Genomic DNA, 115,343 nt, shown 5'->3' with positions numbered 1-115,343 from the left:
TACCGCAAGGCGACACGGTGTTGATTTCTTTTACGAAACCAATGTCGGTGCCGGTTTGCCGATCATCCGCACGCTGAAAGATTTGATGGGTAGCGGCGACAGGGTACAGAAAATTGAAGCTATACTTTCCGGCACCATATCCTTCATCTTTAATAATTTTAAGGGCGACGCCAATTTCCACGATGTAGTTAAAACCGCGCAGGAAAAAGGCTATACTGAACCCGATCCGCGCGATGACCTGAGCGGCAAAGATTTTATGCGCAAGATCCTGATCCTTGCCCGTGACGCAGGTTATGCCATGGAAGAAGCCGACGTAGAAATAGAAAATATGCTGCCACAAGCTTGTTTGGACGCGCAGTCGGTAGATGATTTTTACGCTGCCCTGAAAGCCGAGGACGCCTATTTTGCCAACATGAAAAACAAAGCAGCGGCAGAAGGCAAAGTGTTAAGATATATAGGCAAATTAGACAACGGCAAAGCCTCCATCACTCTGAAAATGGTTGATGAAAGCCACCCGTTCTTTACTCTGTCCGGCAGTGATAATATCATATCTTTCACAACCGACAGGTACAAAGAGCGCCCATTAGTAGTCAAAGGCCCCGGCGCAGGCGCCGAAGTTACCGCAGCAGGCGTATTCGCTGATTTAATAAACGTAGGAGCTAATTAATCATGGAAAATAATTTAGAAGAGGTGAAAGCACCAGCTATACTCAAATCAACCAGGGAAAGCGTTCACGTTTTCGCACCGGCAACTGTTGCCAACGTGGTATGTGGTTTTGACGTACTCGGTTTCGCGGTTAACGAACCCGGCGACGAAGTGATCATGCGCCTTACCAACAAACCTGGTATCACTATCAGTAAAATTACCGGCGATGATGGTCGCCTGCCGCTCGATCCTGCTAAAAATACCGTTAGCGTAAGCGTACAGCATTACCTGCAAAGCATTGGCCGTACCGATGTTGGTTTAGATATCCAACTCCACAAAAAAATGCCGATAGGCAGCGGCTTGGGCTCAAGCTCGGCAAGCACGGTAGCTGGTTTATACGCTATCAAAACGTTATTGGGCGATGATTCCGACCCTGCCAAACTACTACCCTTCGCCATGAAAGGTGAGGAAATGGCTTGCGGACATGGCCACGCCGATAACGTAGCGCCTGCCTTATTAGGCGGTTTCGTACTCATCCGCAGTTATGATCCTTTGGACGTGATCCGTTTGCCGCACCCTGCAGGCCTGTATTGCGCCATCGTTTTCCCTGATGTTGACGTACCCACCCGCGAGGCCCGCCAGATCATCCGCCAAAAAATAAACATGAAAGATGCCGTTACCCAATGGGGCAACATCGCAGGCCTGGTAAGCGGACTGTTTATGCAGGATATCGACCTCATCGGCCGCAGCATGAAAGATATTTTGGTCGAACCTGTCCGCTCCATGCTCATCCCCGACTTCTATAAAATGCGCGAAATAGCCATGGGCATGGGCGCCATAAGTTTCGGTATCTCAGGCTCAGGCCCGTCAGTATTCGCCTTTACTAAGGATGAAGAAACAGCCAAACTGATCACTCAAAAATTACAACAACATTTAACCAGCATCAAAATCGGCTCAAACATTTACGTGTCGACTATTAACGATGCAGGCCCTAAAGTTTTAGGATAAACCTATAACAACAAGAATCAAAAATCCGAAATCGAAACTCCGAATTCCGAAATCAAAAAATGGAACTATACAGCACCAACAATACAGCATCCAGGGTATCATTTAAAGACGCCGTTTTTAACAGCATGCCGCATGACAAAGGCCTTTACATGCCCGTAACCATCCCGCGCCTGGATGATAAATTCATCAACCATCTGGATGAATACACCCTGCCCGAGATCGCTTTTCACGTAGCCAACCATTTACTGGGCGATTCCATCCCTGCGGATGATCTGAAAAACATTATTTACGATGCCATTAATTTCTACGCCCCTATCGTCGAGTTGGAAAAAGATGTTTATGTGCTCGAGCTTTTTCACGGCCCGTCGTTGGCGTTTAAAGATTTCGGCGCCCGTTTCATGAGCCGCGTGATGAGCTATTTCCTCGAAGAAGGCGAAAAACAGCTCGACGTGCTGGTTGCCACTTCCGGCGATACCGGCGGCGCGGTCGCTCTGGGCTTCCTGGGCGTGCCAAACACCCGCGTCACTATCTTATACCCCAAAGGCAAAGTGAGCGACATACAGGAGCTGCAATTAACCACCAACGGACAAAACATCCGCGCCCTCGAGATCAACGGCACCTTTGATGATTGCCAGGCGCTGGTTAAACAAGCCTTCACCGATAAAGAACTGAACGAAAAGTTCCGACTAACATCCGCCAACTCTATCAACATCGCCCGGCTCATCCCGCAAACCTTCTACTACTTTAACGCCTATGCGCAGCTATTAAAGCAAGGCAAAAACAAAGTCGTATTCTCGGTACCCAGCGGAAACTTCGGCAACATCGGCGCCGGTTTACTGGCCTGGAAAATGGGTTTACCCGTTGAGCAGTTCATCGCCGCCACCAATGCCAATGATACCGTTCCCGCGTTTTTAAAGTCGGGCGTTTACCAGCCAAAGCCATCCGTTGCCACCCTCTCCAACGCTATGGACGTAGGCAACCCAAGCAATTGGGTGCGCATAGCCGATATGTTTAAGGATAATATGGAGGAGCTGAAAAACATGATCACCGGTTTCAGTTATGACGACGAAGAAACCCTAACCGCCATTAAATCAGTCGACAAAGACTACAACTACGTAGTTTGCCCGCACACCGCCATAGCCTGGCAGGCCCTAAAAGATTGGAAAAAACTCCATGCCAACAACGAAGCCTCAGGCATATTCTTAGCGACTGCCCACCCCTGCAAATTCCCCGATGTATTCCCGGACAATATCGCCGAGAAGATCGACGTACCCGAGCAGGTAAAGGCCCTCGAAGCAAAAGCCAAACAATCCGTGATATTAAGCAAGGAATTCGACGAGTTTAAAGATTACCTGTTGAAGAACGGCTAATCCCGGAATAACTATTTATCATGCAAAGCCCGTATTGTAAAATATGGGCTTTTTTATTTGAAAAACAAAGAAAGTGCTTTCTATAAACGACAGCCCCGCTATCCGCTTATACTGCGCGAGGCCTTAGCCGCGAAAGCCGGTATCCGCTGCTATCGGGTTTAGGGAACCGAAGCCTTGTTTCATAACAAAGACTAACCCATTAAATACCCTTATAATTCCACCTATACCACACCTAAACACCCCTGATACACACCTACATACTACCCAAACACACCCAAAACACCACCCAACAACCGAAACAAGCCCGAACACATAACTCACTGAAATCCAACCAAAAAGCCAAAACACCCTGTTTCACACCTGAAACAAAAAACCACTGATTATCAGCCCCGATAAGTCACCTAAGAAACATCCCTGAAACAACCCCTTTCCCCAACCTGTCACTCCCCAAGCTTCGCCCGAAAACGAGCAGAACAATGTATGAAGTACACAGCTAATTTTACCCCAAAATAAAAGAGCGCAAAGGCCCGACGAAAAAGCGGGCCAGCGTAAAGGCGGGAATGCCGGTTTAGCTTTTTGGGGATGCAACCCAAAAAGCGTTAAGAACCGGCAGGGCGCGCGGAAGCTTTTTTTCGTCTTGATTTTTTTGGATACTTTTTGTATCAAGACAAAAAGTATCGCCTTAGCGGCAGCGATACCAGAGGCATCGTTAAATGGAAAAGCTATTGCAAGCTTGAATGCCGGTTAGTTCTCCAAACAATTCTCCCCTCCGCCACCCCCAATCTTCGCCCGCAAACAGGCAGAACAATGTATGAAGTATTTCACCCCAAAACAAAAGAGCGCAATGGCCCGACGAAAAAGCGGGCCAGCGTAAAGGCGGGAATGCCGGTTTAGCTTTTTGGGGATGCAACCCAAAAAGCGTTAAGAACCGGCAGGGCGCGCGGAAGCTTTTTTTCGTCTTGATTTTTTTGGATACTTTTTGTATCAAGACAAAAAGTATCGCCTTAGCGGCAGCGATACCAAAGGCATCGTTAAATGGAAAAGCTATTGCAAGCTTGAATGCCGGTTTAGTTCTCCAAACAATTCTCCCCCTCCGCCACTCCCAAGCTTCGCCCGAAAACGAGCAGAACAATGTGTGAAGTATTTCACCCCAAAACAAAAGAGCGCAAAGGCCTGACGAAAAAGCGGGCCAGCGTAAAGGCGGGAATGCCGGTTTAGCTTTTTGGGGATGCAACCCAAAAAAGCGTTAAGAACCGGCAGGGCGCGCGGAAGCTTTTTTTCGTCTTGATTTTTTTGGATACTTTTTGTATCAAGACAAAAAGTATCGCCTTAGCGGCAGCGATACCAAAGGCATCGTTAAATGGAAAAGCTATTGCAAGCTTGAATGCCGGTTTAGTTCTTCAAACAATTCTCCCCCTCCGCCACTCCCAAGCTTGAGCCGAAAACAAGCAGAACAATGTGTGAAGTATTTCCCCCCAAAACAAAAGAGCGCAATGGCCCGACGAAAAAGCGGGCCAGCGCAGGCGGGAATGCCGGTTTAGCTTTTTGGGGATGCAACCCAAAAAGCGTTAAGAACCGGCAGGGCGCGCGGAAGCTTTTTTTCGTCTTGATTTTTTGCTTCTTTTGTTTCAAGACAAAAGAAGTAGCCCTCTGCCGCGGCAATGAGCGGCAACCGAAATGCTTTCCACAACTCTAACTACTGACAAAATAGTGTCAGCACTTTATTCAACCCAAACCCCGAAATTTGTATATAACCTAACAACTATGTACAACACACCCATCCACCCCGACTTTACCCGAACCACGCAACCCAAACCGGCACAAACCCATCAGCAGGACGAACCCACCAAAAACAACCTCTTCACCCTCCACAGCGCCAACAAATGGATGCAGATCCAAAGCACACAGCCCGACCCGCAAATGCTCTTCGGCAACTTTTGGCACCAGCAAGAGCTATGCGTACTATTTGCCGATACCAACCTCGGCAAATCCATCCTCGCCGTACAGTTAGGGCACGAAATTGGCCGCGGCAACTGTATCGAACCATTCGCCAACAACGCCCCGCCCGCCAAAGTGCTTTATATCGATTTTGAGCTGAGCCCCAGGCAATTCCAGGCCCGTTATAATGATCGGCACGCCACCCACCAGTTTACCGACAACCTGTACCGTGCCGAATTTAACCCCGAAGCGCAAATGCCGCCCGGTTACCACACCTTCGAGCAGTATATCAACAGCGGTATCGAAAACCTCATTAAACACATCGGCGCGCAGGTACTCATAATCGATAACATCAGCTGCCTGCGCAGCAGCTCAACCGGCAGCGTGAACGAGGCGCTCACCCTCATGAAACACCTCAAAATGCTTAAAACAAAATACAAGCTAAGTATCCTGGTGCTGGCCCACACCCCCAAACGCAACCCTGCCAACCCGCTCTCGCGAAACGACATGCAGGGCAGTAAAATGCTCATGAACTTTGCCGACAGCGCCTTCGCCATGGGCGAAAGCAATACCAAACGCGGCCTGCGCTACCTCAAGCAGATCAAACAACGCACCGGTACCGAAAAATACGGCGTAGAAAACATCTGCCTCTTCACCCTCCAAAAACAATATGGTTATTTAAGCTTTAACTTCGAAGGTTACGCCCACGAATACCAGCACCTGCGCTGCCACACCCTCGACCAGCGGTTAAACCTCCGCCTCCAGGCCCTCCAACACCAATCCGACGGCCTAACCCAACGCAAAATCGCCCGCAAAATGAACCTTAGCCCAAGCACCATCAACCGCCTCCTCAACTGGTCACACATATCCGATCGATAAGCCAAAATTAAGTTCCCATCTTGAGAGGAGCAAGGGTGTGTTTCTAAACGCACCAAAACCAAAACGGGCCAACTGTCATCCTAAGGCACTCGAAAAACGAGCGCAAGCCACCCGCCAAGCTCACCTTTCGAGAGGGGCAGGGGGGGTATGTTTCTATGCCCTGCAATCAAAGCGCGCAGGCCAAACCGAACATTTCTATTACCCTTAAAATTTTTTGAAAAACAAAGCCAATGCTTTCTACCAACGCCAGCCCCGCTATCCGCTTATACTGCGCAAGGCCTTAGGCTCGAAGGCCGGTATTCGCTACTATCGGGTTTAGGGAATAGAGGTCACATATTCATAACTTTTTATACCATTTAGTAAATTTATTGCTGTATCCATTGCATCCAATATATTAATTTATAAATAATTCAGTGTTATTCAATATTCACCGTTTTATAAAAATCTTCCAAATTTAAAATTGCTCTTCTAATTGCGCGATAGTCATTTTGTGGGACTGTTATATACGATGCAACCCCATTTAAATCGTCATCCGATTCTACCTCAAATAGTCCTTTAGGCGCTTTAGCTGTATTAATTAAATCCACATAACATCCATAATCAATACTATACACATTGTATCTAACTCCTGGCTCATCTTTTCCGGCAATATTTTCTTTTATGACATGTAATATTCTTGAATCAAATAAGTAATCAATTAATTTATCTTTTATATTAGTTTTAAGTAAAAATGCTCGTGCTGACCTCTTACCTATTACCTCATCAATTATCCATCTTAACAAAGAATGTGCTTTTTTATTTGTTGAGATTGCTTTTTCTTTTCCACGTGAATACCATGACCTTGCAGCATTTCTTACATCTTCCATAGATATTTTATCATTTCCGGCTCTCATTGCTGCTAATCCTAAAATGTTAATTGCATCACGCGGTACTCCTTCAGTAGCTCTTACAAATTCTGAGAATGCATTATTCTGAGTAAATGCTTGACTAATTAAGCTTTCCGGAGAATTTATATTAAGCGAATTCAAATCATTAGGTTCAATCAGATTTATAAAATGCTTATAAAATAATGACGAAAAAAACTCCTTCGATTTTTCTTCATCATTATCGAAAACCATATATTCATCCAAATTTTGGCTGGCAGCGACATCGGCTCCTACTTCTATCCCGATTCTTGATTGATCTGGATAATATAAAGCGAAATCTGCTCGTTGTTCAATTGCTGCAATTTTTACTGTAATCAATCTATTTGGCAATATTGTCCGTCTAATCAATTCTGACAAATAAGGTTGAATATCTAATGGGACTTCACTCCATTCATCAAAGATAATCCAAACATGTTTTTTGAGTTCCTGCGATAAAGCCGCAAAATGAGTATAGACTGAGGAAAAATGTACGCGATTGTATTCTCTGCCTTGTCTCTTAATTGAATAACCCTGTTTATCACTTTTTTCTGTGAATATTTCATTATCGAAGTTAAGTCCGATGTTTTTCAAATCAACCTTTGCGCCAGTTTTTGTTTTATCGCTTTCTTTATTTGATTGTTCATTTGATGTAGAGATTTCTACGTCCCCTGAAACTTGAATATCACTTATTGAATCTGCAAGTGTATCTGATATAGGGCTTATTCTTGATAAATCGAAATAATCTGATGTATCATTTATTACAAAATCAATTATTCCATCATGTATATAAGCAATTGTATCAATGAGTAGTCTGGTGGCTCTTTGATTTACAGGTATACTGGAATCAGAGAATATTCCTCCATTAGATCCTATTGTTCTCAAGTCGATGTTGATTACAATTTCTCCTTCTTGTTCTTTTTGATTGTTCAAATAGGCTAACGCATGAGTTTTTCCTGTACCTCTACGACCGTATAATATCTCATGATCACGATTTGATAATATAGTGAATAAAGGCCCTATATCTACAAAAGTCTTCACTAAGTGATCGAAGTCATACGTTTCCGCTCTTTTAGATAACTTTAAAAAGGTATTATTTATTAAATTCATATTACAGTTTCAATACAAAGTAAATCTATCGAAAACATTTAATATTATGATCTAATTAGAAATGTAACTTGTTTAGCTTATGGTCGGTATTTTCCCCATAGGTGTTCGGAAGATTAAAAAAGGGTTATGCTGTGGTACTTGAAGCATGCGAACGTCGGCCCTTACGTCAGTCGACAATGCTGTTATTTATCTAAGTAATGCCCTAATGCAGAAACAACAGTTACCGTGATTACTTCATTTTCAATAAAGTAAATTAACCTATCTTTTCTATTAATTCTTCTCGACCAATAACCTATTAAATCAAATTTTAATCTTTCAGGTTTACCGGTTCCGGTTTCAGGATGATCATATAGTTCGGCAATTATTTGTTCAACTTTTCTAATTGAAGCTTTATCTCCTGATCTTTTGATAGTCAATAAATCTTTTTGAGCGGTGGCGGAAACAATTACCCTATATTTTCCCATAAGGATTTTGCAGGATCTAAGGTAATCGCATTACCTTGTTCAGCCTCAGCTTTGCTTTTATGTACCCTGGTCACAAACTTGCTATTGTAAGTACTTGTCTCAAATTTAACCTTTAACGCTTTGGCAAAAGCCTTAAGAGCAGATAGCTGCTCTTTGTTTTCAGGATGCATTATTACTGTTTCCATAAACAAATTTAATAAATATCCATTAGTAAAATTCTTTAAACGCAAAAAACCCTCTAATCTTACGATTAAAGGGTTAATGATTAACAGCATTAAAGCTGATAAGATTTGGCACCGACCTACTCTCCCACATTTTACTGCAGTACCATCGGCTCTGGCGGGCTTAACTTCTCTGTTCGGAATGGGAAGAGGTGGACACCGCCGATATAGGCACCTGAAGGTTTTTAGTATTTAGTAGTTAGTATCAAGTAGCAGGATTACCTGCTGCTTTGTATTAACTGTTCATACAATATTTTTTATTGTTATCGGTATTTAGTGATTTGTATAAGTATTAACCTTTCGGTGTTGATACTTGATACTAACTACTTGATACTATCAAACAATGACATATTATTGAAAGAAGTGATTGAATAAGAGAAAACAACAGTTTAGTGTTTGGGCGGACGGAACGAATCCCGTCCACCATTATTACCTGCTATGAGAAAGCTTCGGGCAATTAGTATTACTCGGCTATGATGTCACCACCTTTATACCTGTAACCTATCAACGTAGTAGTCTGCTACGACCCTCAATGGAAGTCTCATCTTGTGGCTAGTTTCGCACTTAGATGCTTTCAGCGCTTATCTATTCCCAACGTAGCTACTCTGCAATACAGCTGGCGCCATAACAGATTCACCAGAGGTTAGTCCAACCCGGTCCTCTCGTACTAAGGTCAGCCCCACTCAAACTTCCAACGCCCACAACAGATAGGGACCGAACTGTCTCGCGACGTTCTGAACCCAGCTCGCGTGCCACTTTAATGAGCGAACAGCTCAACCCTTGGGACCTTCTCCAGCCCCAGGATGTGACGAGCCGACATCGAGGTGCCAAACCTCCCCGTCGATATGAGCTCTTGGGGGAGATCAGCCTGTTATCCCCAGCGTACCTTTTATCCTTTGAGCGATGGCCCTTCCATGCAGAACCACCGGATCACTATATCCGTCTTTCGACCCTGATCGACTTGTCTGTCTCACAGTCAAGCAAGCTTATGCTATTGCACTCCTCATACGGTTACCAAGCGTATTGAGCTTACCTTTGAAAGCCTCCGTTACCTTTTTGGAGGCGACCACCCCAGTCAAACTACCCGCCAAACAATGTCCTCCACATAATGGAGTTAGACACCAAATACAGAAAGGGTGGTATTTCAACGTTGACTAACCGACTCCTAGCGAAGCCGGATCACAGTCTCCCACCTATCCTACACATCCTGTATCCGATATCAATGTTAAGTTGTAGTGAAGGTGCATGGGGTCTTTCCGTCCCGTTGCGGGTAACCGGCGTCTTCACCGATACCACAATTTCACCGAGCTCATGGCTGAGACAGCGCCCAGATCGTTACACCATTCGTGCAGGTCGGAACTTACCCGACAAGGAATTTCGCTACCTTAGGACCGTTATAGTTACGGCCGCCGTTTACCGGGGCTTCGATTCAATGCTTCGGTTTAACCCTAACATCCCCTCTTAACCTTCCGGCACCGGGCAGGTGTCAGGCCATATACGTCATCTTTCGATTTTGCATAGCCATGTGTTTTTGTTAAACAGTCGCCTGGGCCTTTTCACTGCGGCTGACATTGCTGTCAGCGCCCCTTCTCCCGAAGTTACAGGGCCATTTTGCCGAGTTCCTTAGCCATGATTCACTCGAGCACCTTAGGATTCTCTCCTCGACTACCTGTGTCGGTTTACGGTACGGGTTTTTATAACCTGAAGCTTAGCGGGTTTTCTTGGAAGTCTGATTACCTGAACTATCCTCTTACCCGAAGGCTCAAGGTACTATCAGCTTTCAGCAAAGCATGCGTACTTAACTACACGCCCTATACCTACGGCCTTTAACGAACTATTCCGTCAGTTCGCGTCAGTGTCACTACTCCGTCACCGCATCGCAGTTATAAAAAGTACTGGAATATTAACCAGTTGTCCATCGGCTACGCCCTTCGGCTTCACCTTAGGCCCCGACTAACCCTGATCCGATTAGCGTTGATCAGGAAACCTTAGTCTTTCGGTGGGCGGGTTTCTCTCCCGCCTTATCGTTACTTATGCCTACATTTGCTTTTCTAATACCTCCACGGTAACTTACGTATCCGCTTCGCCGGCAATTAGAATGCTCCCCTACCAGTGTATATAAATATACAATCCATAGCTTCGGTATAACGCTTAATGCCCGTTTATTATCCATGCCCGATCGCTCGACTAGTGAGCTGTTACGCACTCTTTAAATGAATGGCTGCTTCCAAGCCAACATCCTAGCTGTCTGTGCAATCGGACCTCGTTAGTTCAACTTAGCGTTAATTTGGGGACCTTAGCTGATGGTCTGGGTTCTTTCCCTCTCGGCCCTGGACCTTAGCACCCAGAGCCTCACTCCAGCGTATATTAATAAGCATTCGGAGTTTATCTGGATTTGGTAGGATTTGACTCCCCCGCACCCAATTAGTAGCTCTACCTCTTATTAACTCAACCGCCAGGCTGTTCCTAAAAACATTTCGGGGAGTACGAGCTATTTCCCAGTTTGATTAGCCTTTCACCCCTACCCACAGATCATCCGGAAACTTTTCAACGTTTATCGGTTCGGTCCTCCAGTACCTGTTACGGCACCTTCAACCTGTCCATGGGTAGATCACAAGGTTTCGCGTCTACCCCCTCTGACTATACGCCCTTTTCAGACTCGCTTTCGCTTCGGCTGCGTGGCTGAACCACTTAACCTTGCCAGAGAGGAGTAACTCGTAGGCTCATTATGCAAAAGGCACGCCGTCACGGAACATGTCCGCTCCGACCGCTTGTAAGTACACGGTTTCAGGTTCTATTTCACTCCCCTGTTCGGGGTTCTTTTCACCTTTCCCTCACGGTACTGGTTCACTATCGGTCTCTCAGGAGTATTTAGCCTTACCGGATGGTGCCGGCAAATTCCCACAAGGCGTCTCCGACCTCGCGGTACTCAGGATACCACTATCCTATCATCCATTACCCGTACGCAACTCTCATGCTCTATGGTGGGCCTTCCCATGCCCTTCCGGTTTTGTTTGATATTCATGTTGTGGTCCTATAACCCCGGTTATGCCGTAACATAACCGGTTTGGGCTGTTTCCATTTCGCTCGCCACTACTCTGGAAATCACTGTTGTTTTCTCTTCCTCTGCTTACTTAGATGTTTCAGTTCAGCAGGTTCGCGCATTTATGCAATTAGTCTTCAACTAATTAGGTTTCCCCATTCGGAAATCCGCGGATCAATTCATATTTGCTGATCCCCGCGGCTTATCGCAGCTTATCACGTCCTTCATCGCCTCTGAGAGCCAAGGCATCCCCCGTGTACCCTTTCTTACTTTCTTCTACTATACCGCCTTTTGCTCGGTATGTATGCTTTTTAGTTAGATTGTTGTGTCTCGCTTGGTTGTATCGCTACTCCCTCGCTCAACAGCCGACAATCGTCCCTACTGTTGTTTTCTCTTTCAATTACTTCTTCCAATATGTCAAAGAACTTTTACCCCGGTCTTCCCTTTCAGGATCGCCTTTTTCATTATCCTTGCCTTTCAGCAATCTGGTGGGTATCGTGGAGAATAACGGATTCGAACCGTTGACCCCCTGCGTGCAAGGCAGGTGCTCTAGCCAGCTGAGCTAATCCCCCTTAAGATTTTACCTGTAGTCCCGAGCAGATTTGAACTGCTGACCCCTACATTATCAGTGTAGTGCTCTAACCAAACTGAGCTACGGGACTTTATGATTTCGGATTTGTGATTTACGATTTTAGATTTCAGTCAATCGTAACTCGTAAATCGTAAATCGTAATTTCTTACAATCCCGCCATTTCAGATGTTTAGAACCACTAATGGTTTCATCTTTTGGGTTTTCCTTTTGTGTTTTTTTGTTTACTATACTCTATATAGACAAACAATTAAGAAATAATCATGTAACGAGCAGTTTTAATATACTCATGGTGAGAGTGAGGGAACCTGCTCCAGAAAGGAGGTATTCCAGCCACACCTTCCGGTACGGCTACCTTGTTACGACTTAGCCCCAGTTACCGACTTTACCCTAGGACGCTCCTTACGGTTACGCACTTCAGGCACTTCCAGCTTCCATGGCTTGACGGGCGGTGTGTACAAGGCCCGGGAACGTATTCACCGCAGCATTGCTGATCTGCGATTACTAGCGAATCCAACTTCACGGGGTCGAGTTGCAGACCCCGATCCGAACTGTGAACAGCTTTTTGAGATTGGCATCCTGTTACCAGGTAGCTGCCCTCTGTACTGCCCATTGTAGCACGTGTGTAGCCCCGGACGTAAGGGCCATGATGACTTGACGTCGTCCCCTCCTTCCTCTCTATTTGCATAGGCAGTCTGTTTAGAGTCCCCACCTTAACGTGCTGGCAACTAAACATAGGGGTTGCGCTCGTTGCGGGACTTAACCCAACACCTCACGGCACGAGCTGACGACAGCCATGCAGCACCTAGTTTCGTGTCCCGAAGGACTGATACGTCTCTGTATCATTCACTAACTTTCAAGCCCGGGTAAGGTTCCTCGCGTATCATCGAATTAAACCACATGCTCCTCCGCTTGTGCGGGCCCCCGTCAATTCCTTTGAGTTTCACCCTTGCGGGCGTACTCCCCAGGTGGAATACTTAACGCTTTCGCTTAGACGCTGACCGTATATCGCCAACATCGAGTATTCATCGTTTAGGGCGTGGACTACCAGGGTATCTAATCCTGTTTGATCCCCACGCTTTCGTGCCTCAGTGTCAATAAAACCATAGTAAGCTGCCTTCGCAATTGGTGTTCTGTGACATATCTATGCATTTCACCGCTACTTGTCACATTCCGCCTACCTCTAGTTCATTCAAGCCCATCAGTATCAAGGGCACTGCGATAGTTAAGCTACCGTCTTTCACCCCTGACTTAACAGGCCACCTACGCACCCTTTAAACCCAATAAATCCGGATAACGCTTGGATCCTCCGTATTACCGCGGCTGCTGGCACGGAGTTAGCCGATCCTTATTCTTACAGTACATTCAGCTTGATACACGTATCAAGGTTTATTCCCGTATAAAAGCAGTTTACAACCCGTAGGGCCGTCTTCCTGCACGCGGCATGGCTGGTTCAGGCTTCCGCCCATTGACCAATATTCCTTACTGCTGCCTCCCGTAGGAGTCTGGTCCGTGTCTCAGTACCAGTGTGGGGGGTCATCCTCTCAGATCCCCTAAACATCGTAGCCTTGGTAAGCCGTTACCTTACCAACTAGCTAATGTTCCGCATGCCCATCTTGTTCCTATAAATATTTGATTAGTTTGTGATGCCACATTCTAATGTTATGCGGTCTTAATCTCTCTTTCGAGAGGCTATCCCCCTGAACAAGGTAGGTTACATACGTGTTACGCACCCGTGCGCCACTCTCATGGAAAGCAAGCTCTCCAATCCCGTCCGACTTGCATGTATTAGGCCTGCCGCTAGCGTTCATCCTGAGCCAGGATCAAACTCTCCATTGTAAAATGTTTTGTTTGTCACTGACCCTATTAACTCATCAATAGAATCTGTGTATAATTATTATATCTTTATACAAGCCCTCTCGACTTCTCTTTTTTTCGTATACCAAACACTTTGAACTGTTTCCGATTCGATTACTCTCCTCTTCTTCTGTCCGAAGCTTTCAGCTACGTTACATGATTTTCTATTTCTTAAAAGAACTTTATCGGCCGTCTGTCACAGAGGCCTGTTATGCTTTATCACTTGCGTGACTCACTTTTCATTTTCTAAACTGAAAATCGCTTTCAGCTTTTTGACCCGTTTGTTTTGGGACTGCAAAGGTATGAACCTTTTTCTATTTTCAAAACTTTATTTTTTTTATTTTCTAAAGCTTCTCCCGCATAACCCCATTCTCCCTTTTCTAACTCATTTGCGGGCTGCAAAGATGCGATTTTTAAACTTATCTGTCAAGTGAAATTTCACTTTATTTTAGATAATTTTATTGTCGCTAAATGTTCAAAAAACAACCGCTTTCTCTTCAGCGGGGTACAAATGTAACAACAATATCCATCCCTGCAAAAACATTTTTTCAAAAAATATGTATCCGTTTATAACTAACTGTTAAACAGCACACATCAATCCGATGATTTTTCACTAGCATATAGTAAACAGTGCTGTTATTGATTTCGTATCTTTGAAATACGATATGGACAAGTTTAATTTCCCTCCTAATTTTTTAGCATCTTTATCAGGTGAGCCGGGTTTTGACGCGGAAAACTTTATAAATACTCACGAATTTTCTGAAACACCTACTTCTATCAGGATAAATCCTTTTAAAAAATCCGCAATAAAAACTTGTGAGCAGGTGCCCTGGTGCCCCGAAGGCTATTATTTGGCTACCCGCCCGTCGTTCACATTTGATCCTTTATTTCACGCGGGGGCTTATTATGTACAGGAAGCGTCATCTATGTTTATTAGCCATATCCTGAAAAACATTAAACCGGATGGTGAGCCGGTAAAGATATTGGACCTGTGCGCCGCACCCGGTGGTAAAAGCACGCTCATCAATTCCGTCATGCAACCTGATGATTTGCTGGTGGCAAATGAGATCATAAAAACACGTGTACCTGTACTTGCGGATAACTTAAGCCGGTGGGGAACTGCCAATGTTATCGTTACTAATAATGATCCGAAGGATTTCACCCGCTTGAAAGGTTTCTTTGATATTATATTGGTTGATGCGCCGTGTTCGGGCTCGGGTATGTTTCGTAAAGACCCGGCGGCGATGGATGAGTGGAGCGAGGCCAATGTAACTTTATGCCACCAAAGACAGGAACGCATTTTGGCCGACATTTACCCTTGCCTTAAAGAGGGTGGACACCTTATATATAGTACGTGTTCTTATTCGCACCAGGAAAACGAAGATATTTTGGATTGGCTTTGTGAAAGTTTTGAGTTTGAGAGTTTACCTATACCTATATATAAGGAGTGGGGAATTGTTGAAACGCAGTCGGAGAAGCAACAAGCATGGGGCTATCGCTTCTACCCCGGCAAGGTTAAAGGCGAAGGCTTATTTGCTGCATGCCTCAAAAAAACCGGCACCCAGGAAATGATGGGCGGCTTTAAAAATAAGGAGCAGCAGAAGGTGGTAATGAAAGAACTGGACCAAGTAAAGGAATACATTACTGAGCCTGCCGACTTTTACTATTTTAAGGTAAACGATGACTGGATGGCGATCAACCGAAACCATATTGAAAGTCTGAATATTTTAAGCCGAAACCTCTACATTAAAAAATCGGGCGTACGGATCGGTAAGCTGGCCGGTAAAGATTTGGTACCTGATCACGAAATGGCATTAAGTGTTATAATTAACAAGGATGCCGTTTTACAAACCGAATTAGATAAGGACCAGGCCATACAATATTTAAGGCGCGATAACATCAGCATAAACCCAACTGATAAGGGCTGGAGCCTGATGAATTTTGAAAACCATGCTTTAGGCTGGGCAAAACTGCTGCCAAACAGGATCAATAATTATTATCCGAAAGAGATAAGGATTTTTTCGCAGCAGCCGTAGCTGCTTGTTTATTGCAGTACTGTTACCGAACAACAAATAGCGGTGGATTTGCGTACAATTAGTTTATTAGCTATTAACATGAAAGTTAAAATACTATTTGTCGCACTCTTGCTGATGCCGATCCTATCGCAAGCACAATCAAAAATTATCCCAGGGACTGGTATCGTGACCCTTAAAACTTTTACCACCCTTTTGAGCGATGAGGTGAAGGCCGAAAAGGTTGACGATTATTTTAAACCGCTTGGCTATAAATTCACCGGCATGGAAGATATCTTGAGGCACGGAATGCAGGGGCACCAGCTAACTTATACCGGCGACCATTCTTTTTTTAAACTTGACCTGGTAAACCGCTTAAAACTTACCCTTTTGTACGAAACGAAAGTAGAGCATGAATATAATTACCTGATTACAGACGCCCAGACAAGCGACGGTTACAAAATGACCGACCACGCCGATAACGGGCTGGTAAGCAGTATAACCTTTGCCAATAATTATTACGTGATTGTTTTTATGTCGATGAAAATGCAAAATGGGATGCATTACTCCATCAAGGTATCGAACAAGGAAAACAACATTGTAGTTAATGATGGCAATAACCAATAGTTATTTTAAGGTATCGATTCCTAACTGTTTAAAGCCATTTGTTATTTGTTGTTTTACCTGGCTATTTGCCGGCTTCGCCTTTAAAAGCGCCTCATCGCCGATAAGCTTTTTTAATACGGATCCGGTTTTTTGCTGATCGGGCATATACTGTGCAAATTTTAAAGCATTAATTGGATCGTCTGCTTTTATATATAATTTAAACACCGATTGCGCGATCTGCGTGTCATGGTTCAGCATAAAAAGCTTGCGGTAATAAAATGCTGCTTAGCATAATTTTTGAGTTGATAGTTTAAATTCCCGACATAATTATATAGGTCTGCCGTTTGCGGAAATTGTAACACTAAACCTTCAGCTGTTGTTAATGCATTCGCCTTGTCCCCGTTTTTTTGATCGTATTGATACAACGCTTCCATCGCGGCATTCCATTTCATATGACCTAATGCAACCTTAGTTGCCAATTCACCGCTGATGCTGTTCTCGACTTTAAAATCTTTGGGAATCGGTTGGTTGAACGGCCAACCGGTTTTCAGCATCATCATTTGGTAGGCGCCTTTTAATGAATCCATGTGCGTAATGGGCATTTCCTTTCTTAATTCATCGAAAGAGATATCACGCTCCGGTTTGTCCTTAATAATATGCTGCTCTTGAATAGCCTTGTAAAATGCTTCGGACAAAATAGCGTAGCCATACAAATTGGGGTGGACGTGTTCCAATATGGTTTCAGAACCGACGATACCATGCGGAGAATATTGCTCGAATAATTTTTTGCTATCCACCAAGTGAATATAAGGAAAATCATTTGCAAGCTTTTTTATGTCGGTATTGATGGCTTCCGGCGCACGAAACCGAAGTTCATCCAGTTCTTTTGCCTTATCAAAATCAATTTTAGCAGTATCGTAGTGGCCACTTTTATACGCTTGTTGTCCTTGAGTGTAATACCAGTTTGCCGAACCTTTGCCAATGCCATCTGAAATAAAAGGCGGCAGGTCCTTTTCATTACTAACCACTGTACTTAAAAATGTAGGGGTTTTCGCTGCATTCAATGTGTTGCACAATTCGGTCATGTTTTTATCGAACTGGGCGATGCCTTCTTTATATTCTTTAGACTGATAAATGATATGCTGCTTTTTCGCCAGTACTTCCATTAATGATCCGGGATCGCCGGTCGTCTTGTGCTCGAATAAACCGGCAATTTTATCAATCGCATTCTTAAATAATTGTACCGAACGCAATTCTCTTAAACTGATCAACAACTGAATCAAGAAACGGTTACTACCAACGTAGGTAGTCGACCCGATACCCAATGCGCCATAGTATTCATTGTGCCCGGTATATATTAATACAGCATCAGGTTTGTATTGTGCCAACTGTTTACCGAAATCAAGTACGGTATAGGAATTAACTGCCGTTAGCGACAAGTTGATGACCTCAAAATTCTTATCAGGATATTCATGCATCAACCGGTATTGCAGCCAGCGGTGGAATGAGCCGTTCGGGTTATAAGGAAAACCAATGGTAGTGGATTCGCCCAAAACAAATATGCGGATGGTGTTAGGGGCTTTATCTATGGCGAAGATCTCCTGGTTGCCTACGGTGGAGTTAACCGTATCCGGGAAAAATTTTTCGGATGCATAATAGTTCATCACCATGTACCGCGGATCGGGCGGGTATTTGATGAACAGATCGGTATTATCGCCGTAATTAATGATCCTGAGAAAAACCTCCAGCACAAACCAAATAATAAACGGACTTAAAACCGACAGTGTTTGAAAGAGCAATAGTTTTTTACCTTTTGGCTGATCGGATTGCGTTACTTTATTATTGGTCTTCATTAATTTAGGATCGCATTGCGAGTAATGAAGATATAATTAAAATATCAACTCGTGAAATCCCGACTAATATTGCCCGATGGATAGCAATACCAATGTACAGGCATATTCTGTTTCGATGCCTTTATCATTTGCCATTTTACGTAGCTCCGAATTTTCCGTACCGGGATTAAAGATGATGCGCTTTGGATGTGTATTTAATATATAGTCGTACAATGGGGGTTGGTTTTGCGGGCCAACATATAAAGTTATTGTATCAATATCAGTATGAATTTCTTCGGGCTTCTCGATGGGCACGCCGGCAACCTCGCCGGTTTTTATGCCTACATTAACAATACTATGCCCATGTCCAACCAAACGGTTTGCTGCAAGATATGCGTAACGGCTTGAATCCGGGGTTGCGCCTAATACTAAAGTTTTTTTATCAGCCATTTATTATTCGATTTAAAATCGCGATTTGCCCCGAATGATAAATATGATGCTGAATCAATCCGTTGATCAATTCCTCATACGTAAATAAAGGCCGGGTATCGCGCTGGTCATCTACCGCTTCACTCCACTGTTCTTCAGGAAAGTTTTGGATTATGCCGATCAAATTTACGTTTACCAGTTTTAAATCTTCAACATAGCTTTGCCATTTTTGTTCACCGGGTGCACCAATCTCGGGCCAGTCGCCACTGCTTGGTACCCCTGCGGTCATGCCATTCATGCGATCCATCACCTCTTCCGTCCAGGAAACCATGTGCAGCACAATTTCGGCAATATTATGAACAGAGCCGGGTGGCTTTTCATAAGCAGCCTCAAAACTAACTTTTGCAATGGTATCATACACGCCAATACTATACCACGGACGGCCTGATAATACCTTCTCTAATTCCTGCTGTAGTTTTTCTGATATAGTCATCGTAAAATTTTTAAAGCCGCCGTTGCACAGTTTATTCCGTCAATTGCAGCAGAAATTATGCCACCGGCGTAACCTGCACCCTCGCCGCAGGGGAATAACCCTTTAATTTGCGGGTGCTGTAACGTTTCTTTATCCCTCGGTACTTTAACTGGTGATGAAGTACGTGACTCCACGCCCACCAATATTGCTTCATTGGTATAATAGCCTTTCATCTTCTGCCCGAAAACAGGCAAAGCCTTTCGCAAGCGCTCATTGATCCAGCCCGGTAGTACTTCTTTTAAGTGCATGCTTTTTGTGCCTGGCAGATAAGAGTTTTTAGGCAGATCGACAGAAATGCGATTATTTACAAAATCGACCATGCGTTGCGCTGGTGCAACCAGGTCACCCCCGCCTGCCTTGAATGCGATGCGTTCAATTTCCTGTTGAAAACGCAGCATTTTAAAAGGGTCGCTGTCTTCACCGGCAACGTCCTCTAAGTTTACCTGTACTACTGTACCCGAATTTGCATAAGGATTATTTCGTTTTGAGGGACTCCAGCCATTTACCACGATCTCATTGGCTTCCGTGGCGCAGGGCGCAATAATCCCGCCGGGGCACATGCAGAACGAAAACACGCCCCTGCCATCAACCTGCTCAACCAAACTATAATAGGATGGCGGCAAATCATCGCCCCGAACTTCGCAGTGGTATTGCGCACGGTCGATTATTTCCTGCGGATGCTCTATTCGCACACCTAAGGCAAATGGCTTGGCTTCGATCAGTATATTTTGGCGATGCAGCATTTCGAAAACGTCACGTGCGGAGTGGCCGGTTGCCAGGATCACGACATCGGCATTTAGCCTTTCGCCGGATGCAAGCTCAACGCCTTTTATTTCATCAAACTGAACAATCAGTGAAGTAACCTTTGCATCAAACCTGATCTCGCCACCTGCATTCAATATCGTTTCACGAATTGCGGTAATGATCTGCGGCAGTTTATTGGTGCCGATATGCGGACGGGCATCAACCAAAATATCGTTAGTAGCGCCATGCGCCACAAATATTTTAAGCACCTGGTTTACATCGCCACGCTTGGTTGAGCGGGTATAAAGTTTGCCATCAGAATAGGTCCCTGCACCACCCTCGCCAAAACAATAATTGCTTTCGGGGTTTAACATGCCTTGCTTGTTGATATTCGCCAGGTCGCGGCGGCGCTCTTTAACTTCTTTACCACGCTCAATGATGATCGGCTTTAACCCCAACGCTATACATTGCAATGCCGCAAACAATCCTGCCGGACCAGCACCCACTATTATTACCGGTTTGGCATCAGATAATTTTGGATAATCAACTACAAAACTTTCTACCCGGAAAGGCTCATCTACATAAACCTTTAATTGCATTCGATAAAGCACCTTGCGGCCACGCGCGTCTATTGAGCGCTTTAGTATTTTGAACCCTGTAATTTTATTGGGGCTGATCTTTAATGACGATGCGGCAATTCCTTTTAAAATGCCTTCCTCTTCCTGTTGCCCGGGCGGGCAGGTAATTTCGATTTCTTTTATCATACGGTTGCCGGGTTTTTATCCCGGATGACGACAAAGATAAGGAATTAGGATATCTTAATTCAGATTGACATTATCGGGAATATGCAAAACTATTCTTTTGGTATCGTAAGCCGCTTTATTTAGAGGCCCATAAAGACTGTCCGTTCTAATATCGATTATCCAATAATTGGTATTATTAACAAAAATGGACTTATAATGGATTATGTTTTAATATACTATCTGCCAACAACTCTGTTGTTTCGATATCTTTTTCAGAATTTTGAGGATATTTTTTAATATCATCCCTGAGATTGAAAGCAATCATACTGACATAATCTTTATAATCCGGATGCTGTAAAGCAATTATAAAATTAGAGTTGTAATCATACTTTATTACCCTGCCAAATATTTCCTTTTTATTTGGTTGATGGTTCATTAATTCACCCTCATGCCTAACAAAATAATTGCCACTTAATTCATCCGGGGTATTATCGCCCCTACATCCCTGTAAAAAGAATAATACAATTGCCGCGAAAAGAATCTTAAAGGATTTTGTTTTCAATTGAAATCTATTTAATCCGCCGGAACAAACTTCAAACAAACCGGGCTGCCGATATCGATATGGCTGATCACATTTAAGATCTTACCAGTCACCGGGTCAAGACGGTATATAAATATGTTATCGCTGTTTTGGTTGGCTACCAGCAGGAATTTTCCACTTGGGTCAATGCTGAAATCGCGCGGGCCTTTGCCTAATGTTGATGTGCGGGCTACAAATGTTAACTGGCCGTTATCCGGATTGACTGCATATTCCACAATTTCGTTAGCATTACCACGGTTGGATGCATACAGGAACCTGCCATCCGGCGATAATTTTATGGCTGCCGAACCGATATTGCCTTTCATAGCAGGGGTTAGCATATTTACTGATTGCACCAGTGTCAACTTTCCGTTGTCATAATTATAAGTATTGATCACCCCGCCAATTTCCTGCACCAGGTACAAATATTTATCATCGGCAGAAAAAACCATATGCCTTGGGCCATTACCAGCTGTTACACTCACAAAAGCAGGATCAGCCGGGGTTAACGGCGGATTTTTGGATGCTTTGTAACGCATGATGTTTACTTTGTCGGTTCCCAGGTCGGTATACAACAGGTATTTTTCGTTATCTGTTAATATAGCGTTGTGTACGTGCGGGCCTTGTTGCCTGTCCTTTACTATGCTGCTGCCCTCGTCTTTTATCAGTTGTGACAGTTGAGCTATCGAGCCATCTTTATTAACCGGGAACACCGCCAAACTACCGCTACTGTAATTCGCTACAAATAAATTGCGTTGTTCTTTATCTTCTAAAATATGACAGGGATCGGCGCCCTCTGTTGGCTGTTTGTTGATCAGCACCATTTTACCCGTATTGGCATTAAAGGTGAATGCGCTTACCTCGCCTTGCGGACCTTCATTTACCGAGTATACGAATTTATTATCTGCCGATGCGGTAACGTATGACGGGTTGGTTACGCTATCAATTTCATTTAGATATGCTGTTCTGCCTCTTTCCTCATAAAAACGATAAACGTAAATCCCTTTGCTCGATCCATTGGTGTAAGTACCGATCAGCAGATCAAAAGTTGAGGGAAGTGGTTTTTTATGCTGCGCGAAAGTGATGGCAGGAAGTAACAGGGCAATAACAAGCAATAATTTTTTCATAGCGAAGTAGATTTATAAGTTGCAAGTTAGTAATTAGGCGCTAAAAGCAAAAAAGTTCAAAATGAAAAGCTTTGCAACTTTTTACTTTGAACTTTCAACGTTATACTTTTAACTAATTACTTTATCAAATGCTTTAACTGGATCACTTCCTTTTCATCAAGGTATCTCCAGCGGCCGCGGGTAAGGTCTTTTTTAGTTAGGCCTGCATAAATTACACGATCAAGTTTTACCACTTCGTATCCTAAATGCTCAAATATACGGCGTACAATGCGGTTTTTACCGCTGTGTATCTGTATACCAACTTCTCTTTTTGAACCGCCTGTTACGTAGGAGATAGAATCCGGTTTAATAATACCATCTTCCAGTTCCAATCCATATTGAATCTTATTCATATCACCCTGGGCTAAACTTTTATTCAGTTCAACCTGGTAAAGTTTGGTAATGTTGCTGCGCGGATGCGAAAGCTTATCGGCTAAATCGCCGTCATTCGTCATTAATAATAAACCGGTAGTATTTCTATCTAAACGGCCGATTGGATAAATACGTTCGCGGCTGGCTTTTTCAACCAGGTGCATAACGGTGCGGCGTTCCTGCGGGTCTTCAGTTGTGGTGATGTAATCCTTTGGTTTGTTCAACAATACATAAACCATTTTCTCACGTTTCAACAATTCTCCATTGTAACGGATCTCATCTTTAATCGGGTCGATCTTGTGGCCCAATTCATTGATCACTTCTCCGTTTACAGAAACCACACCCGCTTCTATCAGCTCATCAGCCTTACGGCGTGAGCAAATACCTGCATTGGCGATATAACGGTTTAAGCGAATTAAGCCTGAATCGTCTTTTGGTTTTTCCTTGCGGCCGCGCAATGTTTTAACAGGCGCGTCCCTATCAGGAGTTATTTTATTGTATGATGACTTTGCTGATTTGCGGAAAGGCTCACTTGTAGCGCCTTCACGTTTTTTAAATGCGCCTGCAGTCGCAGATTTTGGCGCGAATTTTCGTTCGCCGCCTTCACCCTCGCCACTTGGCTTACCTGAGTAGGAAGTTTTGCGGGTTGATGAAAATGGTTTTTTATCGCCGGTTGATTCACTTCTTTTAGGTCGAACGTCGTCGGATGAACCTGCCCTGCCTGAATATGATTTATTGCGCGGTGCCGAATAGGCTTTCTTCTCGCCGCTGTCGTCTTTAGAAAAACTTCTTTTCGGGCGGTCGCTGCTGCTATCTGCCGAGCTTACTCTACCCGAGTATGGTTTGCTTCTGCCTGCCGGCCTGTCGCCGCCTTCGCCTGGCCTGCCTGAATATGGTTTTTTAGGTGCGTATGCTTTTTTCTCGCCACCGGTAAAGCTGCTTTTAAAATCGCCGCCTTCGCTTTTGCCTGCTGATGGCCTGCTGCCCGCGGTTCTTCTTCTTTCGCCCGGGCGTTCTGATGTACCTTCTTTTTTGGGTGGTTTGTTCCAGTCTGTTTTATCGGAACCTGATGATGATTTTCCTCTTGCTGAGGGTGATCTTTTTGGCCTGTCATCGGACTTATTTGCCCTGTTTGATGATCTGCCCGGAGCACTGTCGCGGCCGGTAGCTGATTTCTTAAATGCCATAATTTTTTGTTTAGCGCTTTCGCAGCGTGAGGGTCAAAGTTACGCTTTTTTAAACAATATTTAAACTTTTTTGTTGTGTATCGAAATCAGCGTTTAAACGGTTTAAACATTGATTTTTGGGGTCTTTCAACCGGCCAAAATACACTAAGGTATTGGTAAGTATTTGACAATGTGATTTATATCCATACCTTTGCAGCGAGTTTTCACTTAACAACTACATATGATTAAAACAGGAATGATTAAAAAACACCTAATTACGTGCTCCGTAATGTTCGTGCTGGTTATCATCTCCCGGTTTGCAATTAGCGACTTAGCGGTATCAAAACCCATCACTATTGCACCCGAAAACTCAACTAAATTTATCTTTACAAAAACCAGGCCAGCCAACGGTTACAACTTTGCTAACGAAGCATTGCCGTTGAATGATACTAAGGTAAATAAGAAGTTGAGTCACTCTATTAAGCAGCATAATTACCTATCAATTCAGTCGAACGTACTGCAATTTAAAGCACAAAAGCTATTCCCGATCATCGAACCGATCCTGAGAGCTTACGGCATCCCCGAAGATTTCAAGTACATCCCTTTGGTGGAGTCGGGCTTATGCAGCGGAACATCGCCGAAAGGCGCGGCAGGCATCTGGCAGTTTATGCCCGGAACAGCCCGCACTTACGGATTAAAAGTAGGCCATGGATTGGATGAACGTTTAAACGTTCGTAAATCAACCATTGCGGCATGCCGGTATATTAAAGAGCTTTACGGCGAATTTAATAGCTGGACATTAGCAGCGGCAGCTTATAACAACGGCGAGATCAAACTGCAAAAACAAATTACAAAGCAAAAGCAAGACAATTATTTCCGCATGCATTTAAACCGCGAAACCGGTGTATATGTATACAACCTCATTGCGATGAAGGAAATAATAAGTAAGCCTGTAAACTATGGTTTTAAACCTGTTTACGCGCATACCCAAACGTCGGAAATGCTGGCATATAATTAATTTGTAAAAAGATTACGGAGCACTTATCAGCCCGGTACGCATTGAGCGAACCGGGCTTTTTTTTGCGTATATTTGCGGATTGGTTGGTTGGGTTGGATTTAGTGAGCAGTTAATTGAGTTAAAACTATTTAAATCAATTGATCCGGGCCGGCGTTAATCAATATATCTAAATAAAATATGATTGAAAAACCTTTAGATCTGGGCGAGCAAAGTGAAGTTGAAGTTTATGGGGCCCGGGTACATAATTTAAAAAATATTGATGTTTCTTTTCAGCGCAATAAGCTGGTTGTAATTACCGGCTTAAGTGGCAGCGGAAAATCCTCGTTGGCATTTGATACCATTTATGCTGAGGGCCAGCGCCGTTACATGGAAACGTTTTCGGCTTATTCACGCCAGTTTATGGGTGGCATGGAACGCCCGGATGTCGACAAGGTTTCAGGCTTGAGCCCGGTTATCGCTATCGAGCAAAAAACCACCAGCAAAAACCCGAGGTCAACCGTTGGCACCATTACCGAGATCTATGATTTTATGCGTTTGCTTTTCGCCCGTACAGGCGAGGCTTATTCGTATGAAACGGGTGAGAAGATGGAGCGCATGTCTGAAGACCAGATCCTGAAAACCATTTATGAAAGGTTTGATGGCCAGCCGATAAATATCCTCGCCCCGGTAGTTAAAGCCCGTAAAGGCCATTATCGTGAGCTTTTTGAGCAAATACGCAAACAAGGTTATTTGAAGGTTTGGATAGACGGCGCTATTGCTGATGTTGAGCCGAAGATGCAGGTTGACCGTTATAAGATCCACGATATTGACATTGTGGTTGACAGGCTACAGGTGAGCGACGAAAACAGCAAACGTTTATATACATCGATACAGGCAGCGTTAAAAATATCAAAAGGCATTATCAGGATCGGCGATAAGGATAATAATGTATCCTATTTCAGTAAGTTTTTGATGGATCCGGTTTCCGGGATCTCCTATGATGAGCCTCAACCAAATACATTTTCATTCAACTCACCTTATGGTGCCTGCGAAAAATGTAATGGTTTGGGTTATATTTTCGAGGTTGATGAAGCTTCGGTGATCCCTAACCCCAAACTGAGCATATTGAATGGTGGTTTAGCGCCGCTTGGCGAGTTTCGTGAGACCTGGATCTTCCAGGTGTTAAAAGCTTTGGCTAAGAAATATGAGTTCAGCTTATCGGTACCTATAGAAAAGCTTGAAAGAGAAAAGCTGGATATTATCCTGAACGGTGCTCCTGAAATGATCACCGTAGCGGTTGAGTACAACAAATGGAACGTTCAAAGCTACCAGATCACTTTTGACGGGGTTATCCGCATGCTGGAGGAGCAGCAGGAACGCCGCAGCGACGAAGGTATGGACGATATGGAAAACTACCGTGTGCTTAAAACCTGCCCGGTATGTGATGGCGCAAGATTAAAAAAGGAATCATTGCACTTTAAGGTAGACGGCAAAAACATCTTCGAGCTGGCTACCATGGATATTAATGACCTGCAGGATTGGTTTAACAATTTGGAGGACAGATTAAACGAACGCCAGAATGTTATCGCTAAAGAGATATTAAAAGAGATCCGCGCGCGGATCGTATTCTTGCTGGATGTTGGTTTGAGCTATTTAACGCTCGACCGTACGGCTAAAACATTATCGGGTGGCGAGGCTCAGCGTATCAGGCTGGCAACACAGATCGGCTCGCAATTAATGAACGTAATGTACATTCTGGATGAGCCAAGTATTGGCCTGCATCAGCGCGATAACGAACGTTTGATCAACGCCCTGAAAAATCTCCGCGACTTGGGTAATACGGTTTTAGTGGTGGAGCACGATAAAGATATGATCTTAGAAGCCGACCACGTGATCGATATGGGGCCGGCAGCCGGCGTACATGGCGGCGAGGTTGTTGCGCAAGGCACGCCTGCCGAATTAATGAAACACCATACGCTCACCACATCCTATATTAATGGTGAGCGCGAGATAGCTATCCCTAAAAAAAGGCGCGAAGGTAATGGCAAAATTCTCAGCTTGAAAAAAGCGACCGGGCATAACCTGAAAAAGGTTAGTGTTGATTTTCCTTTGGGTAAGATGATCGGCATTACCGGGGTATCGGGTAGCGGTAAATCGAGTTTGATTACGGAAACTTTGTATCCTGTTTTAAACCATCATTTCTTTAGGGCGAAGAAACAACCTTTGCCGTATGATAAGATTGAAGGTTTAGAACATATTGATAAGGTGATCGAGATTGACCAAACACCAATCGGCAGGACGCCACGTTCAAACCCGGCTACTTATACCGGGGTATTTTCCGATATCAGGAATTTATATGTGGCTTTACCTGAATCACGGATCAGGGGATATAAACCAGGCCGTTTCTCCTTCAACGTAAAAGGCGGAAGATGCGAAACTTGTCAGGGCGCGGGCATGAAAGTGATTGAAATGAACTTTTTGCCGGATGTATCAGTACCTTGCGAGGAGTGCGGCGGCAGAAGATATAACCGAGAAACTTTGGAGGTGCGTTATCGCGGAAAATCCATCAGTGATGTACTGGATATGAGTATTGAGGATGCTACGCCATTTTTTGAACATATCCCGGCTATCTATCGTAAGGTGAAAACTTTGCTCGATGTTGGTTTGGGTTATATCCGTTTAGGGCAGGCGTCAACCACCCTATCAGGCGGTGAGGCACAGCGTGTTAAACTTGCAACGGAGCTTTCTAAAAAAGATACGGGAAATACCTTTTACATCTTGGATGAGCCGACTACAGGTTTGCATTTCGAGGACATTAATGTGCTGTTGGGTGTATTAAATCAATTGGTTGATAAAGGTAATACAGTATTGGTGATTGAGCATAACCTGGATGTAATTAAAACAGTTGATCATGTAATTGATTTAGGCCCCGAAGGCGGCTCAGGTGGTGGTAAAATACTATTCAGCGGTACCCCCGAGGGACTGTGTAAGGTGAAGGAAAGCTTTACCGGGCAGTTTTTGAAAAAGGAGATGGGGGTAAAATAACCACAAGTACACAAAGTTGTACATGTGATTATTCTTTTTTCTCTTTAATAAATTTGAGCTATTAATTCAATGCTGAATTAATAGCTCAAAACAAAAAGCATTAATCATAACTTTATGCAATATGCTACCGTTACTCACATCCCTCCAAATTCGCGAAGCTGATGCTTACACTATTGCTCATGAGCCAATAAGTTCTGTTAATTTAATGGAGCGGGCCTCGAAAGCTTTTGTGGGTTGGTTTGTGAATCACTTTCCGGATAAAAAACAGGCAATCTCTATTTATTGCGGGACAGGTAATAATGGCGGCGATGGCTTAGCTATTGCACGAATATTACATGGGCATCATTATAAAGCGATAAACATTAAAATAACACGGTTTTCTGATAAGGCTTCGGAAGATTTTAATACTAATCTTAAAAAACTGCAGAATACGATCCCTGTAACGGAAATTAAACCGGGAGGTAGTTTCCCTGATGAGGATAGTCCGATTTTAATTGATGCCATGCTGGGCAACGGTTTAAATAAACCCTTGCGTGGTGGTTATCAGAAACTGGTTAAGCATCTGAATGAGTTAGAAAAAACGGTAGTAGCTGTCGATGTGCCAACCGGATTTCCGACTGAAGGCGATGTGCAGGCCGAAAGCGCAGTTTTAAAAGCAAAGTTAGTTATCACTTTCCAACAACCAAAGATCAATTTCCTCCTGCCGGAATCGGGGCCGGTAATGGAATGCTGGGAAGCAGTAAATATTGGGATTGATGAGAAATTTGTTCAGTCGCTTGATTCACCTTACCAATATATAACAGAAAAAGACATCAGGCAACTGATGAAACCCCGCCATAAATTTAGCAACAAAGGTATTTTCGGCCATGCGCTTATTGTTGCAGGTCAGGCCAAAACTATGGGTGCGGCTTTATTATGTTCATCTGCTTGTGTGCATGCCGGTGCCGGTTTAACAACAGCCTGTGTGCCTGAAAGCGGTTTGACTGCCTTGAATAGTTATCTGCCAGAGATCATGGCAATTGTTCGGCAAGGGAATGATCTGCCGGAGATCGGTTGGGATAAATTCAGCACGATGGGTATCGGCCCGGGATTAGGAAACGATGAGAGCTCATTTAATTTGTTATGCGATATCCTGACTAATTACAAAAAGCCTGTTGTAATTGATGCGGATGCTTTGAATATTTTATCTGAGCATAAACACCTTTGGGCAATGATACCAGAAGGCAGCATTATCACACCGCACATGAAGGAATTTGACCGGCTGTTCGGCGATAGCAAAACATGGTGGCAGCGTTTACAGATCGCGATTGAAAAAGCCAAAGAACATAAGATCTGCATCGTACTGAAAAATGATTACACTATAATGGCTACGCCGGAGGGAAAAGCCTATTTTAATTCCACCAGTAACGCGGCTATGGCCAGCGGTGGTATGGGCGATGTACTTACCGGTATTATTACAGCTTTATTAGCACAAAAATATTCTTCGAGGGATGCCTGCATCATCGGGACCTACATACATGGTAAGGCCGGGGATGAATTGGCGTTGCCTAACCGGATGCATGTGGTATTACCAGGCAAGGTTATTAATCAGTTGCCAATTACCATGGCAAAGTTTATTGCATAAAAAAGGGCTGTCAGTATTAAACAACCCTTTTTCTATTAACTATTAACTGATCTTATAAAGAACTAAATACTCGATGTTAGTGTATATAAGACGCTAACTGCGCCATATAGTTACAAAAACGATGAATAAAGTTTATTGTTTTATCAGCGGTTAAGATTTAGCTATAAATAGCTGGTTTTTAACTTAATTTAACAATGTAACAAGTGTGTTTCGATTATAAAGTACCGATAACCATCATCTGGCTCATAGTTGGGTTAACACTACCACCCCTTGGTTCAAGTGTTACTGCGAATGCCTGTGCTACATTAACAGATCCCATTTCCTTCATCATGGTACTATCGGTATCGTCTTTATCAAATACGCCCAAACTAACAGGTTTACCACTTACCAATGCCCAAAGCTGGTATTGATGAGCTTTATCATTAACCGGCATCTTCAAATCAGCCAGATCTATCACAACCTTCTTTTTAGCAGGGCTGAATGCTACCAGCATTAATCCTGTAGGTAGATTTTTGGTGCCTTTTAACCTAATTACTTTAAACGAGGTATCGCGATAAATATTCAGCTGGCGATCCATAAAGTTAACCGTTTTACTGAAATGTTGATTGCTTGAATTTAATGCTACCAGTTGAATGTTTGCATCCTGAAGTTTACTGTAAACGCTTACCAACACAGCAACGCTGGCTATAAGTAGTGCAAGGCAAGCTGCAAATGCATATTTATAAAAGCTATTTGCCTTCTGCGCAGGCATTGCAATTACATTGTCTTTTACTGTTTCGGTTGTTATTTTTTTGTTGGGGAAATTATTATCGTCGGCAAAATTAGTAACTAAACTGTTTAATACCCTGTCGCGCAAATGCGCTGCGGGTTGTAGCGCATTTTCACTAGCGAATAACTCCATTGAACGCTCTATATCCAATAGCTCAGCTTTTACAGCCTCATGTTTGGATGCCATCTCCTCCACCTGCAACCTTTCGTCGGGGGTTACATCCCCCAGAACGTAAAGTTCCAATATCCCTGATTCAATATATGATTTAATATCTTCCACTTTCAAACTTTCAATTAAAATGTTTCCTAAGCTCCTGTATAGCCATCCTTAAACGGGTTTTAATGGTACCCAGCGGTATGCCTAATTCATCGGCAGCTTCCACATGTGTGTACCCTTTAAAATAAACCAATTCAAGTATCAGCTTTTGTTCCGGCTTTAGCGTCTGCACTAAATCCTTAATACCAAGCAACTCAGGTTTGTAAACTGTGTTCCTTTGTTCGTCTATGAAAGTTACGTTAATTTCAAGTTCTTGGTTTTTGTTCTGATTCTTAAAATCTTTTGAACGAAGTTTATCAATGGCCAGGTTTCGGGCAATATTTACCATCCATGTAAATAATCTGCCTTTTTCGGTACTATAACTGGCAAAAGAGTGCCATATTTTTACAAATGTCTCTTGCAAAACATCTTCTGCCACGGCAGTATCAGCAATTATTCGTGATATAACTCCATACAACGAAGAGGAATACATATCATATAATGCCTCTACCGCGACTTTTTCGTGGTGCCTTAGTGCATGCACTAACTCTTCTTCCGATAATGATATTTTATTACGCTTGCTCAACTCGGTGAAGATATAAAGGAATTATCAGATTTCAAACAAGTGTTTTTCAGCATGATATGATGAGCGGACTAATGGGCCGCTTTCAACATACCTAAAACCCTTCTCGAGGCCAATTTGTTTGTAAAAAGTGAATTGATCCGGATGGATCCAATCAATCACCGGGTGATGGTTGCGTGTTGGCTGTAAATATTGTCCTAAAGTCAATATCTGAACACCTGCATTTAACAGGTCATCCATCGCTTCTAAAACATCGGCTTCGGTTTCGCCCAAACCAAGCATAATACCTGATTTTGTACGTAAACCCGATTTTGATATCCTATTAAGGGCGTCCAAACTACGATCATATTTTGCCTGGATGCGTACTTCTTTAGTTAAACGGCGAACAGTTTCCAGGTTATGTGAAACAACTTCGGGCCTTACTTCAAGCACCCGGTCAAGGTTTTCCCATACACCACGGAAATCCGGCAATAAAGTTTCTAAAGTAGTTTCAGGGCTTTCCCTGCGGATGGCATTGATAGTTTCAGCCCAAATAATCGAACCGCCGTCTTTCAGGTCGTCCCTATCTACAGAGGTGATCACGCAATGTTTTACCTGCATTAACTTAACCGAGTTTGCCACACGGTTTGGCTCATCCAGATCGACAGCCAAAGGCCTGCCGGTTGCTACCGCACAAAACGAACATGAGCGGGTACAAATATTACCCAATATCATAAATGTAGCTGTACCAGCTCCCCAGCACTCGCCCATATTGGGGCAATTACCGCTTTCGCAAATGGTGTGCAGCTTATGTGTATCAACTAAACTACGAACCTGGGCATATTCTTTTCCAACAGGAAGTTTAACCCTAAGCCAATCTGGCTTACGGTTAACCGGCTGTGCAGGAATTACGGGCAGATCAATCATAATACAAATGTAGGTAAAAACCCCTTAATGATATAAAGTGCGAAATATAATTATATTGTATACGGATAATATTACAGTGGGTTGATAGTCATTCTTTTGATAAAGATTTTAAATTTGCCTGCAACAAATCAAATTACATGGCAACCATTGAAACCACATACCTTGGCGATCTGAGAACCGAGGCTACCCATTTACAATCAGGCACAAAAATTTTAACTGACGCGCCAAGTGACAATCAGGGCAAAGGTGAAGCATTTTCGCCAACCGACTTATTAGCTGAATCATTAGCCGGATGTATATTAACTACCATGGCTATTGCTGCACGTACACATAATATTAACATGGATGGTGCGAAGGCAGAAGTAACCAAAGTAATGGTACCTAACCCACGCCGTGTTGGCGAAATTATTGTGAATATTAAATTCCCTGAAGAGTACTCGGATAAAGAAAAGAAAATATTAGAACTTGCCGCTCACGGCTGCCCGGTGCACCTGAGCCTGCACCCGGATTTGAAGAAAACGATTGACTTTGGGTGGTAAGTTTTAAAATCAAAAGTCAAAATTAAAAAGTCAAAAACCCGGTAAGATTTTTGACTTTTTAATTTTGACTTTTAACTTATGCAAGTACTTCCATTGCCTCTTCAATAGAGATGCCTCCGTGAGATTGGTCGAGTATACATTCGCCATCTTTGATCAGCAGCATTTGCGGCGATTCATGGTGAACCTGGAAATCTTCAGCAATTTTGCCTGAAAGATCGCGGTGTTTAATTAAATCTAAAAAATATAAAGGCATATCGGCAGGCAATTTATCCATATCCATTTCAAAGCGCCTTTTTGCCATCATGCTGATAGAGCAGCGTGTGCTGTGTTTAAATATTAAACTATAACCAGCCTGCTGTTTAATCGCATCTACCTGATTCGCCGAGTCCAACGATGTCCAATTCATATTACAAAAGTATTGTTATTATGCTTGTTTAACGTAATTACAGTGTAAACCTGCATTTAGTTTTAAGCATTTGATAATAAAATGACAGACAGGCTATTACCTGGAACCGCGGGGGTAAGTGTTATAAGCAGGACAAAGTTTGCTTGAGCATGATGCTAATGCGCCCAACGTTAAAACTAAAACAGCTATGTAGAGTAATTTTTTCATTCTGTACCTTTTTAGTTTAAACGTATTTCACGCTTACAAGGTTTCAGCCAAATGTGCCATTTTTATGGCAGTAAATGCCGCCTCATCCCCTTTGTTCCCATACTTGCCACCAGCCCTGTCAAATGCCTGCTGATGGTCGTTCGTAGTCAGCACACCAAATATAACCGGTTTTGAATATTTTATAGAAACATTAGCTATGCCGTTTGCAACCGCGTTACAAATAAAATCAAAATGCCTTGTTTCACCCTGTACCACGCATCCTAAACAAATAACAGCGTCAAAGCCACCCTTTTGCAGTAAAAGATCAGCTCCTGAAACTAATTCAAAACTACCGGGAACAGGATAAGTAAATATATTTTCAGCTTTAACATCATATTTAAGCAGGCTTTGATAAGCGCCCTGGTACAATGCATTAGTGATCCCGGCATTCCACTCGGCTACAACAATCCCAAAACGGTATGCAGCACCTGACGGAACTTCGCTATTAGAAAAATCGCTTAAATTTTTATGTTGGCTGGACATTTTGATTCCGGATTTACGATTTCGGATTTACGGATTTATTAAAAGCACCATCCGAAATTCGAAATCAATTACATCTTCGCTTCCGCGCGGGCTATGTATTCGTCAATATTTTGTGCTTCAGCAGTACCGTAATAATCAGTTTTAATTTTTTTGTAAGTTTCGTCAGCTGATTTGTTATCGTTCTCAGCTTCGTAAACCAACCCTAATTTTTTAAGATATAATGGCGATAAGAATTTGTTCTTTGCCTTATCAGCTGCTTTTTTAAAATACGTTTCTGCTTTATCGTAGTCTTTTAACTCAACATAAGCATCTCCTGTACAGCCTAAAGCTTCAGCTGCAATCATGGTATCATCACCATGGTAACTGGTTAAATTATCAATTGCTTTGTTGTAATCACCTTTATTTAAATAAGCGGTACCTAGATAAAAGTAAGCTAGGTTTGCAGCCTTTGTATTGCTGTAATCGTTTAATATTTTAGCAAAACCCGGGTAACCGGCATCACCATTAATAGCTTTATCCCACTCTTTACGTTCCCAAAAATCCTGGGCTACGTGCATTTGGTTGGCCGCAGTAATTTCGCGCGGGGCAAGGTATAGCTTAAGGTATAAAAAATAACCCACAGCCATTACAATTATTGCTGCACCTATAAATAATAAACTTTTTTGATTTTCGCGTACAAATTTACCTGTCTGTCCCAAATCGTTATTAACAGTATTTGCAACAACGTTTGTGGTCTCTTGCTTTTTGGCCATTTCTATTCTAAAATTAAGTTTGCAAACTTACGGTTTTATAAATTTTTCGCAATAGCTTTTGTGTGAATTATTTGCGGCAGAGATTAGAGACTAAAGGTTAGAGATTAATTAATTACGTGAAATTACGTTTTAAGCTAAAAACATAATAACTAATCTCTAATCTCTAACCTCAAATCACTAAATTTGACCATCTCAAATATGTATCTGCAGCAATTATCCGTCATCAATTTTAAAAATTATACCGAAGCCGAATTAACCTTCAGCGATGGCGTAAATGCTTTTACCGGAGATAACGGCGCGGGTAAAACTAACTTGCTGGATGCCATACATTATCTGTCGTTATGTAAAAGCTATTTTAACCCCATTGATACCCAGCAAATCAAGCAGGGGGCAGATTTCTTTATCGTTAACGGCAATTTCAGTAAGAATAATAAGCAGGAGAAGATCGCCTGCGCGGTAAAACGCAACCAGAAAAAACAGTTCAAACACAATAAAAAGGATTATACCCGCCTGGCTGACCATATTGGGCTATTTCCGCTGGTGATGATATCCCCTTATGATACCAGCATTATTACCGAAGGCAGCGAGGAACGCCGTAAGTTTATTGACAACGTGCTATCCCAAACCGACAATCATTACCTGGACGAGGTGATAGCCTATAATAAGGTACTAACCAACCGGAATGCTTTTTTAAAAATGATAGCTGATATTGGCAGATATGACCCACATTTGCTGGAGGTTATGGATGAGCAGTTGATTGAGGCCGGTAACAGCATCTTTAACAAGCGCAAGCTTTTTATGCAGGGCTTTACCGAGATCTTTAATAAACACTACCAATATTTAACCGGTGATGCTGAAAAGGTGGAGTTGATTTATGAGTCGCAATTATTGAATGACGACTTTGCTTCGCTGCTTAAAAAAAGCATTGAACGCGACCGTGTTTTAGAACGGACCACCTCAGGTATCCATAAAGACGACCTGCAATTTATCATTCACGGCTTGCCGATGAAGAAATTTGGCTCACAGGGGCAGCAGAAATCGTTTTTGATAGCACTTAAACTGTCACAGTATACTTTCCTCACACAACAAAAGGGATTTAAACCATTGTTGTTGCTGGATGATATTTTTGATAAACTGGATGATAAGCGTGTTACCAAACTAATGCAAATGGTAAGCGACAATGATTTTGGACAGGTTTTTATTACGGATACCAGTTTAGACCGGGTTGAAACCATATTTAACAATATGGTCGTGCCGATTAAATTATTTAAAGTTAACGGAGGAGAAATTGATGCGTAAGGCCAACGATAAGTCGTTAAAAGAGGCGATAGAGCAAATGCTTAACGTTTATAAAATCAAGAAACGTTACGAGGAAACTGGCATTGTTGCTTACTGGCCGGAGTTAGTGGGTAAATCTGTTGCTAATCGTACTAAAGAGATCTTTATCAGCAATAAAAAACTTTACCTGCGTATAGAATCATCCGTAATAAAGAATGAATTAATGCTGATGAGAAACCAGATAATAACTAAAGTGAACGATAAAGCGAAAGAAATATTAGTTGAAGAGATTATCTTCCTCTAGCCATGCGTAAACGAACCGGAAGGCTTACATAAACTTCATCACGTATTTTTGAATACAAAAAGATGAATATACCCGGCAGTAAAAAAGACAATTGCACTTCAGGATGCGTTTTAAAAAGCTGCGCAAAAAATATGATCAATGAAACTACAATCACCGGATACAATATTAATTTTAATGCGCTTTTCATAACTTCCTGATTTAAAATCTATTTAGAAAAGTAAATGTATAAACAAAATTCCTGTAAAACAAATATTTCGCCAAAAAATTGAAATTTGTTCTACAGGAATTTAAAATAATAACTTTACTAAAATTGCTCAAAAGCCGAGAAGAAAAAGCTGCCTTCAATCTGCGCATTTTCGTCAGAATCAGATCCGTGTATAGCGTTCGCGTCAATTGATTTTGCAAATTTATTGCGAATAGTTCCTGCATCGGCTTTAGCCGGGTCGGTAGCGCCAATCAACTTACGGAAATCTTCAATTGCGTTGTCCTTCTCCAATATTGCAGCCACTATCGGGCCTGATGACATAAAGCCAACCAAATCATTGTAAAAAGGGCGTTCACTGTGTACAGCGTAAAACTGGCCTGCTTTTTCAGCACTTAAAAAGGTATATTTCATAGCAACCAATTTAAAGCCGCTTTTTATAATTTGGTCAATAATTGCACCTGTGTGCCCTGCTGCAACCGCATCAGGCTTAACCATTGTGAATGTTCTGTTACTTGCCATAGTGTTTTTAAAATTGGTGCAAAAGTAATGTTTTTAATTTAAGTATAAAGTCGCGGGCAGGTATTGCTTTTTTATACAATATATAATAGGTAAAGCCTTTATCATAATCAAAACAAAAAAATGTTTTACTTATCTGTCAATGAGTTGGAAATTTATTTAGCTTTGCAACTCTTTTTTAGAAATTGATGTTAGATACTGCTTCGCTTATTGATCTTTTATCGCAACCCCAAAAAATAGTCATTACTACCCATCATAAACCTGATGGTGATGCTATGGGTTCTTCATTAGGCATGTATAATTATTTGATACAGCAGGGGCACCATGCCACAGTTATTACCCCAACAGATTATCCGCAATTTTTAAATTGGATGCCGGGCAATGGCGATGTTATGATATACACCGATCATATTGCTGAAGCAGATGCGTTAATAGCCAATGCCGACATTATATTTTGCCTTGATTTTAACGCGCTCGTCCGTATTAACGAAATGGGCGAAAGAGTTGGCGAAAGCAAGGCGAAAAAGATCATGATAGACCATCACCTGGAACCACAGGATTTTGACGATTATCGCCATTGGGATATTAATGCCTGTGCTGCCGCGCAATTGGTATACACCTTTATAGTTGATATACTTGGCCATAAAGAATTAGTTAACGCCGATGTAGCCAGCTGCCTTTATACAGGAATAATGACGGATTCTGCATCGTTCCGATTGCCTAATACAACATCAGCAGTGCATCGCATTGTTGCCGACCTGATTGATGCCGGCGCACCAAACGCGCGTATACACGAGCTGGTTTACAACGATTCAACCGAAACAAGGCTGAGGTTTTTAGGCCATTGCCTGGCAAATAAGCTACAGGTGTTTAATGAATACAATACCGCGCTTATTACTGTTACAGCCGAAGAACTGAAAGAATATGACGTTATTACCGGCGATACTGAAGGAATAGTTAACTATGCGCTATCAATAAGTAATGTGCGTTTAGCTGCATTTATAGTTGAACGTAAAGATAAAGTAAAGCTATCTTTGCGCTCTAAGGGAGATTTTCCGGCAAATGAAATATGTAAAAAGTATTTTAGTGGCGGCGGTCACCGTAATGCGGCAGGTGGTGTATCAACAGGCAGCCTGGCACAGGTTGTTGAAGAATTTAAATTAATTTTACCTAAATATAAAAATCTATTAATTCAATAATTAAAAAATGAAAAAAACCCTAATGTTTTTAGCTCTTGCGTCAGTGGGATTAGCAAGCTGCAATGGCGGATTTAAGAAAGGTGACGGAGGTATGCTGTATGACATATACGTAGACAAAGGCGGACCAAAAATTCAGTCCGGCGATTTTGTTAGCGTTAACCTGATAGCAAAAAGGGACGATGATTCAGTATTATTCAGCACTTACGAAACAGGCCGCGCCGTACAAACTTTGGTTCCAAAACCACAGTTTAAAGGTGATATTTTTACAGGTTTACAACAATTAGCCCAGGGCGATAGCGCTACCATTAAAATTGATGCCGACTCCATGTTTAAAAAAGGACAGCAAAGGCCACCTACCTTTAAAGGCAAATATTTAGTATATACTATTAAAGTTGATAAAGTTATTCCTAAAGGTACTTTAAGCGACCAGGTTTTTCAGGCTGAAATAACTGATTACATGAAAGCACAGGCACAAGTATTTAAGCTACGCGAGCCGGCAGCTATTAAAAAATATATAGCTGATAATAAACTTAATGTTAAAGAAACCCCTGATAGCTTATACTATGTAATTACTCAACCAGGTACAGGCCCAACCGCAGCGGTTGGCGACACTGCAGTAGTAAACTACACCGGTAAATTACTTAACGGAAAAGTTTTTGATACATCTGTTAAAGACGAAGCGGTTAAGGGTAAATTGCCGATCAACCCAATGGGTCAATACAAACCGATCCACATCCCGGTAGGCCAAAAAAGAGTTATACCAGGATGGGACGAGGGCTTGCAATTGTTAAACAAAGGTGCAAAAGCAATATTTGTTATACCGTCAAACCTTGCTTACGGCGAGCGTGGGATGTCAGTTATCAGCCCATACACTCCAATAGCGTTTGAAATTGAAATGGTTGATATTATTAAACCAAACCCTAACGCGCCAAAACCGGTTGCCCCGGTAATGCCAAACATTCAGCAATTACAACACCCGGCTCCTGTTAAAAAATAATTTAAACATATACCTTCCCGCTAAACCCGGGAAGGTTTTTTTATTTATATGAAGAAATACATTTTTAGTATTTTAATAATTTGCGTTGCTGCTATTACAGTTAATGCACAAAATAATATGCAGCGTACCGCTAAGGGCGTTCAGTACATTATTTTTACACATAATTCCGGCGATAAGATCAAAGAGAACGATGTTATCACCCTTGACGTTGTCCAGAAAACAGATAAGGATTCGCTGATATCAAGCACTTACACCATGGGGCATCCAATTAAAATTCAGGTGCAGCCGTCACAGGCCCTTACAGATATGATGGACATCTTTCCGCTACTTGCGCTTAACGATAGCGTATTGGTTAAAATGCCTTCGGATTCTGTGTTTAAAGGTCACGAAGATAGCCGCCCGCCTTTTTTTCCGGCAGGCAGCCATATTAATTTTATTATCAAGGTTCAAAAGATACAATCGCTTAGCGATGCAATCGCCGAGCGTAATGCTGATATAGCCAAAGTACGAGCAAATGAAAGCGCTGATGCCGCCAAATATATCGCCGACAACAAATTAGTAGTACAAACCACGCCATCCGGTTTAAAATATGTGATCACTAAAACATCTATTAAACCAAAACCTTTAAATGGAGATACGGTGATGGTAAACTATGCAGGCAAATTATTAAACGGACAATTATTTGACTCCAACATCGAGGCTGTTGCAAAAGCATCAGGCATGGATCAGCCTGGCCGTACGTATGAACCTATAAAGTTCCCTGTTGGTACAGGCCAGGTTATTAAAGGCTGGGATGAAGGCCTGCTTTTATTGCATGAAGGCGAAAAAGCCATCTTCATCATTCCATCATCTTTAGGTTATGGCGATGAGGGCAGCGGGCCAATACCGCCTGCCAGCACATTAGTTTTTGATGTTGAACTGGTTGGTGTAAAGCGAATAAAACATGCACCTGTTGCACCGGTTAAAAAGCCGCTGCATAAAAAACATTATCCCGTTAAAAAAACAACAAGCAATTAATATAAAGCCTCCTGATAACCGGGAGGCTTTTTTATTTTTGTACGATGGTACTTACCGATACACATACCCACCTATATTACGAAACCGACGGGGTAAAACGCGCCGCACTTATGCAACGCTGCGCCGATAACGGCATTACCCGTTTATTTTTACCCAATGTTGATGTGTCATCATCAGAACAGGTATTTGATCTGGCTTCGGAATATCCTGATAAGTGCTACTCTATGCTTGGCTTACACCCCTGTTCAGTTAAAGCAGATTGGGAAACTGTTCTGGAAGAAATTTGGAGCAGTCAGCAAGGCCGTAAAATATATGCCATAGGCGAAATTGGCATAGACCTTTATTGGGATAAAACAACCCTGCCCGAGCAAATATTAGCATTTAAAGCCCAGATAAAAAGAGCCAAAGAACTAAAATTACCCATCGTGATCCACTGTCGCGAAGCCTTTGACGAGGTGTTTAGTGTACTCGAAGAAGAGCACTGTGATGACCTCAGGGGCATTTTACATTGTTTTACCGGAAACAATCAACAAGCACTTAAAGCCATCAACCTTGGCTTTTATTTAGGAATTGGCGGCGTGGTAACCTACAAAAACGGTGGATTAGATAAATTTTTAGCAGAAATTGACTTACAACATATCGTTTTAGAGACAGATTCTCCGTACCTTTCACCCGTTCCGTACCGGGGTAAACCTAATGAAAGTTCATACTTAATTTACATTGCCCAAAAAGTGGCGGAGCTATATCAACTCAGCGTTGAAGAGGTGGCTGATGTTACCACCCAAAATTCAAAGCAAATATTTGGTATATAATTAATTTATTGATCCTGATTTTAATTTATTCATGAGCCAGATTCTGATCATCTATACCGGCGGTACCATAGGTATGATGAGCGACCCTGTTACAAAGGTGCTCAAGCCCATCAACTTTGAGCAAATAATGGATAACGTTCCTGAGCTTGATAAATTAAACTGTAAAATAAAGGTACACTCGTTCGACAAGATCATCGATTCATCAAACATGAACCCCGAGATCTGGAGTGAGCTTGCCAGCCTGATCGAATCGCATTATAACGATGTAGATGGATTTGTGATCCTGCATGGTTCTGATACAATGTCATACACCGCTTCGGTAATGAGCTTTATGCTGGAGAACCTGGCTAAGCCGGTGATCTTCACCGGGTCTCAGCTCCCCATCAGCGCCATCCGCACCGATGCGAAGGAAAATTTAATGACCGCCATTGAAATTGCCTACGCAAAAAAGAATGACCGGGCGCGTGTACCCGAAGTATGTATCTATTTTGATTATAAACTTTTTAGGGGAAACCGCTCATTTAAATATAACTCATCTAAATTCGAAGCATTCCGTTCACCAAACTACCCTATTCTGGCTGAATCCGGCGTCCATTTACGTTTCAGCGCAAATGATATCCGCCAGCCTGCCGATGCGCCGATGATCGTGCATAAAAACCTGGTTAGCGACGTTGCCGTACTGAAACTTTATCCCGGCATAAGTGCTAAAGTGGTTGAAACTATTTTAAAGGCTGATGTGCGTGGTGTAGTGATGGAAACATTTGGCGCGGGCAATACCACCACTGAGCAATGGTTTATAGACCTGCTTAAGGATGCCATTAAAAGCGGAAAAGTGATCCTGGATATCTCGCAATGCAAAGTTGGCACTGTTGAACTTGGCCGTTATGAAACCAGCAAGGAATTAAAGGATATGGGCGTAGCTAATGGTTATGACATGACCTTCGAATCCGCTGTTACCAAAATGATGTACCTGCTTGGCCAAAGTGATGATCCGTTGCAGGTGAAGGAATGGCTGGAGACAGACCTTCGTGGCGAGATCACGGTATCGTAGACGAGGGCGCTTAACGCTCCGGCTTCGACGCGCAGCAAGTGAGAAATTTTAAATTTAATAAGTCAAAGAACTACCGGTTCGCTTTCACAAGCAGATAATTAGTTTAAGAAAAATTGTTGTTTGCGGGTGCCTCCGCCAAAGGTTACTCCAAATTTACGGGGAATAAATTGGAATAACGCTGACACTATTTTGTCAGTACCTGACTACTCGCGCAATTGACCCCATACATACAATGCTTCGCTTGTCGACCTTCTCTTGGTCTTCGATGCATACAGAGTAAAATCGAATTACGTTAAAATCTGTTAAATAAACACCTCTATCTTAAAGCTTTATCATAAATAAATTACTTTTGAATATAACCTACCGCATTATGTTCAAAAGCTACTTTAAACTTGCCCTGCGCAATCTGTGGAAAAGAAAGACAACCACTTTTATCAATGTATTTGGCCTGGCTATAGGTTTAGCTTGTTGCGCGCTGGTTTTCCTTTTTGTGCAGCATGAATTTAGCTTTGATAAGGGTTTTAATGATGCAGATAACATCTACCGGGTAATCACCACCTTTAAAGATGGCTCCGCCCCTACTACGGTGATGCCTTTTGCCACTTACTTAAAAAGTGAGATCCCCGAAATAAAACAGGTAAGCAGGCTCGATGCATCCAAATGTACTTGCGTGATACAGGTAAATGATGGTAATGATCATACTCCCTATACGGTTGACAACGGTTACTGGGCCGATCCATCATTTTTTGATATATTTTCTTTTCACTTCTCGCAAGGAAACCGGAATACCGCTTTCAACTCATCTAACACTATTGTAATAGCCGAGCCGCTTGCACAAAAGCTTTTTGGCAATAGTAACGCAGTAGGCAGGACCATCAAAACCGATAATAACATTTACACTGTAACAGGGGTGTTTAAAAAAGATTTTCTAAATCATATCAATGCTGATTTTTTCGCTTCAAATAATAGCAATGGCGTACGCGAGAAGATTGCATCGGTCCATAACTGGATAGTTGACCCTAATTATTATTGCTACGTAAGCCTGAAACCCGGCAGCAATAAACAACATGTGATTAACGAGCTGAAAGCTTACATGCAAAGCCATGCGGCAGCTGATATGAAATCAACCAATGATAAAGTGAGCAGCTCATTACAGGCACTAACGGATATTCATTTACATTCATCGCAATATCAAAGTTATATGGAGGTTAAGCAGGGTAACCTGAAATATTTGTATCTGCTGGGCAGTATAGCTTTAACGATATTACTACTCGGTTGTATTAACTACATGAACCTATCAACCGCGCAGGCTATTGACCGTGCCCGGGAAGTTGGTGTGCGCCGGGTTATGGGTGCAGACAAATCAGCCATACGTTACCAATTTTTGATGGAAACGGTCACGATAAGTTTAATGGCTTTAGTAGCAGGCGTTATACTTGGATTTATTTTGCTTCCGGTATTTAATCAAATGACCGGACAACAATTGTCCTTTTTCGCGCCGGAAAACAGCACGCTTATTTTATGGATGTTGCTCGTAACCTTGACGACTGGTTTACTCGCGGGAATTTACCCTGCCTGGTACCTGGCGGCATTTAACCCGGTAAAAGTACTTAAGGGAAAAGCCAGCGACTCATCAAGCCTGGTAAATATCCGTACAGTATTGGTATCATTGCAGTTTATCATTTCTACCTGCCTCATATTCGCCACACTGGTAATATGGAAACAATTGAACTTTATGATCAATGCCAAACCGGGCTTCGATCAGGATCAGCAATTGGTTATCAATTTAAATACGGATCAGGCCAGGAATAATATCGCTTATTTCCGGGATCAGTTGGCCAGCAATCCTAACTTTCAACAAGTAAGTGCCGCGGCAAGCGGACTTATCTCAGGGGATATGAATATGTATGCGCAAGGGAAAACGGTTAATGATAAACATGAAGTTTTTTTGAACCTGGTTGATGATCATTATTTAAAAACGGTGGGTATCAAACTGATATCGGGTACTAATTTTACACCAATTAGCTTCACCAATAAAAATACAGCACTCGACCTGGAAGCGACTGACATCGGCAGACAAGTGATCATTAACGAGGAAGCCGCTAAAGCTTTAGGACTAAACCCTTATACAGCGCCGGGGAATCATTTGTCGCGGTTTTATAACGGTGTAGTTTATAACTATAAAATTATGGGCGTGATGAAGGATTATCACTTTTTCTCGCTGCATAGCGCGATTGGTGCTTGTATGATCATGCCTGCAAATCCTATACGGTTTAGTACTATTATAGCTAAGGTTAAAGGTAATGATATGTCTGCGGCTATAAAATATAGCCAGCAAGTATGGAAAACGCTAAATCCGGATACGCCTTTCACCTACGGATTTTTAAATGACAGTTTTAAATGGGATTATCTCCAGGATCAGCGCGAACAGCAAATGATGGCTACCTGTACCATTATAGCGATACTAATATCAGGCCTGGGATTATTAGGATTGATAACTTATAGCGTAAATCAACGCGCTAAAGAAATAGGAATAAGAAAAGTTATAGGTGCAAGCGTAAGCAGCATTGTTGTACTATTCTACAAAAAATACTTCAAGCTGATATTAATTGCCAATCTGGCGGCACTACCCCTGGCATGGTATTATATGAATAAATGGTTGAGTAATTTTCCCTACCGGGTTGAGATAGGTTGGTTAACTTTTATGTTGTCTCTGTCGGCTGGAGTTGTCATCGCGTTTTTTACAATAGCTATAAAAACAATCAGTGCGGCAGTTGCTAATCCTATAATAAGTTTGAGAAGTGAGTAATTGTAAAGTTTATCGCCCTACCCTTTTTACTTGATTGTACCGCTATTTTCTTCAACAACAATTTCAAATACTGCAATTTATTAAACCCGATACTTAATTAATGTCAATTATACATGTATAAAATTGCATTTATTTAAATAACTCAATTATTTTTTTTGTTGAAATTAAGTTTACATTAGCATTTGTAAAACTAATTTTTGCGATTAAATTGATACAAAAAGGCGTTTAAGTGGTGTCATAATTCGATAGATTTCAATTGAAGTGCATCATAACAACAGGTGAAAATAATGGGTAATAATGGTCATATTAATATAAAGGAACTTGCGCGGCACCTAAACCTGTCCAAGTCTACTGTTTCCAGGGCGTTTACCGGGCATAGTGATATTAACCTCGAAACTAAAGAACGTATCCTAAGAGTCGCCAAAGAACTTAACTACCTGCCCAATCATCACGCAAGTAACCTTCGTGCCCAAAAAAGTAAAAACATAGCTATTATAGTTCCCGAGATCGCTAATAATTTTTTTTCGCAAGCCATTGATGGCATTGAGACTGTAGCGCGCGAAAAAGGTTACCATTTGCTGATCTATTTAACTGCCGATAATTTTGAAAGTGAAGTTGCCTATGTAAATGATCTGTACAATGGGCGTGCTGATGGGATCATAATGTCGGTATCCGGTGAGGCAAATGATCACAGCTACATGAACAAGCTGGAAAAAAAACATATACCCCTTGTATTTTTTGATAGGGTTTATGATGATATAAACACAGCTAAAGTAACCACGGACGATTATGCGAGTAGCTTTGAAGGCACCATGCATTTAGTTGAAGCCGGTTGTAAAGATATCGCCTTTTTAGTTACTAATAAACAGCTCTCCATCGGTAAAATGCGTATGCAGGGTTACTTGGATGCATTAAGACATGCGGGCCTGCCTTTTAAAGATGAGTTGATTGTTGATTGCAGTAATGACATTAACCTAAATTATACCATACTTACCAATGCGTTTAAAACACTAACTATTGATGGAGTTTTCGCTTCGGTTGAGCGTTTGGCCTTCGCTACCTATTATGTGTGCCATGATATGGAGATCAATATACCTAACCAGGTAAAAGTTATCAGTTTTTCAAGCCTTGAAATAGCGCCTCTATTAAATCCAGGCCTTACAACAATTAAACAACCTGCATACGAAATGGGTATTGAGGCAGCAAATTTATTATTTAAAATGCTCGCCCAGGAAGAACCTGTTAATGACAGAATAGTATTATCGTCCAAAATTGTGCCCCGCAACTCAACACTATAGTTCAGTACACTAAGGCCTAATTTCCCATTGTAATAATTTCAATACTTTATACTTTTTTTACGTTTTTAGGCAGAATTTTAGCTTACCCACCCACAAGTTATTAACATTATTTTCAACAATTGGGAATGTTCCCGATTTTCTGTATCTTATTTTCAAATACTAATAATATAAATTTAATTACACAATTTATATGTAATTATTTGATTATTTGATAGTTATAAAAATGTAAATATAACGTTTATTAAAAGGGCTGTACTTTTAATATAGACAAAGGGTTTAGGTAAAAATGTTAATAACTTATTGTTTTGAAAGTTTGTAGGTATATGGCTTACAATTAATTTTACAGCAGTACACACGTACTAAAAATAAACCAGTTTTAAACTAAAACCCAAAATTTAATGAAAAAGACTTACTTAATCAAGTATGTATTCCTTTTGTTATTTCTTTTTTCGGCTACTGCTGTTTTTGCACAATCGGGTGCGATCTCAGGAAAAGTTGTTGATGAAACAAATCAACCATTACCAGGCGCTACAGTTACGGTAAAAGGAACGCAACAAGGTGTAGGAACAGATGTAAACGGTAACTATCGCTTAACAAATGTATCCGGCACTGTAACATTACAAATCAGCTTTGTTGGTTACAAAACAGTTGAAAAAATCGTTTCTGTTTCCGGGAACGTTACCGTTAATGTAAACTTATTGCCAGTTCCTAATGATTTGAACGAGGTTGTAGTAATCGGCTACGGTACTGAAAAGAAAAAGGACCTTACAGGTTCGATAGCTACAGTTACAGCAAAAGATTTTAATACCGGCGACGTAACCACCCCAGAGCAGTTAATCCAGGGTAAAGTTGCAGGTGTTTCTATCATTTCAAATGATGGTTCTCCCGGCTCAGGTAGTCAAATACTTATTCGCGGTGGTGCTTCAGTAAATGGCAGTAATCAACCTTTAATTGTGATTGATGGTGTTCCGCTAAGTAATGACGCTATTTCAGGCGCATCAAATCCGTTGGATCTGATCAACCCTAACGATATTGCCACGTTTTCTATATTAAAAGATGCATCAGCAGCAGCGATTTATGGTAACAGGGCATCAAATGGTGTAATTATTATAACCACTAAAAAAGGGAAAGCTGGTAAACCGGTAATTAACTTTAGCACCCAGCTATCAGTAAGCAAACTAACAAAAGAAGCACCTGTATTATCAGCGAGTCAATTTCGCAGCTATATTAAAGCTTACGGAGATAGTGCGCAAATTGCCCAGTTAGGCACAGCTAACACTGATTGGCAAAAACAAATTTATCAAACAGCAGTAAGTAATGATAACAACCTAAGCGTTTCTGGTACAACCGGAATTTTACCATACCGCGTTTCTGTTGGTTATGACGACCAAAACGGTATATTAAAAACAAACACCCTTAACCGTTATACAGTTGGTTTAAACTTAAGCCCGAGCTTTTTTACTGATCACTTGAAAATTGACCTGAATTTTTTGGGTTCACAACAAAAACAACGGTTCCCTAACCCCGGGGCTATTGGTGCTGCAAACAGCTTTAATCCTACCTATCCAGTTTATTCAGGCAATAAAAACTTTGGTGGTTATTATGAGATCTTAGATCCAACTTCTGCTGATGGGTTGAAGTCACTTGCGCCATTAAACCCGCTTGGCTTGCTGGAAGAAGAACAGAACAGGAGTACTGCTTACAGGGGTATTGGTAGTTTAGCAGTAGATTATAAACTGCATTTCTTTCCGGATCTGCACGTTAATGTAAGCTATGGTTATGACGGATCAAATGGATCAGGTTATACAGATTTCCCGGCTTATGCAGCTTCACAATTTCCTGGTACAAAAGATGCTAATGGTGTACTTCAACAAGGCTCCAACACAAAGTATAAATCTACAGTAGGTAACACCACTTTAGACGGACATTTAAGTTATTCGCATGATTTTAAATCAGCAAAAAGCCATGTGGACGCTGTTGCAGGTTATTCAGATCAGAATTTCTCAACAACTACGTACAATTATGCTACTTATTTTGGTAACGGCGAAGTAAATCCAACTACTATACCAACTTATGCTACAGGCATCGGCCAGTATGATCTTACTTCAATTTACGGAAGGTTAAACTATGCCTATGATGATAAATATTTATTGACCGGTACTGTTCGTAGCGACGTTTCGACCAGGTTTGCCCCAGGTATACGTACCGCTACCTTCCCTTCAGTTGCAGGCGCATGGGTGTTAAGTAACGAAGACTTTTTAAAAGGAAACAAAACCCTTACAAATTTAAAACTAAGAGTAGGCTGGGGTAAAACCGGTAACGAGGACGGAATAGGCGATTATGAATATTTATCTGATTACTCATTAAGTAGTACTACCGCACAATACCAACTTGGAAATACCTTTTATCAATATTTAAGGCCGGGCGCTTTCTATCCGGGCAGAACCTGGGAGCAAACAGCAACCACCAACGCTGGTATTGATTATGGCTTCCTAAATGGCCGTATCTCAGGTAGTGTTGATTTTTATTATCGCACAACTGAGCACTTACTTGCAACTATAAGCGAACCAGCATTAACAAATTTCGCGAATTCTATTATCGCTAATGTGGGTAATATGCAGGACAAGGGTGTGGAATTCAATATCACCGGTGAACTTATCGCTTCCAAGGATATCTCCTGGACAGCAAATATAAACATGACTATTAACCGTAATAAGATTACCAATTTGACCTTGATTAATGGCCAAAGCACTAACGGTTTGCCAACAGGTGGTATTTCAGGCGGTGTAGGTACAACAATTCAAATTAACCAGGTAGGCCTTACCAAATATTCGTTTTTAACTTACCAGCAAGTGTATGGGGCAAACGGAAAACCGCTTGAGGGAGTATATGTTGACAAAAATGGCGATGGACAAATCACCAGCGCCGACCTTGTGGCAAACCACAGCCCTGATCCACAGGAATATTTTGGTTTCAATTCTGATTTCAGGTGTAAAAAAATGGAGCATCGGCTTTTCTGCACGCGCAAACTTGGGGAATTATGTATATAATAACATCGCCTCAAGTACCGGTATTCAAACTAATTTCCTAAATGGTTTGGGGATTATTGAAAATGGTTCAACCAATGTATTAAAATCAGGCTTTACCAGTGCTCAGTATTTGTCTGACTATTATTTGGAAAATGCTTCATTCTTCAGAATGGATAATACACATATTGGTTATAATTTTGGTAAGGTGTTTAAAAATACCGGCGACCTTAAAATTACCGGTAACGTTCAAAACGTATTTGTCATTACAAAATATACCGGTGTAGATCCAGAGTCAACCACAGGCATTGATAATAATCAATATCCAAGGCCAAGGACATATACATTAGGATTAAACCTTACACTTTAAAATTTTAATTGATTTACAATATAAATTGATATGAAAAGAAATTCAATAAAATTGATGTTATTAGCGGGGATTGCAACCCTTAGCATAACATCATGCAAAAAAAACCTGATCCTCACTCCCAACAATCAGCTGTCTTCCGCGCAAGTGTTTAGCACTGCGGAAGGCTATACCGAGGCTATGGCTAAAGTTTACGGCGCTTATGCTACTACAGGAAACGTTGGCCCTTATGGCAATGCTGATATTCAGGGCGTTGATGAGGGTACATCTGACTTTTGGCGTGAATACTGGAACTGCCAGGAATTGACTACTGATGAGGCGGTTATTACTTATACTGACCCTGGTGTGCAAGACCTGCATAATATGGTTTGGGATGCGAATAACCAGATTTCGCAAGGTTTGTATTACCGTTCATTATACCAGATTACGCTGTGTAATAACTTTTTACAACAATCTACACCTGCTATAGTAGCAAGCCATGGAATTAGCGGTGCTGATGCCGCAAATATAGCTAATTACGCTTTAGAAGCCCGTTTTTTACGCGCTTATCAATACTGGGTGCTAATGGATCTATTTGGTAACCCGCCATTTGCTACTGAAACGTTTAAGATAGGATCAGGTATACCCCCTCAAACTACCAGAACAGCGCTGTATGCTTATGTTGTAAGCGAACTAAAGGCGATAGAACCCTTATTGCCTGCTCCTAACAAAAACCTGTATGGCCGTGTAGATCAAGGTGCAGTTTGGGCACTATTGGCACGGGTTTATTTAAATGCCGGCGTATACACAGGCACTGCTGATTATACTGATGCTATTACTTATTGTAATAAACTTATTTCTTCAAATTCTTATGGACTAATATCTAATTATCAGAATTTGATGCTTGCTAATAATAATTTAAATACCATATCAGGCGGCGGGTCCACAAGTGAATTTATATTAACCATAAATTATGATGGCGTAAAATCCAACGGTTATGGCGGTTCACAATACATGACCTTTGCCGAAGTTGGGGGCTCAATGCCGGTTACTAAATTTGGTATCAGCGGCGGATATGCAGGCATGAGAACAACCAGCAATCTAATTAATCTTTTCCCTGCTAATGCTACCACAGATGGGTCACAATTTCCAAGCAATGGAAATCCTGATACACGTGCAGAGTTCTGGTATCCTGGGCAAACTACTGGAATTGCCAGCCTTACCACTTTTACTAATGGTATACCATCTTGTAAATTTAGGGACGTTACATCTAATGGCACGCCAACCTCAAGCGAATCATTCACTGACATGGATCTTCCTTTGTTCCGTTTACCGGAAATATACCTGATCTATGCTGAGGCCACATTGCGCGGTGGTTCGGGCGGTGATTTAACAACAGCATTAGGTTACATTAACTTAATACGCACACGTGCTTATGGAGGCAGTACAGCAGGTAATCTTACATCTACTGCTCAACTTACCTTACAGTTTATTTTGGATGAAAGAGCACGTGAGCTGTATTGGGAAGGTTTCAGAAGAACAGATTTGATCCGTTATGGTGTATTCACAGGTTCAAATTATCTTTGGCCATGGAAAGGTGGCGTAGCTTCAGGAACAGGTGTAGCTTCCTTCCGGAATTTATTTCCGATACCGCAAACTGATATAGCTGCAAACCCAAATCTTAAACAAAACCCGGGATATTAATAGAGTGAGTTTTATAAGTAAATTGCTTATAAACAGGCATGTTTAATTAAAATATGAACAGATGAAAAAGTTAGCAACACGTTTTTTAGCCTTTAGCAGTATAGGGCTGCTCATGATGATGTCGTCATGTAAAAAGAATGACAAAATGGTAACTGATGCCGGCACTACGTCGAGTACATTATCGGCGTCTTCCACTACACTCGTTTTAGACAGGACAAGAGTGAATGACACGACTGCTGCGGTTACCTTTACATTTACTGCACCGCATTATACGTTTAAAAGCGCGGGCACCAATGAAATACAAGTAGATGTGCCGGGCGACAATTGGAAAAATGCCGCTACCTATCAGATAACTGGCAATAACCTTAAGCAGGCTTTTAGTACAGTTGTTTTTGATAACCTTGTGCTTAAATTAAATTTACCCGCAGGGGCAAGCTTCGCCTGTTAATGTGCGTGTCGTAAATTCATTAAGTTCAGAAACAGCAATATATTCAAACGTGGTAGCTATAACAGTAACTCCGTTTAATTTAACGTCGTACATCTACGTAGTAGGTGCATTCCAGGGATGGAATGCCGGTTCACCGGATAGTTTAGTATCTATTACAGGTAATGGTATTTATACAGGTATTATCAACTTTACACAGGGTAATAATCAATTTTTAATATTACCCGCTAAAAATTATAATAATAAGTATGCAACTTCTACCACTGTAGTTCCTACAAGTTCAGTAACTTACAATGCAAGTAATAATCTAAATGCCCCAACCACAGCAGGGCAATATATTGTTACCTTTAATTTGAACGCAGGTACAATTACATTCCAGGCGGCAGATTCTTATAGCGTAATTGGTGATGCCGCACAAGGCTGGAGCACAGATCTTCCGATGAAATTTGTTAATGATGGCAAAAACAATTGGGTACTTACTTTGCCTTTGGTTTCAACAGGCTCGTTTAAGATCAGGCAAGATGACGCCTGGACTAATAGCTGGGGTATTCCAAACTCCGGTACAGCGGGCTATGGCGTTCCTAACACTTTAAATAGTACAACTAACAGTAATATCGCAGTTACAAAAAGTGGCACTTATACTGTATCGTTCAATGCGCCACCAAGCGTTGGAGGAGCCGGTCTTACCACTACAACTTATTCTGTTACACAGTAACAAAATATAGTTTTTCTATTTATTCAACAAACCCGCCGCAAAGGGCGGGTTTGTTGTAATTACCTATTGCCCTTATAACTCCAATTTCAGCACCATGAAAATAAAGTTTGCTTTCGTTGCTTTCCTACTATTCCTGTCGGCAAATGTATTTGCACAAATACCCGCGCTTGAGCGTGTTGAACCCATGTTTTGGTGGGTTGGTATGAAAAACCCCAAACTACAACTTATTGTACACGGTGATAAAATTGCCGACCGGGCGGTTAAACTTTCGTACCCCGGCGTAAAGCTTATGCAGGTACACAAGGTTGAAAACCCTAACTATTTATTTTTAGACCTGGACATCTCGGCTGCTGCAAAGCCCGGCGCATTTAATATTGCGTTTACAAAACCGGGCACCACAGCGCTTCAATATAAATATGAACTTAAACAGCGCGACCACTCCCCGAATCGCGCGCAGGGTGTTACTGATAAGGACCTGATCTATCTCATCATGCCTGACCGTTTTTCAAACGGCGATCCGTCAAACGATTCTGTTGCAGGAATGAAAGAAATGAAGGTTGACCGCAGCCAAATGTATGCCCGCCACGGTGGTGATATACAAGGGATAATGAATCACCTGGATTATCTAAAAGATTTGGGCGTAACGACAATCTGGTTAACACCCGAAATTACTAATGACATGCCGCATGCATCGTACCATGGTTATGCGGTAACAGATCATTATTATGTTGATCCTCGCTTCGGCACCAATGCTTTATACAAAGCCTTTGTAAATAAATGCCATGCGATGGGTTTAAAGGTAATCAAGGACCTGGTGCATAACCATTCAGGCACTAATGACTACTTTATTAAAGATATGCCCATGAAAAACTGGGTGCATCAATGGCCTAAGTACACCAACTCAAACTTTAGGGATGCTGCCGTTATGGATCCGCATGCATCGCCAATGGATAAAAAGATCATGCTGGATGGCTGGTTTGATCACAGTATGGCTGATATGAATGAGAATAACCCATACGTTCAAAATTACCTTACCCAAAACCACATCTGGTGGGTGGAGTATGCCGGCGTGGATGGTTTTCGTTTAGATACCTATCCTTATAATGACGCTGTTTATATGGCTGATTGGGCTCAAAAAGTTAAAGCTGAATTCCCGCATTTATCAATTTACGGCGAAACGCTGGTATGGTCTGTAGCTAACCAGGCGTTCTTTACGCAAGGCAATACGGTTAACCGCGGCTTTGACACGCACTTACCGGGGGTAGTTGATTCACAAGTTAAAGACGCATTAAATGAAGCCCTTAACGGAAAAGAAGGTTGGACCGATGGCGTTAACCGCTTATATTTAGTATTAGCCCAGGATTTTCTATACCAGGATCCTACCCGTAATGTGGTGTTTTTGGATAATCATGATATGAGCCGTTTTTATTCAGTAGTGGGAAAAGATTTTAATAAATACAAAGCAGGTATAGCTTTATTGCTAACAACCCGCGGTATCCCCCAAATGTATTATGGTGATGAGATATTGATGAGCGGCTACGATGCTCCGGATGGATTGGTACGCAGCGATTTCCCGGGTGGGTTTCCGGGCGATAAGGTTAATAAATTTACCAATGAAGGCCGTAAAGACTCAGAAAGAATGGCCTTTAATTATGTACGTGCTTTAGCCAATTATCGCAAGGCTACACCTGCGTTGCAAACGGGTAAGCTAATGCAGTACATCCCGCAAAAAGGGATTTATGTTTTTTTTAGGTATGATGCCGCAAAAACAGTAATGATAATTTATAACGGAGAAGAAAAAGAGCAAAAGATGTCCACCGACAGGTACAACGAACGTATGGCCGGATTTAGCCATGCAACAAATATAATAACCAATGAAACTATGAATTCTATTGGCGAAATAACTATACCAGCCAAGACAACGCTTGTTCTTGAATTGAAAAAGTAAGACTTAAATGACGATCATTAATAATATATATAACAGCCAACGCTTGCAGGAAAGGAATTTGAATAAATGAAGAACTATATTAAAGCAAACGAATGGCAAATAATAGAGGAGGGTTTTGATCCTGATCTTAACGAAATATCTGAAAGCTTATTTAGCATCGGCAACGGGCATATGGGCCAGCGGGCAAATTTTGAAGAAAACTATTCTGGGAAAACATTACAGGGAAGCTATATAGCAGGCGTTTATTATCCCGACAAAACAAGAGTAGGCTGGTGGAAAAATGGCTATCCTGAAAACTTTGCCAAGGTGCTTAATGCCGCCAACTGGATCGGCCTTAATATTCTTATTGATGGTGAACAACTTGACCTTGCCAAATGCACAGTAACTGATTTTAAGCGTGTACTTAATATGCGCGAAGGTTATTTACAGCGAACTTTTATTGCCGAACTAAATAATAACAATCAGGTAAAAATTAACGCTAAAAGATTTTGCAGCATTGTTGATGAAAAAGCCGGCGCAATAAGTTACAGTATTACGCCATTAAACTTCAGCGGAGAAATAAGGATCAGCTCTTATATCGATGGTGACATCGTCAATAAAGATTCAAATTACGATGAAAAATTTTGGGATCATGTAAACAGCAGTGCTGACAGTAATGAGGCATACTTAACACTTCGAACCAAAAAAACATTATTTGAAGTTTGCACGGGCATTTGCACCCAGGTTTATCAAAACAATAAACCCGCTACGGTAATTTATACAGGTACAGCAAAAGAAAAATACACGTCAACTACGTTTACCCTAAGCGCCAAACAAGCTGAAGAAACTACTATTTACAAATATGCCATAAATGTATCATCACAAAATTATCAGCCTTCCAATCTATTAGCTGCTTGTAAAAAAGCTTTAGATGATATTTTAAATAAAGGCTTTGATAAAATGCTTGCTGAACAAGCATCTGCCTGGCAGGAAAAATGGGACGAAAGCGATATTATTATTGAAGGCGACGTTGCTGCACAACAAGGCATCCGTTTTAACATATTCCAGCTTAACCAAACCTATACCGGTAAAGATGACCGCCTGAACATCGGCCCTAAAGGATTTACCGGTGAAAAATACGGCGGTTCAACTTATTGGGACACTGAAGCTTATTGTGTTCCTTTCTATTTAGCAACAGCGCCGCAACAAGTCACCCAAAATTTACTGATCTATCGCTATAAACAATTAGATAAGGCTATAGAGAATGCGGCAAAACTCGGTTTTAATAATGGCGCTGCTTTATATCCGATGGTTACTATGAATGGTGAGGAATGCCACAATGAATGGGAAATAACTTTTGAGGAGATTCACCGCAATGGCGCTATAGCATACGCCATTTATAACTACATTAATTATACAGGTGATACCGCATATTTAAATGATTATGGACTTGAAGTCCTTATCGGCATTGCCCGTTTTTGGAGTCAGCGTGTAAACTGGAGCGAAAGCAAAAGCAAGTTTGTGATGCTTGGCGTAACAGGCCCTAATGAATACGAGAACAATGTGAATAACAATTGGTATACCAATACAATAGCTTGTTGGAGCATGGATTATGCGGCAGAAGCTGTTAAACAGGTAAAAATAAGTAATCAGCAGAAATACGATAGCATTGTAGAAAAGCTAAGTTTTAACGAAATAGAAGAAACATCTTATTGGAACCATGTTACAGGCAATATGTATTTTCCTGAAGATGAAGAAAAAAACATCTTTTTACAGCAGGATGGGTTTTTAGATAAAGAAATTGTGACTGTAAATAAATTAAAAGCCGCAGACCGCCCATTGAATCAAAACTGGAGCTGGGACAGGATATTACGGTCTTGTTATATTAAACAAGCCGACGTTTTACAGGGACTGTATTTTTTTAGTGATAAGTTTGATGAAGAAGCCCTGAAACGCAACTATGAATTTTACGAACCATTAACTGTTCACGAAAGCTCACTTTCTCCATGCGTTCATGCCATACTTGCAGCAAGGCTTGGCCGCGAAGATGATGCTTATAATTTTTACCTGCGCACATCACGGCTTGATTTGGATGATTACAACAATGACACCGAAGACGGCCTGCACATTACCTCAATGGCCGGAACGTGGATGAGTGTTGTTGAAGGTTTTGCCGGCATGCGGGTTAAAGATGGCAAACTCGGGTTTAAACCTTTTCTGCCTGCCCAATGGCAATCGTATTCGTTTAATATAACCTTCAGGGGGGTATTAATTAATATAAAAGTTAACACGGATGGCATCTGCCTTTGCAACTATTCAACACAAAACATCAGAATAAATGTGTTTAATGAAAATTGCGATATTAATGCCAGCTCACAAGCTTTTGTAGCGCATAAAGTTCGGGTATAAGATCTTTTGCTATTTTATAATTAACGAGCCGTTGTTCATTCCGAATAACGGCTTTTCTTATTTACGCTGTTGCCCTTAATTCCCTGCTTTCCAGTTCGTTTAAGTTGTTCTTTAAAATCACACGGGCACGGCACAAATTAGTCCTGGATAATAGTTCCGATATACCCAGGGCATCCGCTATTTCCTGGTGAGAAAAACCCTCTATCGCATACATTCTAAATACTGATCGATAGGAATCCGGCAATTTATTGATCAACTCTTGCAAATCGTCTGCTTCCAGCTTATTTCCGTTATCGGATGTTCCTGCATGCATATTGCTATTCTCACCAAAGTCATCAACCAAAACTATGGTTTTTGCTTTACGGTATCGGGATATGGCGCTATGTACCATAATCCTGCGGATCCAACCCTCCAAACTTCCTTCGCCACGATAATTGTGCAGGTTTTTAAACAGTTTTACAAAGCCTTCCTGTAAAATATCCTGTGCCTCGTCTCTATCTTTAGCATAACGCATGCAAACCGCCATCATTTTTGGCGATAGTATGGTATATAATTGTTCCTGGTATTTACGTTCGTTACGTAAACATCCTTCCCAAATGAACCTTAAATAATTATCGGTGGTTATCATTTTTTATTATTTGGTTAGCACATGCCAAAACAAATGCCCCAATATTTAAAACCTGATAATCAAGCAATTAAAATAAATATATTCATTCAACTGTTCGATAACGGACGACTGTATGTATGCAATCGGACGATATTACTCTACGAGCATATTCATTATACTTACATTTAATAAATGATACAGCAATATATTCACCAGTCATTGGTCAACATAATATCACATCATAAATTTTACACAAATGGTTAAACTTTTTGTTATACTTTTAGTCTAATATTTAATTAAATGTTACACATACTTTAAAAGTTAAATATCAGTTTAAACATTGTTCAATTTTTATTATGAAAAGGTTATATAAATATGTAAGCGGTTTAGCATTAACCGGTTTACTTTCGGTAGCTGTAATAACAACAGCAAGCGCACAACACGGCGGTGGTGGTTTCCATGGCGGCGGTGGTGGAGGCGGAGGCTTTCATGGTGGCGGTGTTAGTTCAGGTAGCAGCTTTCGCGGCTCATCTTATGCGAGCTCGTTTCGCGGTGGAGTTGGGGTTGGTGCGCATGGGGTAGGTTATGCCCGCGGTGGATTTTACAGACCGGGCTTTGGCTACTATGGCTATCCGCACCTTGGTTTTTACCTGGGCGTATTGCCATTTGGGTATTATCCGTTTTATTGGGGTGATGATCTGTACTATTATTATGGTGGTGTATTTTACACTCCTTATGATGGTGGCGGTTACCAGGTTACAGTGCCGCCGGTTGGTGCTGCAATCCCAAGTTTGCCTCAGGGGGCAAAATCAATCATGATCGATGGTCAGCAATTTTATGAATTGAATGGTGTATATTATAAATCATCAGTCAATGATCAGCAAAAAACTGTTTATGTAGTTGCAGGCCGAGATGGTGTTTTAAACACTAATGGCGATAATTCTGCTACTGGCGACGAAGTTGCAGCGCCTCAGGTCGGCGACATTGTTAATGAACTACCAGATGGTTGCCACAAAGTTACCTTAAATGGTAAAAAATACTTTGTATCGCCGAATGATATTTATTATCAGCCATATACAGATGAGAATGGCAATAATGGTTTCCGTATAGCCAGTGTACCTGACCCTGACAACCAGGATAACTAATCCCGGTTAATTGAGATACTTAACCGTACAAACTTTGCTTTTTAAAGCAGGTTTGTACGGTTTTTATTTTAGGCTAATTTAGCTTGTAGCTGTACTAAATATGGTTCAAATATAATTTCTAAATATAGGTAAACGGTTCTTGTATCTTAATATATTTCTTCAGCATTAAAAAAATGTTGCAATAGTAGTTAATCATTCTTATTAATGGTAATAGCAAACAATTTACAGTCTTTGGCAGTTGCATTGTTAATAAGAAATAATTACGTTCCTATCGACAAATGAATATCTACAAAAATAATTTCGCTGCATTTGGTATAGCACTAATAATATTGGGGGTAATTACGCCCGGTTGTAGTCCGCTTAACAGAACACAACGCGGTGCAGCAATAGGAGCCGGAGCGGGTATAACAGTGGGTACAGTAATAGGTAAAGCTGCAGGAAATGTCGCTTTAGGTGCAATAATTGGCGGTGCAGTTGGCGGCACAGCGGGTGCTTATATAGCCCATACCATGAATAATACCCTTGGCGATAATTTTAAAAATACAATCCCCGAAGCTAAAGTGGTTCACAGGGGCGACACAACCTTCATCAAATTTGATGCAGCGATATTATTCGATCAGGGAAGTACAGATATTAAACCGGATGGGCAAACCGATGTAAAAAACCTGGCTGCAGCACTTCAGGCTAATCCTCAAACTAACATATCAATTATAGGCCACACTGATAGTTTGGGTACTGCTGATTACAACATGGACCTTTCAATTAAACGGGCACAAGCCATAAAAGATGCTTTAGTTAATAACGGCATAAAAGATGAGCGCCTGAAAGCAATTGGTAAGGGCGCCGCTGAACCTGTTGGCGATAATAAAACTGAAGAAGGCCGCGCAAAAAACCGCCGGATAGTAATTGTTATCCTTCCAAACGGCGATTTAAAAGGCCGTACAGCTAAAAGTAATTAAAAGTAAATTGTTAATAGTTAAAGCTCCCGATATAAAAAATTGGGGGCTTTTTGTTTTTTAGCTTTTGTTATACGGATTTTAATACATTAACTTTGTTGCATGTTAAAAAAATCAGGCGCTTTGCTATTAACCATGCTGTACATTATTACAGTGGTTGGTTTTGCGCTTAATTTTCAGTACTGCGGCAAAGTAATTACTGATGTTAAAATTAATGCCCCTTTACAGGGATGCATTAAAAGCCCTATGGCAGCAAAAATGAGATGCTGCACTCAAAAGCATTTCGATATTAAAATTAAGGATGCCCATGAAACCGGCCCGTCATCAATTTTAGCCAAAGTTTTTGCTTTTCAGTTGCCTGCATTATTATTCTCTCGTTTTTCGTTTAATGCCCGCACGGCATTTTTACAAAAATCCTTTTACGAAGCCCCTCCCGAACCCGGGCGATATAATGTAGCTGTATTTGTAAGAAACTGCAATTTCCGTATTTGATTAATTGATCGCTTCTCCTCCAATTTCGCGGTAATCATACCGCCTGTTTATTTATTTACGATCAATTTTTTATTCAAATGAAAACTCTAAAATTATTTATAGCCATACTGGCATTATCTGTTGGCGTTGCCAATGCTCAATTTACCAAAGCAGAATTACAAGTTAGCGGTTTAACCTGCTCCATGTGCTCAAAAGCGACTGAAAAATCACTGCGTACACTTGAATTTATCAGCGACATTAAGGTCGACCTAAATAAAAATATATTTGTACTAACCTTTAAAAAGGATGTACCCGTAAGCCTGGACCAAATCAGCAAAAAGGTACAGAACTCTGGTTTTTTTGTAAATAACCTGAAGCTTACCTTCAACTTTAATAATGTAAAGCTGGATGATAATTATTTCACCTACGCTGGCGATACTTATAAGCTGATGAATGCCAATCACCCACTAACAGGCGATGTAGCTGTTACGGTAGTTGACAAGGGCTTCTCGCCGCCAAGCGTTTACAAAAAATACCCTGTAGCAGATACAGGTAAACCCGGCAAAGTATATCACCTGGCTATATAAGCTCTAATCATTTCTTATTATGAAAAAGCTATATTGGGTTTTAAGCCTGATGCTTTGGTGGTGCCCGTCATTTGCTCAGGAACTGTATGTGAATACAGAGCCTGCCAGCAACATGGCTACCCATTCCCTTGGTATACGTGTAGAAAACCAGGGTTATTTTAACCCGGCCTACAGAGACCGAAGCACGCTTGAAATAATGTACGGCGCCAGCAAAAACTGGATGATCCATGGCGCGCTGTATGAGTCGAACTATTACCAGGATGACCAGCATTTTGAAGGCGGTAGTGTTTACGCCAAATACCGGTTCCTGTCGATAGATTCTGTACAGAAGCATTTTCGCGGCGCATTTTTTATAAAAGCAGCAAGCATTAACAACCCCCTGCCCACCCAGGAAATCTCTTTAGAAGGCGATAACAGCGGAGCGCAAGGCGGTGTAGTATTTACGCAATTGCTGCACAAATTAGCATTATCGGCATCAGGCAGCTATATACAAGCTTTTGATAACCGTGGCTATAATTTTCCGCAGCAAAATTCAAGGGACGCGGTGGCTTATACATTTTCGGCGGGTTATTTATTGCTACCCAAATCATACGACAACTACAACCAGGTTAACTTAAATTTATATGTTGAGCTTTTAGGCAAGGATAATACCGGTTATGGGCAAAGCTACCTGGATGTTGCTCCCGCTTTGCAGTTAATATTTAACAGCGTTTGCCGATTGGATTTTTCCTACCGGACACCGATATATAACAATATGACTCGTACCAGTAAAGACACTTATCTGGTACGGTTAGAGTACAACATATTTAATGTTTTTTAAATCGAGAAGCTATGAAAACATATTTTTTATTGGTGCTGATGCTTGTTGTGTTTTCATCATTCGGGCAGCAGCATATGAAAATGGATTCCACAAAAAAGAAAACATCCTCAACAATGGATATGGGTAGCATGGACATGGGCGACATGAAAATGAATGATCCAAAATCCATGAGCATGACCAGCCAGTATTCGCGTGATATCCCTATGAACCGTGATGGTTCGGGAACATCGTGGGTGCCGGATGAAACACCCATCTTTGCTTATATGGTTCCGGCTAATGGCTGGATGACCATGATACACGGCAGCTTTTTTGCCCGTTATGAAAATCAGGATTTGTTTAAAGACGGAAATCGGGGAGGTAAAACATTTGATGTGCCAGATTGGATGATGGCCATGACGCAGCATAAAGTAGGCAGTGGCGGGCTATTTTCAGTAAACACCATGTTTTCTTTTGATCCTTTTTTGGTTGGGCCTGGCGGATATCCTCTGCTCTACCAAACCGGTGAATCTTATAAAGGCAAACCACTGGTTGACATACAACATCCGCACGACCTGTTTTCAGAGTTAAGCGCAAACTACACTCAAAAGATCGCCGGTAATGCCGACCTGTCATTTACATTTGGTAATCCCGGCGAACCAGCTTTAGGGCCGCCGGTTTTTATGCACCGCTTATCAGCTATGGATGATCCCGATGCGCCATTGGGCCATCATTACCAGGACGCCACTCATATTACTTTCGGCGTTGCAACTTTGGGGTTAAGGATAAACAATGTAAAACTGGAAGGTTCGATCTTTACTGGTCGCGAGCCGGATGAATACCGTTATAATTTTGATGCAATGCGGTTTGATTCCTATTCTCTACGCTTATCTTACAATCTTTCAAAAGAATGGGCGCTACAGGTTTCCAACGGTTGGATTAAAAGCCCTGAAGCGCTTGAACCACTGGAGAACGTGATCCGTTCAACAGCATCAGCTATCTACACTAAAATGCTAAATGAAGATAGCTTTATTGCTACCACATTGGTTTACGGGCAAAACCATTACTCGGATAATCAAAAAACTTTACCGTCTGTTTTGTTAGAAAGTAGCTGTCATATGCATAAAACCGCTATTTACGGGCGCTATGAATATGTATCAAAAGATGCAGGTGAGCTTGATCTGACTAACGAGTTTCCAGCCGATCCTGATTTTAACATCAACGCGTTTACATTAGGTGTTAATCACACCTTTGTTACAGTAAAACATACAAATATCACAGCCGGTGTGCAGGCAACAGCCAACATATCGCCTGCAGCTTTACAACCGCTTTACGGCAGCGCGCCGATAGGCTTTGAGGTTTATATCCGCATAAGTCCGGCAATGTTGATGATGAAAAAAAGCGACAAAATGGATGGGATGGATATGTAGACGCCTTATCTTGACCCTTGATTAAAACGGATTTATAGGATTAACGGGGTAATTTTGTCAAGAGAATCGTTTAATCATGGTTCAGATATTAAAACTTCTTTACCGTCTCCGTTAGATGAGCCAAATGGTGCCTGCCATGCCAGGCATACATGCCGGTTGCTCTTTTAAGAGACATAGTAATGCCTGATTCCGGATTAGTGAAAGTTTTATTCCACTCGTTTTCAGTAAAGCTTTCCAGCAGGTTTACCCAGTGAATATGGATGCCTTCTAATATTCTTAATGATGACTCTACAGGCAACCGGTAATCCGGTTGCAACGCCCAGTAAGCTTCTTCATAGGGTTTTATGGTCGGGTTATCTTCAGTTAAAGCTAGCTTAAAACGAACAATAGAATTCATGTGGCTGTCAGCAACATGGTGTACAACCTGGCGCAAAGTCCAGCCGCCGGTGCGGTATGGCGTATCCAGTTGCTGATCATTTAAGCTGATGATCGCCTGGCGCATTTGCCCCGGCAGCATTTTTATCTCATTAGTCCAATGCCTCAAGTCTTCATCGGTGTACGAGGCCGGAGGCGTAAATTTGCCTACCGGGTATTTCATTTGTTCGTCTGTCATCGGTTTAAAAAAACAAAGTAAATATAATTTAGATAGTTACCAAATTCAAACCGTAACCGTTTTGTTTCATGATCGCCGTAAACTATAAAAATCCCTGAAAATCTTATATTGCACTTTTAATCCACCTCATTATTCATCCCAAATGAAAAAACTCTTTACGTTATTCCTAATAGCCGCCGGCACACATGCTTTTGCTCAAAAGCTGGACACCCTCACCATTGAAAAGATCATGCGCGACCCCAAATGGATCGGCGTAGCGCCATCGGATATCAAATGGAGCGATGACGGCAAAAAGATCTACTTTAAATGGAACCCGGATAATAAATTCAGGGATGAATTATTTTCCGTCACCCCAAATAACCTTACCCCGCAAAAAGTAAGTGATAAAGATCATGGCGAAATAACACCAGACTATGGGAGCAAATGGAACGAGGCACATACCTTAAAAGTGTATTCGCGGGGCGGCGATATTTTCCTGGAAAATATCAAGTCGGGTAAAACATTGCAGCTTACCAACACTACCGATAATGAAAACTCGCCCACATTTAATGAAGATGGAAGTAAGGTTTTATTTATTAAAGGAGATAACCTGTATGCTATAAAACTGAATGATGGCGAATTAACCCAGCTAACCAATTTTGTGGCATCTGCAAAAAAGGATAAAACCGAAAATGAAACCGAGCAGGCCAAATGGTTAAAGGCTCAACAATTGGAACTATTCGATATTATTAAGTTGGAGAACAAGGATAAAAAGGCGGATGCCGAGGAAAAGAAGAAATTTCAACCGAAAAAAATAAAAGAACTGGTGACCGATGGCAGGGATGTTGACAATGTGGTGTTAAGCCCGAATGGTAGGTATATTACTTACCGCCTCACTAAATCGCCTGAGGACAAAAATACCATTGTACCCAATTATGTAACAGCAAGCGGTTATACCGAAGACATTACCAACCGTACTAAGGTTGGCGGCCCACAGCCAATTTGTGAATCGTTTGTTTATGACCTGCAACGTGATAGCGTTTATGCCATTAATACCAAAAATATTCCCGGCATAAAAGACCTGCCGGATTATGTAAAGGATTACCCGGCTGAATTAACAGAACGCACCAAACTAAATGAAGACCGTAAAGTGGTTGTTGATGGGCCGATTTGGAGCGGGGATAGCAAACACGCGCTTGTGGTGGTAAATGCCATCGATAATAAAGACCGTTGGATCATGTCGCTTAACGCGGAGGACGGCGCTTTAACATTATTAGACAGGCAGCACGATAATGCCTGGGTTGGCGGCGCACCCGGTATTGGCGGCGAGTGGTACGATACCGGGAATATCGACTGGCTGGATAATGAGCATTTTTATTACCAGAGCGAGGCAAGCGGCTACAGTCACATTTATGTTTACAACATCAACAATGGCGATAAAAAACAAATAACCAGTGGTAAATGGGAAGTACAAAACCTGCAGTTATCGCACGATAAAAAAACGTTCTATTTTAATGCGAATATTAACCATCCCGGTGACTACCAATATTACAGTTTACCAATAAGCGGTGGCGAGCCTGTTAAACTGACCTCTGTAAAAGGCGATAACGATGTAACGCTTTCACCCGATGAAAAATGGCTGGCTATTCGCTACTCCTATAACAACAAACCCTGGGAATTGTATTTGCAGCCCAATAAGCCCGGTGCAAAAGCCATACAGGTAACACGCTCAACAAGTGCGGAGTTTAATTCTTACCCTTGGCGTGATGCCCCGATCATTACCTTTAAAAACCGATACGGGAGTGATGTTTATGCCAGATTATATCTGCCTAAAAACCCTGATCCGGCTAAACCGGCGGTGATATTTGTGCATGGAGCGGGTTACCTGCAAAACGTAACCTACGCCTGGAGCTATTATTTCCGCGAAATGATGTTTAATAATATGTTAACGGATAATGGATATGCGGTTTTAGATATTGATTACTCAGGCAGTGCTGGCTATGGCCGGGATTGGCGCACGGCAATTTATCGCCATATGGGCGGCAAGGACCTGAGCGACCAGGTTGATGGTGTTAAATACTTAGTTGATAATTATGGCGTGAATCCTAAACACGTGGGCATTTACGGTGGCTCATACGGCGGGTTCATGACTTTAATGGCGATGTTCACCGCACCAGATGTGTTCAGATCAGGCGCTGCTATACGTTCAGTAACAGATTGGGCGCATTATAACCATGAATATACGGCTGACATTTTAAACGAGCCTTATAACGATGAGAAAGCTTATCGTTTAAGCTCCCCAATTTATTTCGCCGATGGATTGAAAGGCAATTTATTGATGTTGCATGGCATGATCGATCAGAACGTAAACTTTCAGGATATTGTAAGGCTTACCCAAAAGCTGATCGAATTACATAAAGATAATTGGTGGTTGGCACCTTACCCGGTAGAAGACCATGCCTTCGAGCAACCCAGCAGCTGGACAGATGAGTATAAGCGGATCTATAAATTGTTCCAGGAGACGTTAAAGGCAGCAAATTAGAGCGCCATACTTAGTATAAAACAAAAAGGCCACTCTAAAAATATTAGGATGGCCTTTCTTGGTAATTATATAATTTATGCCAATGATGTTATCGCCCATAAAGAAACCCCTGATATCATCACCCAAAGCATTACTGCCTGTACTAAGGGCACAACACCTACTGATTTTAACACTTTAAATGATAATCCTGAACCGATCAGGAATAAGGTGACAGTTAAACCAATCTTAGCCAGCATAGTAATGTAAGGTACTGCCGGTTTTATAAACGGCACATAGGTATTAACTAACATTGCCAATATAAACAAGCCAATAAAGTAAGGGATCTTTACATTTTTACTGCCTGTTTTAAAGGCGAAAGCTGTCATAAAAGCTATCGGTACTATCCAAAGCGCACGCGCCAGTTTTACTGTTGTTGCTACCTGCAAGGCTTGCGCACCATAATGTGAGGCCGCGCCAACAACCGAGCTGGTATCGTGTATGGCAATTGCACACCATAAACCAAATTGATTTTGTGATAAGTGCAGGTGGTGCCCAATTACCGGGAAGATAAATAGCGCAATAGAATTCAAAATAAAAACCGCTCCCAAAGCCACTGAGATCTGTTTTTCCTCTGCCTTAATAACCGGTGATAATGCAGCAATGGCGCTGCCACCGCAAATGGCTGTTCCGGCAGAGATCAGGAATGATGTTTTCTTATCTACCTTCATATATTTACCGGCTAAGGCACCAACGGTAAAAACCAGTGTGATAGACGCGATGGTAAATAATATGCCTTCGCGGCCTGCTTGTATCGCACTGAATACGTTCATGCCAAAACCTAAACCTACTACTGATATTTTCAATAGCCAATTAGTGGCTTTATGGCTTAATGCCGGGAATGGATGCTCGATAACCTGTGCTAATATTAATCCAAGTAAAAGAGCTATTGGCGGAGTAACGCCAGGACACAAACAGGCTAATAAAGCCAGTATGAAAATACCTTTGCGGGTGTTTAAACTAAAAAAACTATAGTTATGATTAATATTGATTGCTACTTGATCCATTTTCTTTTGTATTTGATGATACAAAAGTCAGGATGATTGGTACGGGTATCAAATCGCAAAAACTAATACCACATAACTTTAAGTTATGGACTTTTGCGCAAAATGGAAGAAAAGGTCAGCAAGACCGGTTATTCTACCTTGCAGCGTGATAATGTAAAAGGTACGTTCAATATCCAAGCCATCCACATCAATAACTTTAAGTTTGCCGTTTTTCAGCTCATCAGTTATCGCATGTATAGATATAAACGCCATACAGGGCGCATTTAATAAATAAGATTTTATACTCTCGGTGCTACCCAATCTGATCTCGACTTGCAATTCTGCGGGGTTTAAGCCTACTTTCTTAAGCGCGTGGTCAATAACATCCAAAGTTCCTGAGCCATGCTCCCGTTGTACAAAACGGATGGTAGTTTTTAATTCCTCAATACTAAGCTCATTCCGACCAGCCAGCGGGTGTTTACTACTGCAAACCAATACCAGTTCGTCCTTTAAATAAGGGTGGTAGCTAATCTCCGTATTTTTGGAATAGCCCTCTATAATTCCTATCTCAATATCTTTATCTATTAAAGCTTTTTCAATATGTGTTGTATTGGCGGTAATCAGACTTAGCTGCACATCCGCATATTTATTCCTGAACTTCGCCAGCAGTGGCGCCACAATATATTGTGATACCGTTGTGCTTGCACCCAACCTCAACATCCCTTCCTTACGTTTATCCAACGCGTTTATTTCAAAAGCGACATGATCGTATCGCTCAAAAACATCTTCAGCAAAATTAAACAGCAGTTTCCCGGCTTTAGTTAGGTTGATGCGGTTGCCTTTTCGCTCGAATAATTTGGCTTTATATTCATCTTCCAACTCATGAATATGCTTGGTAACAGCAGGCTGACTAATAAACAACTCATCGGCAGCTTTGGTAAAGCTTAGTCGTTTAGCAACCGTATAAAAAACTTTTAGTCTGAAATCTGCCATCGGATAGCGCAATTTAGCTTAAAAAACCTCAATTTGATCTTTAATTGCCGATGTTACGAAATTATGAAAAGACGCATACTTTTTTTCGTATTGTTCCTGGTTGGATGCCAATCTAAAACCAGACAAAACACTATTCATATCAGCTTGGTTGATAATGGTAAAATTCTAAAAATAGCCGGACTGGATTATGCCATCATGCAAGAGATCAATCGTGATACCACAACCAACATTTGGCAAAATTTAATACAGATTTATCGCATGCCAACAGATAGTGATCTAAAAGATTTTCAGCCCATACAACCGGGCAAATATGTTATAAAGAACAGCAGCTTGATTTTCAGTCCGGATACTCCTTTCGCACTGCATCAAACCTATTTTGTTCGTTATTACCAATACGATAAAGGCAGTACTGCCTGGGATTACATCAAAAACAACCAAAAACCAGGCAAAAAGCAGTATATAGACTTAATATTTAAGCCATAAACACTTTGAGAATCAAATAAAATACAATATATTTGCAAATAAATTAAATGGAGGGGGCGCTTAGCCCCCTCTTTTAGTATCAATTAAAATTATCAACGGATAGTGAATATTGAAAATAGAGTAACAGAACTGGTAGAAGAAAAGATTGCCGAGATTGAACGCCCGGACCTGTTTTTGGTTGATGTAAAAATGCACGCCAACGGAAAACTGATCATTTTGGTAGATGGCGATAACGGTGTAGGCATTGCAGATTGCGCAGCGATAAGCCGTTATGTTGGTTTTAAGCTGGAAGAAGAAAATACCATAGAGGAAGCTTATAATTTAGAAGTTTCGTCACCGGGTTTGGATTCGCCGCTTAAATCCATCAGGCAGTACACCAAAAATATTGGCCGCGACCTGGCTATAAAAATGGATGATGGCGTTAAGCGCGAGGGTAAATTAACCGCACTTGCAGAAGATGCCATAGTGATTGAAGAACAAATTAAACAAAAGGGGAAAAAGGCAGAAGTTGTTGAAAGCGTGATCCCTATAGATAAAATAACAGAAACGAAGGTTTTAATATCATTCAAGTAAAATGAGCAATATTAATTTAATTGATTCTTTTCAGGAATTTAAAGATTTCAAAAACATTGATCGTCCAACCATGATGAGCGTTCTTGAGGACGTTTTCAGAAGCATGATCCGTAAAAAATATGGCAATGATGAAAATTGCGACGTTATCGTAAACACAGATAATGGTGACTTGGAGATTTGGCGTACACGTACGGTAATGGAAGATGGATTTAGTGAAGATGACGACCTGGAAATAGAATTGGCAGAGGCACACCTGGTAGATCCGGATCTGGAAGTTGGTGATGAATTTATTGAGCAGATCACGTTGGAAAGTTTTGGTCGCCGCGCTATTTTAGCTGCACGTCAAACATTAGTTTCTAAAATTCTGGAATTAGAGAAGGACGAGATCTTTAAAAAATATAAAGACCGCGTCGGCGAAATTGTAACAGGCGAAGTTTACCAGGTTTGGAAAAAAGAAACTTTGGTGCTTGATGACGAAGGCAACGAGTTGTTATTGCCTAAAACCGAACAGATACCTGCCGATTACTTCAAAAAAGGTGATAGCGTTAAAGCAGTGGTATCAAAGGTTGATATGATGAACAGCAATCCTAAGATCATCATCTCCCGTACCGCTCCTGAGTTTTTACAACGTTTATTTGAGCAGGAAGTTCCTGAAATTTTCGATGGTTTGATCACCATTAAAAAAATCGTGCGCGAACCTGGTGAACGTGCTAAAGTAGCTGTTGAATCATATGATGACCGTATTGATCCGGTTGGCGCTTGCGTGGGTATGAAAGGATCACGTATACATGGTATCGTTCGTGAGTTGAAGAACGAAAACATTGACGTTATAAACTATACTAACAATTTACAGTTATATATACAGCGTGCTTTATCACCGGCGAAAATCACTTCTATTAAATTAGACGATGATAAAAAAACTGCCGCTGTGTATTTAAAACCGGACCAGGTGTCATTAGCTATTGGCCGTGGAGGACACAATATTAAACTGGCAGGTAAATTGACAGGTTATGAAATAGATGTTTACCGCGAGGCGGACGAGCAGGATGAAGACGTGGATATTGAAGAATTTTCAGATGAAATTGACAGCTGGATTTTGGACGAATTTAAACGCATTGGTTTAGATACGGCAAAATCAGTACTGGCATTAACAGTGGGCGAATTGGTAAAACGTACCGATTTAGAAGAAGAAACTGTTAAGGAAGTATTATCAATACTGCAAGCTGAGTTTGAATAAAGGCAATAACCCAAATTAAAATAGTATTTTTGCAAATAAATAAGGGAAGAAAAATTAATAAATGTCAGAAGACAAAAGCATAAATTTAATTAAGGCAGCAAAAGAGCTTAACATAGGTACAGGTACTATTGTTGATTTTTTGGCAACCAAAGGCTATAAGGTTGAAAAACATCCTATGGCTAAGCTGAGTGGCGACATGTATAACGCATTGTTGAAGGAATTTGCTTTTGATAAAAGCATAAAGGAAGAAGCCAAGCAGATCAACATTGGAAAGATCAGAAAGGATGAACCGGAACAGGCAAAACCTGCTGAAACCCGCCGTTCACGTGATTTTGAAAACGAAGAAATTCTGATCAAAAACGCCGGCAACTATTCGCCGCAAGCTGAAAAACCAAAACCAGCAGAACCTGAAGTTAAAAAAGTTGAAGAGCAACAAGCTCCTGCTAGTTTACCAGGCGTAAAGGTTGTGGGCAGTATTGACCTTAATAACTTAAACGCTAAACCACAGTTTGGCGAAAAAAAGGAAACTCCTGAGGTTAAACAGGAAGTGGCCCCGGAGCCAAAACCTGAATCTAAAATAGAAGAGGTAAAAACCGAGCCTGTTGTTGAAGTGAAAAAGGAAGTAGTTCCTGAAGCACCTAAACCTGTGACACCAGCGGTTGTTGAAGCACCAAAGGCTGAAGAACCCAAAGCTCCAACACTTCCTCCGGTAGTAGCTGTAGCGCCAACACCTGTTGTTGCGGAACCGGCAGAAGAAGAAGCACCAAATGGTGAAGTAATACGTGCTAAGGCTGAAAGGCTTACAGGCCCGAATATTATTGGCAAGATACAATTGCCGGATGCACAAAAACGTAACCCGGTTGCATCATCATCAAACAACAGTGCCGATCAAAAACGTAAGCGTAAGCGTAAAGATAACCAGGGAAACCCTCACGGCGGTGGCAATGGACAAGGTGGAGGTCAACAAAACCAGCAGCCATTAACACCATCCGGACCGGTTAATCCTAATCGTCCCGATTTCAGGAACAGGGGTAATAACCCGGCTCCAAATGGCGGTGGCGGTCAAGGTGGTGGTGGCAATATTAATCGCCCCGACTTTAGAGGCAATAGAAATACTACGCCTCACCATAACACAGGCCCTAAGGAAGAACCATCAGAAAAAGATATCCAGGACCAGATCAAGGCTACTTTAGCGCGCTTAAGCGGTGCGGGTAAGTCGGGTAAATTTGCACAGCGCGCTAAGTTCCGTCGTCAAAAACGTGATGATGTTGCCGCTACTGCAGAAGAATTGGCATTGGAGCAGGAATCTCAATCAAAAGTATTAAAGGCAACCGAATTTGTTACAGCTAATGAGCTGGCATCAATGATGGATGTGCCTGTTACGCAGATTATTTCAACCTGTATGAGTTTGGGTATGTTCGTATCCATCAACCAAAGGCTTGATGCGGAAACGCTGGCTATTGTGGCTGATGAATTTGGTTACCAGATAGAGTTTGTTAAACCACAGGATGAAGAGGGAAGCCTTGACCAGCCTGACGATCCGGCTGATTTAGTGCCGCGTGCACCAATTGTGACCATTATGGGTCACGTGGATCACGGTAAAACATCATTACTGGATTTTATCCGCAAAACCAATGTAATAGGTGGGGAAGCAGGTGGTATAACTCAGCACATTGGCGCTTACGAGGTTACCCTGCCAGGCGATAAAGGAAAGATAACATTCCTGGATACACCGGGCCACGAAGCGTTTACCGCTATGCGTGCCAGGGGTGCACAGGTAACAGATATTGTTATTATTGTAATTGCTGCTGATGATAGCGTGATGCCGCAAACCCGCGAGGCTATAAACCACGCGCAGGCTGCAGGTGCACCAATCATCTTCGCATTCAACAAAATTGACAGGCCGGGCGCTAACGCGGATAAGATACGTGAGCAACTATCAGCCATGAATATTTTGGTTGAAGAATGGGGTGGTAAATATCAAACACAAGAAATATCAGCCAAAACAGGCTTAAACGTTGAGTTGCTATTAGAAAAAGTATTATTGGAAGCAGAATTACTGGAGCTAAAAGCTAACCCTAACAAACGCGCTGTTGGTACTGTAATTGAAGCAGCTTTAGATAAAGGCCGTGGTATTGTTACTACGATATTAGTACAGGCAGGCCGCTTAAAAGTAGGCGACCCAATATTAGCAGGTTGTTACAGTGGGCGTGTTAAGGCGTTAACTAACGAACGAGGACAAAGGGTTGAATCAGCAGGACCATCAACACCGGTACAAGTGTTAGGTATGCAGGGTGCACCTACAGCGGGTGATAAATTCAACGTGCTGGAAAGTGAAGTTGAAGCACGTGAAATTGCCAATAAACGCTTACAGTTACAACGCGAACAAGGTTTACGTACACAGAAACATATTACACTTGATGAGATCGGCCGCCGTTTGGCAGTTGGTAACTTTAAGGAACTTAATATTATTGTTAAGGGTGACGTGGATGGTTCAATTGAAGCATTATCCGATTCATTATTGAAATTATCTACCGAGCAGATCCAGGTTAATATCATATCCAAAGCTGTTGGTCAAATCTCTGAATCAGATGTATTATTAGCGTCTGCATCAGATGCGATTATCATTGGTTTCCAGGTAAGGCCGTCAGGCAGCGCCCGTAAGCTGGCTGAAGCTGAGCAGATAGATATCAGGCTATACTCTATCATTTATGACGCTATAAATGAGATAAAAGCCGCCATGGAAGGCATGCTTGCGCCAACCTTTGAAGAGAAGATAGTTGCCAACGTTGAAATACGCGAAACATTCAAGATCAGCAAAGTAGGTACAATCGCAGGTTGTATGGTATTAGACGGTAAGATTACCCGTAACAGCAAGATCCGTATCATCCGCGAAGGTGTAGTTATTTATACAGGCGAATTGGCATCTCTAAAACGCTTTAAGGATGATGTTAAAGAGGTTAGTGCAAACTACGAGTGCGGTTTAAACATACAAAACTTTAACAACATTGAAGTTGGCGATATAGTAGAGGCTTACGAAAACGTAGAAGTAAAAAGGAAGTTGTAATCAGCAACATTATAAAAAACGAAAAAAGGCTGTTCCAAATGGAGCAGCCTTTTTCGTTAATACCTTCCGGTATCATCACTACATTCTGTGGTGATGATGATGACGGCGGTGATGATGATGCCATGCACTTTCTGCACTAACTGCGGTATAGCTAAATAAAGCTATCATTGCAATTGCTAAAACTTTTACTGCTTTCATAATTTATTTGTTAGTTGTTTAAATGTCAACAAAATAAATCAGATTATGTTATTCAAAAACAGGAATATTACAAACAATCTTTCATTACTGACCGAGCAAACCCAGCACCAGCTTTTTCCATTGCGGGCCTGATAGCCCTAATTTAGAAGATAAAGCTACAATGGTGTTCCTTACCGTATCATACATGTTAACATCAGTATTATTAGGCACTTCATTGCGGCCATGCACTGCGGCACTCACATGATTTAGATAACGCTCTACAATAAATGTATTGGTAGAACCATGATTAAAGAAGTGCGCTATAGATCCCTCATTTGTTCTTGGATTAGCCACGGGCCTTACTGTCATCATTATATATTCAGATTCAGCCTTAGCGTCTTCAGTATCAATAATTTCCTCAATTCGAACCCATTCCAATCCACCACCAGATATGGAGCCGGGGGCAGGTAAGTTTATATAAAAATGATCACCTTTCTCTGCAAGCTTATAATCTTCATTTCCTTTGGTATCCGTGATAGAGAATTTAGATGAGCCGGGACCACTAATTGTATGCCAGTTGGAGATATCCTTCAAGCGGCTTTTGGCTAACTGGAAAAGTTTATGCGCTTCATCACGATCAACGCAATCCACAAAATGGATCACATCAGTTTGTTTGCCTTCATGTTGTTCAGGTATATTTTCTGCAGCTTCACTCATGGTGTTTATATTATCAAACAACTACAAGCGCTAACAGTTTTAACGGAGTTGTACTGTATCAAACAAACTTCGCTTAACGCCCATCTCCAAACCTCGTAATTCTGCCAAACCCTTTAAACGCCCGGTGGCAGAGTACCCGTGATAAGTGTTATAATTAAAGTCGTCCAAAATCTTATGGCCATGATCGGGGCGCATAGGTATGGAAATATCTTCTCGCCCGGCAGCTATCCGTTTATTTTGCTCTATTAGGATATTCCTCATAATGGCATACATATCCGTACTACCGCCCAAATGATCAGCCTCATAAAAACTACCGTCATCTTGGCGCTGTACATTTCGTAAGTGTAAGAAATGAAAATGCGCACCAAGGCGCTCTACAATGCCCGGTAGATCGTTATCTGCACGCGCTCCTAATGAGCCGGTGCAAAAGGTTATGCCATTGCTTGGCGATTGTATACAGTTAACAATATCTGTAAGGTCTTTTTCGGTAGACACCACTCTCGGCAATCCCAATATCGGGAATGGTGGATCATCGGGATGGATACACATTTTTACGCCAGCTTTTTCAGCATACGGAATTATTGCTCGCAGAAAATAAGCAAGGTTATCTTTCAGTGCCTGTGCATCTATCCCATCATATTTATCTAGGTAACCTTTAAACTCCTCAATAGTGAGCGTTTTATTGGTGCCGGGAAGGCCAGCCAGCAAATTATTAATCAATTGCTGCTTTTGACCAATACTTATACCATCAAAAAAATATTTTGCCTTTTGCTGTTGCATGTCGCTATACTGCTGGTATGCCCCCGGCCGTTCCAGTACATACAAATCAAACGCAGCCAGGGCATTTACATCATATCTAAGGGCAGATGCACCATTAGGCAGTCGGAAGTCAAGATCAGTGCGTGTCCAGTCTAATACAGGCATAAAATTGTAACATACCGTCTTTATATCAGCTTTTGATAAATTCTTCAGGGTTTCAATGTATCGCTCGATATATCTATTCCTATCCGGACCAGCTATTTTTATACTTTCGTGGATATTTACACTCTCTACTACATCCCAATTAAGCCCTGCGGTAGTTATAATTGATTTGCGTTGATTGATCTCATCCAAGGTCCAAACTTCGCCTACGGCTATGTTGTACAGCGCTGTTACCACACCGGTAGCTCCGGTTTGCCTTACTGTTTGCAAAGTAACAGGATCATTTGGACCAAACCAGCGGAATGTTTGTGTTAAATTAGGAAACATAAGTAGAATTATAGTGCTAAATTAAAATCTATTTAATTAAAAACCTCAGTTTTAAGGCAATAAGTGGGCTATAAAACTTTTTTTACGTAAGCCCTTGTGTAAATATAAAATCTCCTTATATTTGCCATCCCAAACGGAGTGGTAGTTCAGCTGGTTAGAATACATGCCTGTCACGCATGGGGTCGCGGGTTCGAGTCCCGTCCATTCCGCTGAAAAGTTAAAACCCTCTAAATCAATGATTTAGAGGGTTTTTTTATGGTCTATGAAAAACTCGAACCTTCCTTTTAAAAATGTAAAAACCCCCTAATTAGCGAAATTAAGCGGTTTTTGAATTTCGACTCTGTTGAAATCATCGAAAATGCACCATATTCTATTGCGTCTTTTATAGCGTCTTTTTTTTGAGAAAAAGACGCTATAAATTTGTAACACATTGAAAATGAACATTTTGTGATTACTTGACAATTTTCTATAAATACATTCCTTTGGTATTGATAATCAGACGGTTATAATGGAACCTATTTGGATATTGCCTCAGCTTTTAGTCATATATTTTGATTTGAGGTAAGCGGTTTTAAGCTTTAGCGACATTTAAAAATTTATCATGTTAGAAAAAAGCTTCGGTTTGTTTTATTATTTAAAGCAAGCAAAAAATCAAAAAGAACAAACAAGGTATGTATACCTGCGTATTACGGTAGACGGCGAGCGCCGGGAAATATCGATCAAAAGGCAATGGATTCCTGATCAATGGAATTCAAAAACAGGAAGAGCAACGGAAATCAATGAAGAGGCAAATGAATTGAACCGGTATCTGGATACCATTTCCAACAAGGTTAATCAAATACAAAGAAATCTGATCGATGACGGTAAGCCGGTGACTGCGGAAAACATTAAAAATATTTTTACCGGCAGAGGACAAAAGAAGCATTTCATTTTGGAAGCGTTCCAGGATCATAACAGACAGATGAAAGCTTTGATAGGCAAAGAGTTTGCCCCTGCTACTTTAACCCGTTATAAGACGGTATATACGCATTTAAGCAGTTATATCAAATGGAAGTATGAGATGCATGATTTTGAGATTAAGGATTTAAATTATGAGTTTATCTCACATTTTGTATTCTGGCTTAAGAGCGAAAGGAACTGCGGAAATAACGCGGCTGTAAAATATTTAGGAAACTTCAAGAAAATTGTACTGGAATGCATGAAAAGGGGTTTGCTGGCCAACGATCCGTTCCTTGGTTTTAAAAGCAAGAGAAATGAAGTGATTCCAGTAGCTTTGACCAAAGAGGAATTAATTAGAATTACCAACAAAAAATTTGATATCGAAAGACTTAGTCATGTCCGCGATATATTCTTATTCAGTTGTTATACAGGATTAGCTTATATTGATGCTTATAAGTTACGTAATACAGATATAGTGATAGGAATTGACGGTGGCATGTGGATTACTACAACAAGGCAAAAAACAAATTCAAGTACGAGGCTCCCGCTACTTCCAAATGCGATAGCAATTCTTGCTAAATATCAGGACCATCCAAAATGTGTAAGCAAAGGTACTGTGCTGCCGGTATTGACGAATCAAAAAACGAATTCGTACTTGAAGGAGATCGCTGACCTATGCGGCATAAGAAGGAAACTAACCTTTCACATTGCCAGACATACCTTTGCTACTACAGTAACACTTACGAATGGCGTACCTATTGAAACAGTGTCAAAAATGTTAGGGCATAAGTCACTTAAACAAACGCAGCATTATGCGAAAATCGTTGATCTGAAAATAAGTGAAGATATGAACACGCTACGAAAAAAATTAGAAATGCAGATGTAGTGAAACTTGGTGTTCGTGTTATGCGAACACCTCATACTTACATGTCGTCTTTCAATTGCTGGATGAACTTTTGCTGCCGTCCCGCTAACTGGTGAATAGACTCCTTTTCCAGCGTGGCCGCGCCATCTTCCAGTGTGGCGTGGGTACCGCCGGTATCATCGGTGCCATTCAGGTTACTGCTTTGTAGCGATGCCGACAGATCGGCCAGTTCTTCCCGTGCGCTATTCATCTTGTGTATAATGACTTGTTTGACTTCTTCGAGGTCAGCGTCACTATAACGCTTTTTAGAAGTAGCTATATTTTCCATGGGGCTATAACGCCCGAACGCTTTAAATGGTTTTGAGCGGAACAAATCCTTCAGGTAGTTTTATCACGTATTCCCTGGCCAGGGTTTTGGCGATCGCTAACATCCAGGTCAGCAGCGGCAGTTCCTGCTCATTATACTGATCAGTAGTATTCCATATTTGAACAATGGTTTTTTCAAGCAAGGTATCGGTCAGGCCTTTTTCCCCAACGATGCGAAAGATCGCCAGTTGTAAAACTAGTGCGTATTGGTCATATAAAGCTTCAGCACCGGAGCGGGTTTTGGCACGAACAAGTACTAATAGTTCCTTTGGATCAATCAGGTTGAGGGGCATTTATAAAATATAAATAGCAATGAGTGAAGTATATAGCCATAAGCATGCCAAGTTTAAATCGTCCTTTCTTTTGCCGCAGACAGGCGCGCCTCCCGGAGTTTGGTGTAAATCGACCAGCCGCTGAACAGGTAGATCACGGTAATGACCCCGAATATCCATAGTGGAATATTTTTGCCGGCTATGATCATATATAAATAAGGTAAGCTATAACCCAACGCTGCAAAAAGCAAAGGCAGCAGGTATGGACGTTTTTGTCGGATGTTTTTGACGGCCCGGCCGATAAAGATCAGGAACAGGAGTTTGCTCATTAAATAGAGTACGAGGAACAGCCAGGGATCAAGCTGGTGCAGTGCGGCCTGTCGAAACAGATAATCTTTGATCAGGGAGCAGTAGTACGCCATCTTCAGGCGAACTGGTGCTGCAAGATCGCGATCACATAAGGTGAATCGATCCGGATATCATGATGGGTATGCAGTGGGATATTCAAGTGGTCACCGGCATTCAGGGTAAATATTTCTTTGCCGACGGTGCAGGTACAAGTTCCTTTTAAAATAAAGAAACTCTCCGAGATCATTTCGTGTACTTCTTCCGGTACATTCAGTTTGGTGATGACTAAAGTTTGCGCGATTTGGTCATTTTGCTGCAATACCTGGGCAAAAAAATCTTCAAACGGCTCCGCTGGAATGAGGTGTTCTACCGCTTTCAGCCAGCTTTGATAATTAGAATATCTGCTGGTCGGCGGCAGGTTGTCCAGGTTGATATGATCTTCCAATGCGGCCATTATCCTGTTTTTAAGCTGTGGCCGGGGTATAATGGCCTGGCTTCGGGCCAATTGTTCGAGCGTAAGTTCGATTTGGTTCAGTTCCTGATCGATTTCGAGATAAGTTAAGCGCAAGGCGACGACCTCGTCGTTAAACTCGAAACAATGCTGTTCTAAATTCCCGTTATCAATATAGGACCTGATATCCATGAGTGACAAAGTTACAATAATCAATCGAAAATATTTGAAGTGTCCTTACAACCAAAAGAACTGAGCGATAGCCTTTAACTGCTGATATGACTGCACGCCCCAGCCAATATGACCATTGCGAGCAGAAACAGCCAGCAGAACAAAGAGAATTTTAAAGAAGGCGCCATTATTCCCTTGGTCGGACATAACTGCCATTCAAAAAACAGTGATTTTTAATCTTAATGATTGGGATCACTTTTTCACCTGTTTATTCTCATTGCCGAATTACCTGACAATTATGAAATTTGTTATGCTGATATCGACTGCGCAAATTACTGTAGATTAATTATTTGTGTTGGACAGTTGATAATTAGTTACATTTGATATACTTTCCTTCATTCTTTGTCATTAAACATTTAACCAGGCGGTAGTCGATACTAAAATCAAACAGCAGTGCAAGAAAGTAAAAGATCGGTTAAAGCGCCTGCAACTGTGGCAATAGTAGACGGTTCAACCGCCATCCTCGAAGCTGCAGGACTGAACGGCGTTTGCACGGACGAAAACCTGACCGTGGTAAAGGCGTTTGGCAATACGAAGAACTATTTGAAAGATGAAAATTTCATCTCTGATCTTTGCGAGCTACTGCCCGATGACGTGTCCGTGATCGTTAAAGCCGCGGCGCACGAGGCCCTAAAGTCAAACAAGCGGGTCACATTAGGTGAGCTTAACTTCGGCAGAGAGCCGTCCGTCAATATCGTCATTACACCATTTTTTGGCGGAGATGCCGCAGGCCTGCAATTACTTATACTGTTTACATCCAATAAAAGAAAAAGCAACCATAGCTCGCTGAACACGCCCGGTGACCTTCAGCTGCTTACCCGGCAACACTTGACTAGCCTGGAGCAGGAACTGGCCGAGGCCAAAAATAACTTACAGGAGGCATATGGCGCAATCAATTCATCCAATGAAAACGTTCAATCCTTGCCGGAAACATTCCTGGCGATAGTGATGGAAATGCAGCCGAGGAACAACAAGGCATTTATATTACACGAAGTATTGCAAATGGAAAAAGTGATCAAAGTTAACCTGCCCCCTTTAAAGATTTCCCGACCTGCTGCAAAACGGAAAATCGGATTTTTCGATGGCAGAAAAGATCCAAATTAACAAACGTTAGTCCTGTTGCGGATAGGTGCTGATTGTTTTCAGAAAAAATCGGATGATTTACAACCCTACAAATCATATCGTATTGACGAATTATGCTGAAGAACTGAAACTATAAATGATTTTTTCTGTCTATAAGTATATCCTCAATTTAATAACCTTAATGAAGAAAAATTCACATAGACCTCTCAAGGGCTTGGTCGCAGTCGTTACTGGCGCTGAATCCGGAATCGGGCAAGCTATTGCTACGGAACTGGCAAGATTAGGAGCCATCATCGCCATTAATTATTATAAAGATAAAAAGGCGGCTTCCCAAACCTTACAAATGGTTATAGATAACGGCAGCAGCGGGATCATTTACCAGGGCGATGTATCCGATTATAAACAGGTACAGGAACTTTATAAAAAAGTGACCAAAGAATTAGGTATTCCTTATATCCTTATCAATAGCGCAGGAATCAATTCTTCAGGCATATATGCAGTCGATATGGATATCAAAATTTTCGACCGGGCTTTAAAAACCGACCTTTACGGAACTTTTTATCATTGTAAAGAATTCATCGGGATTCGAAAAGCTGCCGGAGGTAAAGGTAAGATCGTCAATATCTCTTCTATACACGAAGATGTGGCACACGCTGGAGGTGCAGAGTATTGCGCAAGTAAAGGCGGTGTCCGCAATTTGACCAGAGTGTTGGCCTTGGAGATATCTTCCATGAAAATCAATGTCAACAACATTGGGCCCGGGATGATCCTAACGACGATGAACGAAAAAGTCATGGATGATCCGAAAGCCTTAAAAAAAGCGATCAAGCATATTCCGCTTGAGCGGGCAGGCAAACCGGAAGAAGTTGCAAAATTGGCTGCATATCTGGTATCTGAAGATGCAGCTTATGCTACTGGTCAGACTTTTTTCCTGGACGGAGGGTTAAAAATTAATATAGGACAAGGGGCATGAGTAATTACAAATTAGTAAAAAAAGAAGTCCTCCAATTGGAATGTTCGGTTCCATTAAAGGGAATGTATAAATTAAGTCCATTTGTTTGGAGAGAAAACGATGTATACCGCATGTTGGTAAGGGCCGTTAATCCATCTGACGATCCTACTCAAAAAGTTGCCCGTATATTTTACGGCGAATCAAAAGACGGTATCAATTTTAAAATGGATGACGGTCCGATAATAGCGCCCGGCATAGCAACTATTAGCAAGGATGGCGTTGAAGACCCTACGGTAGTTAAAACGCCCTATGGTTATTTAGTTTATTATACCGGCTGGAATTTAACCGAGCAACGCGGTGAACTGTTGTTGTCAAAAGGCGAAACAATACATTCGCTTGAATATACTGGCGAGGTATTAATTTCACACGAGGGATACCGTAATCCTAAAGAAGCCACCGTAGCACAGCTCAAAAATAAACGATGGGCACTCTTTTTTGAATTTGCCCGGGACGGACGCTCCAAATTGGGAAAGGCAACCAGCGCATTGGCAGAAGGCCCCTGGAATATTGATGAAGAATTTATACAGGCACGCGAAAATTCATGGGATTCATACCATTTAAGCACCGGGCCCATGCTACAGGACTCTAAGAATGAAACTGTCATGTTTTACAATGGCGCGAATTCAGATGCACACTGGCGCATCGGGTGGGTTACAATGGATGACAACGGGCACGTTAAACAACGCTGCGAAGATCCTTTGATCATCCCCCCGCCAAATAAAAATGGTGATGTTGATATTGCTTTTGCCGCTTCGGCTATCTTGCAGGACGACAATATGATTTGGCTTTATTACAGTTGTGAGGACTCCAAACCTTTAAGGGCGCTTATCGAGATATTGAATGATTAATGAATTTGCCCCAGGCTTCTTCCAACCCGTTTTTGGATCGACGGATCACCTCTTTCAGATCAGTTTTATAAAGCGAGTCAGCCACGTCTTGTGAAAATATCTCTACCGAGCAGGCACCTTTATAGCCAGTTTGATACACGGTTTGAAGCAATTTGCCAATGGGTATAATGCCATCACCAGGTACTAGTCGGTCACCTGAAGATTGGGGCGTTCGCCAATCACTTACCTGCAGCACAAAGATGCGATCTCCGGCTCGCCCGATCTCTTCTTCGACATTGGCATTCTGCCAGATGTTCCAAAAGTCGAGACAAAGCCCTACATTACCCCGATCTACGGAATCAATAATCTGCATTGCCTGAGCTATTGTCCAGATAGCCGATTCGCTGTTCATCGAAGATGCATTGAGAGGTTCTAACGCCAGGCTGACACCGTGATCAGCTGCAAATTCCGCAAGATTCTGAAGTTCACGAATAGTGTTTTTTACCATCGCATCAATATTTCCCTTTTCTGGAGCACCTGTATTTAAGATGAATGGACATCCGGCAGCAAATGGCGAAAGACGTTCGATGCTGAAACGCAGCCTTGACAAGCGTTCGTACATGTCCTTGGGGATAGGTTGCATCTGGCTTGAACCAAAAGTCCGCACAAACGGTTGAACTGCACTTATACTTAATTCGTGATCCTTGATCATGCATAGTTGTTCTTGGAATCGCTGCGGGTCAAGTTTCTCCTCACAGACTTCTATCATCGTAATACCAAGTTCTGCATATCGCTCCACATCCTGCTCAAAGGTCCAGGGTTGAGTCGTGAATTCGCTTATGGAGATCGGAAATGGAATGGATTGTCCTTTGTTGATGTCGCTCATTACGATTTTATCAAATGATTTGTTTAACCTCAATTAATTATTGGTCGATATGCAGTTTTTAATTTGGGGATTAGTTGCCCGCCAGATCCATGTGTCTTCTCACGTTCATACGCTGCTGCATGCGAATATCACTATCGCTAAGGATTTCATATTCTTTTTCCTTGTGTAATAATTTTAACCAGGTCAAAGCCTGGAATAATCCGCATGAATGAAGTTCCAACCGTATCATGAATTCATTAGTTGGCTTGCGCCGGTTGTTAATATACTGGCTTATGGCTGCATCACTTACCCCGATATCACCTGCAAAATCTTTATCCGTCAGTGCTTGCCGTCTGATATACTCTTTTAGAAAAAAACTAAAATTGAACTGCTGCTCAAATTGATCCCCATGAACGTAATTCTCCAGCTGGCTCTTTAACTGAAGCATTTTTTTATATTTTTCCGGTTGCATATTTTTAAAGCTTAAGTTTCAGTATTTCGTCCTGATTATATTATGAAAGGATCCTCTAGTACATTTTGTATAAGAGGAATTCTTCACATTATTTTGACTTAAAATTTATTCTCGTTGAATTAATATTAATGAAATGCCTTTTATTGATGCGATATAAATACTCACCGGCCAACATACCCAATACCGGAGAACTACAGTAAAGCCAGAACGATTTCCAGTCATTTGAGACTACTGCTGAGGAAAAAGTGCGAGCAGGGTTCATACTCATGCCGCTATATGGTGATTCAAATGTTATGAACAAAGTGATCATGGCCGATACAACGAATGGCGTGTATTTGTCCCAATTCTTTTTGATTCCCATAAAAAGCACTACAGCGATCAATAGTAATGAAATAATAAATTCAAAAATGAAGGCCACTACTACACCTGAATTTCCCGGAGCCGTAACCACGTAATTAATTTCCGGATTTGCCATCCAGGCAGGGAACATCAATGCCACTAAATAAACGCCTAAGCTTCCGCCAATTAATTGGAACAGCGTATAAAATATGGCATCAGTAAAACCAATATCTCCTAAGCGGTAACGGATCAGGGTAACTGCAGGGTTGATATAAGCGCCCGATTGCTTACCAAATTTTGAAGTGAATATATATAAAGCGGTTATTCCCATCGCTAATCCAACCAAAAAACGGCGCAATAATGCGGATGTAATTAAATGCCGGAGCGGTAAGCCCGGATATTGGAAAAGCGCATCAAAGAATGCGGCGGAGATCATGAATAATCCTAATCCACGCGCTTCATCAATATATTTTCTTAGCTCTGTTTTCCAGTTCTTTCTCATGGACTTTGCTACCACGTATTTAACTTTTCAATCAAATGGTCACCAACCCGCAAAGCGTTGGCCATGATCGTTAGCGACGGATTTACCGCGCCAATAGATGGGAAAAAACTGCCGTCAACTACATACAGGTTATCTACTTCATGAGCTTTGCAATTGGTATCCAAAACCGAAGTTGCCGGATCGGTTCCAAATTTCGCTGTCCCGACCTGGTGGGCTACACCAGCTAAGGGTATATCTTTACTTAAATAAATTCCATGTGGAATGAATACATGCTTGGTGTCTATTTTAGCCAGGACATCCTTCCAGGTATCAATCAGCCTGTTAAAGCCTTTTAAGTTATTTTCGGTATAATCCAGGTGAATTTGTCCGTCTATGACTTCCACACGGTTTTCGGGTGCAGGTAAGTCTTCGCCTGTGAACCACCAGTCAACCGAATGCGTCGCCATCTCATTGAGTAATACACCCGGCGTGAAAAATGGCGCATCGGGTGCAACTTGTTCTTTGTCGGATTTTCCTAAAAGCTGTACGTGCCCCATCGGATAAGGAAAATCCTTATCACCGAAATAATAATCGTTGCAGGCCAATGTCTTTTGAAATGATGTTGGGTTTTCTTTTAAGCTGATGCCCAGCATAGCCGCGCTGTTATGCTTCATAAAATTACGGCCCAGCTGGTCACTGCCATTTGCCAGGCCATTAGGATGTTGTGCGTTTGCGCTTTTCAGTAGTAAGGCCGCTGAATTAATGGCGCCGCAGGCAACAACAACAATCGCCGCCTTAAATTTCACCAGTTCGTCCTTTACGGTTACTTCAATATGATCAACAGATTTACCATCTGCGGAGGTAATTAAACGCTCCACCTTTGCATTGATTAATAAGGTGACGTTATCGTTAGGTAATGACGGACGGACACAATTGATATCCGCATCACTTTTTGCATGGATCATACAAGGATAGCCGTCACAGGTATTGCACCTGATGCAAGGGCTATTTAGCATATCTGCTTCATTCAGTTTTACCGCTATGGGCATATTGAACGGTTGGTGGCCGTCTTTTATCAAAGCATCGTGCAATTCCTGTATTCTTGGTTCATGGCTGACCGGCGGATAAGAATAATCCTCTGTGCGAAACGGTTCTGTGGGATCGATACCCATTTTCCCGTGAACCTGGTAAAGTTTCTCGGCCTCGGTGTAATAGGGCTCAAAATCAACATAGGTCAGTGGCCAGGCCGGAGAAATGCCGCCCTCATGCTGTATCTCTCCAAAATCACGTTCTCTTAAACGGAACTCTGCCGCCCCATAAACTTTAGTGTTGCCACCTACCCAATAGCCGGTTCCCGGATGTAAGTCTTTTCCCTGTTTGGTCTTCCAGACTTCTTTGGTGTGGTAGCGCTCATCCTGGAATACAGCTTTACTATCCCAATTAGCTTTTTCGCGCGGTAAAAAGCCACCTCTTTCCAATACCAAAATACGTTTTCCGGTATCCTTTAATTTATATAATAATGTTCCCCCACCGGCACCGGTGCCGATAATGATCAGGTCGTACGTTTCCATAGTTTATTTAATGATCTTGATTTCATAATTCTTGTTTTCCCAATGTTGGGCATCCGTCCAGTAAAAGGTAAAGACAACGCTTTCACCGTCAAAGGCATCAACAGGCACATCAATATAATGGATGCCGAAACCACCATCGATGGCATCTTTTTGCTGAACATGTTCCCAATTATCTACTGACCAGGAAACAGTAGCGGATACTTCTGTAATAATGCGCAGCGTATTACCCTTTTTGATAAATGGGCAGGGCAACATAAAGCGCCAGATGTCAAAATTGGACTCATTTTTATTTTTAATATACCGCTCTATAGTATGATCCGGCATATCAAAAACTTTTTTCTGGCTGACAGAAGCACATAATTTCACATATTCTGCATGCGCCCAAACCAACGGAATAGCGGAACCGGAATGGCTGCCCAGGTATAAGTTCTTAGCGACAATATCATTGGCATCCCAAATCTGTTCGGGAAAAAGTTCATGGCTGGCGAAACCCTCCATCGTTTTCATCAGCGCCTGTGCACCTTTTATATTCCCGGCTGCGACTTCGTAATGCGCCCGTTCGCCGGTCAGCAACGGCCAGGCCCTGCCAATGCCGGTGCCGTCAAAAGCTGAGCCATCTTCGTGCTCACCATAACCATCGTTATTATAGCGGTGCCAGCAAGGACCATGCGGCGTTTCCACCTTCAGTTTCGCGTCTATCACCTTGATCGTGTTTAATATTTTAGGATCTTTCGCGCTGCGCAAACCGAATCGTACCAGGGCTAACGCATCTACGCTGACCAACTCGTTTACAGGAACATTCTTTTCGTCGTCAGGCCGGTTTTTAAGCCCGATGATCTGCCCATCCAAATCTTTTGCCAGGCAGCCTGTGGGATTAATACGGATATAATATCCTTCTACGCCCGCTTCGTTGGCCATAGGCGTATGCTTAACATACAGCCAGTTTTCAATCTGGCTGTTCCAATAATCCGCTTCCTCCCTGCAATATTTTCCAAGCCGGCTGTCTTTATATTCGTCTGCCATTTCTGCCGCAACTAATAGCGCGGCAATACAGGTGGCAATTGTAGAAACCGAAATTCCACTTTCTTCTTCCCATCGTTCCTGCGGCGATAAAGGGCCATATCTTAATAAAAACCCGGCCGCTCTTCTTACTGTCTGCCAGGCAACCTTACTTTCATGTTCTGTTAGTCCATTGTCTTTTTTATACCTGCCAATCAGCAATATGGGAAAGGCGATCTGGTCTAACTGCAAGCCGTCCCAATAAGGTTTGCCTTCGAGCCACATATTCTGGGGCCAATGTCCATCGGCTTCCTGTGTTGCCATCAGGTAATTCATTACCCTTAGTGCATCTTCCCGTGCATTGAAAGCCAAAAAGCCACTCGAACATTCCACCAGGTCGCGGGGCCAAACTACGTGATAACCACCAATATCACCATCGCCCTTTGTATTACCCCAGGGGATAGAAAGGCTGGCGATCACTGCACCTGAAAAATGGAAGGATTCGTGCATCCGCATAATGGCGACACTATTGCGAAATAGTTTTCCGGATTTGATATCCTTGTCTTTTCTTTCGTCTATTGATTGGTGCCAATCGCTCCATTGTTTAACATACAATTGTTTACAGCCGTCAAATCCTTTTAGTAAGCTGGCATGGGCATGCTGGGCGGCTTCGTTCATATCCCGGCCAAATGCCAGGGCAAGCGTAAATTCGTCTTCAGAAGATATATCGATTTCACCTGTTAAGGCGAGATTGCCTGAATCGGCACGATCATATTCCCACTGCATACTTTTGTGTGTAGATATATCGGTGTAGCCTTCGGATACTCCGACGAAACCCACAGATCTTTTTTTCCAGGGAAGAGAACAAGCTAAAGCCAACGTGATACCGTCCCTTTCTGCAAAAAGCATAGGTACTCCCTTGTATTCATCTAACCACCCCATATTTTCGGCGCTTTGGTTGCTGATGTGCGGTGCTAATAAGACATATAATTGGAAATCATCTTTTTTCCCTGTGATAGGTTCGAACTTTATCTTTTGTAAAACGGTGTTATGCAGCGGGTCCGTAATAATTTCTTTGTGGATTTTATAAAGGGTATCAAGGCCGGTATTGGTAACTTTATAGCAGGGAATCCCTGTTTCAATCATTGCGGTTTCATGGCGCGTATCTCTCTTTTCTTCAGCAAAGAAATCGCCATCTTTTGTTACCAGTAACTCCATGTCCCTGATGCAGGCATTATCCTCCCGTGGGTAATAAACTTCATTTAATATACCATGACTGGTAGTAAAGCTGACCTGGCTATACGAGCTTAATGATTTTCCTATTCCTGATTTGGAACTGTTGGTCCATTTGCCGGGAATACCCGGCGCACCCGGGGCGGGAGACTTATATGTTTTTTGGGGCATTTGATGATTTTATAGAGAAGTTAAATTCTTTGATATTCAATAATATACATAGGATAGACAGGTGAAATACCGTTATGTTTTAATTCACATTTGCTACTTGTGCAGGTATTCTCCTTATTAATTTTTCTTGGTTTAAGAGCACCTCCTGATGCAGGAGGTGCTAATTGACACACTATTAAACACTGAAAAAGCTGATAAGCTATTGTTTAGTTGGTTGCGGGGCTTTTCCGATCAGCGCCATAAACTGGTCCAGTTTAGGCGTTACAATAATCTGCGTACGCCTGTTTTGGGACTTACCAAAATCCGTACTGTTATCGGCAATAGGGTTATATTCTCCACGTCCACCGGCGGTCATCCGTTTTGGATCTACATTGTAAGTATTTTGCAGGGACTGCACTACGGAAGAAGCCCGGAGGCAACTCAGATCCCAGTTGTTTCGGATATTCACCTGTGATATAGGAACATTATCAGTATTACCTTCTACCAGCACGTCGTAATTGGAATAGTCATTAATAATTTTGGCCACTTTGCTCAAAATGGAACCCGCGTTGGGTGAAATCATATAGCTTCCCGACTGATAAAGCATATTATCGGCCAGCGAAATGTAAACAACTCCCTTAAGCACTTTTATATCTACATCTTTCATCTCGTCCGAGCTCAGCGAACGGGTAAGATTAGTAGTCAGAATCATATTCAAAGAGTCGCTTTTATTTTTCAGCTCGACCAGGTGCTGAATATATTTATCTGATGCACTGATCTGGTCAGCCAACTTGGCGATATTCGCGCCACCCTGGTTATTGCCTGCCAGGCACTGGTTGAGGGAGTTTTGCAGTCCCGCAGCGTTTGCCCTGGCCTGCGCCAATTGATCCTCCAGGCCTTTTGTATGTTCCCTGGAACCGGCAAGTTCCTGCTGGGTCACCTGCCAGCTTTGTTTCAGGTTACGGTTGGAATCTATTGACCGGTTATAATCACCTTGTAAAGCAGCATATTTTTTTGTGCTGACACAGCCTTGTGTCAGTATGGTTGTTGCCACCAGGATAATACCCGGAAGCCAAATTTGAATTTTCATGAGTTTTAAAATTTGAAAGAATGATCTAATACGATTAAACCAATATTGACGCCGATTTACTTGCTGTCAACATGGATAAATTTTGGTAATAGAAATTATCGATCAAATCCGAATAGTCCGAAGAGCAAGAAAGGAGTATTGCTTATGATAAAATAAGCGCGTGTATAAAAATGGAAAGATTTGCCTGGTGGCAAATAACACTGAAGAAAAAAAAGTAACGAGAAGTACTGCTATAAATTTCGTTGAATCCGGTTGATTCTCTTCCAGAAAACATTTATCGGCCATGCGGGGGAAATTGATGGCATGGTGATTATTATCCACTGAACTTCGGCGGACACTGACGGCTGAAAATAATGAGGGGTTGGAAGAGAAAGGCAAACTTCGGGAGAGAAAAAAGACGTTGGTTAAGGCGAAAAACAGGTAAAATGCGCAAAAAATCAGCGTCACCCATTTAAATAACCTAAGAGACTTTAACCCCCTCATTGATTTTGCAATAATATTAATGCATATATCCAAGGAACACCTTTTTTCATAAAATGTTCTGTTTCAAAATGTTTTTAACAGAATTTAACTTTTAAAAACAATTATTAATCCTGAAAGGTTATTTTTTGGAGTCAATAATAAATGTGCTCCAAACATCATGATAAATTTCATAAATGAATTACCGGAAAAAGTGATTGGAATCGAAGTAACTAGCGATATTTCCAAAGAAGAATATGATTCTAAAATTGTACCGAAAATGAATGAACTGGCTAACCGCCATGGGGAGATTAACTACCTCATCGTGTTGAAAACAGACATTGCTGCATTTGATGCAGGTGTTTGGTGGGATGATTTTAAAATGGCACTGAACCATTTTACCAAATGGAATAAAGTGGCTATAGTAACAGATCATGAAATGATCAAAACAGTGACTCATCTTTTCGGATTCGCCTTTCCGGGTGAGCATAAAACCTTTAAGTTAGCTGACTATGATGAGGCGTTAAGCTGGGTATCTGTTTAAAGCATCACATCGCTTCTTTAATTCCTTTTTTGATCAGCCACCAGTTCATCGGGTAGGCTGTAAGAAAACCAAACAGCATAGCAATCTGCATCATAAACCAGAACAATGGGTCGGTAACAGGTATTTTGTAGCCAAATATCACAAAAAACACGATTGCCATCCAGCCATACATGCCGATCTGCCAGCAGGTCAGTGAAAGGGTGTCTGCCTTGAACGCTGCCAACAGGGCGGCTCCGGAAGATATTTTACGCATGGGTTTGATGGCATAATATTGAAATAGGATACCGATGACAAAGGCAAAAACAAAGTCCATTACCCAGGTTCCGACCAGTTTACTACCAAAAAGCGTAACAGGCACCCATAAGAGAAATGATTCGGCGAGTATATCGCCAAGCGTGCAGCCGCTGCCACAATGCAAGGCGCCGATTGCCACGCTTTGCCAAAATGGTTTTTTGTGCATAGGCATCTGCTTTTCAGCGCTGTTTTTCATGGAGCCTTTTTTACCTGCACGGTAATAAAACCATAATGCCAGTGGGCCGGCATAAAGAGCTGAGACAGGATAAACAAAATTCATTATCATCATGGGCTGCCTGTTTCCTGCAAGGATATCTGCAAGGATAAGCAATGCACATAAAAGACTGGCAGATAAGGAAATGATAGCAATCAGTTGCAGCATATCGGTTTATTTAATGATAAAACGAATAAGGCACTTCATTGTTCGGTTATATCTGATTAGGCGAAGCCGATTAAATTAAATAAATTGCCTTTATACCTGTAAATACGTTGCTATGAAGAAGCTTATCCCGTATATAGTTCTTTTCCTGTTTTCCGGGAAAATGGTATGCTACGCTCAAACTGACAGCATACAACTGAAAAAGGATTCTCTCAAGAACGTAGAGCTAAACCGTCAGTTGGTGAGCACCCAACAATTGGTGGAAGACAGGCACGCTGATTCCCTAAAACGAGCTGAGCTGCAAATGCAAGTTTCCCGGCTGGCTAGCGGAGACCGTGAAAAAAGGGAAATATTGCTAAAAGAGCTTACCGCCATGAAGGAACGGGACTCCCTGCGTGTTATCCGGCAAAAACAACAGGTAGATTCGCTCCGCAAAGTTGTAAAGGGTTACCCGGTCGCGCCCTTTCGGGACACTTTGTTTTTTATTTATACGCGGCAGGGAAGTTTCGGAGCCAAAGAACGCGCCGAAGCGGTCAGTGAACGGATCGGAAAGTTAAGCGGTGACTATCTGTTTAAAAAAGATTCTCTCAAACTGTCACTTTCCGAACAAACAGTGGATCTTGTATATAAGGATGATTTGCTGATTTCATTTTCTGAACGGGATGCTTTATGGCAAAATACTACACAGCGGTTATTGGCTGAAAAAACCAGGAGCATTATCGCTAGTGCCATTATGAAACATCGGGAAGAAACCAGCTGGCTCACCCTCGCTAAAGAAACCGGACTGGCCCTGCTGGTCATCCTGGTGCTGGTTGCAATTATTTATGGTATCAACAGGTTATTTAAATGGATCAGGACTAAAACCCAGCATCAAACTTCATGGTTTAACAAGGGCATTCGGGTCAATAACTATGAACTGCTGAACCCGGAAATGGAGCTCAAGGCGATCAATTTTATTGCCGGAATCATTAGATGGCTGTTACTCCTGCTCATTATTTATCTGGCTTTACTGCTGTTGTTCGGTATTTTTCCGTTTACCAAAGATGTTTCCACCATCCTGCTTACCTACATTGCCACGCCGTTAAAAAGTATAGGATTGTCTGTATGGAATTATATTCCTAATTTGATTACTATCCTTGTTTTGGTGGTGGTTTTCCGCTATGTGTTGCGGTTTTTCTATTATCTTAAAACCGAGATACAAACGGGAAAATTAAAGATCCCCGGTTTTTATGCCGATTGGGCAAACCCGACTTACCAGATTATCCGGGTATTGATTTTAGCATTTATGCTCATTGTCATATTCCCTTACTTACCTGGCTCTGATTCGCAGGTTTTCAAAGGTGTTTCAGTTTTTGTAGGCGTCCTATTCACTTTCGGTTCGGCAGGTGCGCTTGGCAACATTGTTTCTGGCCTGGTGCTTACCTATATGCGCGCTTTCAAATTAGGTGACCGGGTAAAAATCGGCGAAGTAACCGGCGATATCATTGGAAAAACCTTGTTGGTCACTCGGATCCGTACCATCCAAAACGAGATCATTTCTATTCCTAATTCAACGGTAATGAGCAATCATACGGTAAATTACAGCAGTGATGCCGCCGTAAACGGATTGATCGTTCATACCTCAGTAACTATTGGGTATGATTCTCCCTGGCGACAAGTACATGAATTATTGATCGCTGCGGCCTTAGATACACCGATGATTGAATCCGAACCCAAACCCTATGTTTATCAAACAAGCCTTGATGATTATTATGTCAGTTACCGGATTAACGCGTTCACTAAAGAACCTAATAAACAAGCGGCTATTTATTCACATTTGCATGAAAATATACAGGATCAGTTTAACAAAGCAGGTGTAGAAATTATGTCGCCGCATTATAAATCATTGCGTGATGGTAATGCGACCACCATCCCGCCGGAATACCTTCCAAAGGATTACATTGCTCCTCCATTTTCCACCAGACAGCAAAAAGAACAATGAATATCAATGATATACTGACCTTTACTATTGTGCTGGCTGCTGTGTTTGCTTATATTAATCATAAGCTGATCAAATGGCCGCCAACCATCGGGATCATGGTGCTCTCGCTGGTTTCGTCAGTTGTATTGGCGACACTCGGCCGGTATTTTCCTTTACTATCTGACAAAGCCAAAGAACTGGCATCTTCCATAGATTTCCATGATATCTTAATGAATTTCATGCTTAGCTTCTTATTGTTTGCCGGGGCAATACATATTGATGCCCGCAAACTTAAAAAAGAAAGATGGCCGGTGTTGATCCTTTCAACATTGGGTATTCTGATTTCCACATTCTTAGTTGGCGGAATGGTTTGGTATCTACTGAGGGTATTCCAGCTGCCTATTCCGTTTATTTACTGTTTGCTTTTTGGTTCTTTGATATCTCCAACTGATCCTATCGCGGTACTGGCCATTCTTAAAGCGGCTCATATTCCTTCCTCACTGGAAACAAAAATTTCCGGGGAGTCACTGTTTAATGACGGTGTGGCCGTCGTTTTGTTCATTACCATATTCGAGGTATCCCGTTCTGGTATTGCTGATGTATCTTTTTTTTCAGTAGGGAAGCTGTTTCTGCAGGAAGCCGTGGGCGGGATGCTTTTCGGGGCGATGCTTGGCTACGCGGGTTTCTTTGCGCTCCGCTCCATGGATGATTATAAGGTAGAGGTACTGACGACAATTGCTGTTGTAATGGGTGGCTACTGGGCGGCTCAGCATTTGCATGTTTCCGGGCCGCTGGCCATGGTTGTTGCCGGCATTATCATGGGCAATAAAGTAAAGGACGAAGCTATTTCTGATGAAAGCCGCGATTATCTTGGAAAATTCTGGGAGCTGATTGACGAGATACTGAACGCGGTGCTTTTTTTGCTCATCGGTTTGGAAATGCTGATTATCAAAATCAATCCTGTTATATTCCTGATCGGCCTGGTAACTATCGTGATCGTGCTGGCGGCACGTTTTGTTTCTGTATTATTCCCAATATTATTAATGCGTTTTAAAATAAAATTTGAGCAGCATGCGGTACTTATTCTAACTTGGGGCGGGTTGCGCGGCGGACTGTCGGTGGCTCTTGCCTTATCCTTAACAACAGAAATGCATCGTGACGAATTTGTGCTGATCACTTATATGGTTGTGGTATTCTCCATACTTATTCAGGGTTTAACTATCGGAAAGGTTGCGAAAAAACTATTGAAGCCGGTAACTGTTTAACGATGTATGTTTCAACTTTTGGTAAAATGTAGCATACTTTTACCTGAACCTGAAACGTTTTTAAATTTATATGTCATTTAAATATGCGTCCAATACTGTTTTTCGTATCCCTCATAAGCTTGTTTTCCATATCTGCAAATTCAAAAGCGCAATCTATTGAGCCAAGGGAAAGGATTTGTGGGAAATGGGAGTCAACCGATAAAAAACTACGCATACAAATCTATTTGGAACAAAATCAGTATCATGCTAACCTCATCTGGTTTAGCAATACAGATGGTAAGCCTATGAGTTACTGGACGGATGTCAACAACCCAGATCCGGCGCTCCGCAAAAGAAAGTTATTGGGGATGAGCATTCTTAGCGGCTTGCAATATGATCCCGAGACCAATAGCTGGGAAAATGGTATGGTATATGATTCGAGACATGGCAGGGAATGGAACGCTTCAGCTTATATTGGTAAAAAAGGGCAATTACATGTACGAGGTTATTGGCACTTTAAATTTATCGGTAAGACGATGAACTTTAACAGAATCTAATAATAAACATTGAATTTAACGGGTTTATTCATTTGATTTCCTTCGTTATTTGGACTTCCGGCTGTTCAAAAAAGCAATTATGGTGTTTAGCTCCTTTTTACTGAGGATGCCTCCGTATGCAGGCATATTGCTGCCCCCGTTTACTATTCTGATCGTTAAATCTGCAGGTGATAACCGTAAGCTTACATCCGAAAGTTCGGGCCCTTTAAATCCACCCTGGTCATTAATCCTGTGGCAGTAAAGGCAACCTTTTTTATAGAAAAGTACAGACCCGGCGATAACGGTGGTGTCTGCCGAGTGAACATTTTTAGCCGTTAAAGGTTTAGCCTCGAATGCCGGGGACCAGGGAGACCGTTCTCCTAATAAAAATAAGCTAAACACAAAAACAATTACACAAACCGAACCAAATACAGCCCATGGACGCCTGAGCGGGTGGCGCTCACCTTTATTAGAAACAAATGGCAAAGCAAGTAGAATAAGAATAGTTAGCGCAGGGCCAATAATGATCATATAAGATTCAATCTTCGGTGGCATCAGCGCAAATAAGGAAAATATAGATAACATGTACCAGTCCGGTGCCGGATTGGCATTTAAAGAAGCCGGGTTTGGCGGCCCTGTTAATGCAGGAGGGCCGATAAAAATAGCCAGCAGAATTATCGATATAATCGTTAGGGCTCCAAATATAACATCCCGCCAGGCAGCGTAGGGCCAAAACGGGATGCCTTTTTCTACCAGCATCTGTTTGTACCATGCGCGGTAAGTTTTTGGATCTACCAATCTGCCTACTTTGGCGGGTTCTGAAATTCCGTTACGAATAACCAGCATCAGGTGATAGCCTACAAAAAGAAAGATGATAGCTGGAATAATAAATACATGATAGGAATAAAACCGGCTCAAGCTATGGCCTCCGATAGTATCGCCACCCAGTAATAATCTGGCAGCCCACTTACCAATGAACGGGATTCTTCCCAACTGTTCGGCAGCCACAACCGATGACCATACGCCGTTGGAATCCCATCGCAGCAACTGCCCCGTAAAGCCCATTGCAATGGTCATAAAAAAAAGTATCACGCCGCTGATCCAAGTCATTTCCCTCGGGTATTTATAGGCGGCGGTGATATAAACCCGGATCATGTGAATACTTACCATGATAATCATCCCCGAGGCGCCAAAGTAATGTATACCACGTAACACGTTTCCAAAGGCAGCATCATTGGTTATAAACTGTAGGGATTTATAGGCTTCAGAGGAGGAGGGCTGGTAAAGCAGCGATAAAGCCACTCCCGTAATTACCTGTAAAACCAAACAGAATAATGTCGCGCTTCCAAAAACATAGCTCCACTTGGAGCCCGGAGGAACAGGGTGCTTGATCAGCGGCATGAATATCTCCGTAAACCCGCTGCGGTCATCGATCCAATCCCATATCTTTTTTAGTCTTTTCATGTGGTTATCAGGCGCTGATATTGGTGATGGGTATGGCAGATGTTTGAATTTCTATGGCATTTTTATTGATCCTAACCGGATATTGCACCAAAGATTTGGGTGGCGGGCCTGCCGCCACAGAGCCGTCCTTATAATAAACACCACCATGGCAAGGGCACATAAATAGATGCGCATCCGCTTCCCATCTGACAGGGCAACCCAGATGTGTACAATTAGCCGAAAATGCTGTGAACTTATTTTCTTCGTCCCTGCGCAGCCAGGCTGCGGACTTCGAAGTTACACCCGACCATTTTTCGGGATCCGCATTTTCGAAGGTGACCAGGTTGGTAGTCCCCACTTTGAAGGTATTCAGTTCACCCACCTTGCGCCAAAGTTTTGGCGTTTTTTCAATCAGCGGGGCAAATATGGCTGCCAAAACAGGGACGCCGGCTACCGCGGCCGATAAAAAGCTTAATCCAAGGCTGAGCTTGATTAAAAAACTTCGCCGTTGTTCATTCTCGGGCTCTTTTTTTATATCATCATCTTCTTTATTCATGTCTAATCTGGTTTATCCATCCAATTAATGCTGTAATAAATATCAATCCGCCAGCCGTCAGAACCACCCAAGTAGTTAGCAGCCCCCAAAAAATGAAGGCAAGGCCCATAGCCAAAAAAAATGGCCAGTAAGTTGGTTTGGGCAGTATTTCGGGCCGGGCTTTCTCCCAATCCTTTTCAGGCACTATACTTTTATCAATTTCGTTATGGTTACTCATGGCTGGCTATTGAGGTATTAAGTTGAATGCTGGTGTTCTTTTTAGGTAGATCAGTTTCTGCGAACCAGCGGTACAATAAAAACAGGCAGCCGCTCAGGTACACAAAACAGCAGGGCACCCACATAATCAATCCCGCTGCCTGCTGATCTTCAGCAGGCGATATGTTCCACGAATTCTCCGGAGACATTCCCGCGAAGTTATGCCAGGTATTTAATGGCGCGAACGTAATCAGTAACCCTAATAAAGAACAGCTGATGCAAGCCGTAAACAGATATACTATCCCCGTTAAGGGTTGTAAATGAGCTGATTTAAAAGGGCCGAATATTGGCCAGCTAAAAAGCATACCTGCCAAAAGCATGCTACCACTATGTAATACAGGAACGAAGCTAAAAGAACTATGCATGGTATTCATAGCGCCATCAAATACAACCGGTATGTGCCAGAACCACATAATGCCCACCCCGCAAAGCCAGGCCAGCCAGCTATATTTATTAAAAAACGACGACAAAGCAAAAATGCGGTTGTACAGCGGAGATATATTTTGAGGTGTAAAACTGATGACCAGTAAAGGCCCGCAGATGAGTAATTGCGTTACATGAACAATCATGTGCGTGCTAAAATAGCGCATGCCCAATGCAGCGATCGGCGAACATTCCGTCAGAATAAAAAGAAGAAGGGCCGACAAAACGCATAGCGTATTTTTTACTCCTTTAAAACCTGTTATCAGGTAATACAAGTAAATAATACCTATGATGAGGATTATGACACAAGGATCAAAATGCCATTGTTCCATAAGTGGTTTCATTTCCATAGCTTTAAAATATATGGGGTAAGACGTAAACAATCAAAAACACAACTGCCCAGACAATATCCACAAAATGCCAGTAAATACCTACCGCGCCTATAACGGAAGATTTTTTATTAGTGAAGTCGCCTAAAAAGGTTAAACAGGTAACTATTGCGATAACAACAATACCGACAAACACATGCAGACCATGAAAACCGGTAAGTGTAAAAAAGCTGGTTCCGAAAATGCTGCTGCTCACGCTGATGTGACTGTTCAGCAAACCAAGATATTCTCTGCCCTGGCCAAAAAGAAATATGCCGCCTAATAGTATGGTAATAATAAGCCATACCTTTAGCTTTGTTATTTCACCTTTATGATAACTGGATTCGGCGCGCCAGTAAGTAAAGCTGCTAGAAAATAAAAGCACACTGAAAGCACCTGTCGTTTTTATATCCAGGTTGAGCAGTTGGTGCGATTTAAAGTCCGGTGTAAAAGAGAAATAAACAAACGCCATAATCAAAGCCAAGAAAAACATGGCTTCGGTTCCTACTATAAGTTTTATCAGCAGTTTATTTTCCATCCGTATTCCTTTCTTTCCAATCCGCATCATCCGGCCGTTTATGGTCCCTGAAGGGCCTTGTGCTTTTTACAGGGATTACCCGGTCAAAATTTTGAAGAGCGGGGGGCGACGAGGTCGTCCATTCCAATGTGTTAGCATCCCATGGATCTCTTTCTGCCTTTGCACCTGTCTTTATTGCCTTAACTATGATATAAACCAATAAAAGCGTAGCGATGCCCATAACAAAGCCACCGGTAGTGGAGATCAGGTTCAAAATGCCCCAGCCGGGCAGATCGGGATAAGTATATACCCGGCGTGGCATGCCCATGGCACCTAAGGCATGCTGTACCAAAAAGGTGAGATTAAAGCCGGTCACAAAAAGCCAGAAGAACCATTTGCTTAATTGCTCATCCAAATTTCTGCCGCTCATCTTAGGAAACCAGTAAAATAAGCCGGAGAATAATCCGAATAGCGTACCGCCGATGAATACAAAATGCAGGTGCGCCACCACGTAGTAAGTATCGGTTAACTGCCAGTCAATTGGTACCAGCGTAAAAGAGATGCCGGTTAGACCGCCTATCGTAAATTCAATCAGGAACGCGATGGCAAACATCATGGAAACTTTGAAACGGATACTTCCGCCGTGCATTGTCGCCAGCCAGTTAAAGATCTTTACCCCGGTAGGTATACCGATCAGCATGCTGCTGGCAGCAAAAAAATTATTTACCGTATTTCCCAGTCCCGTGGCAAACATGTGGTGCACCCAAACGCCAAAGGCGAGTAGCGCGATGGCAATACCTGAGCCTATAATAAATGCATAACCGAAAATAGGCTTACGGCTATAAACCGGGAAAACTTCTGAAAAAATACCGAAAACGGGCAATATGACAATGTACACTTCCGGGTGACCAAAAAGCCAAAACAGGTGCTGCCATAAGATCGCCGACCCCCCTCCCTGCGCGCTGAAAAAATGAGCATGTAACTGGCGGTCGAACAGCAACATGACCAATGCAGCATTTAACGACGGAAACGCAGCTAATATCAAAAAGGAATTGATCAGGATCATCCATACAAACAAGGGCATCTGTTTCAACCCCATTGATTTTATACGATATTTAAGTATAGTAACCACAAAGTTGGCTGAAGCAGCAACCGTTCCGATTCCCGCGAAAAGCAGTCCCGCGCAATAGTAATCGATGCCGGGCGAAGACGAATAGTTATACTGATTTAAAGGCGCATAATTGAACCAACCGGCGTCGGGCGCGCCACCGGCTAAAAAACTAAAGTAAAGCAGCAAGCCGCCGAAAAACGTGCACCAAAAACTAAAGGCATTAAGACGCGGAAAGGCCATATCGTTTGCGCCGATCATCAGCGGGATGAAGTAGGTGCTGAAACCAAATATCGCCGGCATCGCCACAAAGAAGATCATCGTGGTGCCATGCATGGTAAACAGCTGATTATACATTTCGGGATCAAGGAAATGATTATTGGGTACAGCCAGCTGGATTCGGATCAGCAGGATTTCACCGCCGCCTATTACGATAAATAAAACAGACAGCCACAGATACATGATACCAATCATTTTATGATCAACAGACGATATCCATTGCAGCAAGCCCTGGTCGGTACTTTCGCTGAAGCCTGGAATGGATTGTTTGGGTTCCGGTACCTGTAATTCGTCCATACTTATTTTAGCTGTTTAAGGTAAGCGGTAAGTGCACGCACGCTATCGGGCCCGAAAATAAAGCGGGGCATATGCGCTCCGGGTTTCACCTTCTGCGGATCAGTAAGCCATTTGTTGATGTTTTCTGTTGTATTGTCCATCATTCCTGTCAACATGGTTTGCCTGCTGCCGAAATGGGTCAGGTCGGGTCCCTGCATACCATTTGCAGCCGTTCCCCTGATGCTATGACAGCTGCTGCAGGAGGCGTTCATAAAAAGCGCAGCACCAATTCTGGCTAGGGTATCTGTAGGTTTTACGGCATTTAATGAATGTTGAGTAAGCCATTTTTCATAATCAGCAGGAGTCTGCGCTACAACCCTGATCCGCATCCAGGCATGTTGCTGCCCGCAAAATTCACTGCAAGCGCCCTCATAAATTCCAGGCTTATCGATGGTTACCCACAGATAATTATGCATACCGGGTATCATGTCCATTTTACCGCCCAAAGACGGAACCCACCAATCATGAATGACATCGGCAGCTTCCAGTTGCATCAGTATCTTTTTTCCTACAGGCAGATGAATTTCATTAGCCGTGTTTACTGTTGTACCGGGATAACTGGCCTGCCACCACCATTGGTGGCCTGTAATGATCACGTCAGGTTTATTCCTTCCGCGATCAGGGTTAACGGCACTCATCGTTTTTAAGGACCAGAAGAAAAAAACGATCACTAATATTAATGGAATGCCTACCATTAGTATTTCAAGCTTTCTATTTCCAGCAGTTTGCTTTGGTTCGGCATCATCCTTCTTGAAGCGGTATCTAATGGTAATAAATACAGTCAACCCAACTACCAGCAATAATACGAGAGAGGCAGCGGCAATAAATCCATAATCCAGCGATTTTATCTTTTCGGCTTGAGGCGAAGCGCCATTAAATATAGATTGTCCCTGCGCAATAATCGGTAAATTTGCTATGGTAAGCTTCATAGATTGCAGTGGGGTAATAGAAGATTATAATACTAAGTATTTACAAGTCAATTTGTTTCCCAATTTTGATTTTTTTAGCTTTTTGAATTTGAGAATTGATTGACGCAGGCGCAGCTTTAGCAAAAAGATTAATTGTTGACAATATTTTTTGGAACGATTTTTATTTAGATTGTAATGATTTATATTTGATTAACGATTTAGAATCATTTATCCAATGCGTGATTCGTAAAGTAGTTGATTTTTTGAAGATATAAATGCGTGAAATATAGATAGTTATGAATGATGTTCATGTCCCGTCCATTCCGCCAAGTAAGTTTAAAAGCCTTGTAAATTGATATTTACGAGGCTTTTGGTTTTTAGAGGATATGGTAGGGAAAATTAGAATAAAATAGACAAACATATCCGGTGTTCACTTCAAAAAATGTGCTAAATAGTAAAAGATAGCTTCGCAGCTATCTTTTGAATCTCACCCCCGAGGTACAAAATCTCGTCATTTAATCCTTCAATTTAAAACTATAATTAAAAAAATGCTAAATCATCGGGGCCATATTGACTTCAACTTTACGAATTTCAACGAATTTATAATAGTGCCTTCAATGCTGCTAAGTGCCAGGTTTCTATAAAACTCATTAGGAAAAAAAACACAGCTCATTACTGTTAGTCCATTATCTGCAAATAATTCAACAGAAGAGTTGTCAACTAAAATAGTTATATCAGATGACGAAAAATTAACTAGCCGTGGTGCTACAAATTTTCCCGGAAAATTCTTATTAAAAGTAATTTTACCTGAATGTGTTCTATCAATATAATACTGTTTTTTTTGGCTATCATACCCAATCAATAGCACTTCATTTTTTGAGTTTGATAATTTAACCTGGAAATTTTTAAGCTGATTAATTTTTATTTTTAGCAAATATGGGCCGGCTTTATCGTCCACTTTGTCAGAAAGAAGAACGGATTTATTTAAATTGATGTTAGTGAAAATATGGGGCTTCCCATAAATGCTGCTTAATTCATTTACAGGCTCTGAGGACAATAGTACTTTCCCATTTACATTTTTAAGTTTTAACTCACGCGGAATCGTCATCGCGTTACGCCATTTCACAGTCGGAACATCACCTGCATACTCCCAGTTACTCATCCAACCTAAAAAAATCTTCCTGGTCCCTGTATTGCACCAGGTTACGCCGGCATACTCATCCGGGCCGTAATCAACCCATTTAACCTCTTTATCAACGGGAGTAAAAATGTTACCGTTGAAATGTCCAACAAAATATTGTGTAGCTGATCCGCCGTTCGGCCCTCCCGGGTTAACATTCATAATTAAAACCCAATATGTCTTTCCATTCAACTTCAAGGAAATCAAATCAGGGCATTCCCAAACACCGCCATGAGCGCCAAGCTGTTTGCCAAATTCACTTTCTTTAATCCAGGTTTTCAAATTTGACGATGAATAAAATGTGATATGATCTTGCGTAGCAAGTGTCATTATCCACTTATGCTCAGGCGCATACCATATTACCTTTGGGTCTCTAAAATCCCTGATACCAGGATTTTTTAACACCGGATTACCGCTGTATTTGGTCCAGGTTGCTCCGTTATCCAAACTGTAAGCCAGGCTTTCGTTCTGGAAATCATTTCTGCCTGCACGCTCACCTTTCGGATCATGATTGGTAAAGATAGCTACCAGCGGAATCTTTCCATTTTTTCCAAAACCGGAAGTGTTGTTAGAATCCACAACAGCACTGCCGGAAAATATATATCCCAAACTATCCGGATATAGCGCTGTAGGTAACTGCTTCCAGTGAATCATGTCCCGGCTTTCCGCATGCCCCCAGTGCATAGGTCCCCAGGTTGTACCTCCGGGAAAATATTGAAAGAACAAATGGTAAATCCCGTTGTAGTAAACCATTCCGTTAGGGTCATTCATCCAATGTGCCTGCGGCGAAAAATGTACCTGCGGACGATATTGTTCATGATATATTGTAGTGTCGGTTTGCGCAAATGATTTAAAAGAAGCTGAAATGAGCAGCCAGAGGAAAACTAACTTTATATTTTTCTGCATAATTAGGTTATTAATTGCCGGTCAATATTAAGCAACCGAAGTGTTATTATGTAATTTAATGTATCGTTTTACTTACTTGTTTTACTGTTAAATTGGTAAAATCAGCGGTACCACCAGTTGCAAATAACGAAACGGCTCCTTTTGCCTGGGTTGGAAAAACCAAATCAGTAATGGTGTATTCCCCCTGATTAATAAAAACCTCTATAATTGACTTATCCACTAAAATCCTGCAGGTTATATTAGTTAAGTCAACATTGTCCATTTTAGCTGATTCAATACCGGTGAACGAGCTGCTGAAACTGGTGTTTCCTGATTTGGTGCGGTCAAGCAATACGGATGATAGCGCCTTATTCAGGGTTATCGTTGTTTGTTCAGAACCGCTTTGCAAAATGTTTATGCCTGCTGTGGCAGCATTCGCAAGCGAAACCGTAAACTGAATATCAAGCGATGTGCCGGAAGCTGCGCTTAATTGCATGGTATTACTTAGGCTGATGGCTGAATTGTTATAGAGCGCTGCTTCATGTTGACCGATCTCTGCAACGGGTACCTGCAGCAAATGATAACCATCGGAATTATTTACTTTGCGTAAGGATAAGCTCCTTGGTACGGCATATTGTCCGCGATAGCCCATTGTTGGTATAGATCCTGCGTAACTCCAGTTGTTGGCCCATCCTACCATTACCGTGCGGCCATCGGTGGTTGGTATATTGTTATAAGTTACGCCGGCGTAATAGTCTTTGCCATAATCTACATATAGCGGATAATTATCAGCGTCCGCTGTAAACTTTGTACCATCAAAACTCCCGATAAAATACTGCATACCACCAAACCCATTTTCTACACCTCCGCCTGAGACTGAAAGCACCCATTTTTGCGTTGATGTACCTTCAACAGTAAGTTGATATAAGTCGGGGCATTCCCAAACCTGGTTGGTATTGCCTATGGCACCAAAATCACTTTTGAATGTCCACTTTTTCAGATCCGGCGAGTTATATATTCTAACAGAATCTACATCAGGTTTTGAAATAACCATTACCCATGTTTGAGTAGGCGCATACCAAAATACCTTAGGATCGCGAAATTGGGTTGAGCCGATATTTAAAACCGGGTTTTTGGCATAAGCAATCCATGTTTGACCTTGATCCATGCTGTACGATACACATTGCGTTTGGGATATAGCATTGCCGCTTGCATCACTATTATTAGCAGTGTACACAGCAACCAGCGGTACTTGCCCGGCCTGTGTTGCAAAGCCAGACGTGTTTGAGTTGTCAACAACTGCACTGCCGCTAAAGATCAGTGATGTTCCAATACCCGTAATTACTTCGGGGATCGCAACTCCCGTTTCATGCCAGCTAAAAAAGTCACTGCTCAAAGCCTGGTCCCAGTTCATATTTCCCCAAACGTAACCCAAGGGATTATACTGCGAAAACAAATGGTACTGTCCGTTATAATAAACGAGCCCGTTGGGGTCATTTACCCAGTTGGTTGTGGGTGTATAGTGAAACAATGGCCTGTACGAAACAGATGCTGCAGTAGTATCGCTGCCACTGCCGCCGTTGTTTTGTTTGCTAATCTGGTTGTTTACCGATGATTTACTACATGCGGAAAGCAGTAATAAAATCAGGCAATTTAAAATAATACTGTTTTTCATTTTTGTAAGTATTATATGTATTCTTAGACCCAATACCATAGACAGCCGGAGGAGACTTACCGCCTCCGGCTGTTGAAAAAACTGTTTACCAACCGGGATTTTGCTTGTACAAACCCTTGCTGAAATTGATCTGATTTTCAGATATCGGTAAATATTCATCGCGATTTTTGGTGAAATGTGCACCTACCAGGTGGGTTGTCCTCGTAGACTCTACAGCGAAGTAGTTATTCAGATAATCGGCGGCTATTCCCCATCGTACCAAGTCAAAGAAACGATATCCTTCCATTGCGAATTCTAACCTGCGCTCAAACATCAGTGCCTGCATAGCATAGGAATTAGTCCATGTGCAATTCACACCCGGCTTATAAATATCCATATGGTAGTTTGAAGTCGGTGTTCCATTAGCTTGTACCAACAGAGCAGTGCTATTCATAGCCCTTTGCCTTACCATATTAATATAAGGCAGTGCGGCAGTTTCCTGGCCCATTTGTATAAGGGCTTCCGCTTTCATTAACAATACGTCAGCATAACGGATTACTTCCCAGTCTTTAGAGCTCGACATAAATGGTGGGAACCTGGTAAATGATGGATCAGTGTACGCAACGGTTTCCTTAACACTTAACAATGGGCCATACACCTGCGGATCACGAGCCCAGGAAGCATTATAAACCAAACCGGTTTGATATTTATAAGGGTGCCCCGGAATAGCCGCTGTATGATCCAGGCGGGGATCAAATGTATTAGTTTGATAATCACCGGCCGGAACAACATCCGTATTATTAAAAGTAGTAAACTCAGGCAAGCCGGTGGCATCAGTTTTAAAAGCATTAATTAAGTTATCGCTGGGTACGTGGAAGCCACAGCAGCCATATTGTACGTTCATGGGATAATCAAGGCAATGCCCGGCGTCAATCCTGCCAACGGGTGTACCATCATTTTTTGAATATTGAATGGAGAATACCGACTCCTGAGAATTGCCGTACTGCGGCAAAAAGTTATCAGCAAAATCCGCATCAAGCGCATATTTACCGGAATTTATAACACTGTCACACTCCGAGTTTACTTGTGCAAGTTTTGTTTGATCAATACCTGTTACATTGTTATTAGCATCCTGCGTGTATGCCTGGTATAAAAGGGTTTTAGCTAAATAAGCCTGCGCAGCGCCTTTAGTTGCACGGCCAACATCAGATTGGGTTACCGGTAAATTAGCAGCAGCAAATTTAAAATCACTAGCAATATTAGTCCACAGTTGATCACTGGTTAATGCAACATTGGATACCGCACCATAGTTAGCAGCGGTTTTTTGTATGGTCTCATCTATCCATGGAATGTGATTAAATAGGATCTTTAAAAGGAAATAGAAATGCCCGCGTAAAAATTTAAGTTCAGCTTCGCGCTCAACCTTTTGCGGGTAATTAGTTAATGACTGGCCTTCCACTAACTGTAGCGCGGTATTAGTCCTGGCTACTCCGACATACAATTGATAAAATACATTATCACCCGAACCATTAGTGATCGTGTTGCTTGAAAACCTTTCAAACTGATCATACTCATTAATGTCTCCGGGACCACCACCACCTTTATAAGCGTCACCACTACGTATACTACCGTATGCCCACATACTACTGAATGGATAAAAATAATAATCATTACCCAGTGATGAATAGGCTGCTATAACCATAGCATCGGTATTAGCTGGTGTGGTTAGATCAGAAGTAGAGATTACTCCCTGAGGTGTAGTATCCAGGTACTTTTTACAGGAAGCGACACTTATGCAAAGCAACAATGCCACTAAATATTTTAAATTTTTCATCTTGTTAATTATAATTGATTAGTAAGAAAAATTAATCCCAATGGTTGTAATTACAGGTATTGGGTAGGCATTTCCCGGATTTTCCGGATCAGGTGCCGTATAGGACGAGCTCTTGAAGGTAAGCAAGTTACTCGCCTGAATATAAACCATAGCGCGTTGCAACTTCATCTTTTTTATTGCTCTTTTCAAATCATACGATAACTGGATATTCCGTAGTTTAAGGTAAGAGCCACTTTCTAAAAAGTAGGTAGACGGGCGTCCCTCATCATTATTATTGTTTAGCGTTAAAGCCGGAATAGTTGATTTGTTGTTTGTTGGCGTCCACGCGTCTAACACTCTTGTACCCCAGTTTGATCCGGGCGCCAGGGAAGTGAAGTCAGTTAGCGTTTTATAAGTATTGTTAACTAAGCCACCTTGCGATCCTTGAAAGAAAAATGTAAGATTAAAGCCTTTATAACCAACTGAAGTATTCAATCCATAAATGAAATTAGGATCCGGATTGCCTATAAAGGTCTCGTCATTTTGGTCAATCACACCGTCGTGATTCAAATCTTCGTAGCGGAGGCGACCAACACCCTTTCCAGGCTGCGCTGCAGAGGTATTAACTTCGGCCTGGTTTTGGAATATGCCTTGTACCACATATCCATATTCTGAGTTGATATCACGGCCTATAACAGTTTTGGTAGTGCCGTTACCTGCATAAGCGTTAAGAACATCCGATGGCAGGGACAAAACCTTGTTTCTATATCCGGCAATATTACCGGCTAAATTAAAAGTGACATCATGTGTGATGTTACCGCTATAGTTTAGCTGTAACTCTAAACCTTTGTCCTGCATAGAGGCACCGTTATAGGTTTCATTTCCACCTTCACCAAGTACAGCCAGGTAGGGTGGCGTGATCAATATATCTGTTGTTTTTTTGATGTAATAATCAGCAGAACCTGTTAGCTTATTATTAAAGAAGCCGAAATCAAGCCCGAAGTTGCTTTGCGTAGTAGTCTCCCATTTTAGCTGTGGGTTACCGGTTTGAACGGCTGTAAAACCTGAGGGCAATGTACCGGAACCTTGACCAGCTATAGCATAAGCACTCCCACCATCACCATTAAAGGCCCCGCGATTACCGTAGATAGATTGGTATAGCGAATAAATTCCGTTATCACTGATATTTTGATTGCCGGTTTGGCCCCAACCATAGCGCAGTTTCAAGTCAGATATAAATGGGGCATTATCTTTTATAAAATTTTCCTGACTGATCCTCCAGCCCACTGATCCTGCAGGAAAGTAAGCGTAACGGTTATCTTGCCCGAATCTTGATGATCCATCTCTTCTTAATGTTGCCGAAGCCAGGTATTTATCATCATAGGAGTAATTTACTTTGGTGAAATATGATAGTAATGCGTCGCTGCTACCAGCCCCTGCTACTGCATAATTACTGGTACCCGCACTCAGGTAGGCATAATCGATATTACTTAATGTTAAACCTTGGGCGCTGGCGTTAAAGTTTTGGTTTTTATCCTTAACGTTCTCTTCTCCTAACAAAAAGTTGAATTTACTTTTGTGTAAGGTTAAATCGTAAGTTAACTGGTTTTGCCATGTTTCTGTTAATTCATAATCGCTTGATGCGCCGGCTATCGTACGATTATCCGATAAAAACCCAGCTACATAAGGTATTTGTACCGACCTAAAATAATTACCCGCAAAATCAGCTGCGTAGGTTGTTTTAAAAGTTAAATTGGGTAATATATCATATGAAATGTATGCGTTTCCAAATACCCTTCCAAACGCATTTACATTTTGTTGATTGTCAACAATCTCCCTGTAAGGATTATCACGGTCATCCATGCCGCCCACAGGGCCGCCCCAGCCACCGGTTGTTGTATAGACGGGGATTATCGGGTTTTCAATTAATGCAAGTGATGTTATACCGCCAACAGGTAAAATCGGATCGCGCATGTAAGTTGCCGATAGCGTTTCACCTATTTTAAGTTTACCGTTAAAGAAACTATAGTCGTTATTATACCTCAAATTATATTTTGTGTCGCGTGTATCTTTTATAATACCCCTGTTATCAAAATAACCTATTGAAAATAATGACGCTGAGTGGTCTGTTCCGCTTGAAATAGTTAAGTTATATTTTTGTTGTATCGAAGTTTGCGATATTTGGTTAAACCAATTGGTGTTACTGGATAACATAGTCATATTAGGCGTATCCAAATACTTACTTACATGTACTCCATAAAGAATAGGATCATTGTAATTGTGGTTCCAATTAAAAGTATAAGCACCCCCAAATTCAACAGGATTTACCGGCGAACCTACGTTTGGCCCAAATTCGTCATCATTAACTTGTGCCTGCCAGTAAGCCTCGCCATGTTGTGTAGTATTAAGCGCCGATAGTTTACTGTTATAGTATTGTAAAGAGGTAGATGCATCGAAATCAATGCGTTGTTTGCCTTGTTTCCCTTTTTTTGTGGTTATGATTATTACACCGGCAGCAGCTCTTGAACCATAAATACTTGAAGATGATGCGTCTTTTAGAACTTGTATAGAAGCGATGTCGTCCTGATTAATTTCCTGCAAGCCCCTTTGCGTTGGAATACCATCAATGATGTAAAGCGGGTCATTATCGTTAAGTGTGGTTATTCCTCGTAAAGTAACGCCCACGGCACCGTTAGGATTTCCACTATTGGCAATCTGTAAACCAGGCACCCTACCCTGTAATGCTTGCATAACGTTGCCTGTCGGAACATCCTTTACATCGTTAACATTCACCACAGTAATAGCACCGGTTAAATCTTTCTTTTTCTCTGAGGTGTAACCGGTTACAACCACTTCATTCAGATCGGTAAGTTCTTGACTGAAACGAACGGTAATATTTATGCTTTTGTCGGTTACTTTTACCACAACTGGCTTGTAACCCACGAAACTAAATTGTAAAACCTGGCCTGTTTCAGCCTGAATTGAAAAACGGCCCCTAACATCGGTTATGGTCCCTCGCTGCGTGCCTAATACCGAAACAGTAACGCCTGGTAAAGGACTGGAGTCCTTATCAGACACCGTCCCGCTAACTTGGCGGGATTGCGCATATGCCCCGCTTGCAATAAGCGCAAGCATGGTGCAAAAAAGTAATAGTTTTTTCATATAATTGGTTTTAATTGGTTGGTTATTAATTGGTATTTAAAACATTTCGCTTTTGAACTTTTTATATTCGGATAAATTATAATCCGGACAACCTCCTTTCTTTGTTGCTATAAATGCACCCATCGCAATAGCACTTTTTAATATTTTTTCAGGTTGCTCATCCAGATAATGGCCTGCTATAAAAGCTGCTAAAAAGGAGTCTCCGCTGCCAATGGTATCAACCACCTTCACTTCGCTTCCCCAAACCTGGTATGACTTTTCGTTTTTGTAATAAGCGGCCCCAAATTCTCCCTTTGTGACAACAACTTCTGGTATGTTGAAATAATTCTGTATAAATTTTACTTGTGACGCTTCGTTATATGATGAGCTTTTAAAAAGCATTTGGGTCATTTCAAGTTCCGCCTGGTTAAATTTCACGATATCGGCTTTTTCTAATAGCACCCGTAACAAATCTTTGCCTATATAAGGCGGCCGCATATTGATATCCAAAACCTTTATTACGTCACTTTCCAATATTTCAAACAATGTTTCTCTTGAGGTCTCGTTCCTGGATGCCAGGCTTCCGTATACAAAGTATGATGCAGGGCTAAGTTGCCGTGTAATGGCGCCTGAATTACTGATAAAGTCCCAGGCCACCGGAAAAACAATTTCGTACGATACCTCGCTTCCATTGTTCATTTTTGCAATTACGCTGCTTGTAGGGTGATCCTGGTCTACTTGTAAAAGGTGCTTTTTAATTCCCCAACTATCCAGTAAGTCAACCAGTTTATCTCCACTCCTGTCATTTCCAATCCTGCTTATAATGCTCGTCGGCACACCCAGTTTGTTTAAATGATAAGCTACATTCAATGGCGCACCGCCAGGCTGCGGGCCATCAGGAAGTAAGTCCCAAAGTATTTCACCATAACAAGTTGCAGGAGTAGTAATCGTGGTTGTCATATGCAAAAGATTAGTGTAATACAATATTGGTTTCTATCTGCTCCAATGATTTACCCTTAGTTTCCGGCATCCATCGCCATACAAAAATTAACTGAAGCACCATCATCGATCCGAAAAAGGAAAATGTGACCGCCCCGCCAAGTTTTTCAGCCAGGTATGGAAATGAAAAAGCAATTATCGCAGCCATTATCCAGTGGGTTGAGCTACCTAACGTTTGCCCCTTGGCACGAACCTGCGTAGGGAATATTTCCGAAATAAATACCCATATGACCGCCCCCTGCGAAAAAGCAAAAAAGGCGATGAATATCATCATGTAAAATGGTATAACGAAACCATCAAAATGCCCTGAATAAAAAGTATACGCAACTGCAAAAAGAGATGCAATCAAGCCAAAAGACCCGACGATCATAAGTAATCGCCTGCCAACCTTATCAATAATGTATATCCCTAAAAAAGTAAAGGCAAAGTTCACCATTCCAATCCCAACCGTGGATAATAGTGAGGATTGTGCACCTAGCCCAGCCATCTCGAATACGCGGGGTGCATAATAGATGATTGCATTTATACCAGATACCTGGTTAAAAAAGGCGAATAAAACAGCCAGTATTATAGGTCTGTTATATTGGCCTGAAAATAAGTTATCGTTATTCCTATTGGCGGAACTATCTAATTTGGAGTTTTTTATTGAAATCAACTCCTCGTCACAATTAAGCGGATTGATTACTTTAAGAATAGCCAGTGCCTTTTCGAATTGCCCTTTTTTAAGGATGAGCCAGCGTGGGCTTTCCGGAATAAATCTTATCAGGATAAGAAATACAAGAGCAGGAATTGCCTGTACGCCCAACATTAACCGCCATGAGGTATCGCCTAGCTGACTGATCAAATAATTAGATAAGTAAGAGATCAAAATGCCTAATACCACATTAAATTGGAATAACCCAACAAGTCTTCCTCTTTTATCTGCCGGTGAGACTTCAGAAATGTAAATAGGTGCAGTAACTGAAGAAGCACCTACACCCAAGCCCCCTAAAAAGCGGAAGACCATGAAAATATACCAATTATCAGCAAGGGCTGTTCCTAATGATGCGATCAGATAGGCTGCTGCTACAAAATAAAGCGTGTTCTTTCGGCCAAAGTAATCGGATGGGCGCGAGCCTAATAATGATCCGATCACTGTACCAACTAATGCAATAGAAATGGTAAGTCCGTGTGCAAATACGGAAAGGTTCCAGAACTGTTGAATGGATTTTTCTGCGCCGGAAATTACCGCCGTATCAAAGCCAAACAAAAAGCCACCAAGGGCAACAACCATGGACCAGGCCATGACAGAATTTTTGCTCATAAAAAAGTGTAATAATTATAATTGGTTTTACTGATCGCAATGTAGGGCAGTAAAAAGGGATGGCGTCAATAAATTTCTTTCAAAATTCTCAAAAAAAATAACAGTTTATAACATACTGAATATCAATTGTTTTCAAATTATGTACAATCAAAAAACTCCTGAATGTTCAAAAATGTTACACCAAATCTTTCGTCTCGTTACATTAATTATTCTTTTAGGCTTGTGGTAACTTTTATCAATTTTGCGCAATTGATTACTTTATTTTAACTTTAGGTTATAGGCCAGTAAAACCAATTTTTTAAATCCATTTATTCATGGCGTTTTTTTTGATAAAAAAGCAAAAGCAATGTTTTGCGATATTTTATTTTTTCGGGGTGTTATGCCTGTTTATTTCCCTTTTAGCTTTAAGCAGCTGCAATAGAGCACATAATAAAACAACTTATACTATCGGTTTTTCACAATGTGTTGGGTCTGATTTGTGGAGAAGAACAATGCTTGATGAAATGAAAACAGAGTTATCGCTTCATCCGGGTGTGAATTTTGTTTATTCAGATGCGCATGGAAACAGCCAAACTCAGGTTCAACAAGTATCTAAGATGTTGGAAGAGGGGATTGACCTGTTAATCATATCACCTAATGAAGCACAGCCATTAACTCCTGTAGTGGAAAGCGCCTATGAAAAAGGAATTCCTGTAATTGTGATCGATCGCAAAACGGCATCTTCATTATATACCGCCTATGTAGGCGCTGATAATTATGCGATAGGGCGAATGGCCGGGGAATATATAGGATCGATGACTAAAGGGCCATTTAATGTGATGGAGGTGATGGGTTTACCCGGATCATCGCCTGCAATTGAGCGAGACCGTGGATTCAGCGATGCGATTAAAAAATTTCCCAATGTACATTTAAGCAATAAAATATATGGTGACTGGCTGAAAAGTAATGCAGAATCTGCATTATCCAAAGTTAAAGAACAGTTATCTACAGTTGATGCCATATTTGCGCACAATGATGTTATGGCTGCCGGAACTCGAGATATTTTAAATAATCTGAATTTATCAAAACACATAAAGGTAATTGGAGTAGATGCCTTACCCGGCAGTGGCGGCGGGATAAAATTGGTAGACGAAAAGGTTATTAATGCTACGCTACTATACCCTACCGGCGGTAAAGAAGCGATAGTAACTGCTTTTCAAATATTGAATAAAGAACCATTTGGAAGAGACAATATTTTACAATCGTTAGTGATAGATTCTACTAATGTACACCTCATGGAGTTGCAATGGAGCAAAATCAACAGCCAGCAAAATGACATCATAAAACAAGAGGCCTTATTGCAAGAACAAGAGGAAATTTATAAGAATCAGCAAGTTGTGTTAAATATCCTGGTTATAACACTTGTACTGGCAGTGGTTTTTGGTGGACTGGCATTTTACTGGTTAATGGAAAACCGCAAAATAAATAAAAGCCTGGAGTTGAAGAATGATGAGATCCTGCTTCAACGTAATCAGCTAATAGAAATGTCTGTCCGGGCTGAATCTGCCACGGAAGCGAGATTTAACTTCTTTACAAACGTTTCGCACGAATTCCGTACCCCGCTTACACTAATGCTCGGGCCCATAGATGATTTGCTGGCGAATGAAAAACTGACCGCACTCGCCGGAAAAAATTTCAAAATGATCCGGCAAAATGCTTACCGCTTGTTAAAATTGGTAAACCAGCTAATTGATTTTAGAAAGATAGAATTTGATAAGCAATCCCTAAAAGCTTCGAATAATAATATTGTTGAATTTGTTAAAGACGTTCTGGACAGTTTTCAGCTCATGGCTGAACGTGCGCATATAAAACTAGAACTATCCTCTACACAAAAGGAAATCATGCTATGGTTTGATGTGAATATGTTAGATAAGGTTTTTTTTAACATTATATCCAATGCATTCAAATTTACTTCTGAAGATGGCAAGATCAAAATTAATATATATGTAGGCAGCGATAACTTCGTTCACATCGAGATATCAGATAATGGCACTGGCATGTCCGAAGAAGAGAGCTCTCTTATATTTAATCAATTTTACCAGGCTGACCATGCTCCTATTACAGGATCGGGCATCGGACTGTCACTATCTAAAGAAATCGTCGACTTTCATCATGGGCTTATTAAAGTGAAAAGTAAAAAATGGGCCGGTACTACCTTTACAGTCTCATTACCAATGGGTGATGATCATCTAAAAGGCGCAGAAAAATTTTTGTGTAAAAATGAATGGCCAGATATGGCTGAACGTTCAGATATTTACCTTGCTGATCTGGATAATTTAGTCCAGGTACATGAAAGCGATATATTTAGTTCCCCAAAAGAATTTTCTATATTAATCGTAGAGGATAATCCTGACCTTTTACATTATTTGATGGAAAAGCTGGGAGTTTATTTTGAAATTTTTGCCGCAAACAATGGCAATAATGCGCTCATCAAAGCTTATGAAAGGGTTCCTGACCTTATATTGTCAGATGTTGTACTTCCTGGTTTATCAGGAAAAGAATTATCTGTTAAATTAAAATCTGATTTACGAACTTCACACATTCCAATTATATTACTAACTGCCCAGGGAAGTGTAGAGCATCAAATCTCAGGAATAGAAACAAAAGCGGACATGTATATCACGAAGCCGTTTAATTTCGATTTTTTATTAGCGAATATTCATAATCTCATCAACAACCGCGCAATACTTAAGGAGCATTTTACCAGTGATGTAAGTCCATCAGAAAAAATGCCGGGTGCTAAAAATATTGATAAAAAGTTCCTGAATGATTTTGCCGGGATTGTGGAACAAAACTTATCAAACGACAAATTTAGTGTAGAGGATATATGTAAAATAATTGGAATATCGAGAATACAGCTTTATCGAAAAGTAAAAGCTTTAATGGGCTGTAATATAACTGATTATATTTTAAGCCGACGCTTAAAGAAAGCCAAATACTTGTTGAATAATGAAGATTTAACCATAGCAGAAATCACCTATAAAATCGGATTTTCTAATCCTAATTATTTCGCAACCGTATTTAAAGCTAAATATGGCTGTACACCAAGCGAATTTAAACGTAATAAAGTTTAACGAATCCATGATCAGGCACTTGAAACCATAGGTTTTTTTAAAACAAATGAAATGATTTATGTATATGAAATATGCGGATTAAATTTAAAGCGCATAGTATTTAATTCATCCAAAATAATTCAGTGCGGAACGCTTATACGCCATTAACATTTTTATCCCAGGCCAAAGACGCCCCCATATAAACATGTCAATAGTCAAATCTGGAATACCGTTTTACAACAATGTGGTATACCTACTAAATTTCATATCTTGCCTACAGGCGTCCACGGTTGAGGATGGGTAAACCGGGGCACTTCTGAAACTGCATGGCTAACTTATTTAAAACCTGGGCAAAACAAAATGGTATTTGGTATTAAAATCGCAACAACGTACCCGGTTCAACTTCATAGGCTTTTTTACCTTGCTCAAATATCCGCGAGTTAAATAAGCCTTCGGAAGTTATTGTTTCGCCTTTTACGCGTATCCAGCTTCCCTCGCGCAAACCAATCACCGGAGTTGAACTTTGGGTGTGAAATTCATTAATGCGCGTTTCTCTTGT

Annotated in this window: 99 protein-coding genes, 3 tRNA genes and 3 rRNA genes (2 of these 105 running past the window's edge); 47 read left to right on the top strand and 58 right to left on the bottom strand. The window is 41.7% G+C overall.

The genetic code is table 11. The features are described 5' to 3' along the window. The 3 genes in view from thrA to thrC are tightly spaced (at most 59 nt apart) and all read left to right on the top strand, a layout consistent with a single transcriptional unit that may run on beyond the window. Positions 1-667, top strand: partial view of a bifunctional aspartate kinase/homoserine dehydrogenase I gene (thrA, locus tag ACYZ0U_RS03240; RefSeq protein WP_461449743.1) — the 3' end only. The gene continues 1,778 nt to the left of window position 1, outside the view; only the last 667 of its 2,445 coding nucleotides appear in the window; its start codon lies beyond the left edge, outside the window; its stop codon occupies positions 665-667. A gap of 2 nt (positions 668-669) precedes the next feature. Continuing rightward, on the top strand, positions 670-1,653 hold the full coding sequence (locus ACYZ0U_RS03235) for a homoserine kinase (RefSeq protein WP_461449741.1): 984 nt from the start codon (positions 670-672) through the stop codon (positions 1,651-1,653). Positions 1,654-1,712: 59 nt separating this feature from the next. Further along, positions 1,713-3,023, top strand: coding sequence for a threonine synthase (gene thrC, locus ACYZ0U_RS03230; protein ID WP_461449739.1), 1,311 nt, complete (start codon positions 1,713-1,715; stop codon positions 3,021-3,023). Between the two features lie 709 nt (positions 3,024-3,732). Here thrC and ACYZ0U_RS03225 read toward each other — a convergent pair. Then, positions 3,733-4,257 (bottom strand): hypothetical protein, encoded by a 525-nt coding sequence (locus tag ACYZ0U_RS03225; RefSeq protein ID WP_461449737.1) that lies wholly within the window; start codon positions 4,255-4,257, stop codon positions 3,733-3,735. Between the two features lie 158 nt (positions 4,258-4,415). Then, positions 4,416-4,655, bottom strand: a complete 240-nt coding sequence (locus ACYZ0U_RS03220) for a hypothetical protein (RefSeq protein ID WP_461449735.1) — start codon at positions 4,653-4,655, stop codon at positions 4,416-4,418. A gap of 132 nt (positions 4,656-4,787) precedes the next feature. On the opposite strand from ACYZ0U_RS03220, the gene ACYZ0U_RS03215 reads away from it, so the two are divergent. Continuing rightward, entirely contained in the window at positions 4,788-5,840 is a 1,053-nt protein-coding gene (locus tag ACYZ0U_RS03215) for an AAA family ATPase (protein ID WP_461449733.1), read from the top strand. A 416-nt stretch (positions 5,841-6,256) separates the two neighbouring features. Here the strand turns inward: ACYZ0U_RS03215 and ACYZ0U_RS03210 are convergent, their stop codons facing one another. The 8 genes from ACYZ0U_RS03210 to ACYZ0U_RS03175 all read right to left on the bottom strand — a co-directional run bounded on the left by ACYZ0U_RS03210 (position 6,257) and on the right by ACYZ0U_RS03175 (position 14,008). Further along, positions 6,257-7,852, bottom strand: coding sequence for an ORC-CDC6 family AAA ATPase (locus ACYZ0U_RS03210; protein WP_461449731.1), 1,596 nt, complete (start codon positions 7,850-7,852; stop codon positions 6,257-6,259). A 182-nt stretch (positions 7,853-8,034) separates the two neighbouring features. Continuing rightward, the gene (locus ACYZ0U_RS03205) at positions 8,035-8,316 is read right to left on the bottom strand and encodes a Txe/YoeB family addiction module toxin (RefSeq protein ID WP_461449729.1); all 282 of its coding nucleotides are present in this window, start codon (positions 8,314-8,316) and stop codon (positions 8,035-8,037) included. Then, on the bottom strand, positions 8,298-8,591 hold the full coding sequence (locus ACYZ0U_RS03200; RefSeq protein WP_461449727.1) for a DUF2683 family protein: 294 nt from the start codon (positions 8,589-8,591) through the stop codon (positions 8,298-8,300). The genes ACYZ0U_RS03205 and ACYZ0U_RS03200 overlap by 19 nt, the downstream gene beginning before the upstream one ends. A 13-nt stretch (positions 8,592-8,604) precedes the next feature. Next, a 5S ribosomal RNA gene (rrf, locus tag ACYZ0U_RS03195) occupies positions 8,605-8,716 on the bottom strand. Positions 8,717-8,975: 259 nt separating this feature from the next. Then, positions 8,976-11,856, bottom strand: a 23S ribosomal RNA gene (locus ACYZ0U_RS03190). A 222-nt stretch (positions 11,857-12,078) separates the two neighbouring features. Next, positions 12,079-12,152 (bottom strand) — tRNA-Ala (locus ACYZ0U_RS03185). A 15-nt stretch (positions 12,153-12,167) separates the two neighbouring features. Continuing rightward, a tRNA-Ile gene (locus ACYZ0U_RS03180) sits at positions 12,168-12,242 on the bottom strand. Between the two features lie 244 nt (positions 12,243-12,486). Then, positions 12,487-14,008: ribosomal RNA gene (locus tag ACYZ0U_RS03175) — 16S ribosomal RNA — on the bottom strand. The 16S, 23S and 5S rRNA genes sit together here with 2 tRNA genes alongside, the layout of an rRNA operon. Positions 14,009-14,691: 683 nt before the next feature. Here ACYZ0U_RS03175 and ACYZ0U_RS03170 point away from each other — a divergent pair. Together ACYZ0U_RS03170 and ACYZ0U_RS03165 are read left to right on the top strand one after the other, a co-directional pair. Next, on the top strand, positions 14,692-16,062 hold the full coding sequence (locus ACYZ0U_RS03170; RefSeq protein WP_461449725.1) for a methyltransferase RsmF C-terminal domain-like protein: 1,371 nt from the start codon (positions 14,692-14,694) through the stop codon (positions 16,060-16,062). Between the two features lie 78 nt (positions 16,063-16,140). After that, positions 16,141-16,665, top strand: coding sequence for a hypothetical protein (locus ACYZ0U_RS03165; protein ID WP_461449723.1), 525 nt, complete (start codon positions 16,141-16,143; stop codon positions 16,663-16,665). Here ACYZ0U_RS03165 and ACYZ0U_RS03160 read toward each other — a convergent pair whose 3' ends face one another. The 8 genes from ACYZ0U_RS03160 to ACYZ0U_RS03125 form a co-directional block, all read right to left on the bottom strand. After that, positions 16,666-16,902, bottom strand: a complete 237-nt coding sequence (locus tag ACYZ0U_RS03160; RefSeq protein ID WP_461449721.1) for a hypothetical protein — start codon at positions 16,900-16,902, stop codon at positions 16,666-16,668. Then, complete coding sequence (locus ACYZ0U_RS03155) at positions 16,896-18,497, bottom strand: SGNH/GDSL hydrolase family protein (protein WP_461449719.1); 1,602 nt, start codon at positions 18,495-18,497, stop codon at positions 16,896-16,898. The genes ACYZ0U_RS03160 and ACYZ0U_RS03155 overlap by 7 nt, the downstream gene beginning before the upstream one ends. Positions 18,498-18,560: 63 nt before the next feature. After that, positions 18,561-18,926, bottom strand: a complete 366-nt coding sequence (locus ACYZ0U_RS03150; protein ID WP_461449717.1) for a CoA-binding protein — start codon at positions 18,924-18,926, stop codon at positions 18,561-18,563. Continuing rightward, a complete protein-coding gene (locus ACYZ0U_RS03145; protein ID WP_461449715.1) occupies positions 18,919-19,398 on the bottom strand; it encodes a DinB family protein in 480 nt (159 codons plus the stop codon). Before ACYZ0U_RS03145 ends, ACYZ0U_RS03150 begins: the two co-directional genes overlap by 8 nt. After that, a complete protein-coding gene (locus tag ACYZ0U_RS03140) occupies positions 19,395-20,945 on the bottom strand; it encodes an NAD(P)/FAD-dependent oxidoreductase (RefSeq protein ID WP_461449713.1) in 1,551 nt (516 codons plus the stop codon). The genes ACYZ0U_RS03145 and ACYZ0U_RS03140 overlap by 4 nt, the downstream gene beginning before the upstream one ends. A gap of 190 nt (positions 20,946-21,135) precedes the next feature. Beyond that, positions 21,136-21,486, bottom strand: a complete 351-nt coding sequence (locus ACYZ0U_RS03135) for a hypothetical protein (RefSeq protein WP_461449711.1) — start codon at positions 21,484-21,486, stop codon at positions 21,136-21,138. An 11-nt stretch (positions 21,487-21,497) separates the two neighbouring features. Further along, positions 21,498-22,631 (bottom strand): lactonase family protein, encoded by a 1,134-nt coding sequence (locus ACYZ0U_RS03130; protein ID WP_461449709.1) that lies wholly within the window; start codon positions 22,629-22,631, stop codon positions 21,498-21,500. A 116-nt stretch (positions 22,632-22,747) separates the two neighbouring features. Continuing rightward, complete coding sequence (locus tag ACYZ0U_RS03125) at positions 22,748-24,229, bottom strand: pseudouridine synthase (protein WP_461449707.1); 1,482 nt, start codon at positions 24,227-24,229, stop codon at positions 22,748-22,750. A gap of 220 nt (positions 24,230-24,449) precedes the next feature. On the opposite strand from ACYZ0U_RS03125, the gene ACYZ0U_RS03120 reads away from it, so the two are divergent. The 3 genes from ACYZ0U_RS03120 to ACYZ0U_RS03110 all read left to right on the top strand — a co-directional run bounded on the left by ACYZ0U_RS03120 (position 24,450) and on the right by ACYZ0U_RS03110 (position 29,874). Beyond that, positions 24,450-25,226: a lytic transglycosylase domain-containing protein gene (locus ACYZ0U_RS03120; protein ID WP_461449705.1), complete on the top strand. Its 777-nt coding sequence runs from the start codon at positions 24,450-24,452 to the stop codon at positions 25,224-25,226. A gap of 177 nt (positions 25,227-25,403) precedes the next feature. Beyond that, positions 25,404-28,250: an excinuclease ABC subunit UvrA gene (gene uvrA / locus ACYZ0U_RS03115; protein ID WP_461449703.1), complete on the top strand. Its 2,847-nt coding sequence runs from the start codon at positions 25,404-25,406 to the stop codon at positions 28,248-28,250. Between the two features lie 121 nt (positions 28,251-28,371). Next, positions 28,372-29,874, top strand: a complete 1,503-nt coding sequence (locus tag ACYZ0U_RS03110; protein WP_461449701.1) for an NAD(P)H-hydrate dehydratase — start codon at positions 28,372-28,374, stop codon at positions 29,872-29,874. A gap of 214 nt (positions 29,875-30,088) precedes the next feature. On the opposite strand, the gene ACYZ0U_RS03105 is transcribed toward ACYZ0U_RS03110, so the two are convergent. Genes ACYZ0U_RS03105 through lipA form a run of 3 tightly spaced genes read right to left on the bottom strand, consistent with a single transcriptional unit; the run spans position 30,089 to position 32,387 of the window. Next, complete coding sequence (locus ACYZ0U_RS03105; RefSeq protein ID WP_461449699.1) at positions 30,089-30,922, bottom strand: anti-sigma factor; 834 nt, start codon at positions 30,920-30,922, stop codon at positions 30,089-30,091. Positions 30,923-30,932: 10 nt separating this feature from the next. After that, positions 30,933-31,484, bottom strand: coding sequence for an RNA polymerase sigma factor (locus ACYZ0U_RS03100; protein WP_461449697.1), 552 nt, complete (start codon positions 31,482-31,484; stop codon positions 30,933-30,935). A 24-nt stretch (positions 31,485-31,508) separates the two neighbouring features. After that, positions 31,509-32,387: a lipoyl synthase gene (lipA, locus tag ACYZ0U_RS03095; RefSeq protein WP_461449695.1), complete on the bottom strand. Its 879-nt coding sequence runs from the start codon at positions 32,385-32,387 to the stop codon at positions 31,509-31,511. 137 nt (positions 32,388-32,524) lie between these two features. Here lipA and ACYZ0U_RS03090 point away from each other — a divergent pair, with 137 nt between their 5' ends. Continuing rightward, positions 32,525-32,926, top strand: coding sequence for an OsmC family protein (locus ACYZ0U_RS03090; RefSeq protein ID WP_461449693.1), 402 nt, complete (start codon positions 32,525-32,527; stop codon positions 32,924-32,926). A gap of 76 nt (positions 32,927-33,002) precedes the next feature. Here ACYZ0U_RS03090 and ytxJ read toward each other — a convergent pair whose 3' ends face one another. The 3 genes from ytxJ to ACYZ0U_RS03075 all read right to left on the bottom strand — a co-directional run bounded on the left by ytxJ (position 33,003) and on the right by ACYZ0U_RS03075 (position 34,813). Continuing rightward, positions 33,003-33,332, bottom strand: coding sequence for a bacillithiol system redox-active protein YtxJ (ytxJ, locus tag ACYZ0U_RS03085; protein ID WP_461449691.1), 330 nt, complete (start codon positions 33,330-33,332; stop codon positions 33,003-33,005). 240 nt (positions 33,333-33,572) lie between these two features. After that, positions 33,573-34,061: a 6,7-dimethyl-8-ribityllumazine synthase gene (gene ribH / locus ACYZ0U_RS03080; protein WP_461449689.1), complete on the bottom strand. Its 489-nt coding sequence runs from the start codon at positions 34,059-34,061 to the stop codon at positions 33,573-33,575. A gap of 68 nt (positions 34,062-34,129) precedes the next feature. After that, positions 34,130-34,813, bottom strand: a complete 684-nt coding sequence (locus ACYZ0U_RS03075) for a tetratricopeptide repeat protein (protein ID WP_461449687.1) — start codon at positions 34,811-34,813, stop codon at positions 34,130-34,132. A 198-nt stretch (positions 34,814-35,011) separates the two neighbouring features. Here ACYZ0U_RS03075 and recF point away from each other — a divergent pair, with 198 nt between their 5' ends. Then, a complete protein-coding gene (recF, locus tag ACYZ0U_RS03070; RefSeq protein WP_461450004.1) occupies positions 35,012-36,112 on the top strand; it encodes a DNA replication/repair protein RecF in 1,101 nt (366 codons plus the stop codon). After that, the gene (locus ACYZ0U_RS03065) at positions 36,105-36,395 is read left to right on the top strand and encodes a DciA family protein (protein WP_461449685.1); all 291 of its coding nucleotides are present in this window, start codon (positions 36,105-36,107) and stop codon (positions 36,393-36,395) included. The genes recF and ACYZ0U_RS03065 overlap by 8 nt, the downstream gene beginning before the upstream one ends. Here the strand turns inward: ACYZ0U_RS03065 and ACYZ0U_RS03060 are convergent. Continuing rightward, the gene (locus ACYZ0U_RS03060; RefSeq protein ID WP_461449683.1) at positions 36,382-36,582 is read right to left on the bottom strand and encodes a hypothetical protein; all 201 of its coding nucleotides are present in this window, start codon (positions 36,580-36,582) and stop codon (positions 36,382-36,384) included. The genes ACYZ0U_RS03065 and ACYZ0U_RS03060 overlap by 14 nt on opposite strands. Before the next feature lie 117 nt (positions 36,583-36,699). Beyond that, the gene (locus ACYZ0U_RS03055; RefSeq protein WP_461449681.1) at positions 36,700-37,119 is read right to left on the bottom strand and encodes a nucleoside-diphosphate kinase; all 420 of its coding nucleotides are present in this window, start codon (positions 37,117-37,119) and stop codon (positions 36,700-36,702) included. Positions 37,120-37,304: 185 nt separating this feature from the next. Between ACYZ0U_RS03055 and ACYZ0U_RS03050 the strand changes: the two genes are divergently transcribed. The 14 genes from ACYZ0U_RS03050 (at position 37,305) to ACYZ0U_RS02985 (ending at position 56,871) form a co-directional block, all read left to right on the top strand. After that, positions 37,305-38,315, top strand: a complete 1,011-nt coding sequence (locus tag ACYZ0U_RS03050) for a DHH family phosphoesterase (protein ID WP_461449679.1) — start codon at positions 37,305-37,307, stop codon at positions 38,313-38,315. Positions 38,316-38,322: 7 nt separating this feature from the next. After that, positions 38,323-39,312: an FKBP-type peptidyl-prolyl cis-trans isomerase gene (locus ACYZ0U_RS03045; protein WP_461449677.1), complete on the top strand. Its 990-nt coding sequence runs from the start codon at positions 38,323-38,325 to the stop codon at positions 39,310-39,312. Between the two features lie 48 nt (positions 39,313-39,360). Continuing rightward, positions 39,361-40,329: an FKBP-type peptidyl-prolyl cis-trans isomerase gene (locus tag ACYZ0U_RS03040; protein WP_461449675.1), complete on the top strand. Its 969-nt coding sequence runs from the start codon at positions 39,361-39,363 to the stop codon at positions 40,327-40,329. A 44-nt stretch (positions 40,330-40,373) separates the two neighbouring features. Continuing rightward, a complete protein-coding gene (locus ACYZ0U_RS03035) occupies positions 40,374-41,141 on the top strand; it encodes a TatD family hydrolase (RefSeq protein WP_461449673.1) in 768 nt (255 codons plus the stop codon). Between the two features lie 31 nt (positions 41,142-41,172). Further along, positions 41,173-42,192 (top strand): asparaginase, encoded by a 1,020-nt coding sequence (locus ACYZ0U_RS03030; RefSeq protein ID WP_461449671.1) that lies wholly within the window; start codon positions 41,173-41,175, stop codon positions 42,190-42,192. Positions 42,193-42,541: 349 nt separating this feature from the next. Continuing rightward, positions 42,542-45,001: an ABC transporter permease gene (locus tag ACYZ0U_RS03025; RefSeq protein ID WP_461449669.1), complete on the top strand. Its 2,460-nt coding sequence runs from the start codon at positions 42,542-42,544 to the stop codon at positions 44,999-45,001. Between the two features lie 287 nt (positions 45,002-45,288). Beyond that, positions 45,289-46,299: a LacI family DNA-binding transcriptional regulator gene (locus tag ACYZ0U_RS03020; protein ID WP_461449667.1), complete on the top strand. Its 1,011-nt coding sequence runs from the start codon at positions 45,289-45,291 to the stop codon at positions 46,297-46,299. A gap of 398 nt (positions 46,300-46,697) precedes the next feature. Then, positions 46,698-49,349, top strand: a complete 2,652-nt coding sequence (locus tag ACYZ0U_RS03015; RefSeq protein ID WP_461449665.1) for a SusC/RagA family TonB-linked outer membrane protein — start codon at positions 46,698-46,700, stop codon at positions 49,347-49,349. Continuing rightward, entirely contained in the window at positions 49,330-49,695 is a 366-nt protein-coding gene (locus ACYZ0U_RS03010; protein WP_461449663.1) for a hypothetical protein, read from the top strand. Before ACYZ0U_RS03015 ends, ACYZ0U_RS03010 begins: the two co-directional genes overlap by 20 nt. 30 nt (positions 49,696-49,725) lie before the next feature. Beyond that, positions 49,726-51,375 (top strand): RagB/SusD family nutrient uptake outer membrane protein, encoded by a 1,650-nt coding sequence (locus ACYZ0U_RS03005; protein WP_461449661.1) that lies wholly within the window; start codon positions 49,726-49,728, stop codon positions 51,373-51,375. 61 nt (positions 51,376-51,436) lie between these two features. Then, a complete protein-coding gene (locus ACYZ0U_RS03000) occupies positions 51,437-51,823 on the top strand; it encodes a SusE domain-containing protein (protein WP_461449659.1) in 387 nt (128 codons plus the stop codon). A 1-nt stretch (position 51,824) separates the two neighbouring features. Beyond that, positions 51,825-52,535, top strand: a complete 711-nt coding sequence (locus ACYZ0U_RS02995; protein WP_461449657.1) for a cadherin repeat domain-containing protein — start codon at positions 51,825-51,827, stop codon at positions 52,533-52,535. A 94-nt stretch (positions 52,536-52,629) separates the two neighbouring features. After that, entirely contained in the window at positions 52,630-54,483 is a 1,854-nt protein-coding gene (locus tag ACYZ0U_RS02990; protein ID WP_461449655.1) for a glycoside hydrolase family 13 protein, read from the top strand. A 66-nt stretch (positions 54,484-54,549) separates the two neighbouring features. Then, a complete protein-coding gene (locus tag ACYZ0U_RS02985; protein WP_461449653.1) occupies positions 54,550-56,871 on the top strand; it encodes a glycoside hydrolase family 65 protein in 2,322 nt (773 codons plus the stop codon). 61 nt (positions 56,872-56,932) lie between these two features. Here the strand turns inward: ACYZ0U_RS02985 and ACYZ0U_RS02980 are convergent, their stop codons facing one another. Next, complete coding sequence (locus tag ACYZ0U_RS02980) at positions 56,933-57,499, bottom strand: RNA polymerase sigma factor (protein WP_461449651.1); 567 nt, start codon at positions 57,497-57,499, stop codon at positions 56,933-56,935. A gap of 335 nt (positions 57,500-57,834) precedes the next feature. On the opposite strand from ACYZ0U_RS02980, the gene ACYZ0U_RS02975 reads away from it, so the two are divergent. The 6 genes from ACYZ0U_RS02975 to ACYZ0U_RS02950 all read left to right on the top strand — a co-directional run bounded on the left by ACYZ0U_RS02975 (position 57,835) and on the right by ACYZ0U_RS02950 (position 62,863). Continuing rightward, positions 57,835-58,623 carry a DUF6515 family protein gene (locus ACYZ0U_RS02975; RefSeq protein WP_461449649.1) on the top strand — a complete coding sequence of 263 codons (789 nt, stop codon included), beginning with the start codon at positions 57,835-57,837 and terminating at the stop codon, positions 58,621-58,623. Positions 58,624-58,901: 278 nt separating this feature from the next. Continuing rightward, on the top strand, positions 58,902-59,582 hold the full coding sequence (locus tag ACYZ0U_RS02970; RefSeq protein ID WP_461449647.1) for an OmpA family protein: 681 nt from the start codon (positions 58,902-58,904) through the stop codon (positions 59,580-59,582). Between the two features lie 99 nt (positions 59,583-59,681). Next, positions 59,682-60,071: an HYC_CC_PP family protein gene (locus ACYZ0U_RS02965; protein WP_461449645.1), complete on the top strand. Its 390-nt coding sequence runs from the start codon at positions 59,682-59,684 to the stop codon at positions 60,069-60,071. 77 nt (positions 60,072-60,148) lie between these two features. Next, positions 60,149-60,637 (top strand): heavy-metal-associated domain-containing protein, encoded by a 489-nt coding sequence (locus ACYZ0U_RS02960; protein WP_461449643.1) that lies wholly within the window; start codon positions 60,149-60,151, stop codon positions 60,635-60,637. A 19-nt stretch (positions 60,638-60,656) separates the two neighbouring features. Continuing rightward, a complete protein-coding gene (locus tag ACYZ0U_RS02955) occupies positions 60,657-61,457 on the top strand; it encodes a hypothetical protein (RefSeq protein ID WP_461449641.1) in 801 nt (266 codons plus the stop codon). Between the two features lie 11 nt (positions 61,458-61,468). Then, entirely contained in the window at positions 61,469-62,863 is a 1,395-nt protein-coding gene (locus ACYZ0U_RS02950; RefSeq protein WP_461449639.1) for a hypothetical protein, read from the top strand. A gap of 88 nt (positions 62,864-62,951) precedes the next feature. Here ACYZ0U_RS02950 and ACYZ0U_RS02945 read toward each other — a convergent pair whose 3' ends face one another. Further along, the gene (locus ACYZ0U_RS02945; RefSeq protein ID WP_461449637.1) at positions 62,952-63,476 is read right to left on the bottom strand and encodes a YfiT family bacillithiol transferase; all 525 of its coding nucleotides are present in this window, start codon (positions 63,474-63,476) and stop codon (positions 62,952-62,954) included. Between the two features lie 142 nt (positions 63,477-63,618). Between ACYZ0U_RS02945 and ACYZ0U_RS02940 the strand changes: the two genes are divergently transcribed. Continuing rightward, positions 63,619-65,997, top strand: a complete 2,379-nt coding sequence (locus tag ACYZ0U_RS02940) for a prolyl oligopeptidase family serine peptidase (protein ID WP_461449635.1) — start codon at positions 63,619-63,621, stop codon at positions 65,995-65,997. Positions 65,998-66,071: 74 nt separating this feature from the next. On the opposite strand, the gene ACYZ0U_RS02935 is transcribed toward ACYZ0U_RS02940, so the two are convergent. After that, positions 66,072-67,040, bottom strand: a complete 969-nt coding sequence (locus ACYZ0U_RS02935; protein WP_461449633.1) for a YeiH family protein — start codon at positions 67,038-67,040, stop codon at positions 66,072-66,074. Positions 67,041-67,118: 78 nt separating this feature from the next. Continuing rightward, positions 67,119-68,012 carry a LysR family transcriptional regulator gene (locus ACYZ0U_RS02930; RefSeq protein ID WP_461449631.1) on the bottom strand — a complete coding sequence of 298 codons (894 nt, stop codon included), beginning with the start codon at positions 68,010-68,012 and terminating at the stop codon, positions 67,119-67,121. A 63-nt stretch (positions 68,013-68,075) separates the two neighbouring features. On the opposite strand from ACYZ0U_RS02930, the gene ACYZ0U_RS02925 reads away from it, so the two are divergent. The 4 genes from ACYZ0U_RS02925 (at position 68,076) to infB (ending at position 73,372) form a co-directional block, all read left to right on the top strand. Next, entirely contained in the window at positions 68,076-68,495 is a 420-nt protein-coding gene (locus ACYZ0U_RS02925) for a hypothetical protein (protein WP_461449629.1), read from the top strand. A gap of 102 nt (positions 68,496-68,597) precedes the next feature. Beyond that, positions 68,598-69,068 carry a ribosome assembly cofactor RimP gene (rimP, locus tag ACYZ0U_RS02920; RefSeq protein ID WP_461449627.1) on the top strand — a complete coding sequence of 157 codons (471 nt, stop codon included), beginning with the start codon at positions 68,598-68,600 and terminating at the stop codon, positions 69,066-69,068. A gap of 1 nt (position 69,069) precedes the next feature. Beyond that, positions 69,070-70,305, top strand: coding sequence for a transcription termination factor NusA (gene nusA, locus ACYZ0U_RS02915; RefSeq protein WP_461449625.1), 1,236 nt, complete (start codon positions 69,070-69,072; stop codon positions 70,303-70,305). Positions 70,306-70,366: 61 nt separating this feature from the next. Next, a complete protein-coding gene (infB, locus tag ACYZ0U_RS02910) occupies positions 70,367-73,372 on the top strand; it encodes a translation initiation factor IF-2 (protein WP_461449623.1) in 3,006 nt (1,001 codons plus the stop codon). A gap of 282 nt (positions 73,373-73,654) precedes the next feature. Here the strand turns inward: infB and ACYZ0U_RS02905 are convergent, their stop codons facing one another. Further along, positions 73,655-74,266 carry a hypothetical protein gene (locus ACYZ0U_RS02905; RefSeq protein WP_461449621.1) on the bottom strand — a complete coding sequence of 204 codons (612 nt, stop codon included), beginning with the start codon at positions 74,264-74,266 and terminating at the stop codon, positions 73,655-73,657. 39 nt (positions 74,267-74,305) lie between these two features. Next, positions 74,306-75,514, bottom strand: coding sequence for a mannonate dehydratase (gene uxuA / locus ACYZ0U_RS02900; protein ID WP_461449619.1), 1,209 nt, complete (start codon positions 75,512-75,514; stop codon positions 74,306-74,308). A 135-nt stretch (positions 75,515-75,649) separates the two neighbouring features. Here uxuA and ACYZ0U_RS02895 point away from each other — a divergent pair. Together ACYZ0U_RS02895 and ACYZ0U_RS02890 are read left to right on the top strand one after the other, a co-directional pair. Continuing rightward, a tRNA-Asp gene (locus tag ACYZ0U_RS02895) sits at positions 75,650-75,723 on the top strand. 392 nt (positions 75,724-76,115) lie between these two features. Further along, positions 76,116-77,339, top strand: a complete 1,224-nt coding sequence (locus ACYZ0U_RS02890; RefSeq protein ID WP_461449618.1) for a site-specific integrase — start codon at positions 76,116-76,118, stop codon at positions 77,337-77,339. Positions 77,340-77,376: 37 nt separating this feature from the next. Here ACYZ0U_RS02890 and ACYZ0U_RS02885 read toward each other — a convergent pair whose 3' ends face one another. From ACYZ0U_RS02885 to ACYZ0U_RS02865, 5 genes are all read right to left on the bottom strand, one after another. Beyond that, the gene (locus ACYZ0U_RS02885; RefSeq protein ID WP_461449616.1) at positions 77,377-77,568 is read right to left on the bottom strand and encodes a hypothetical protein; all 192 of its coding nucleotides are present in this window, start codon (positions 77,566-77,568) and stop codon (positions 77,377-77,379) included. A gap of 100 nt (positions 77,569-77,668) precedes the next feature. Continuing rightward, a complete protein-coding gene (locus ACYZ0U_RS02880; RefSeq protein WP_461449614.1) occupies positions 77,669-77,977 on the bottom strand; it encodes a hypothetical protein in 309 nt (102 codons plus the stop codon). 53 nt (positions 77,978-78,030) lie between these two features. Continuing rightward, positions 78,031-78,378 (bottom strand): hypothetical protein, encoded by a 348-nt coding sequence (locus ACYZ0U_RS02875; RefSeq protein ID WP_259065913.1) that lies wholly within the window; start codon positions 78,376-78,378, stop codon positions 78,031-78,033. Positions 78,379-78,380: 2 nt separating this feature from the next. Beyond that, positions 78,381-78,947, bottom strand: a complete 567-nt coding sequence (locus tag ACYZ0U_RS02870; protein ID WP_461449611.1) for a cupin domain-containing protein — start codon at positions 78,945-78,947, stop codon at positions 78,381-78,383. 45 nt (positions 78,948-78,992) lie between these two features. Further along, the gene (locus tag ACYZ0U_RS02865; RefSeq protein WP_461449609.1) at positions 78,993-79,133 is read right to left on the bottom strand and encodes a hypothetical protein; all 141 of its coding nucleotides are present in this window, start codon (positions 79,131-79,133) and stop codon (positions 78,993-78,995) included. Positions 79,134-79,379: 246 nt separating this feature from the next. Here ACYZ0U_RS02865 and ACYZ0U_RS02860 point away from each other — a divergent pair, with 246 nt between their 5' ends. The 3 genes from ACYZ0U_RS02860 to ACYZ0U_RS02850 all read left to right on the top strand — a co-directional run bounded on the left by ACYZ0U_RS02860 (position 79,380) and on the right by ACYZ0U_RS02850 (position 81,929). Beyond that, a complete protein-coding gene (locus ACYZ0U_RS02860; RefSeq protein WP_461449607.1) occupies positions 79,380-80,090 on the top strand; it encodes a hypothetical protein in 711 nt (236 codons plus the stop codon). A gap of 160 nt (positions 80,091-80,250) precedes the next feature. Then, positions 80,251-81,042, top strand: a complete 792-nt coding sequence (locus tag ACYZ0U_RS02855; RefSeq protein ID WP_461449605.1) for an SDR family oxidoreductase — start codon at positions 80,251-80,253, stop codon at positions 81,040-81,042. After that, positions 81,039-81,929 (top strand): glycoside hydrolase family 130 protein, encoded by an 891-nt coding sequence (locus ACYZ0U_RS02850; protein WP_461449603.1) that lies wholly within the window; start codon positions 81,039-81,041, stop codon positions 81,927-81,929. Before ACYZ0U_RS02855 ends, ACYZ0U_RS02850 begins: the two co-directional genes overlap by 4 nt. Here ACYZ0U_RS02850 and ACYZ0U_RS02845 read toward each other — a convergent pair. The 6 genes from ACYZ0U_RS02845 to ACYZ0U_RS02820 form a co-directional block, all read right to left on the bottom strand. Beyond that, positions 81,907-82,794 carry a sugar phosphate isomerase/epimerase family protein gene (locus tag ACYZ0U_RS02845; RefSeq protein ID WP_461449601.1) on the bottom strand — a complete coding sequence of 296 codons (888 nt, stop codon included), beginning with the start codon at positions 82,792-82,794 and terminating at the stop codon, positions 81,907-81,909. The genes ACYZ0U_RS02850 and ACYZ0U_RS02845 overlap by 23 nt on opposite strands. A 70-nt stretch (positions 82,795-82,864) precedes the next feature. Then, on the bottom strand, positions 82,865-83,245 hold the full coding sequence (locus ACYZ0U_RS02840; protein ID WP_461449599.1) for a helix-turn-helix domain-containing protein: 381 nt from the start codon (positions 83,243-83,245) through the stop codon (positions 82,865-82,867). Positions 83,246-83,333: 88 nt separating this feature from the next. Next, positions 83,334-84,086 (bottom strand): MIP/aquaporin family protein, encoded by a 753-nt coding sequence (locus tag ACYZ0U_RS02835; protein ID WP_461449597.1) that lies wholly within the window; start codon positions 84,084-84,086, stop codon positions 83,334-83,336. Positions 84,087-84,094: 8 nt separating this feature from the next. Next, positions 84,095-85,636 (bottom strand): GMC oxidoreductase, encoded by a 1,542-nt coding sequence (locus ACYZ0U_RS02830; protein ID WP_461449595.1) that lies wholly within the window; start codon positions 85,634-85,636, stop codon positions 84,095-84,097. 3 nt (positions 85,637-85,639) lie between these two features. Then, positions 85,640-88,039 (bottom strand): glycoside hydrolase family 15 protein, encoded by a 2,400-nt coding sequence (locus ACYZ0U_RS02825; RefSeq protein WP_461449593.1) that lies wholly within the window; start codon positions 88,037-88,039, stop codon positions 85,640-85,642. A gap of 199 nt (positions 88,040-88,238) precedes the next feature. Beyond that, positions 88,239-89,108 (bottom strand): OmpA/MotB family protein, encoded by an 870-nt coding sequence (locus tag ACYZ0U_RS02820; protein WP_461449591.1) that lies wholly within the window; start codon positions 89,106-89,108, stop codon positions 88,239-88,241. 640 nt (positions 89,109-89,748) lie between these two features. Between ACYZ0U_RS02820 and ACYZ0U_RS02815 the strand changes: the two genes are divergently transcribed. Then, complete coding sequence (locus ACYZ0U_RS02815) at positions 89,749-90,111, top strand: SpoIIAA family protein (RefSeq protein WP_461449589.1); 363 nt, start codon at positions 89,749-89,751, stop codon at positions 90,109-90,111. Positions 90,112-90,115: 4 nt separating this feature from the next. Here the strand turns inward: ACYZ0U_RS02815 and ACYZ0U_RS02810 are convergent, their stop codons facing one another. Beyond that, positions 90,116-90,787 (bottom strand): DUF4396 domain-containing protein, encoded by a 672-nt coding sequence (locus tag ACYZ0U_RS02810; RefSeq protein ID WP_461449587.1) that lies wholly within the window; start codon positions 90,785-90,787, stop codon positions 90,116-90,118. Between the two features lie 112 nt (positions 90,788-90,899). On the opposite strand from ACYZ0U_RS02810, the gene ACYZ0U_RS02805 reads away from it, so the two are divergent. The 3 genes from ACYZ0U_RS02805 (at position 90,900) to ACYZ0U_RS02795 (ending at position 94,545) form a co-directional block, all read left to right on the top strand. Then, entirely contained in the window at positions 90,900-92,765 is a 1,866-nt protein-coding gene (locus ACYZ0U_RS02805) for a mechanosensitive ion channel family protein (RefSeq protein WP_461449585.1), read from the top strand. Further along, a complete protein-coding gene (locus ACYZ0U_RS02800; protein ID WP_461449583.1) occupies positions 92,762-94,009 on the top strand; it encodes a cation:proton antiporter in 1,248 nt (415 codons plus the stop codon). Before ACYZ0U_RS02805 ends, ACYZ0U_RS02800 begins: the two co-directional genes overlap by 4 nt. Before the next feature lie 83 nt (positions 94,010-94,092). Further along, the gene (locus ACYZ0U_RS02795) at positions 94,093-94,545 is read left to right on the top strand and encodes a DUF2147 domain-containing protein (protein ID WP_461449581.1); all 453 of its coding nucleotides are present in this window, start codon (positions 94,093-94,095) and stop codon (positions 94,543-94,545) included. A gap of 45 nt (positions 94,546-94,590) precedes the next feature. Here the strand turns inward: ACYZ0U_RS02795 and ACYZ0U_RS02790 are convergent, their stop codons facing one another. The 13 genes from ACYZ0U_RS02790 to ACYZ0U_RS02730 all read right to left on the bottom strand — a co-directional run bounded on the left by ACYZ0U_RS02790 (position 94,591) and on the right by ACYZ0U_RS02730 (position 111,692). Next, a complete protein-coding gene (locus ACYZ0U_RS02790) occupies positions 94,591-95,988 on the bottom strand; it encodes a cytochrome b N-terminal domain-containing protein (protein ID WP_461449579.1) in 1,398 nt (465 codons plus the stop codon). Between the two features lie 7 nt (positions 95,989-95,995). Further along, the gene (locus tag ACYZ0U_RS02785; protein ID WP_461449577.1) at positions 95,996-96,523 is read right to left on the bottom strand and encodes a QcrA and Rieske domain-containing protein; all 528 of its coding nucleotides are present in this window, start codon (positions 96,521-96,523) and stop codon (positions 95,996-95,998) included. After that, positions 96,516-96,740, bottom strand: a complete 225-nt coding sequence (locus ACYZ0U_RS02780; RefSeq protein ID WP_461449575.1) for a hypothetical protein — start codon at positions 96,738-96,740, stop codon at positions 96,516-96,518. Before ACYZ0U_RS02780 ends, ACYZ0U_RS02785 begins: the two co-directional genes overlap by 8 nt. Next, on the bottom strand, positions 96,733-97,545 hold the full coding sequence (locus ACYZ0U_RS02775; protein WP_461449573.1) for a cytochrome c oxidase assembly protein: 813 nt from the start codon (positions 97,543-97,545) through the stop codon (positions 96,733-96,735). The genes ACYZ0U_RS02780 and ACYZ0U_RS02775 overlap by 8 nt, the downstream gene beginning before the upstream one ends. Positions 97,546-97,555: 10 nt before the next feature. Next, positions 97,556-98,107, bottom strand: a complete 552-nt coding sequence (locus tag ACYZ0U_RS02770) for a cytochrome c oxidase subunit 3 (protein ID WP_461449571.1) — start codon at positions 98,105-98,107, stop codon at positions 97,556-97,558. After that, positions 98,097-99,770 carry a cytochrome c oxidase subunit I gene (gene ctaD / locus ACYZ0U_RS02765; protein WP_461449569.1) on the bottom strand — a complete coding sequence of 558 codons (1,674 nt, stop codon included), beginning with the start codon at positions 99,768-99,770 and terminating at the stop codon, positions 98,097-98,099. Before ctaD ends, ACYZ0U_RS02770 begins: the two co-directional genes overlap by 11 nt. A gap of 2 nt (positions 99,771-99,772) precedes the next feature. After that, complete coding sequence (gene coxB / locus ACYZ0U_RS02760) at positions 99,773-100,738, bottom strand: cytochrome c oxidase subunit II (protein ID WP_461449567.1); 966 nt, start codon at positions 100,736-100,738, stop codon at positions 99,773-99,775. A 535-nt stretch (positions 100,739-101,273) separates the two neighbouring features. After that, the gene (locus tag ACYZ0U_RS02755) at positions 101,274-102,803 is read right to left on the bottom strand and encodes a glycoside hydrolase family 32 protein (RefSeq protein WP_461449565.1); all 1,530 of its coding nucleotides are present in this window, start codon (positions 102,801-102,803) and stop codon (positions 101,274-101,276) included. 55 nt (positions 102,804-102,858) lie between these two features. Further along, positions 102,859-104,457: a glycoside hydrolase family 32 protein gene (locus ACYZ0U_RS02750; protein WP_461449563.1), complete on the bottom strand. Its 1,599-nt coding sequence runs from the start codon at positions 104,455-104,457 to the stop codon at positions 102,859-102,861. A gap of 85 nt (positions 104,458-104,542) precedes the next feature. Further along, positions 104,543-106,270, bottom strand: coding sequence for a RagB/SusD family nutrient uptake outer membrane protein (locus ACYZ0U_RS02745; protein WP_461449561.1), 1,728 nt, complete (start codon positions 106,268-106,270; stop codon positions 104,543-104,545). Between the two features lie 18 nt (positions 106,271-106,288). Further along, entirely contained in the window at positions 106,289-109,411 is a 3,123-nt protein-coding gene (locus ACYZ0U_RS02740; RefSeq protein ID WP_461449559.1) for a SusC/RagA family TonB-linked outer membrane protein, read from the bottom strand. A 36-nt stretch (positions 109,412-109,447) separates the two neighbouring features. After that, positions 109,448-110,350 carry a carbohydrate kinase family protein gene (locus tag ACYZ0U_RS02735; RefSeq protein ID WP_461449557.1) on the bottom strand — a complete coding sequence of 301 codons (903 nt, stop codon included), beginning with the start codon at positions 110,348-110,350 and terminating at the stop codon, positions 109,448-109,450. 10 nt (positions 110,351-110,360) lie between these two features. Beyond that, positions 110,361-111,692, bottom strand: a complete 1,332-nt coding sequence (locus ACYZ0U_RS02730; RefSeq protein ID WP_461449555.1) for a sugar porter family MFS transporter — start codon at positions 111,690-111,692, stop codon at positions 110,361-110,363. A 314-nt stretch (positions 111,693-112,006) separates the two neighbouring features. Between ACYZ0U_RS02730 and ACYZ0U_RS02725 the strand changes: the two genes are divergently transcribed. After that, positions 112,007-114,805 (top strand): hybrid sensor histidine kinase/response regulator transcription factor, encoded by a 2,799-nt coding sequence (locus ACYZ0U_RS02725; RefSeq protein ID WP_461449552.1) that lies wholly within the window; start codon positions 112,007-112,009, stop codon positions 114,803-114,805. 352 nt (positions 114,806-115,157) lie between these two features. On the opposite strand, the gene pepE is transcribed toward ACYZ0U_RS02725, so the two are convergent. Continuing rightward, positions 115,158-115,343: the end of a dipeptidase PepE gene (gene pepE, locus ACYZ0U_RS02720; RefSeq protein WP_461449550.1), read on the bottom strand. It continues 516 nt past the right edge of the window; 186 of the gene's 702 nt are visible here — the last part of the coding sequence; its start codon lies off the right edge, out of view; the stop codon is at positions 115,158-115,160.

Origin of the sequence: Mucilaginibacter sp., from assembly GCF_965225845.1 — a bacterium.
GTDB lineage: Bacteria > Bacteroidota > Bacteroidia > Sphingobacteriales > Sphingobacteriaceae > Mucilaginibacter.
Note: the sequence above shows the minus strand (reverse complement) of the source record. Positions and strands in the feature narration are given on the sequence as shown.

Excerpts from the sequence above, each read along its gene's own strand:
- ACYZ0U_RS03235 (WP_461449741.1), top strand. The coding sequence starts at position 670 with ATGGAAAATAATTTAGAAGAGGTGAAAGCACCAGCTATACTCAAATCA.
- thrC (WP_461449739.1), top strand. The coding sequence starts at position 1,713 with ATGGAACTATACAGCACCAACAATACAGCATCCAGGGTATCATTTAAA.
- ACYZ0U_RS03215 (WP_461449733.1), top strand. The coding sequence starts at position 4,788 with ATGTACAACACACCCATCCACCCCGACTTTACCCGAACCACGCAACCC.
- ACYZ0U_RS03210 (WP_461449731.1), bottom strand. The coding sequence starts at position 7,852 with ATGAATTTAATAAATAATACCTTTTTAAAGTTATCTAAAAGAGCGGAA.
- ACYZ0U_RS03205 (WP_461449729.1), bottom strand. The coding sequence starts at position 8,316 with ATGGGAAAATATAGGGTAATTGTTTCCGCCACCGCTCAAAAAGATTTA.
- ACYZ0U_RS03200 (WP_461449727.1), bottom strand. The coding sequence starts at position 8,591 with ATGCTGTTAATCATTAACCCTTTAATCGTAAGATTAGAGGGTTTTTTG.
- ACYZ0U_RS03170 (WP_461449725.1), top strand. The coding sequence starts at position 14,692 with ATGGACAAGTTTAATTTCCCTCCTAATTTTTTAGCATCTTTATCAGGT.
- ACYZ0U_RS03165 (WP_461449723.1), top strand. The coding sequence starts at position 16,141 with ATGAAAGTTAAAATACTATTTGTCGCACTCTTGCTGATGCCGATCCTA.
- ACYZ0U_RS03160 (WP_461449721.1), bottom strand. The coding sequence starts at position 16,902 with ATGCTGAACCATGACACGCAGATCGCGCAATCGGTGTTTAAATTATAT.
- ACYZ0U_RS03155 (WP_461449719.1), bottom strand. The coding sequence starts at position 18,497 with ATGAAGACCAATAATAAAGTAACGCAATCCGATCAGCCAAAAGGTAAA.
- ACYZ0U_RS03150 (WP_461449717.1), bottom strand. The coding sequence starts at position 18,926 with ATGGCTGATAAAAAAACTTTAGTATTAGGCGCAACCCCGGATTCAAGC.
- ACYZ0U_RS03145 (WP_461449715.1), bottom strand. The coding sequence starts at position 19,398 with ATGACTATATCAGAAAAACTACAGCAGGAATTAGAGAAGGTATTATCA.
- ACYZ0U_RS03140 (WP_461449713.1), bottom strand. The coding sequence starts at position 20,945 with ATGATAAAAGAAATCGAAATTACCTGCCCGCCCGGGCAACAGGAAGAG.
- ACYZ0U_RS03130 (WP_461449709.1), bottom strand. The coding sequence starts at position 22,631 with ATGAAAAAATTATTGCTTGTTATTGCCCTGTTACTTCCTGCCATCACT.
- ACYZ0U_RS03125 (WP_461449707.1), bottom strand. The coding sequence starts at position 24,229 with ATGGCATTTAAGAAATCAGCTACCGGCCGCGACAGTGCTCCGGGCAGA.
- ACYZ0U_RS03120 (WP_461449705.1), top strand. The coding sequence starts at position 24,450 with ATGATTAAAACAGGAATGATTAAAAAACACCTAATTACGTGCTCCGTA.
- uvrA (WP_461449703.1), top strand. The coding sequence starts at position 25,404 with ATGATTGAAAAACCTTTAGATCTGGGCGAGCAAAGTGAAGTTGAAGTT.
- ACYZ0U_RS03110 (WP_461449701.1), top strand. The coding sequence starts at position 28,372 with ATGCTACCGTTACTCACATCCCTCCAAATTCGCGAAGCTGATGCTTAC.
- lipA (WP_461449695.1), bottom strand. The coding sequence starts at position 32,387 with ATGATTGATCTGCCCGTAATTCCTGCACAGCCGGTTAACCGTAAGCCA.
- ACYZ0U_RS03090 (WP_461449693.1), top strand. The coding sequence starts at position 32,525 with ATGGCAACCATTGAAACCACATACCTTGGCGATCTGAGAACCGAGGCT.
- ytxJ (WP_461449691.1), bottom strand. The coding sequence starts at position 33,332 with ATGAATTGGACATCGTTGGACTCGGCGAATCAGGTAGATGCGATTAAA.
- ribH (WP_461449689.1), bottom strand. The coding sequence starts at position 34,061 with ATGTCCAGCCAACATAAAAATTTAAGCGATTTTTCTAATAGCGAAGTT.
- ACYZ0U_RS03075 (WP_461449687.1), bottom strand. The coding sequence starts at position 34,813 with ATGGCCAAAAAGCAAGAGACCACAAACGTTGTTGCAAATACTGTTAAT.
- recF (WP_461450004.1), top strand. The coding sequence starts at position 35,012 with ATGTATCTGCAGCAATTATCCGTCATCAATTTTAAAAATTATACCGAA.
- ACYZ0U_RS03065 (WP_461449685.1), top strand. The coding sequence starts at position 36,105 with ATGCGTAAGGCCAACGATAAGTCGTTAAAAGAGGCGATAGAGCAAATG.
- ACYZ0U_RS03060 (WP_461449683.1), bottom strand. The coding sequence starts at position 36,582 with ATGAAAAGCGCATTAAAATTAATATTGTATCCGGTGATTGTAGTTTCA.
- ACYZ0U_RS03055 (WP_461449681.1), bottom strand. The coding sequence starts at position 37,119 with ATGGCAAGTAACAGAACATTCACAATGGTTAAGCCTGATGCGGTTGCA.
- ACYZ0U_RS03050 (WP_461449679.1), top strand. The coding sequence starts at position 37,305 with ATGTTAGATACTGCTTCGCTTATTGATCTTTTATCGCAACCCCAAAAA.
- ACYZ0U_RS03045 (WP_461449677.1), top strand. The coding sequence starts at position 38,323 with ATGAAAAAAACCCTAATGTTTTTAGCTCTTGCGTCAGTGGGATTAGCA.
- ACYZ0U_RS03040 (WP_461449675.1), top strand. The coding sequence starts at position 39,361 with ATGAAGAAATACATTTTTAGTATTTTAATAATTTGCGTTGCTGCTATT.
- ACYZ0U_RS03035 (WP_461449673.1), top strand. The coding sequence starts at position 40,374 with ATGGTACTTACCGATACACATACCCACCTATATTACGAAACCGACGGG.
- ACYZ0U_RS03030 (WP_461449671.1), top strand. The coding sequence starts at position 41,173 with ATGAGCCAGATTCTGATCATCTATACCGGCGGTACCATAGGTATGATG.
- ACYZ0U_RS03020 (WP_461449667.1), top strand. The coding sequence starts at position 45,289 with ATGGGTAATAATGGTCATATTAATATAAAGGAACTTGCGCGGCACCTA.
- ACYZ0U_RS03015 (WP_461449665.1), top strand. The coding sequence starts at position 46,698 with ATGAAAAAGACTTACTTAATCAAGTATGTATTCCTTTTGTTATTTCTT.
- ACYZ0U_RS03005 (WP_461449661.1), top strand. The coding sequence starts at position 49,726 with ATGAAAAGAAATTCAATAAAATTGATGTTATTAGCGGGGATTGCAACC.
- ACYZ0U_RS03000 (WP_461449659.1), top strand. The coding sequence starts at position 51,437 with ATGAAAAAGTTAGCAACACGTTTTTTAGCCTTTAGCAGTATAGGGCTG.
- ACYZ0U_RS02990 (WP_461449655.1), top strand. The coding sequence starts at position 52,630 with ATGAAAATAAAGTTTGCTTTCGTTGCTTTCCTACTATTCCTGTCGGCA.
- ACYZ0U_RS02985 (WP_461449653.1), top strand. The coding sequence starts at position 54,550 with ATGAAGAACTATATTAAAGCAAACGAATGGCAAATAATAGAGGAGGGT.
- ACYZ0U_RS02980 (WP_461449651.1), bottom strand. The coding sequence starts at position 57,499 with ATGATAACCACCGATAATTATTTAAGGTTCATTTGGGAAGGATGTTTA.
- ACYZ0U_RS02975 (WP_461449649.1), top strand. The coding sequence starts at position 57,835 with ATGAAAAGGTTATATAAATATGTAAGCGGTTTAGCATTAACCGGTTTA.
- ACYZ0U_RS02970 (WP_461449647.1), top strand. The coding sequence starts at position 58,902 with ATGAATATCTACAAAAATAATTTCGCTGCATTTGGTATAGCACTAATA.
- ACYZ0U_RS02965 (WP_461449645.1), top strand. The coding sequence starts at position 59,682 with ATGTTAAAAAAATCAGGCGCTTTGCTATTAACCATGCTGTACATTATT.
- ACYZ0U_RS02960 (WP_461449643.1), top strand. The coding sequence starts at position 60,149 with ATGAAAACTCTAAAATTATTTATAGCCATACTGGCATTATCTGTTGGC.
- ACYZ0U_RS02955 (WP_461449641.1), top strand. The coding sequence starts at position 60,657 with ATGAAAAAGCTATATTGGGTTTTAAGCCTGATGCTTTGGTGGTGCCCG.
- ACYZ0U_RS02950 (WP_461449639.1), top strand. The coding sequence starts at position 61,469 with ATGAAAACATATTTTTTATTGGTGCTGATGCTTGTTGTGTTTTCATCA.
- ACYZ0U_RS02945 (WP_461449637.1), bottom strand. The coding sequence starts at position 63,476 with ATGACAGACGAACAAATGAAATACCCGGTAGGCAAATTTACGCCTCCG.
- ACYZ0U_RS02940 (WP_461449635.1), top strand. The coding sequence starts at position 63,619 with ATGAAAAAACTCTTTACGTTATTCCTAATAGCCGCCGGCACACATGCT.
- ACYZ0U_RS02935 (WP_461449633.1), bottom strand. The coding sequence starts at position 67,040 with ATGGATCAAGTAGCAATCAATATTAATCATAACTATAGTTTTTTTAGT.
- ACYZ0U_RS02930 (WP_461449631.1), bottom strand. The coding sequence starts at position 68,012 with ATGGCAGATTTCAGACTAAAAGTTTTTTATACGGTTGCTAAACGACTA.
- ACYZ0U_RS02925 (WP_461449629.1), top strand. The coding sequence starts at position 68,076 with ATGAAAAGACGCATACTTTTTTTCGTATTGTTCCTGGTTGGATGCCAA.
- nusA (WP_461449625.1), top strand. The coding sequence starts at position 69,070 with ATGAGCAATATTAATTTAATTGATTCTTTTCAGGAATTTAAAGATTTC.
- infB (WP_461449623.1), top strand. The coding sequence starts at position 70,367 with ATGTCAGAAGACAAAAGCATAAATTTAATTAAGGCAGCAAAAGAGCTT.
- ACYZ0U_RS02905 (WP_461449621.1), bottom strand. The coding sequence starts at position 74,266 with ATGAGTGAAGCTGCAGAAAATATACCTGAACAACATGAAGGCAAACAA.
- uxuA (WP_461449619.1), bottom strand. The coding sequence starts at position 75,514 with ATGTTTCCTAATTTAACACAAACATTCCGCTGGTTTGGTCCAAATGAT.
- ACYZ0U_RS02890 (WP_461449618.1), top strand. The coding sequence starts at position 76,116 with ATGTTAGAAAAAAGCTTCGGTTTGTTTTATTATTTAAAGCAAGCAAAA.
- ACYZ0U_RS02885 (WP_461449616.1), bottom strand. The coding sequence starts at position 77,568 with ATGAATAGCGCACGGGAAGAACTGGCCGATCTGTCGGCATCGCTACAA.
- ACYZ0U_RS02880 (WP_461449614.1), bottom strand. The coding sequence starts at position 77,977 with ATGCCCCTCAACCTGATTGATCCAAAGGAACTATTAGTACTTGTTCGT.
- ACYZ0U_RS02875 (WP_259065913.1), bottom strand. The coding sequence starts at position 78,378 with ATGGCGTACTACTGCTCCCTGATCAAAGATTATCTGTTTCGACAGGCC.
- ACYZ0U_RS02870 (WP_461449611.1), bottom strand. The coding sequence starts at position 78,947 with ATGGATATCAGGTCCTATATTGATAACGGGAATTTAGAACAGCATTGT.
- ACYZ0U_RS02865 (WP_461449609.1), bottom strand. The coding sequence starts at position 79,133 with ATGTCCGACCAAGGGAATAATGGCGCCTTCTTTAAAATTCTCTTTGTT.
- ACYZ0U_RS02855 (WP_461449605.1), top strand. The coding sequence starts at position 80,251 with ATGAAGAAAAATTCACATAGACCTCTCAAGGGCTTGGTCGCAGTCGTT.
- ACYZ0U_RS02850 (WP_461449603.1), top strand. The coding sequence starts at position 81,039 with ATGAGTAATTACAAATTAGTAAAAAAAGAAGTCCTCCAATTGGAATGT.
- ACYZ0U_RS02845 (WP_461449601.1), bottom strand. The coding sequence starts at position 82,794 with ATGAGCGACATCAACAAAGGACAATCCATTCCATTTCCGATCTCCATA.
- ACYZ0U_RS02840 (WP_461449599.1), bottom strand. The coding sequence starts at position 83,245 with ATGCAACCGGAAAAATATAAAAAAATGCTTCAGTTAAAGAGCCAGCTG.
- ACYZ0U_RS02835 (WP_461449597.1), bottom strand. The coding sequence starts at position 84,086 with ATGAGAAAGAACTGGAAAACAGAGCTAAGAAAATATATTGATGAAGCG.
- ACYZ0U_RS02830 (WP_461449595.1), bottom strand. The coding sequence starts at position 85,636 with ATGGAAACGTACGACCTGATCATTATCGGCACCGGTGCCGGTGGGGGA.
- ACYZ0U_RS02825 (WP_461449593.1), bottom strand. The coding sequence starts at position 88,039 with ATGCCCCAAAAAACATATAAGTCTCCCGCCCCGGGTGCGCCGGGTATT.
- ACYZ0U_RS02820 (WP_461449591.1), bottom strand. The coding sequence starts at position 89,108 with ATGAAAATTCAAATTTGGCTTCCGGGTATTATCCTGGTGGCAACAACC.
- ACYZ0U_RS02815 (WP_461449589.1), top strand. The coding sequence starts at position 89,749 with ATGATAAATTTCATAAATGAATTACCGGAAAAAGTGATTGGAATCGAA.
- ACYZ0U_RS02810 (WP_461449587.1), bottom strand. The coding sequence starts at position 90,787 with ATGCTGCAACTGATTGCTATCATTTCCTTATCTGCCAGTCTTTTATGT.
- ACYZ0U_RS02805 (WP_461449585.1), top strand. The coding sequence starts at position 90,900 with ATGAAGAAGCTTATCCCGTATATAGTTCTTTTCCTGTTTTCCGGGAAA.
- ACYZ0U_RS02800 (WP_461449583.1), top strand. The coding sequence starts at position 92,762 with ATGAATATCAATGATATACTGACCTTTACTATTGTGCTGGCTGCTGTG.
- ACYZ0U_RS02795 (WP_461449581.1), top strand. The coding sequence starts at position 94,093 with ATGCGTCCAATACTGTTTTTCGTATCCCTCATAAGCTTGTTTTCCATA.
- ACYZ0U_RS02790 (WP_461449579.1), bottom strand. The coding sequence starts at position 95,988 with ATGAAAAGACTAAAAAAGATATGGGATTGGATCGATGACCGCAGCGGG.
- ACYZ0U_RS02785 (WP_461449577.1), bottom strand. The coding sequence starts at position 96,523 with ATGAATAAAGAAGATGATGATATAAAAAAAGAGCCCGAGAATGAACAA.
- ACYZ0U_RS02780 (WP_461449575.1), bottom strand. The coding sequence starts at position 96,740 with ATGAGTAACCATAACGAAATTGATAAAAGTATAGTGCCTGAAAAGGAT.
- ACYZ0U_RS02775 (WP_461449573.1), bottom strand. The coding sequence starts at position 97,545 with ATGAAACCACTTATGGAACAATGGCATTTTGATCCTTGTGTCATAATC.
- ACYZ0U_RS02770 (WP_461449571.1), bottom strand. The coding sequence starts at position 98,107 with ATGGAAAATAAACTGCTGATAAAACTTATAGTAGGAACCGAAGCCATG.
- ctaD (WP_461449569.1), bottom strand. The coding sequence starts at position 99,770 with ATGGACGAATTACAGGTACCGGAACCCAAACAATCCATTCCAGGCTTC.
- coxB (WP_461449567.1), bottom strand. The coding sequence starts at position 100,738 with ATGAAGCTTACCATAGCAAATTTACCGATTATTGCGCAGGGACAATCT.
- ACYZ0U_RS02755 (WP_461449565.1), bottom strand. The coding sequence starts at position 102,803 with ATGCAGAAAAATATAAAGTTAGTTTTCCTCTGGCTGCTCATTTCAGCT.
- ACYZ0U_RS02750 (WP_461449563.1), bottom strand. The coding sequence starts at position 104,457 with ATGAAAAACAGTATTATTTTAAATTGCCTGATTTTATTACTGCTTTCC.
- ACYZ0U_RS02745 (WP_461449561.1), bottom strand. The coding sequence starts at position 106,270 with ATGAAAAATTTAAAATATTTAGTGGCATTGTTGCTTTGCATAAGTGTC.
- ACYZ0U_RS02740 (WP_461449559.1), bottom strand. The coding sequence starts at position 109,411 with ATGAAAAAACTATTACTTTTTTGCACCATGCTTGCGCTTATTGCAAGC.
- ACYZ0U_RS02735 (WP_461449557.1), bottom strand. The coding sequence starts at position 110,350 with ATGACAACCACGATTACTACTCCTGCAACTTGTTATGGTGAAATACTT.
- ACYZ0U_RS02730 (WP_461449555.1), bottom strand. The coding sequence starts at position 111,692 with ATGAGCAAAAATTCTGTCATGGCCTGGTCCATGGTTGTTGCCCTTGGT.
- ACYZ0U_RS02725 (WP_461449552.1), top strand. The coding sequence starts at position 112,007 with ATGGCGTTTTTTTTGATAAAAAAGCAAAAGCAATGTTTTGCGATATTT.